This window comes from Pseudomonas sp. PA-1-6B, from assembly GCF_021609545.1.
GTDB lineage: Bacteria > Pseudomonadota > Gammaproteobacteria > Pseudomonadales > Pseudomonadaceae > Aquipseudomonas > Aquipseudomonas fluorescens_BV.
This window is the reverse complement of the sequence record NZ_WJZM01000010.1, coordinates 1-115,343: the sequence shown is the minus strand read 5'-3', so window position 1 is coordinate 115,343 and position 115,343 is coordinate 1. Positions and strand designations below refer to the sequence as shown.

Annotated in this window: 98 protein-coding genes and 3 tRNA genes (1 of these 101 running past the window's edge); 32 read left to right on the top strand and 69 right to left on the bottom strand. The window is 60.3% G+C overall.

Going from position 1 to position 115,343, the window contains the following annotated elements:
* The 5 genes from groL to GIV35_RS07900 all read right to left on the bottom strand — a co-directional run.
* A protein-coding gene (gene groL / locus GIV35_RS07920) for a chaperonin GroEL (protein WP_105228278.1) crosses the window boundary here: on the bottom strand, positions 1–1,111 show its 5' portion. It extends 536 nt beyond the left edge of the window; the window shows 1,111 of its 1,647 coding nt (coding positions 1–1,111); the start codon lies at positions 1,109–1,111; its stop codon lies off the left edge, out of view.
* 50 nt (positions 1,112–1,161) lie between these two features.
* The gene (locus GIV35_RS07915) at positions 1,162–1,455 is read right to left on the bottom strand and encodes a co-chaperone GroES (RefSeq protein WP_057703865.1); all 294 of its coding nucleotides are present in this window, start codon (positions 1,453–1,455) and stop codon (positions 1,162–1,164) included.
* A gap of 247 nt (positions 1,456–1,702) precedes the next feature.
* On the bottom strand, positions 1,703–2,179 hold the full coding sequence (locus GIV35_RS07910; protein WP_034128625.1) for an FxsA family protein: 477 nt from the start codon (positions 2,177–2,179) through the stop codon (positions 1,703–1,705).
* A 66-nt stretch (positions 2,180–2,245) separates the two neighbouring features.
* Complete coding sequence (locus GIV35_RS07905; RefSeq protein WP_198716372.1) at positions 2,246–2,977, bottom strand: HugZ family pyridoxamine 5'-phosphate oxidase; 732 nt, start codon at positions 2,975–2,977, stop codon at positions 2,246–2,248.
* A 103-nt stretch (positions 2,978–3,080) separates the two neighbouring features.
* Positions 3,081–4,088: a DUF481 domain-containing protein gene (locus tag GIV35_RS07900; RefSeq protein ID WP_198716373.1), complete on the bottom strand. Its 1,008-nt coding sequence runs from the start codon at positions 4,086–4,088 to the stop codon at positions 3,081–3,083.
* 194 nt (positions 4,089–4,282) lie between these two features.
* Here GIV35_RS07900 and GIV35_RS07895 point away from each other — a divergent pair, with 194 nt between their 5' ends.
* The 4 genes from GIV35_RS07895 to GIV35_RS07880 all read left to right on the top strand — a co-directional run bounded on the left by GIV35_RS07895 (position 4,283) and on the right by GIV35_RS07880 (position 9,060).
* Positions 4,283–4,597: an MGMT family protein gene (locus GIV35_RS07895; RefSeq protein WP_054897670.1), complete on the top strand. Its 315-nt coding sequence runs from the start codon at positions 4,283–4,285 to the stop codon at positions 4,595–4,597.
* A gap of 43 nt (positions 4,598–4,640) precedes the next feature.
* A complete protein-coding gene (locus tag GIV35_RS07890; protein ID WP_198716374.1) occupies positions 4,641–6,173 on the top strand; it encodes an AmpG family muropeptide MFS transporter in 1,533 nt (510 codons plus the stop codon).
* 197 nt (positions 6,174–6,370) lie between these two features.
* Positions 6,371–8,086, top strand: coding sequence for a proline--tRNA ligase (locus tag GIV35_RS07885; protein ID WP_034128629.1), 1,716 nt, complete (start codon positions 6,371–6,373; stop codon positions 8,084–8,086).
* A 20-nt stretch (positions 8,087–8,106) separates the two neighbouring features.
* Positions 8,107–9,060, top strand: a complete 954-nt coding sequence (locus GIV35_RS07880) for a hypothetical protein (protein ID WP_213154210.1) — start codon at positions 8,107–8,109, stop codon at positions 9,058–9,060.
* Between the two features lie 129 nt (positions 9,061–9,189).
* Here the strand turns inward: GIV35_RS07880 and dinB are convergent, their stop codons facing one another.
* The gene (gene dinB / locus GIV35_RS07875; protein WP_105228292.1) at positions 9,190–10,248 is read right to left on the bottom strand and encodes a DNA polymerase IV; all 1,059 of its coding nucleotides are present in this window, start codon (positions 10,246–10,248) and stop codon (positions 9,190–9,192) included.
* Between the two features lie 278 nt (positions 10,249–10,526).
* On the opposite strand from dinB, the gene GIV35_RS07870 reads away from it, so the two are divergent.
* The 4 genes from GIV35_RS07870 (at position 10,527) to GIV35_RS07855 (ending at position 15,057) form a co-directional block, all read left to right on the top strand.
* A tRNA-Met gene (locus GIV35_RS07870) sits at positions 10,527–10,603 on the top strand.
* A gap of 175 nt (positions 10,604–10,778) precedes the next feature.
* Positions 10,779–10,855, top strand: a tRNA-Met gene (locus GIV35_RS07865).
* Positions 10,856–11,134: 279 nt separating this feature from the next.
* On the top strand, positions 11,135–13,777 hold the full coding sequence (gene mprF / locus GIV35_RS07860) for a bifunctional lysylphosphatidylglycerol flippase/synthetase MprF (protein WP_014719775.1): 2,643 nt from the start codon (positions 11,135–11,137) through the stop codon (positions 13,775–13,777).
* On the top strand, positions 13,777–15,057 hold the full coding sequence (locus GIV35_RS07855) for a virulence factor family protein (protein ID WP_034128631.1): 1,281 nt from the start codon (positions 13,777–13,779) through the stop codon (positions 15,055–15,057). Before mprF ends, GIV35_RS07855 begins: the two co-directional genes overlap by 1 nt.
* A gap of 135 nt (positions 15,058–15,192) precedes the next feature.
* Here GIV35_RS07855 and recJ read toward each other — a convergent pair whose 3' ends face one another.
* Positions 15,193–16,902: a single-stranded-DNA-specific exonuclease RecJ gene (recJ, locus tag GIV35_RS07850; protein ID WP_058409961.1), complete on the bottom strand. Its 1,710-nt coding sequence runs from the start codon at positions 16,900–16,902 to the stop codon at positions 15,193–15,195.
* Between the two features lie 157 nt (positions 16,903–17,059).
* Positions 17,060–17,602, bottom strand: a complete 543-nt coding sequence (locus tag GIV35_RS07845) for a YaeQ family protein (RefSeq protein WP_003193952.1) — start codon at positions 17,600–17,602, stop codon at positions 17,060–17,062.
* A 137-nt stretch (positions 17,603–17,739) separates the two neighbouring features.
* Here GIV35_RS07845 and GIV35_RS07840 point away from each other — a divergent pair, with 137 nt between their 5' ends.
* Positions 17,740–18,939, top strand: coding sequence for a CaiB/BaiF CoA transferase family protein (locus GIV35_RS07840; RefSeq protein ID WP_105228294.1), 1,200 nt, complete (start codon positions 17,740–17,742; stop codon positions 18,937–18,939).
* 172 nt (positions 18,940–19,111) lie between these two features.
* Here the strand turns inward: GIV35_RS07840 and GIV35_RS07835 are convergent, their stop codons facing one another.
* Positions 19,112–19,396 (bottom strand): DUF3509 domain-containing protein, encoded by a 285-nt coding sequence (locus GIV35_RS07835; protein WP_020301357.1) that lies wholly within the window; start codon positions 19,394–19,396, stop codon positions 19,112–19,114.
* A 207-nt stretch (positions 19,397–19,603) separates the two neighbouring features.
* Here GIV35_RS07835 and GIV35_RS07830 point away from each other — a divergent pair, with 207 nt between their 5' ends.
* Positions 19,604–20,266 (top strand): response regulator transcription factor, encoded by a 663-nt coding sequence (locus tag GIV35_RS07830; protein ID WP_034128635.1) that lies wholly within the window; start codon positions 19,604–19,606, stop codon positions 20,264–20,266.
* On the opposite strand, the gene GIV35_RS07825 is transcribed toward GIV35_RS07830, so the two are convergent.
* From GIV35_RS07825 to xerD, 6 genes are all read right to left on the bottom strand, one after another.
* Positions 20,235–21,479 (bottom strand): EAL domain-containing response regulator, encoded by a 1,245-nt coding sequence (locus tag GIV35_RS07825; protein ID WP_223023344.1) that lies wholly within the window; start codon positions 21,477–21,479, stop codon positions 20,235–20,237. The genes GIV35_RS07830 and GIV35_RS07825 overlap by 32 nt on opposite strands.
* Positions 21,480–21,704: 225 nt before the next feature.
* On the bottom strand, positions 21,705–25,277 hold the full coding sequence (locus GIV35_RS07820; protein WP_236265118.1) for a transporter substrate-binding domain-containing protein: 3,573 nt from the start codon (positions 25,275–25,277) through the stop codon (positions 21,705–21,707).
* Positions 25,278–25,498: 221 nt separating this feature from the next.
* Positions 25,499–26,908 (bottom strand): threonine synthase, encoded by a 1,410-nt coding sequence (gene thrC / locus GIV35_RS07815; protein WP_003193958.1) that lies wholly within the window; start codon positions 26,906–26,908, stop codon positions 25,499–25,501.
* Between the two features lie 67 nt (positions 26,909–26,975).
* On the bottom strand, positions 26,976–28,280 hold the full coding sequence (locus GIV35_RS07810; protein ID WP_105228302.1) for a homoserine dehydrogenase: 1,305 nt from the start codon (positions 28,278–28,280) through the stop codon (positions 26,976–26,978).
* Positions 28,281–28,408: 128 nt separating this feature from the next.
* Positions 28,409–29,140, bottom strand: coding sequence for a thioredoxin fold domain-containing protein (locus GIV35_RS07805; protein ID WP_005791088.1), 732 nt, complete (start codon positions 29,138–29,140; stop codon positions 28,409–28,411).
* Between the two features lie 148 nt (positions 29,141–29,288).
* Positions 29,289–30,185, bottom strand: a complete 897-nt coding sequence (gene xerD, locus GIV35_RS07800; protein WP_105228304.1) for a site-specific tyrosine recombinase XerD — start codon at positions 30,183–30,185, stop codon at positions 29,289–29,291.
* Positions 30,186–30,292: 107 nt separating this feature from the next.
* Here xerD and GIV35_RS07795 point away from each other — a divergent pair, with 107 nt between their 5' ends.
* Positions 30,293–32,101: a cation:proton antiporter gene (locus GIV35_RS07795; RefSeq protein ID WP_223023347.1), complete on the top strand. Its 1,809-nt coding sequence runs from the start codon at positions 30,293–30,295 to the stop codon at positions 32,099–32,101.
* Here GIV35_RS07795 and GIV35_RS07790 read toward each other — a convergent pair whose 3' ends face one another.
* The 6 genes from GIV35_RS07790 to ffh form a co-directional block, all read right to left on the bottom strand.
* The gene (locus GIV35_RS07790; protein ID WP_236265116.1) at positions 32,102–32,515 is read right to left on the bottom strand and encodes an acyl-CoA thioesterase; all 414 of its coding nucleotides are present in this window, start codon (positions 32,513–32,515) and stop codon (positions 32,102–32,104) included.
* Positions 32,516–32,597: 82 nt separating this feature from the next.
* Entirely contained in the window at positions 32,598–32,948 is a 351-nt protein-coding gene (gene rplS, locus GIV35_RS07785) for a 50S ribosomal protein L19 (protein ID WP_003175895.1), read from the bottom strand.
* Positions 32,949–32,993: 45 nt separating this feature from the next.
* Complete coding sequence (gene trmD, locus GIV35_RS07780) at positions 32,994–33,767, bottom strand: tRNA (guanosine(37)-N1)-methyltransferase TrmD (RefSeq protein ID WP_153475158.1); 774 nt, start codon at positions 33,765–33,767, stop codon at positions 32,994–32,996.
* Entirely contained in the window at positions 33,749–34,285 is a 537-nt protein-coding gene (gene rimM / locus GIV35_RS07775) for a ribosome maturation factor RimM (protein WP_236265115.1), read from the bottom strand. Before rimM ends, trmD begins: the two co-directional genes overlap by 19 nt.
* Positions 34,286–34,290: 5 nt before the next feature.
* Positions 34,291–34,542, bottom strand: coding sequence for a 30S ribosomal protein S16 (gene rpsP / locus GIV35_RS07770; RefSeq protein WP_003175899.1), 252 nt, complete (start codon positions 34,540–34,542; stop codon positions 34,291–34,293).
* A gap of 251 nt (positions 34,543–34,793) precedes the next feature.
* On the bottom strand, positions 34,794–36,170 hold the full coding sequence (ffh, locus tag GIV35_RS07765; protein ID WP_003193965.1) for a signal recognition particle protein: 1,377 nt from the start codon (positions 36,168–36,170) through the stop codon (positions 34,794–34,796).
* A 232-nt stretch (positions 36,171–36,402) separates the two neighbouring features.
* Here ffh and GIV35_RS07760 point away from each other — a divergent pair, with 232 nt between their 5' ends.
* The 3 genes from GIV35_RS07760 (at position 36,403) to GIV35_RS07750 (ending at position 40,159) form a co-directional block, all read left to right on the top strand.
* Positions 36,403–37,215 (top strand): cytochrome C assembly family protein, encoded by an 813-nt coding sequence (locus GIV35_RS07760; protein ID WP_003193966.1) that lies wholly within the window; start codon positions 36,403–36,405, stop codon positions 37,213–37,215.
* 12 nt (positions 37,216–37,227) lie between these two features.
* The gene (locus tag GIV35_RS07755) at positions 37,228–38,466 is read left to right on the top strand and encodes a transporter associated domain-containing protein (RefSeq protein ID WP_105228310.1); all 1,239 of its coding nucleotides are present in this window, start codon (positions 37,228–37,230) and stop codon (positions 38,464–38,466) included.
* Between the two features lie 382 nt (positions 38,467–38,848).
* Complete coding sequence (locus GIV35_RS07750) at positions 38,849–40,159, top strand: MFS transporter (protein WP_003193968.1); 1,311 nt, start codon at positions 38,849–38,851, stop codon at positions 40,157–40,159.
* Between the two features lie 114 nt (positions 40,160–40,273).
* Here GIV35_RS07750 and purT read toward each other — a convergent pair whose 3' ends face one another.
* From purT to GIV35_RS07725, 5 genes are all read right to left on the bottom strand, one after another.
* Positions 40,274–41,455: a formate-dependent phosphoribosylglycinamide formyltransferase gene (gene purT / locus GIV35_RS07745; protein WP_054918313.1), complete on the bottom strand. Its 1,182-nt coding sequence runs from the start codon at positions 41,453–41,455 to the stop codon at positions 40,274–40,276.
* A 70-nt stretch (positions 41,456–41,525) separates the two neighbouring features.
* Entirely contained in the window at positions 41,526–41,993 is a 468-nt protein-coding gene (locus tag GIV35_RS07740; RefSeq protein ID WP_003193971.1) for a preQ0 transporter, read from the bottom strand.
* A gap of 147 nt (positions 41,994–42,140) precedes the next feature.
* Positions 42,141–42,356 carry a DUF1289 domain-containing protein gene (locus GIV35_RS07735; RefSeq protein WP_105228314.1) on the bottom strand — a complete coding sequence of 72 codons (216 nt, stop codon included), beginning with the start codon at positions 42,354–42,356 and terminating at the stop codon, positions 42,141–42,143.
* Entirely contained in the window at positions 42,353–42,877 is a 525-nt protein-coding gene (locus tag GIV35_RS07730; RefSeq protein ID WP_223023349.1) for a gamma carbonic anhydrase family protein, read from the bottom strand. The genes GIV35_RS07735 and GIV35_RS07730 overlap by 4 nt, the downstream gene beginning before the upstream one ends.
* 35 nt (positions 42,878–42,912) lie before the next feature.
* The gene (locus GIV35_RS07725) at positions 42,913–43,515 is read right to left on the bottom strand and encodes a CoA pyrophosphatase (protein ID WP_105228316.1); all 603 of its coding nucleotides are present in this window, start codon (positions 43,513–43,515) and stop codon (positions 42,913–42,915) included.
* A gap of 147 nt (positions 43,516–43,662) precedes the next feature.
* On the opposite strand from GIV35_RS07725, the gene GIV35_RS07720 reads away from it, so the two are divergent.
* From GIV35_RS07720 to nagE, 7 genes are all read left to right on the top strand, one after another.
* Positions 43,663–44,211: an NUDIX hydrolase gene (locus GIV35_RS07720; RefSeq protein WP_105228318.1), complete on the top strand. Its 549-nt coding sequence runs from the start codon at positions 43,663–43,665 to the stop codon at positions 44,209–44,211.
* A 36-nt stretch (positions 44,212–44,247) separates the two neighbouring features.
* On the top strand, positions 44,248–44,751 hold the full coding sequence (locus tag GIV35_RS07715; protein ID WP_014719790.1) for a L,D-transpeptidase family protein: 504 nt from the start codon (positions 44,248–44,250) through the stop codon (positions 44,749–44,751).
* 262 nt (positions 44,752–45,013) lie between these two features.
* On the top strand, positions 45,014–45,760 hold the full coding sequence (locus GIV35_RS07710; protein ID WP_032895423.1) for a GntR family transcriptional regulator: 747 nt from the start codon (positions 45,014–45,016) through the stop codon (positions 45,758–45,760).
* A gap of 22 nt (positions 45,761–45,782) precedes the next feature.
* The gene (gene nagA, locus GIV35_RS07705) at positions 45,783–46,889 is read left to right on the top strand and encodes an N-acetylglucosamine-6-phosphate deacetylase (RefSeq protein WP_105228322.1); all 1,107 of its coding nucleotides are present in this window, start codon (positions 45,783–45,785) and stop codon (positions 46,887–46,889) included.
* On the top strand, positions 46,870–47,892 hold the full coding sequence (locus GIV35_RS07700) for an SIS domain-containing protein (RefSeq protein WP_236265413.1): 1,023 nt from the start codon (positions 46,870–46,872) through the stop codon (positions 47,890–47,892). The genes nagA and GIV35_RS07700 overlap by 20 nt, the downstream gene beginning before the upstream one ends.
* A gap of 30 nt (positions 47,893–47,922) precedes the next feature.
* On the top strand, positions 47,923–50,436 hold the full coding sequence (ptsP, locus tag GIV35_RS07695) for a phosphoenolpyruvate--protein phosphotransferase (protein WP_236265415.1): 2,514 nt from the start codon (positions 47,923–47,925) through the stop codon (positions 50,434–50,436).
* 26 nt (positions 50,437–50,462) lie between these two features.
* Complete coding sequence (nagE, locus tag GIV35_RS07690; protein ID WP_105228328.1) at positions 50,463–52,160, top strand: N-acetylglucosamine-specific PTS transporter subunit IIBC; 1,698 nt, start codon at positions 50,463–50,465, stop codon at positions 52,158–52,160.
* Between the two features lie 115 nt (positions 52,161–52,275).
* Here nagE and GIV35_RS07685 read toward each other — a convergent pair whose 3' ends face one another.
* From GIV35_RS07685 to purL, 5 genes are all read right to left on the bottom strand, one after another.
* Positions 52,276–52,539 carry a DUF6124 family protein gene (locus GIV35_RS07685; RefSeq protein WP_105228332.1) on the bottom strand — a complete coding sequence of 88 codons (264 nt, stop codon included), beginning with the start codon at positions 52,537–52,539 and terminating at the stop codon, positions 52,276–52,278.
* A gap of 364 nt (positions 52,540–52,903) precedes the next feature.
* A complete protein-coding gene (locus tag GIV35_RS07680) occupies positions 52,904–53,350 on the bottom strand; it encodes a hypothetical protein (protein WP_105228334.1) in 447 nt (148 codons plus the stop codon).
* A complete protein-coding gene (locus GIV35_RS07675; RefSeq protein ID WP_105228336.1) occupies positions 53,334–53,972 on the bottom strand; it encodes a DUF6036 family nucleotidyltransferase in 639 nt (212 codons plus the stop codon). Before GIV35_RS07675 ends, GIV35_RS07680 begins: the two co-directional genes overlap by 17 nt.
* Before the next feature lie 313 nt (positions 53,973–54,285).
* Positions 54,286–54,597, bottom strand: a complete 312-nt coding sequence (locus GIV35_RS07670) for an NGG1p interacting factor 3 protein, NIF3 (RefSeq protein WP_047711711.1) — start codon at positions 54,595–54,597, stop codon at positions 54,286–54,288.
* Positions 54,598–54,601: 4 nt separating this feature from the next.
* Complete coding sequence (gene purL, locus GIV35_RS07665; protein WP_072447211.1) at positions 54,602–58,498, bottom strand: phosphoribosylformylglycinamidine synthase; 3,897 nt, start codon at positions 58,496–58,498, stop codon at positions 54,602–54,604.
* 286 nt (positions 58,499–58,784) lie between these two features.
* Between purL and mltF the strand changes: the two genes are divergently transcribed.
* A complete protein-coding gene (gene mltF, locus GIV35_RS07660) occupies positions 58,785–60,245 on the top strand; it encodes a membrane-bound lytic murein transglycosylase MltF (protein WP_202692389.1) in 1,461 nt (486 codons plus the stop codon).
* Between the two features lie 136 nt (positions 60,246–60,381).
* On the opposite strand, the gene GIV35_RS07655 is transcribed toward mltF, so the two are convergent.
* The 5 genes from GIV35_RS07655 to treP form a co-directional block, all read right to left on the bottom strand.
* Positions 60,382–60,660 carry a PTS transporter subunit EIIB gene (locus GIV35_RS07655; protein WP_105228338.1) on the bottom strand — a complete coding sequence of 93 codons (279 nt, stop codon included), beginning with the start codon at positions 60,658–60,660 and terminating at the stop codon, positions 60,382–60,384.
* A gap of 2 nt (positions 60,661–60,662) precedes the next feature.
* Positions 60,663–63,197, bottom strand: coding sequence for a phosphoenolpyruvate--protein phosphotransferase (gene ptsP / locus GIV35_RS07650; RefSeq protein WP_236264836.1), 2,535 nt, complete (start codon positions 63,195–63,197; stop codon positions 60,663–60,665).
* Between the two features lie 199 nt (positions 63,198–63,396).
* Positions 63,397–64,617, bottom strand: a complete 1,221-nt coding sequence (locus GIV35_RS07645) for a maltoporin (RefSeq protein WP_236264835.1) — start codon at positions 64,615–64,617, stop codon at positions 63,397–63,399.
* Between the two features lie 68 nt (positions 64,618–64,685).
* Entirely contained in the window at positions 64,686–66,332 is a 1,647-nt protein-coding gene (gene treC / locus GIV35_RS07640) for an alpha,alpha-phosphotrehalase (RefSeq protein WP_236264834.1), read from the bottom strand.
* 122 nt (positions 66,333–66,454) lie between these two features.
* A complete protein-coding gene (gene treP / locus GIV35_RS07635) occupies positions 66,455–67,897 on the bottom strand; it encodes a PTS system trehalose-specific EIIBC component (RefSeq protein WP_236264833.1) in 1,443 nt (480 codons plus the stop codon).
* 254 nt (positions 67,898–68,151) lie between these two features.
* Between treP and treR the strand changes: the two genes are divergently transcribed.
* Positions 68,152–68,856: a trehalose operon repressor gene (treR, locus tag GIV35_RS07630; RefSeq protein ID WP_054918297.1), complete on the top strand. Its 705-nt coding sequence runs from the start codon at positions 68,152–68,154 to the stop codon at positions 68,854–68,856.
* An 81-nt stretch (positions 68,857–68,937) separates the two neighbouring features.
* On the top strand, positions 68,938–72,384 hold the full coding sequence (locus tag GIV35_RS07625; protein WP_236264832.1) for a membrane-targeted effector domain-containing toxin: 3,447 nt from the start codon (positions 68,938–68,940) through the stop codon (positions 72,382–72,384).
* 82 nt (positions 72,385–72,466) lie between these two features.
* Here the strand turns inward: GIV35_RS07625 and guaA are convergent, their stop codons facing one another.
* The 4 genes from guaA to GIV35_RS07605 form a co-directional block, all read right to left on the bottom strand.
* Positions 72,467–74,044: a glutamine-hydrolyzing GMP synthase gene (gene guaA / locus GIV35_RS07620; protein ID WP_014719806.1), complete on the bottom strand. Its 1,578-nt coding sequence runs from the start codon at positions 74,042–74,044 to the stop codon at positions 72,467–72,469.
* 81 nt (positions 74,045–74,125) lie between these two features.
* On the bottom strand, positions 74,126–75,595 hold the full coding sequence (guaB, locus tag GIV35_RS07615) for an IMP dehydrogenase (protein ID WP_034128014.1): 1,470 nt from the start codon (positions 75,593–75,595) through the stop codon (positions 74,126–74,128).
* Positions 75,596–75,713: 118 nt separating this feature from the next.
* Positions 75,714–76,262, bottom strand: coding sequence for a hypothetical protein (locus GIV35_RS07610; protein WP_057703905.1), 549 nt, complete (start codon positions 76,260–76,262; stop codon positions 75,714–75,716).
* 137 nt (positions 76,263–76,399) lie between these two features.
* A complete protein-coding gene (locus GIV35_RS07605; protein WP_223023355.1) occupies positions 76,400–77,167 on the bottom strand; it encodes a sulfite exporter TauE/SafE family protein in 768 nt (255 codons plus the stop codon).
* A gap of 100 nt (positions 77,168–77,267) precedes the next feature.
* Between GIV35_RS07605 and GIV35_RS07600 the strand changes: the two genes are divergently transcribed.
* The 5 genes from GIV35_RS07600 to leuA all read left to right on the top strand — a co-directional run bounded on the left by GIV35_RS07600 (position 77,268) and on the right by leuA (position 86,795).
* Positions 77,268–78,158 carry a LysR family transcriptional regulator gene (locus GIV35_RS07600; RefSeq protein WP_105228352.1) on the top strand — a complete coding sequence of 297 codons (891 nt, stop codon included), beginning with the start codon at positions 77,268–77,270 and terminating at the stop codon, positions 78,156–78,158.
* Between the two features lie 10 nt (positions 78,159–78,168).
* Complete coding sequence (gene xseA, locus GIV35_RS07595) at positions 78,169–79,548, top strand: exodeoxyribonuclease VII large subunit (RefSeq protein ID WP_054897806.1); 1,380 nt, start codon at positions 78,169–78,171, stop codon at positions 79,546–79,548.
* A 3-nt stretch (positions 79,549–79,551) separates the two neighbouring features.
* A complete protein-coding gene (locus GIV35_RS07590; protein WP_057975063.1) occupies positions 79,552–80,373 on the top strand; it encodes a M23 family metallopeptidase in 822 nt (273 codons plus the stop codon).
* Between the two features lie 471 nt (positions 80,374–80,844).
* Complete coding sequence (locus tag GIV35_RS07585; RefSeq protein ID WP_236485862.1) at positions 80,845–84,717, top strand: membrane-targeted effector domain-containing toxin; 3,873 nt, start codon at positions 80,845–80,847, stop codon at positions 84,715–84,717.
* A gap of 398 nt (positions 84,718–85,115) precedes the next feature.
* Entirely contained in the window at positions 85,116–86,795 is a 1,680-nt protein-coding gene (gene leuA / locus GIV35_RS07580; RefSeq protein WP_105228354.1) for a 2-isopropylmalate synthase, read from the top strand.
* 197 nt (positions 86,796–86,992) lie between these two features.
* Here the strand turns inward: leuA and GIV35_RS07575 are convergent, their stop codons facing one another.
* From GIV35_RS07575 to trmJ, 21 genes are all read right to left on the bottom strand, one after another.
* Positions 86,993–87,784 carry an amidohydrolase gene (locus GIV35_RS07575; protein ID WP_096143339.1) on the bottom strand — a complete coding sequence of 264 codons (792 nt, stop codon included), beginning with the start codon at positions 87,782–87,784 and terminating at the stop codon, positions 86,993–86,995.
* A complete protein-coding gene (locus tag GIV35_RS07570; protein ID WP_105228356.1) occupies positions 87,772–88,920 on the bottom strand; it encodes a pyridoxal phosphate-dependent aminotransferase in 1,149 nt (382 codons plus the stop codon). The genes GIV35_RS07575 and GIV35_RS07570 overlap by 13 nt, the downstream gene beginning before the upstream one ends.
* Before the next feature lie 135 nt (positions 88,921–89,055).
* A complete protein-coding gene (gene der / locus GIV35_RS07565) occupies positions 89,056–90,525 on the bottom strand; it encodes a ribosome biogenesis GTPase Der (protein ID WP_016977675.1) in 1,470 nt (489 codons plus the stop codon).
* Between the two features lie 139 nt (positions 90,526–90,664).
* Entirely contained in the window at positions 90,665–91,816 is a 1,152-nt protein-coding gene (bamB, locus tag GIV35_RS07560; protein WP_032903676.1) for an outer membrane protein assembly factor BamB, read from the bottom strand.
* Positions 91,809–92,450: a YfgM family protein gene (locus GIV35_RS07555; RefSeq protein ID WP_003194010.1), complete on the bottom strand. Its 642-nt coding sequence runs from the start codon at positions 92,448–92,450 to the stop codon at positions 91,809–91,811. The genes bamB and GIV35_RS07555 overlap by 8 nt, the downstream gene beginning before the upstream one ends.
* A 41-nt stretch (positions 92,451–92,491) precedes the next feature.
* Positions 92,492–93,781 (bottom strand): histidine--tRNA ligase, encoded by a 1,290-nt coding sequence (gene hisS / locus GIV35_RS07550; RefSeq protein WP_034128022.1) that lies wholly within the window; start codon positions 93,779–93,781, stop codon positions 92,492–92,494.
* 23 nt (positions 93,782–93,804) lie between these two features.
* Complete coding sequence (gene ispG / locus GIV35_RS07545) at positions 93,805–94,914, bottom strand: flavodoxin-dependent (E)-4-hydroxy-3-methylbut-2-enyl-diphosphate synthase (protein WP_003175952.1); 1,110 nt, start codon at positions 94,912–94,914, stop codon at positions 93,805–93,807.
* A gap of 2 nt (positions 94,915–94,916) precedes the next feature.
* Positions 94,917–95,903 (bottom strand): RodZ domain-containing protein, encoded by a 987-nt coding sequence (locus GIV35_RS07540; RefSeq protein WP_105228358.1) that lies wholly within the window; start codon positions 95,901–95,903, stop codon positions 94,917–94,919.
* Positions 95,903–96,661 carry a type IV pilus biogenesis/stability protein PilW gene (gene pilW, locus GIV35_RS07535; RefSeq protein WP_105228359.1) on the bottom strand — a complete coding sequence of 253 codons (759 nt, stop codon included), beginning with the start codon at positions 96,659–96,661 and terminating at the stop codon, positions 95,903–95,905. Before pilW ends, GIV35_RS07540 begins: the two co-directional genes overlap by 1 nt.
* 12 nt (positions 96,662–96,673) lie before the next feature.
* Positions 96,674–97,822 (bottom strand): 23S rRNA (adenine(2503)-C(2))-methyltransferase RlmN, encoded by a 1,149-nt coding sequence (gene rlmN / locus GIV35_RS07530; RefSeq protein ID WP_003194014.1) that lies wholly within the window; start codon positions 97,820–97,822, stop codon positions 96,674–96,676.
* A gap of 29 nt (positions 97,823–97,851) precedes the next feature.
* Entirely contained in the window at positions 97,852–98,277 is a 426-nt protein-coding gene (ndk, locus tag GIV35_RS07525; RefSeq protein WP_003175956.1) for a nucleoside-diphosphate kinase, read from the bottom strand.
* 91 nt (positions 98,278–98,368) lie between these two features.
* Positions 98,369–98,569, bottom strand: coding sequence for a Fe-S cluster assembly protein IscX (iscX, locus tag GIV35_RS07520; RefSeq protein ID WP_236264668.1), 201 nt, complete (start codon positions 98,567–98,569; stop codon positions 98,369–98,371).
* A 14-nt stretch (positions 98,570–98,583) separates the two neighbouring features.
* Positions 98,584–98,925 carry an ISC system 2Fe-2S type ferredoxin gene (gene fdx, locus GIV35_RS07515; protein WP_032895388.1) on the bottom strand — a complete coding sequence of 114 codons (342 nt, stop codon included), beginning with the start codon at positions 98,923–98,925 and terminating at the stop codon, positions 98,584–98,586.
* A 3-nt stretch (positions 98,926–98,928) separates the two neighbouring features.
* The gene (gene hscA / locus GIV35_RS07510; protein ID WP_236264667.1) at positions 98,929–100,791 is read right to left on the bottom strand and encodes a Fe-S protein assembly chaperone HscA; all 1,863 of its coding nucleotides are present in this window, start codon (positions 100,789–100,791) and stop codon (positions 98,929–98,931) included.
* A gap of 51 nt (positions 100,792–100,842) precedes the next feature.
* Positions 100,843–101,364: a co-chaperone HscB gene (gene hscB, locus GIV35_RS07505; RefSeq protein ID WP_034128027.1), complete on the bottom strand. Its 522-nt coding sequence runs from the start codon at positions 101,362–101,364 to the stop codon at positions 100,843–100,845.
* 8 nt (positions 101,365–101,372) lie between these two features.
* A complete protein-coding gene (gene iscA / locus GIV35_RS07500) occupies positions 101,373–101,696 on the bottom strand; it encodes an iron-sulfur cluster assembly protein IscA (RefSeq protein WP_003209680.1) in 324 nt (107 codons plus the stop codon).
* 28 nt (positions 101,697–101,724) lie between these two features.
* Positions 101,725–102,111, bottom strand: a complete 387-nt coding sequence (iscU, locus tag GIV35_RS07495) for a Fe-S cluster assembly scaffold IscU (RefSeq protein WP_003175965.1) — start codon at positions 102,109–102,111, stop codon at positions 101,725–101,727.
* A 99-nt stretch (positions 102,112–102,210) separates the two neighbouring features.
* Positions 102,211–103,425: an IscS subfamily cysteine desulfurase gene (locus GIV35_RS07490; protein WP_003194019.1), complete on the bottom strand. Its 1,215-nt coding sequence runs from the start codon at positions 103,423–103,425 to the stop codon at positions 102,211–102,213.
* A 50-nt stretch (positions 103,426–103,475) separates the two neighbouring features.
* Positions 103,476–103,967 carry a Fe-S cluster assembly transcriptional regulator IscR gene (gene iscR / locus GIV35_RS07485; protein WP_003194020.1) on the bottom strand — a complete coding sequence of 164 codons (492 nt, stop codon included), beginning with the start codon at positions 103,965–103,967 and terminating at the stop codon, positions 103,476–103,478.
* Between the two features lie 286 nt (positions 103,968–104,253).
* A complete protein-coding gene (cysE, locus tag GIV35_RS07480) occupies positions 104,254–105,039 on the bottom strand; it encodes a serine O-acetyltransferase (protein WP_034128028.1) in 786 nt (261 codons plus the stop codon).
* A 2-nt stretch (positions 105,040–105,041) separates the two neighbouring features.
* Complete coding sequence (gene trmJ, locus GIV35_RS07475) at positions 105,042–105,812, bottom strand: tRNA (cytosine(32)/uridine(32)-2'-O)-methyltransferase TrmJ (RefSeq protein ID WP_213154193.1); 771 nt, start codon at positions 105,810–105,812, stop codon at positions 105,042–105,044.
* Positions 105,813–105,957: 145 nt separating this feature from the next.
* On the opposite strand from trmJ, the gene suhB reads away from it, so the two are divergent.
* The gene (suhB, locus tag GIV35_RS07470; protein WP_223023360.1) at positions 105,958–106,773 is read left to right on the top strand and encodes a type III secretion system regulator SuhB; all 816 of its coding nucleotides are present in this window, start codon (positions 105,958–105,960) and stop codon (positions 106,771–106,773) included.
* A 202-nt stretch (positions 106,774–106,975) separates the two neighbouring features.
* Here the strand turns inward: suhB and GIV35_RS07465 are convergent, their stop codons facing one another.
* The 6 genes from GIV35_RS07465 to queA form a co-directional block, all read right to left on the bottom strand.
* Positions 106,976–107,518: a glycine zipper 2TM domain-containing protein gene (locus GIV35_RS07465; protein WP_003194023.1), complete on the bottom strand. Its 543-nt coding sequence runs from the start codon at positions 107,516–107,518 to the stop codon at positions 106,976–106,978.
* A 123-nt stretch (positions 107,519–107,641) separates the two neighbouring features.
* Positions 107,642–108,556 (bottom strand): protein translocase subunit SecF, encoded by a 915-nt coding sequence (secF, locus tag GIV35_RS07460; RefSeq protein ID WP_223023361.1) that lies wholly within the window; start codon positions 108,554–108,556, stop codon positions 107,642–107,644.
* Positions 108,557–108,565: 9 nt separating this feature from the next.
* Positions 108,566–110,434 carry a protein translocase subunit SecD gene (secD, locus tag GIV35_RS07455; RefSeq protein ID WP_003194025.1) on the bottom strand — a complete coding sequence of 623 codons (1,869 nt, stop codon included), beginning with the start codon at positions 110,432–110,434 and terminating at the stop codon, positions 108,566–108,568.
* A 62-nt stretch (positions 110,435–110,496) separates the two neighbouring features.
* Entirely contained in the window at positions 110,497–110,835 is a 339-nt protein-coding gene (gene yajC / locus GIV35_RS07450) for a preprotein translocase subunit YajC (RefSeq protein WP_003175975.1), read from the bottom strand.
* Positions 110,836–110,878: 43 nt separating this feature from the next.
* On the bottom strand, positions 110,879–111,994 hold the full coding sequence (gene tgt / locus GIV35_RS07445) for a tRNA guanosine(34) transglycosylase Tgt (protein WP_032803964.1): 1,116 nt from the start codon (positions 111,992–111,994) through the stop codon (positions 110,879–110,881).
* Positions 111,995–111,999: 5 nt separating this feature from the next.
* Positions 112,000–113,049: a tRNA preQ1(34) S-adenosylmethionine ribosyltransferase-isomerase QueA gene (gene queA / locus GIV35_RS07440; RefSeq protein WP_236264665.1), complete on the bottom strand. Its 1,050-nt coding sequence runs from the start codon at positions 113,047–113,049 to the stop codon at positions 112,000–112,002.
* A gap of 108 nt (positions 113,050–113,157) precedes the next feature.
* Between queA and GIV35_RS07435 the strand changes: the two genes are divergently transcribed.
* Both GIV35_RS07435 and GIV35_RS07430 read left to right on the top strand, forming a co-directional pair.
* Positions 113,158–113,242, top strand: a tRNA-Leu gene (locus GIV35_RS07435).
* Between the two features lie 83 nt (positions 113,243–113,325).
* Positions 113,326–113,655, top strand: coding sequence for a hypothetical protein (locus GIV35_RS07430; RefSeq protein WP_096143345.1), 330 nt, complete (start codon positions 113,326–113,328; stop codon positions 113,653–113,655).
* Here GIV35_RS07430 and GIV35_RS07425 read toward each other — a convergent pair.
* Both GIV35_RS07425 and GIV35_RS07420 read right to left on the bottom strand, forming a co-directional pair.
* Positions 113,626–114,264, bottom strand: a complete 639-nt coding sequence (locus GIV35_RS07425) for a LysE/ArgO family amino acid transporter (protein WP_223023362.1) — start codon at positions 114,262–114,264, stop codon at positions 113,626–113,628. The genes GIV35_RS07430 and GIV35_RS07425 overlap by 30 nt on opposite strands.
* Before the next feature lie 26 nt (positions 114,265–114,290).
* Positions 114,291–115,343 (bottom strand): 2OG-Fe(II) oxygenase family protein (locus tag GIV35_RS07420; RefSeq protein ID WP_236264664.1); only part of this gene is annotated, 1,053 nt, incomplete at its 5' end.

Below are 115,343 nucleotides of genomic sequence, written 5' to 3'. Positions count from 1 at the left end.
TGGCCAGGCGTTCTTGCAGTTTTTCACGGTCGTAATCCGAGGAAGTTTCGGCAACCTGTGCACGGATCTGTGCGATACGGGACTCGATGTCGCCTTCAACGCCAGCACCGTCAACGATGATGGTGTTTTCCTTGGAGATGGTCACGCGCTTGGCGCTACCCAGGTTTTCCAGGGTGGCGCTTTCCAGGCTCAGGCCGATCTCTTCGGAGATAACGGTACCGCCGGTCAATACGGCGATGTCCTGCAGCATGGCCTTGCGACGGTCGCCGAAGCCTGGAGCCTTGACGGCTGCAACCTTGACGATGCCACGCATGTTGTTCACAACCAGAGTCGCCAGGGCTTCGCCTTCAACGTCTTCGGAAACGATCAGCAATGGGCGGCCGGCTTTGGCAACGGCTTCCAGTACTGGCAGCATTTCGCGGATGTTGGAGATCTTCTTGTCGACCAGCAGGATCAGCGGGTTGTCCAGCTCGGCAACCATGGTCTCTGGCTTGTTGACGAAGTAAGGAGACAGGTAGCCACGGTCGAACTGCATGCCTTCTACAACCGACAGTTCGTTTTCCAGGCCCGAGCCTTCTTCAACGGTGATCACGCCTTCTTTACCGACTTTTTCCATGGCTTCGGCAATGATGTCACCGATGGAGCTGTCGGAGTTGGCGGAGATGGTGCCTACCTGAGCGATGGCCTTGGTGTCGGCGCATGGCTTGGACAGGTTTTTCAGCTCGGCAACGATGGCGACGGTCGCCTTGTCGATGCCACGCTTGAGGTCCATAGGGTTCATGCCGGCAGCAACGGCCTTGTAGCCCTCGTTGACGATCGCCTGAGCCAGTACGGTAGCAGTGGTGGTGCCGTCGCCTGCGTCATCGTTGGCACGGGAGGCAACGTCTTTAACCAGCTGCGCGCCCATGTTCTCGAAACGGTCTTTCAGTTCGATTTCTTTGGCGACGGAAACGCCGTCCTTGGTGATGGTCGGAGCGCCGAAGCTCTTCTCGATGATCACGTTACGGCCTTTCGGGCCCAGGGTCGCTTTTACCGCGTCAGCCAGGACGTTAACGCCTTTGAGCATTTTTTTGCGGGCGGAATCGCCAAACAGAACTTCTTTAGCAGCCATGATCGATATTCCTTAAATACTTTGTAGTAACGGGAAAATTAGCGAGGAAATCAGTCTTCCAGAATGGCGAGAATTTCGTTCTCAGCCATGACCAGCAGGTCTTCGCCGTCTACTTTCACAGTGTTGCTGCCGGAGTAAGGGCCGAAAACAACCTTGTCACCCACTTTCACGGCCAGTGCGCGTACATCACCGTTCTCCAGGGTTTTGCCTGGGCCAGCAGCGACGATTACACCGTGGTTGGCTTTTTCAGCAGCCGAACCTGGCAGAACGATCCCGCCAGCGGTTTTCTTTTCTTCTTCGCTGCGACGGATTACGACGCGGTCGTGCAGAGGACGAAGCTTCATTGTCGATCTCTCCTAATTGTGTTTTTCATCGGCCGGTGTCAATTCCGGCGGGTTAAATTCCGGCGGTGCCGGTCGCGGCTCGCTGGGCGAGACGCGGAAGTCTGTCTGATGTCACCACCAGAAACCTTGCGGTGACCGTTACATAAGGGCGCCCAGGCTTATTACAAGGGGCCGGGGATGAAATTTTTTGTGTCGGCTCAAGGGTAAATGCAACACGGCACCCGAAGGTGCCGTGCCGGTGAAGCGGTTATTTGTTGTCGCGGTGTTCGAACTCGCCTTCGATCACATCACCTTCACGCCCCAGGGGTTGGCGCGGAGCCGGACCGCCACGGGGTTGCAGATCATCGGCGAACGCACGCTGGCGCATGGCGGCCTCTTCAGCACGCTGGCGCATTTTGCCGGCCAGCAGCTTGCGGGTGAATGGCAGCAACAGCACCAGGCCAAGCACATCGCTGATAAAGCCCGGCAGGATCAGCAAGCCACCGGCCAGGGCCATCATCAGGCCCTCAAGCATGGTCTGGGCCGGCAGTTCGCCGCGGTTCAGGCTTTCACGGGCACGCAGCGCGGTCGCCAGGCCGGCGACACGCAGCACCAGGACGCCGAGCATGGAGCCTACGATGATCAGCAACAGCGCGGGGAAAAACCCGATCGCACCGCTGACTTTAACGAATACGAACAGCTCCAGCACCGGGAACAGCAGAAAGAGCAATAAAAAAGGGCGCATCAAATGGTTCCTCAACGCAAGAATGCCTTGCCAGTCCACCTTAGATGACGTCGCCGTTGTGTAAATTCAAGCGTCAACCGTGGTTTTTTTCGGCCACACCTCGGCGTGAGCCAATGAAACCAGGGCTTCGCGTACTTGTGTCGGTGTGTTGCAAGGCGTCTCGAAAGGCAACCAGTGCAAGGATTGGCCGATACGCAAGTGCATGCCTTCGCTGTCGATGCCGGCCAACTGTGCTGGCTCGCTGGTCGGCAAACCGCCGAGGTCGACGTAATGAGCGATGGCCTTGGTGTGATCGCTGTTCATGTGCTCGATCATGCTGCGCTCGGCCTTGCCCGCAAACGGGTTGGCCAAGGTCAACTGGTCGACCCAATGGATCGCGCCAAACCCACCGATATAACGGTGGCGCACCGGTTTAAGCACCCAGAAATCGAAATCGTGGGCCTTGTGGTAGTTGGCCGAATCAGGGAAGTAGCGGTAGTAGCGCTCGGCCGCAGCTTCGATGGCGGCGGCGTCTTCAAGCTTCTCGGCTTCGGCCAGGTAGGTCAGGCGCCCCACGGCTTGCACATCATCGGCCTCGCGCTCACCCACCAACAGCGAACACTTGGGATCTTTTTGCAGGTTATGGGTGTGCTGGGCAATGCGGCTGATCAGGATCAGCGGGCGGCCCTGCTCGTCCAGGCAGTAGGGCACCACCGAGCCAAAGGGAAAGCCGGGCATGGCTTTGGACTGTGTGGCGAGCGCCCCACGGTATTCCTTGAGCAACAGCTCTCGGGCGTTCTTGGCAACCTGCGTGCTCAATAGATGACTCCTCGGGTGTTCCGCGGCCCATGGCATATGGGAATGGATCTCAACACAAGGTAATCAATATCTGCGCAGGTTGCCAGAGTGGCCGACGCAGCTTTTACCAGGCCACACCGAAGCCGGCGGTGTAGCGAGTCTTGCTCAGGCTGCTCTCGGAACTGCCGCTGACCTCGTTGCGCTCAGCCTTCAAGTTGAGCGAGGCCCACTCGGTGACCTTGTAGCGCAAGCCCATTTCCGCATCCAGGGAATACTCGGCCGGCCCGGCAAGGGGTTTGCCCAATTCGCCGTTGGTGAAGAACTCGACGGTCTTGCCCACCAGGTAGCGGTTGTAGTTCCACTTCATAGCCAGGGAATAGAAGTTGTCCTTGCCGCCGTCGGCATATTCATAATCGGTGCGGTTGACCAGCGAACCGAGGGAGAACGCCCCCAGTTCATCGTCCCAGAACTGATAGCCAGGACCAGTACCGACAACGCGCTGGCGAGCCAGGTCTTCGACCTTGTCGCGCTTGTAGGTCAGGCGGCCCTGCCAGAACCAGTGCTCGGTGATGAAGCGGTCCAGGTTGTACTCCAGCGCCCAGTTATCGGTGGTGGTGACGTCGTCCTGGAACTCGCGGTTGTATTCGCCCTTGCCCGTATGACGCCACTGGCCGTGACGGGCCGAGGTCTTGAAGTCGATGTCGTAGTCGTTGGTGTCTTTGTCGGCACGTTTGTAGTCAAGCGCCAGGTCGACGTTGCCCTTCCACACCAGATCTTCGATCACGGGTCTGGGCTTCATGATCTGTTGGATACTTGCCAGTTCCACCGTCTTGGGCGCCTCGCCATTGGCCAGCACCACCTTGCCGTCATCCGATGCCTGCAAGGACTTGGCCTTTTCACCGCTGTAGGCGTCCTGCTTGACCAGCAGTTCCTGGTCGCTTTCCAGGGTTTTGACCTGTTTCCAGTCCACCGGAATGGAGCCTGCGTAGTCGGTTTGGATCAGCAACTTGCCACCGTCGAAGACTTTGATCTTGCCGGTGAGCCGGTCACCGTTTTTCAACCAGACGGTATCGGCGAGCAAGGGCGTGGAAGCACTGAAAACAGCAAGGCACAACAGGGTTCTGGACAACATAAGCAAGTACGGGACTCGGGGTTGGCGAAAATAAGGGGCGTTATAGTGTTACATGGCTAGAACTGACTCAAGGATTTATATTGAGTTCAATACTCATCGTCATGTTTACAGACGTTTCTGACAAAACAACGACGATCTCAACGGATATACCCACAGTGATCCTACCCGCCGATACGCCACAAAGCCCCGCCGAGATGCGCCGCACCGCCCTCTACCTGACGTTGTCGCAGGTGCCCGAAGGCTGCGTGGTGAGCTACGGCGAGCTGGCCCACCTGGCCGGTTTGGGGCGGGCTGCACGCTGGGTCGGGCGCACCCTGAGCCAGTTGCCGCAAGACACGCGGTTGCCCTGGCATCGGGTGCTGGCTGCCGGTGGTCGGATAAGTTTGCCGGTGGGCAGTGCCTCGGGTGACGAACAACGTGCGCGTTTACGTAGCGAAGGCGTCACCATCCTGAACAATCGTGTTGATATTCAGCGTCATGGCTGGCGCCCGGTAGAGCACAGCGGTTAGAGTGCGCGCTTTGTTTCCGCAAATCTGAGGCAGACTCCAGCCCATGCCCCGTAAAACCTGGCGCGCCGCGCTCGCCGCCTATGCCAGCCCTTCGACGTTAGTGCTGTTGTTGCTCGGTTTCGCCGCCGGCATGCCTTACATGTTGGTGTTTTCGACGCTTTCGGTGTGGCTGCGTGAAGCCGGTGTGGCCCGCGAGACCATTGGCTATGCGAGCCTGATCGGCCTGGCCTACGCCTTCAAATGGGTCTGGTCGCCGCTGCTCGACCAATGGCGCCTGCCGTTGCTTGGCAAACTGGGGCGACGTCGCTCCTGGCTGGTGCTGGCCCAATCGCTGGTGATCCTCGGATTGATCGGCATGGGCTTTTGTGACCCGCAAAAACACCTGTCCTGGTTGATCGCCATTGCGGTGGTCGTCGCCTTCGCGTCGGCCACGCAAGACATTGCCGTGGATGCCTACCGCCTGGAAATCGCCGACGACAGCCGTCAGGCCGCCCTGGCTGCAAGCTACATGTCCGGTTATCGCATCGCCGCCCTGCTGGCCACGGCCGGTGCGCTGTTCTTTGCCGAAGGCTTTGGCTCCACTGGCTTCAACTATAAACACTCGGCCTGGACCGGCACCTATGTGCTGTTCGGCGTGTTGATGGTGCCGGCGTTGCTCACCACCTTCCTCATGCGTGAACCTGATGTGCCACTGCGCACCCAGTTGCAGGCCGGCCGCTACAGTTTCATGCACCAGTTGGTGTCGGTGTTTGTGCTGATCGTGCTGTTGGTCTCGGTGCCGGCGATGTTCACCCAGTTGTACAACACCGACTTCGCCAGCGTGCTGTTCCAGGGCGTGAGTTTGTGGGAACTGCTGATGGAAGACCGCGCGTTCCTGCGCGCCATCCTCTATATCACCCTCACCGCCCTGTGCCTTTCGGCCATGGGCCGCCGGGGCCTGGCGCCCGTGCTCACGCCGGTCAACGACTTTATCCTGCGCTACCGTTGGCAGGCGCTGCTGCTGCTCGGGCTGATTGCCACCTATCGCATGTCCGACACGGTGATGGGCGTCATGGCCAACGTGTTCTATATCGACCAGGGTTTCACCAAGGACCAGATCGCCGGGGTGAGCAAGATCTTCGGCCTGATCATGACCCTGCTCGGCGCCGGCATGGGTGGCCTGTTGATCGTGCGGTTCGGGATACTGCCGATCCTGTTCATCGGCGGCGTGGCCTCGGCCGGCACCAACCTGCTGTTCGTGATGCTCGCCGACATGGGCCCCGACCTGCAGATGTTGATCGTCACCATCTCCCTGGACAACTTCAGTTCGGGCATGGCCACCTCGGCGTTCGTGGCTTACTTGTCGAGCCTCACCAACCTCAAGTTCTCCGCCACCCAATATGCACTGCTCAGTTCGATCATGCTGTTGCTGCCACGTTTGATCGGCGGCTATTCAGGGGTGATGGTGGAGAAGTTCGGTTACCACAACTTCTTTATGATCACCTGCCTGCTGGGTGTGCCGACGCTGCTCCTGATTGCGTTGCATTGGTTCCAGGAGAACCGCCGCGCCCGACTGAATCCCCCGCCGGAAGACTGATACGACTCGGTCAATGTGGGAGCTGGCTTGCCTGCGATAGCGATGGTGAACCCAACGCCGCTATCGCAGGCAAGCCAGCTCCCACACAAGCGACGGTTACGACAGATACACCCAGCTACCTCACGCCTGTACTCCGGCGACAAGCGCCCGTACAATCCCAAGTCATTTCAAGTCCAAGCAACCGACAACGGCCTACCATGCGTACCAGTCAATATTTGCTCGCCACACAGAAAGAAACGCCTTCCGACGCGGTTGTAATCAGCCATCAGTTGATGCTGCGCGCCGGCATGATCCGCAAACTGGCCTCGGGCCTGTACACCTGGTTGCCCATGGGCTTGAAGGTGATGCGCAAGGTCGAAGCCATCGTTCGTGAAGAAATGAACGCGGCCGGCTCTCTGGAAGTGTTGATGCCGAGCACCCAACCGGCTGAGTTGTGGCAGGAATCCGGGCGCTGGGAAGAATACGGCCCTGAGTTGCTGCGCTTCAAGGACCGTCATGGCCGCGATTTCTGCGCCGGCCCGACCCATGAAGAAGTCATCACCGACCTGATGCGCAACGAGTTGAGCAGCTATAAGCAGTTGCCGCTGAACCTGTATCAGATCCAGACCAAGTTCCGTGATGAGATCCGCCCACGCTTCGGCCTGATGCGTGGCCGCGAGTTCATCATGAAGGACGCCTATTCGTTCCACGCCGACCAGGCTTCCCTGCAAGCGACCTACGACCGCATGCACCAGGCCTACTGCAACGTGTTCACGCGCCTGGGCCTGAAGTTCCGCCCGGTTGAAGCGGACAACGGCTCCATCGGCGGTGCCGGCTCCCACGAATTCCACGTGCTGGCCGAGTCCGGCGAAGACGATATCGTGTTCAGCAACGGTTCCGACTACGCGGCGAACATCGAGAAGGCCGAAGCCATACCACGTGAAACCTCGCGCCCTGCTCCCACCGAGGAGCTGCGCCTGGTCGACACGCCAGACACCAAGACCATCGCGGCCCTGGTGGAGAAATTCAATCTGCCGATTGAAAAGACCATCAAGACCCTGATCGTGCGCGCCGAAGAAGAAGGCAAGCTGATCGCCCTGGTGATCCGTGGCGACCACGAGCTCAACGAAATCAAGGCCGCCCAGCAACCTGGCGTGGCCAGCCCGCTGGTCATGGCCACCGATGCCGAACTGCGCGACGCCATTGGCGCCGGTGCCGGCTCCCTGGGCCCGCTGAACCTGCCGCTGCCGATCATCATCGACCGTTCGGTCGAGCTGATGAGCGACTTCGGTATCGGCGCAAACATCGACGACAAGCACTACTTCGGCGTGAACTGGGAGCGCGATTTGCCGGTTCCGACCGTGGCCGACCTGCGCAACGTCGTGGCCGGCGACCCGAGCCCGGATGGCAAGGGCACCCTGGAGATCAAGCGCGGCATCGAAGTCGGGCACATCTTCCAGCTGGGCAACAAGTACAGCAAGGCGATGAAGTGCGAAGTACTGGGTGAGAACGGCAAGCCGATCACCCTGGACATGGGCTGCTACGGCATTGGCGTATCCCGCGTGGTTGCTGCTGCCATCGAGCAGAACAACGACGAGAAAGGCATCATCTGGAGTGACGCGCTGGCGCCGTTCCAGGTGGCCCTGGTGCCATTGCGCTATGAAACCGAGCAAGTACGCGAAGCCACCGACAAACTGTACGCGGAACTGACCGCTGCCGGTTTTGAAGTGCTGCTCGATGACCGCGACAAGAAAACCAGCCCGGGCATCAAGTTCGCCGACATGGAACTGATTGGCATCCCGCACCGGATCGTGGTCAGTGACCGCGGCCTGGCGGATGGCAATCTGGAATACAAGAGCCGGACCGAAGCCGAAGCCCAACCGTTGCCGGTGGCTGACGTGCTGTCTTTCCTCCAGGCGCGTATTCGTCGCTGAAAACCAGATCAAGAGAAGTCATGTTCAAGCGAAACACCAGAGCCCTGGGGGGCGCCGCCTTGTGCGGCGCCCTGCTGGTCAGCGGCTGCGCCAATCAGATGTCGCAACGCAGTGAGCACGAGGAGCGGGTCGAGCGTAAGTTGCTCGACCACAGCCTGCAGATCGATGTAGGCGAACCCGCAGTGCTGGAGCTGCCGCAACGCCGGGTTCGCATTCATGAGCAGAAGACCTTCGAGGTCACCGAATTCGAAGTCACCCGTCGTTACGACCGCTACACGCCCTACCAGCCCTGGCGCAAACTCTATGAGATGCCCTTGGGTGCCGTGGCGCTGGTGGCGGGCGTGGGTGCCAACGTGGCGAATATCTTCGCCCTCGGCAACCTGCCCACGAGTGTGACCCATGACTGGTTGAGCTATGGCGTGGACGGCATCAACCCGTTCATGAACGTGCAATCCCACGGCCGTGCGCAACAGAACCTGGCGGCTATCGATGAAGTCCAGCGTGACAAGCGCCTGGAGTATTCGAGCCTGCCCTGGAGCGAGCGCCCGGTGCAAGTCACTGCCGGCAAGCAGACCCATGAGCTGACCACCGACCGTAACGGCATCCTGCGCCTTAACCTGTTGGACAGCCCCTTTGCCGAGCAGGACCTGAACCGCGTCACCACGCTGAAAATCACTGTGGCGGATGGCCAGGACGACGTGCATACCGACTCGACCCTGGCGGTCAGCAACACGCTGCGCAGCAAGCTGCTCGAAGCCCATGCCCTGATCTATGACGACCTGGAAGATGACGAAGTGAACCAGTGGGTACACCGGGTCAAACGCCTGTCGGAGCTGGGCCTGGAAGAAGAAGCCAGCGAGCTGGAACAAAGCCTGATTGAACTGACGCGCAACGATCCGGAGTTGCAGCAGGAGTTTGTGCAGGCGTTGACCAAGGATGGGGGGCGACTCGTCGCAGATCCTGGCGCTCGCTGATCGCGCAATGCCTGTGAAGATCAAACTGTGGGAGCTGGCTTGCCTGCGATAGCGGTGTATCAGTTAAAGCATTCGTGACTGACACACTGCTATCGCAGGCAAGCCAGCTCCCACAGTTGTTTCGGGCCGCTACCAGGAAAACTCGAGCTGTTCGTTGCCGCCACTCAGGTCCAGCAACCGTACCCCTATCCCCAACAACCGCACCGGCTTACCCCCTCGATTGAACGCCTGGGTCATCAATTGCTGATAACTCTCCAGGTCCCGCCCTGCCCCGGCCTGCTCCAGCGTCGTCTGGGTAAAGTCATGAAACTTCACTTTGACGAACGGCTTACCCGCCCGGTAGCTGCTGTCGATACGTGCCATGCGCCCGGCCAGGGTCTCCATCAGTTCCGGCAGCTTCGCCAGGCAACTTGAAAGATCCGGCAGGTCCACGTCGAAGGTATTTTCCACACTGATGGATTGCCGCCGGCTGTCGTTTTGCACCACACGGTCATCAATCCCACGGGCCAGGCTCCAGAGGCGCTCGCCAAAACTGCCGAATTCGCGCACCAGCGCCAGTTTGTTCCAGTCGCGCAATTGCAGGCAGTCTTCGATGCCCAGGCGCGCCAGCTTGTCAGCGGTGACCTTGCCAACGCCATGCAGCTTGCTGACACGCAACTGCGAGACAAACTCTTCAACCTGATCCGGCGTGATCACAAACAGGCCGTTGGGCTTTTTCCAGTCGCTGGCGATCTTGGCCAAAAACTTGTTGGGCGCCACGCCGGCAGACACAGTGATATGCAACTGATTGGAGACCCGGCGCCGAATATCCTGAGCAATACGCGTGGCGCTGCCGCCAAAATGCGGGCTGTCAGACACGTCGAGGTAAGCCTCATCCAGCGACAACGGCTCGATCAAGTCGGTGTAGTCGCGGAAGATAAGCTGGATTTCTTTCGATGCTTCTTTATAGGCATCCATGCGCGGCTTAACGATGGTCAAGTCCGGGCACAGCTTCAGGGCGTGACGTGACGACATCGCCGAACGCACCCCATACGCCCGCGCCTCATAATTGCAGGTGGCGATCACGCCGCGCCGATCTGCCGAGCCACCGACAGCCAAGGGCTTTTGCGCCAGGCTCGGGTCGTCGCGCATCTCGATGGCGGCGTAGAAGCAATCACAGTCGACGTGGATGATTTTGCGCTGCGTCATATAAACGGGGTGTTAACCAACGGGTTGCCAGTATCGCACTCACCCCTGTATATAGCACCAGTAGTTTGAATCTTCTGTCTGAGCGGTAGGAAATTTCGTAGATGAATATATTTCCTCAATCGAATCCAGCATCCCAATAGAGCTGAAAGCCTTGCCCTGTCTGGCTTCAAGCCCTCAAGAAGCCCCTCATCAAGCGCTAACCGATTGAAGCAAAAGCGCTTTTCTTCGATTCACAGGTTGACACACTCGCGTTCCTCTGTAGAATGCCGACACACAGACGCGGGATGGAGCAGTCTGGTAGCTCGTCGGGCTCATAACCCGAAGGTCGTCGGTTCAAATCCGGCTCCCGCAACCAAACATCAAAAAAGGCTACTCGAAAGAGTGGCCTTTTTTGTGCGTGTCCGTTTTGCGCCTGCACACCTGCACAATGCGGCCAACACCTTGATTTCAGAATAATTAGCGCTTATTTCAGCGATCAGCTCATTAACGGTTGACACCCCGCCATTGGGCTGTAGAATGCCGCCCACAGACGCGGGATGGAGCAGTCTGGTAGCTCGTCGGGCTCATAACCCGAAGGTCGTCGGTTCAAATCCGGCTCCCGCAACCAAACATCAAAAAAGGCTACTCGAAAGAGTGGCCTTTTTTGTATCTGACGAAAAAGTTCTTCTGAAACAATGGCATGGCATCTTTCATGAAACCGTAGACGGTTTGCAGAGTCCATCTCATTGCACGCTATGCTCAATGCTAAGCGCTACCCCTCTACGACCAATGGCCGCAGTCGCCGCGTCCGGTGATCCGCGTTAATATTTGTAATTATTTTGTCCATAGGGATTGGTAACTTGGCTGGATACCTCCATCCTGTCGCGCACAATCCACGAGGTGATTGATGCGCGCCAACTCGTCTGAACCACAAGACACCGTTACAGCAGAACAACCGATCACTCCCACCCGTTTACGGTGGCTGGACCTGTTGAGCAAGTATCGCCAGCCCATCGGCCTGGCCGTGACGCTCCTGCTGTTTGCAATCGCCCTGATCGCCTGCCGGCACCTGCTGCTGGAGCTGGACCTCTACGCCCTGCACGATTCGATCCTGGAAGTGCCCAAGCCTGCGCTATTGGGGGCCTTTGCGGCGGCAGTCGCCGGTTTTGTGATCCTGCTCGGCTATGAATTCTCCGGCGCACGTTATGCCGGCGTGCAATTGCCCGCCAAGACCCTGGCCCTGGGTGGCTTCACCGCCTTTGCTATCGGCAACGCCATTGGTTTGTCGATGCTCTCGGGCGGTTCGGTGCGTTACCGTTTATATGCACGCCATGGCATCGGCGCCTCGGAAGTGGCGCACATGACTGTATTCGCCAGCCTGGCCCTGGGCTGTGCGCTGCCGCCGCTAGCCGCGCTGGCCACGTTGAGCAACTTGCCAGCCGCCTCCACTTACCTGCATTTATCGCAAAGCCTGCTCGGCGGCATTGCCGGCGCCGTGCTGCTGTTGTCGGCCCTGCTGTGCATCGGCATCTATCGCCGCCGCCTGCCGGAGCAACCTTACCCCGACAACCTGCTGGTCAAGGCCGGGCGTCGTACCCTGCGCCTGCCTGGCCGACGCCTGACTTTCCTGCAACTGATCATCACCGCACTGGACGTCGCCGCAGCCGCTACCGTGCTGTATCTGCTGTTGCCGGAAGCGCCGCCCTTCGGCCCGTTCCTGTTGGTGTACCTGCTGGCCCTGGCCGCCGGTGTGCTCAGCCATGTGCCGGGCGGCGTGGGCGTATTCGAAGCGATCCTGCTGGCGGCCTTTGCCGACAAACTCGGTGCCGCGCCCCTGGCTGCTGCCTTGCTGCTGTACCGCATGATCTACGTGGTGCTGCCACTGTTGATCGCCTGTGTATTCCTGCTGGTCAACGAGGCCCAGCGCCTGTTCCAGACCCAGCAAAGCCTGCGGGTAGCGTCGGGGCTGGCAGCGCCAGTATTGGCCGTCCTGGTTTTTTTGTCCGGCGTGGTCCTGCTGTTTTCCGGCGCCACGCCAGAGATCGACTCGCGCCTGGAAAACATCGGCTTCCTGATTCCCCATCGTCTGATTGACGCGTCGCACTTCGGTGCCAGCCTGATCGGCGTGTTATGCCTGTTGCTCGCCCAGGGCCTGCGCCGGCGGTTGTCGGCCGCCTGGATGCTGACCATGGTGTTGCTGCTGGTTGGCGCCCTGCTCTCGCTGCTTAAAGGCTTCGACTGGGAAGAAGCCAGCCTGATGACCATGACCGCAGTGCTGCTGGCCATCTTCCGGCGCTCGTTCTACCGCGCCAGTCGCCTGACCGAGTTGCCGTTTTCGCCGCTGTACCTGGTGGCCAGTGTCTGTGTGCTCGGTGCCTCGATCTGGCTGCTGCTGTTTGCCTATCAGGACGTGCCCTACAGTCACCAACTCTGGTGGCAGTTCACCCTCGACGCCAACGCCCCGCGTGGTTTGCGTTCGCTGCTCGGCGCCGCCGTGTTGCTGGTGATCGTGTCGCTGACCTGGCTGCTGCGCACGGCACGCCCGGTCATCCACCTGCCGACCCCGGAAGAACTGGAGCGCGCCAGCAAGATCCTGATGGCCTCGTCCCAACCCGACGGCGGCCTGGCGCTCACCGGCGACAAGGCGCTGCTGTTTCACCCCAACGATGAAGCCTTCCTGATGTATGCCCGACGCGGGCGTAGCCTGGTGGCTTTGTACGACCCGATCGGCCCGACCCAACCGCGCGCCGAGATGATCTGGCAGTTCCGCGACCTGTGCGACATCCACCACGCCCGTCCGGTGTTTTACCAGGTACGCGCCGAGAACCTGCCGTATTACATGGACATCGGCCTCACCGCGATCAAACTGGGTGAAGAAGCCCGCGTCGACCTGAAACGCTTTGACCTGGAAGCCAAGGGCAAAGAAATGAAGGATTTGCGCTACACCTGGAACCGTGGCACCCGGGACGGCCTGTCCCTGGAAATCTGCGAACCGGGCAAGGCGCCGATGGATGAATTAAAAGTCATCTCCGATGCCTGGCTTACAGGTAAGAATGTGCGGGAAAAGGGCTTCTCCCTGGGCCGTTTCAGCGATGACTACCTCAAGCACTTTCGTATCGCGATCATTCGCTTCGAAGGACGCCCGGTGGCCTTCGCCAATTTGCTCGAAACCTACAATCATGACCTGGCCAGCCTCGACCTGATGCGTGCCCACCCGGACGCGCCCAAGTTGACCATGGAGTTCATGATGGTGGGCCTGATTCAACACTATAAGAGCCACGACTACGCGCGCTTCAGCCTCGGCATGGTGCCGTTGTCGGGCTTGCAACCGCGCCGTGGCGCACCGCTGACCCAGCGCCTGGGCTCGATGGTGTTCCGCCGTGGCGAGCAACTGTATAACTTCCAAGGTTTGCGCCGCTTCAAAGACAAGTTCCAGCCCGACTGGGAACCCCGTTACATGGCCGTGCCCGCAGGACTGGATCCGCTGGTGGCATTGGCCGATACCGCCGCCCTGATCGCGGGCGGCTTGACTGGATTGGTGAAACGCTGATGATTCGACGCTCCTGGCGGTATGTATTGGCTTTAGTGGTGCTGCTTGCGCTGATCGCGGCGGGTGGCTTCTGGTACTGGAACCGCCCTGCCCCGCAACCGACCCTGGAGCACTTGCCCCAGGCCGACGGTTCGGTAATGACCCGCGTAACCCCGGCAAGCAACGCAAAAGCCCGCGTGGCCGTGGCGGTGATGGCCGACGAAACCCTGACCGACAGCCAGCTGATTGCCCTGAGCCAGGGCGGTTCAGCGCAACTGGTTCAGGTGGTGCTGCCAAAAGATGACTGCGCACTGCAGGAAAAAGCCCTGCAAGGCGCCCTGGCCCAGCTGAAAGGCCCGGCAACCCTGGTCAGCGGCATCGGCCCTGGCGCCGCACTCGCCTGGCGCTGGCTGGCCACCCAGAACGACGACAAGGCCAACGCCATCTCCGTGGGCTTCGCCCTGAAACAGGAAGGCTGCAACGACCCGCTGCCGAAAACCGCCGCCCATGGCAGCTGGCTGGTGGCGTGGAACGATAACCCCGACGATGAAAGCGCCAGTTTCGTACGCGACACACCGCGCGCCACCACCAGCATCAGCGACTACGACATTCATTACCCACAGGTGCTGAATAACGAACTGCGCAAGCAACTGGTCGGTTCGGACAACGGCGGCCTGGCGATTCCGGTGGTGGAAGTGCCTGCCGGCCAAGCCAAGGACACCGTGACCCTGTTCCTCTCCGGTGACGGCGGCTGGCGCGACCTGGACCGCGACGTGGCGGGCGAGATGGCGAAGATCGGCTACCCGGTGGTGGGCATCGACACCCTGCGCTACTACTGGCAGCACAAGACGCCGGAGCAAAGCGCCAAGGACCTCACCGAGCTGATGCAACACTACCGGCAAAAGTGGGGCACCAAGCGCTTCGTGCTGACCGGTTACTCGTTCGGCGCCGACGTATTGCCGGCGATCTACAACCGTATGCCAGAGAACGAACAGCAACGGGTGGACGCGATCATCCTGCTGGCCTTCGCCCGTACCGGCAGCTTTGAAATCGAAGTGGAAGGCTGGCTCGGCAACGCCGGCAAAGAGGCCGCCACCGGCCCGGAAATGGCCAAGCTGCCGCCTGAGAAAGTCGTGTGCATCTACGGCGCCGAAGAAGTCGACGAGAGTGGCTGCACCGACAAGACCGCCGTGGGTGAAGCCATGAAGCTGCCGGGCGGGCATCACTTCGATGAGAACTACCCGGCGCTAGCCAAGCGGTTGGTGGATATTATCGTCAAGCATCAGGCCAAAGCTGAATAACTCCAGCTTAACCTAAGACCCAATGTGAGAGCGGGCTTGCCCGCGATAGCGGTGGCTCAGTCACAGTAGCGTTGACTGACACTCCGTCATCGCGGGCAAGCCCGCTCCCACAGTGGTACGTGGTGTTGATGAAAACTAGCGCGGTTCGATGTGCGCAATCATCAGTTGCACCGTCTCATTGCCACGAAACTCATTCACATCCAGCTTGTAGGCCAATTCCACCCAACGCACCGTCGGGTTTGGCCACACTTCGCGGTCCACACCAAAGGCGATGCCATCGAGCTTCACCGACCCGCACTCGCTCTTGAGCACCACTTTCAAATGCCGCTCGCCCACCACCCGCTGCTCCACCAACTGGAATACCCCGTGAAACAACGGCTCGGGAAAGTGCTGCCCCCACGGGCCGGCATGGCGCAGGGCGCGGGCCAGTTCCAGGTGAAACTCTTCCACCGCCAGGGTGCCGTCTGAAAGCAGGCGACCGGTGAGGTCTTCTTCGCGCAGTTGCCGGCGCACTTCGGCATCGAAGGCTTGCGCAAACAACGGGAAGTTGGCCTCGGGCAAGGTCAGCCCCGCCGCCATGGCGTGGCCGCCGTACTTGGTGATCAGGTTGGGGTGCTGGCTGGCGACGACCGCCAGCGCATCGCGGATATGAAAGCCTTGCACCGAGCGTCCAGAGCCCTTGAGCAGGCCATCGCCGGCATCGGCGAAGGCGATGGTCGGGCGGAAATAACGCTCCTTCATACGTGACGCGAGGATCCCGATCACCCCTTGGTGCCACTCCGGATCAAACAGGCACAAGCCGTACGGCATCGACTCCACCGGCAGGTCCTTGAGCTGGGCCAGGGCCTCGCGCTGCATACCTTGTTCGATGGACTTACGGTCCTGGTTCATGCCGTCCAGTTGCGCAGCCATTTCCCGGGCGGCGGCGAAGTCCGTGGTGAGCAGGCATTCGATGCCCAGGCTCATATCATCCAGGCGTCCGGCGGCATTCAGGCGCGGGCCGAGGATAAAACCCAGGTCGGTGGAGGTGATACGCGCATGATCACGCTTGGCCACTTCCAGGATCGCCTTGATGCCCGGCCGCGCCCGACCGGCACGAATACGCTCCAGGCCCTGGTGCACGAGGATGCGGTTGTTGGCGTCCAGCGGCACCACGTCAGCGACGCTGCCCAGGGCCACGAGGTCGAGCAGTTCACCGATGTTCGGCTGGGGCTTGCTGTCATACCAACCCAGGCTGCGCAAGCGCGCGCGCAGGGCCATCAGCACGTAAAAGATCACGCCGACACCGGCCAGGGCCTTGCTGGGAAACGTACAGCCAGGCTGGTTCGGATTGACGATGGCGTCGGCGGCCGGCAGTTCATCGCCGGGCAGGTGGTGGTCGGTGACCAGCACTTGCAACCCTGCCGCTTTCGCCGCCGCCACGCCTTCGACGCTGGAGATACCGTTGTCCACGGTGATCAGCAACTGCGGCTCGCGCTCCAGCGCCACCGCGACGATTTCCGGGGTCAGGCCGTAGCCGTATTCGAAGCGGTTGGGCACCAGGTAATCGACATGGGCCGCGCCGAGCAAACGCAGGCCCAGGGTGCCTACGGTGCTCGCCGTGGCGCCATCGGCGTCGAAGTCACCGACGATCAGGATGCGCTGACGCTGCTCCAGGGCCGTCACCAGCAAATCCACCGCGGCGTCGATGCCCTTGAGCTGCTGATAGGGAATCAACCGCGCCAGGCTCTTGTCCAGCTCGGCCTCCGACTGCACCCCGCGTGCGGCGTAAAGGCGGGTCAACAGCGGCGGCAGTTCACCGAGAAAAGGCAGGACGGCGGGCAATGGGCGGGGATCGATACGCATGGGGTGACGGGAGCTTCTCTTCTAATACATCGGTTAAACACAGATAGTGAACGCAACAAATATCAAGTGTGGGAGTTGGCTTGCCTGCGATGCATACGACTCGGTACATCAGGCACGCCGAGTGGAGGCCATCGCAGGCAAGCCAGCTCCCACCTTTTCAACCGCGCTCGCCGACCAGCCATTGCAGTTGCACTTCATGCTGGCCACGGTCATCGGTCACAAAGATCGTGCCTTCGCTGATCATCACGTCCCACTTGATCACCCGCGGCATGTCCTTGGCCAGGGTCTCCAACACTTCCTGGGGTACGGCAGCGATGTGCACGTTTTTCAGGTTGTTGGCCACCGGCACCACCTTGCCTTCCCACACGCGCAGGCTGCCATAGGCCAGCAGGCTGGTGCGTTCGGTGCGGCGCGAACACCAGGTCAGGCGGTCGGCATCCGGCTGGCCGACTTCGATCCAGTGCAAAACACGATCATCCAGGCTTTTTTCCCACAGGGCCGGCTCGTCTACATCCGACAGGCCACGCCCGAACGCCAATTGCTCGTTGTACCAGAGGGCGTAGGCCAGCAGGCGCACGGTCATGCGCTCTTCGGTTTCCGAAGGGTGGCGGGCGATGGTCTGTTTGACGCTCTCGTACACCGAGCGGTCGAGGTCGGTGAGGTTGAGTTCGAATTTGTAGGTCGTGGACGGCTGGGCCATGAACGGGCTTCTAAAGACAAGGAAAGGCGGCCAGTCTAACCGATGGCGAGGGCATTGAACGAATACTGCGCTGCATCCGCGCGGCTCGCCTATGTTAAAAAGCAGTACATCAACATCCCGCGCTTGTAAGGATCCCCATGTCGCTCACTGCCAAACCACTTGCCGGCCTGAAAGTCATCGAGCTGGGCACTTTGATCGCCGGCCCGTTTGCCTCACGCATCTGCGCCGAATTCGGCGCCGAGGTGATCAAGGTCGAATCCCCGGACGGCGGCGACCCGCTGCGCAAATGGCGCAAGCTGTATGAAGGCACTTCGCTGTGGTGGTTTGTGCAGGCGCGCAACAAGCAGTCGCTGACCCTCAACCTCAAGCACCCTGAGGGGCTGGCGATCCTCAAGCAACTGTTGGCCGACGCCGACATCCTGATCGAAAACTTCCGCCCAGGCGTGCTGGAAAAACTCGGCCTGAGCTGGGAAACCCTGCACGCACTCAACCCCAAGTTGGTGATGGTGCGCCTCTCGGGCTTCGGCCAGACGGGGCCGATGAAGGACCAGCCGGGGTTTGGCGCGGTGGGCGAGTCCATGGGCGGCTTGCGCTATATCACCGGCTTCGAGGACCGCCCGCCCGTGCGCACCGGGATCTCCATCGGCGACTCGATTGCCGCGTTGTGGGCCGTGATCGGCGCGCTGATGGCGCTGCGTCACCGCGAAGTCAACGGCGGCCTGGGCCAAGTGGTGGATGTGGCGCTGTATGAAGCCATCTTCGCCATGATGGAAAGCATGATCCCCGAGTTCGACGTGTTCGGGTTTATCCGTGAGCGCACCGGCAACATCATGCCCGGCATCACCCCGTCCTCGATCCACACCACCGCAGACGGCAAGCATGTGCAGATCGGCGCCAATGGCGATGCGATCTTCAAGCGCTTCATGCGGGTGATCGGCCGTGACGACTTGGCGAGCGACCCTGCACTGGCGAGCAATGACGGGCGTGACGCTCGCCGCGACGAGCTGTATGGCGTGATTGATCGCTGGGTCAATTCGCTGTCGCTCGACCAGGTGATTGAGCACCTGAATAAAGCCGAGGTGCCCGCCAGCCGTATCTACAGCGCCGAAGACATGCTGGGCGACCCGCAATTCCTGGCCCGGGAAATGTTCCTCAAGGCGCAGTTGCCGGGCGGCAAGGACTTCAAGATGCCCGGCATCGTGCCCAAGCTCTCGGACACCCCCGGCAGTTGTGAATGGGTCGGCCCGCAACTGGGTGAACACAACAGCCTGGTGCTCAATGCCCTGGGCTACGACGCGGCGGCTATCACTCGCCTGCGCGAGGATGGCGCGATCTGACAAATCCCAGGCAAAAAGAAACCCCGAGCAGTGGGGAGACAACTCGGGGTTAAACGTGGTCTACAAAAAGACCCGCACAGCAAGCGACAAACACCGGAGCACAATGCCTGCTCTTGCTGTTACAAACTCTGACTGAACACCTTGTAGGAAGGTTCCGAAGAAAAATAATGTTTCATGCCAGTGCGCCGCCACGGGTTTGGGAAGCGTTGCGCAAGGCAGCGATGACTGAAGGTTCCAGGCGCCCTTCGGCGATTTTCAGATCGCGGAGCAGGCAATCCACCACATCCACCAGCGCGCGCTTGTCGCTCAATTGCGCACGATCGACTTCACGTTCAACCACGATGGCGCCACCGGGGTTCTTCACGGTTACCAGGCAGTCGTCGCGCATACCGGCAGAGGTCAGCGTAACCTGATAAGGGCTCAGTGCTTGGCTGAGCAATAGGTTGATACTTTCCATCTCGATCACCACTCAATCATTCGAAAAAGGTTCGAAAAACAAAAATGTCACGAAGAGGCTGACATTCAAGTGACCCGTGCTCAAAGCAGAAAGTTCTACCTTTTGTGTAATCCACTGCTTGAGGAAAACGAGCATGCACGGAAAAGATGACAGAGAAAAAACAACGGCGCACAGGCTAGAATCCCTCGATTGTCCCGGGAGCCTGCCTTGAGAGCTGCGTCTGAACCGCCCTTGCGTATCGTGATTGCCGACGATCACCCGATTTTCCTGATTGGCCTGCGCGCCGTGCTCGAACGTGACCCGCACATCAGCATCGTCGGCGAGGCCAATTCCCCCCAGGCCCTCAGTGCGTTGTTGCAACACTGTGCCTGCGATGTGGTGGTGACCGACTTCATGATGCCCGTCGAGCCCCAGGCCGACGGGCTGCGCTTGATCGAGCAACTGCGCCGGCACTATCCGCACCTGCCCATTGTGGTGGTGACCATGCTCAACAATGCCGGGTTGTTTCATTCCATCCTGGCATTGGGTGTGATGGGCCTGCTGAGCAAGGCCAGCCTGGCCGATGAGCTGCCCCAGGCGATCCGCCAGGTGCGCCAGCAACGCACCTATGTGGCCCAGACCATCCGCCAGGCGCTGAGCCTGGCCGGAGAAGTCGGCGCTGATCGCCTGCATTCCCAGGAGCACCTGTCACCCCGGGAGCTGGAGGTGATTCGCCTGTTGGCCAGTGGTATGACGGTGGGCGAGATCGCCGCGCACCTGCATCGCAGCAAGCAGACCGTCAGCGCGCAAAAAGTCAGCGCCATGCGCAAGCTGGGGCTGGCCAACGATGCCGCCCTGTTTATTTACGTGCAGGAACACGGGCTGGCCTAGCCTGGAACGCGATCCATTGCTTGAGCGCCGCGGCGTCCATCGGCCGGGCGATAAAGCAGCCTTGCAGCCACGCCGCGCCCAGTTCGCCCACAGCGTGATAGTCGGCGGCGGTTTCCACGCCGGTGACCACCACGGCAACGTCCAGGCGCGCCGCCATGCTCATGGCGCCCGCCACCACCGCCGCCTTGCGGTCATCATTGGCCATCCCACAGGCAAACGCCGGGGGAATTTTCAGCTCGGTAAAAGGCAGTTCCAGCAAATGCTGCAGGCTGGTGCCGCCCATGCCGAAGTCGCCGATGGACAACTGGCAACCCAACATACGCAAGCGCAGCAAGCCGGTGACATGGGCGCTGTCGGTTTTCAAGGTCGAGGTTTCCACCAGCTCCAGCGTCAGGCTATGGGCGGGTACACCGTGCAACTGCAGCAGACCTTGCAGCACCTGGGGAAAGTGCTCGCGCTCCAGCATGCGCCCGGGGATGTTCACGGCCACTGGCAGCACCTGGCCGCTTTCGCCCATCACCTGGTTCGCCAGGCCAAGCGCCTGCTCCAGCACATGCCAGGTAAACGCCTCTTCCATGCCGGCAAACTCCAGCACCGGCAGGAACTCCTCAGGCAGCAACAGCTCACCGTCCGGCAACTGCCAACGCGCCAGCGCCTCCACCCCTTGCAACACACCGGCCTGACTGACGATGGGCTGGTACCAGACCCTGCCACAGGCTGCGATAGTTGCCTGGCTGACATCCGCCGAGGGCGGCAGTTGTTCCCGCTCGCTCAAGCTCAGCAGTTGACGGGCGCGCTCCCAGGACAACATCGGTGGCCCTGGGCGAAAATGTACCTGGCAGTCGCTCAGTAGTTGCCCGATCAACTTGGCCGAAGCCGGCTTGGGCAAACACGCCAAGACCTTGAGTCCCAATTGGCAGGCCATGTTCGCCACACCTTCCAGCACGTCGGGCTCGGCGTTGCTGAGCAGGATCAATACTTGGGCCAGGCGGCGTTCCGCCAACTCGCGGATCAATTCCAGGCCATCGCCCTGCTCCAGGTACAAATCGCAGATGGCGATATCCACCGGGCCTTTGCTGTCCAGAGACTGGCGGGCGGTTTCGACCGTTTCCGCGGCCCGTACATTGAACACGCCGTTGGCATTGAGCATCTGGTGCAGGGCCATCAGTTGAAACGGGTTGTCTTCGAGGATCAGGACGTTCAGGGATCGCATGGGTAAGGATGTCGCTACAGGGAAAGTCCTGCACAGTAGCCACATGCTGTGGTGTACCCCATAGGACGTGTCCTAAAAGCTTGCTTAAATGTGGGAGGGGCAAGCGCAGCTCTCCTGTGGAAGCTGGCTTGCCTGCGAAGGCGGTGGGCCAGTTCAAGACAGCTCCCACAGGGGATCGTCGTTGCCTTGAGCATTGCGTTCGCTTAGCTGATCGGCATTAAGGTGTTACGCATCCAGGTAGGGTTGCAGGTCGCGACGAAACGCCTTGAGCACCTCGGACAAGCGCAGCCAGGGTTCTTCAAGCTCGGCGCCGCGCTGTTCACGGGCGCACTGCTCAAGGGCGACACAAGCCTTGGCCAGTGGCAGTGCGTCCACCAGCGAGCAAATGCCCTTGAGCCGGTGCAGCGATGCATTCAAGCGTGCCACGTCGCGCTCGGCCAGGGCACCCGCCAATACCTCGTGTTCGTGGTCCAGGCTCTTGGCCAGTTCGTGCAACATGCTCTGCAGCACCGGGCCATCGGCCTGGGTCATGGTGCGCAGGGCCTGGATATCGAACGAACGCCGGGGCGCCACGCGGGCCAGCACTTGGGTCCAGTGTTCCAGGGTCACCGGCTTGACCAGCAGTTCATCCATACCGGCGTCCTCGCAGCGGCGTTGTTCATCTTTCATGGCGTTCGCGGTGCAACCCACCAGCGCGCTACGAGGCCGTTGTTCCTCGGCTTCGAGGCGCCGAATCGCGGCACTCAAGGCATAGCCGGACATGCCGGGCATCTGGCAATCGGTCACCAGCACGTCAAAACGCTGCTCACGCCAGCGTTGCAACGCGGCCTCGGCCGACTCCAGGGCGACCACCTGGTGACCGAGGAACTGCAACTGCTGCGCCAGCACCAAGCGGTTGGCCGCCAAATCATCCACCACCAGTACCGACAGGCTACGCCCCGTCGGTGACAACGTCGCGGTGGGCGTTGCCGGCACATCATCGGTGCTGACCCGGTCCAGGCGCAGGTCAATGCACACCTCCGTCCCCTCGCCCACCACGCTGTCGAGGTGAATACTCCCGCCCATCAATTCCACCAGTTGCTTGCAGATACTCAGGCCCAGACCGGTGCCGCCGTGTTGCGCAGCGGTCAGGGCGCTCACTTGGGTAAACGGCTTGAACACCCGCGGCTGTTGCTCGGCGCTGATGCCCGGGCCGCTGTCCTTGACGCACAGGTGCAGGTATTCGCTATCGGTCTCATCCCGTTGGCAGGTCACGCTGAGGTGAACCCCGCCCCGCTCGGTAAATTTGAGCGCATTGCCCAACAGGTTGTGCATCACCTGGCGTAACCGCAGCGGGTCGAACCAGTAATAACCCTGAGCAGCCGGATCAAACGCCAGGGTCAGATGCAGGCCCTTCTTTTGCGCCGTGGCTTCGAACAGGCTCTGGATACCCTCGAAAAAGCGCTTCAACTCAGTGGTCTGTGGCGCCAGCTGCAGGTGGCCGGCTTCGATCTTGGCCAAGTCCAGGCTGTCGCCCATCAGCGCAATCAGCTCGCGCGCCGAACGATGGGCCACCTGCAGCGCCTCGGAAACCGGCTGGCCGCTTGCCAGACAACGCTCTTGCTCCAGTTCGAGCAAGCCAATGATGGCAGTCATGGGAGTGCGAATCTCGTGGCTCAAGGCCGAGAGAAATGCACTTTTGGCGTAGTTCGCTTCGTCGGCGGCCTGGCGAGCGTCCATCAACTGGCGCTCCAGGTCTTTGCGTTCGTTGATATCGATCCAACCGCCCAACAATCCCTGCAGACGGCCCTGGGCATCAAAAAAAGGCACGGTCCACTGGTAGACGTGATAACTGCCGCCGTTGAGCTCCAATTGCCGGTCGACAAACAACGGCTGCTGCGTGGCCAATTGCTCCATGTGGCCTTCGTGCAGCCGCGCCGCTGTGGCGTCGGGCACGACCTTGCTCTCCATCAGCGTCAGGCCCTGGATCAGCTCCAGCCGGGTCGCCAATTGCTGTTCATAACTTTTATTGCAGGTCACCAGGCGCCCGTCCAGGTCGCGGACGAACAGCGGGTTGGGCATGCCGTCGAGCAGTGCGCGCTTGAACGCCAACTGGTCATTGAGCCGTTGCTCGGCCTCCAGCCGTTGGTGAATCTGGCGCTTGAGCCGGCTGTTCCACACCAGCGACACCAACACAAACAGCAGCGCCGTGGCCACCGTCCAATAGGCCCATGGCGGTACCCGTTGCCAGGCCGGCAGCGGAATCGCCACGGCACCGATCCAACGCAAGCGCAAGGCACTCAACTCAGCCACCGGCAGCGCCTCCAGGGCTTTATTCAGAATGCTCAGCAGCTCAGGCTGGTCCTTGCGCACCGACAGGCAGTTGGACGACCACTTGCCATCGACACTGCGTCCGATACGCAGGCCATCTTCCGGGTAACTCTGCACTTCCACTTCAGTTTGAATGGTAGCGGCCGCCTCGCCCCGTCGTACCAGCTCACGGGCCTGGTTGTAATTGTCCACCAGGCGCAACGTGATGTTCGGATGCGCATGGCGAATATCATTTTCCAATACATGACGTGCCGGCAGCGCCAGCACCTTGCCGTCCAACTGCTTCAAGCCGGTGAGCGGCGCGGCGTCGGCACGCTCGACAAACACCCAGCCGGACCCGCCATACCCATGGCTGAAGTTGAGCACTGTGCTGCGCTCGCGGTTAACGGCCAGGGTCGTGTTCATCTGCGCCCTACCTGTTTCCAGCCATTCCAGGGTTTGCGCGGTGGAGTGCACCTCTTCAAAGACAAATTGCAAACCGGTCATGCGCGTGATGCGATGCAACAAATCCACATTCAAGCCAACCCAGTGACCCTCCTTATCCTTGAATATGTAGGGAGACATCTGCTGGGCCACCACCACGACATGGGGATGCTCGCGCACCCAGGCCTGTTCCGACGCCGACAACGCAATGCGCTCACCACTGATACCGACGCCGAGCCCGGTGGTCCAGCGCGCGAGGATTTCGCGCTGCACCGACTCGTCGAGGCTTGCCAGCGCGCGATTCATCATGGCCCCCAACAACGGATCGGCCTGGCGGGTGGCGAAGGCAAAACCAATGGGCGCCAGCCGGCTCTGCTCCTTGATCTGCAACCCCAGGTAAGGCCGCAGCGACTTATAGGCGCGCACAATCACTTCGTTGCCGATAAACGCATCGACGTCACCTTGCTTCAAGGCTTCGAGGCCGCTGTAGAGGTTGGGGGCGAGCATGATGTGGCTGTCGGGATACGCCGCGTGAACCTTCTGCACGTTGGCGTAGCCGTCGAGCAACACCAGCTTCTTGCCGGCCAGATCGTCGCCTTGGGTATCGTCGCGACGCAGCACCACCACCGAGCGGTCGGGCATGTAGTCCGGGGTGAATTGCAGGCCAGGTACGTCACGCTCGTAACCATTGGCACTGGTGAGTATGTCGATGGTGCCGTTGCGCAGCGCTTCGACCGCCTGGGCGCGCTCGGAAAAGCCCAGCACTTGCATGGGCACACCCAGCCGCGCGCCAACCAGGCTCAAATAATCGGCGCTGATGCCCTGGTAGCGATTGCGGTCGCGGGTGATATCGATCGGCTGGTAGTCATCTATCGAGATGCCCACCTTCAGTGTCCGATGCGCCGCCAACCACTGCTGCTCCGTTGGCGCCAGCGGCATAGGTTCAAGCGGGATAAACGCCGGCACCAGTTTGAACGGCAGGCTGACGGCGGCCAGGCTCATGGGCACCTGGATAAGCCACAACAGGCACACCAGCTTCAACGTCCATTGGATCAAAACCTGCACCGGTTGGGTTTCCTTGATTGGGCGACTGGGCAAGTATGGCTCGCCAGAATGAAAAAGCCCGTCACGAGGACGGGCTTGGCCGACTGCAAAAAAAGCTGAATGCATACCTGTAGCAGCCTGATATCCGCCTCATGGTCAGCGGGTGAGTTAGCTGAATGTGGGAGCCGGGCCTGCATCGCAGGCAAGCCAGCTCCCACACAAACCCGCTACCCCATTCTTGATTAGAGCGGCTTGCCCCGATTGCCATGCTGGCTGACGAACGCCTGCACCGCCTTCAGGTCGTTGGCCAACACGGTGCAGCGCTCTTCGCGCTCGAACAGGTCGGTCAAATGCTCCGGCAACTCCAGGGCCTTGCCAATGCCGGCTTTCTCGACCGCTTCCGGGAACTTGACCGGGTGCGCGGTACCGAGGATCACCATTGGAATATCCAGGCTGCGGCGGCATTCGCGGGCGGCTTTCACGCCGATAGCCGTGTGCGGGTCGAGCACTTCGCCGGTCTCGGCATAGACCTGCGCGATGGTTTCGCAGGTCTGCGCATCGTCCACGGCCAGGGAATCGAACAGCTTGCGGGTTTCGGTCCAGCGCTCTTGCTCGACGCTGAAACCGCCACCTTGCTTGAAGCTGTTCATCAGCTCGGCCAGGGCTGCGCCGTTGCGACCGTGCATGTCGAACAGCAGGCGCTCGAAGTTCGACGACACCATGATGTCCATGGACGGCGACAGCGTGGCATGCAGGGTTTCCTTCACATACTGGTTGCCGCTCATGAAGCGATGCAGGATGTCGTTGCGGTTGGTGGCGACGATCAACTGGTTGATCGGCAGGCCCATGTTGCGCGCCAGGTAACCGGCAAAAATATCGCCGAAGTTGCCGGTAGGCACCGAGAACGACACCGAGCGCGCCGGGCCACCCAACTGCAGCGAAGCGTGGAAGTAGTAGACGATCTGGGCCATGATCCGCGCCCAGTTGATCGAGTTGACCGCCACCAGGCGCGTGCCCTTGAGGAAGCTCTGGTCAGCGAAGCTGTTCTTGACCATTTCCTGGCAGTCATCGAAGTTGCCTTCGATGGCGATGTTGTGGATGTTCTCACCGAAGATGGTGGTCATCTGGCGACGTTGCACTTCCGACACGCGCTTGTGCGGGTGCAGGATGAAGATGTCGACGTTTTCGCAGTGCTTGCACCCTTCGATGGCCGCCGAGCCGGTATCGCCGGAGGTAGCACCGATGATCACCACGCGCTCGCCACGTTTTTCCAGCACGTAGTCGAGCAGGCGACCGAGCAGTTGCAGGGCGAAGTCCTTGAACGCCAGAGTCGGGCCGTGGAACAGCTCCAGTACCCACTCATTGCCGTTCAGTTGGCGCAGGGGCGCGATGGCGTTGTGGGAAAACACGCCATAGGTTTCTTCCAGAATCTTCTTGAAGTCCGCATCCGGAATGCTGCCGGTGACGAACGGGCGCATCACTCGGAAAGCCAGTTCGTGATACGGCAGGCCGGCCCAGGAGGCGATTTCTTCCTGGGTGAAGCGTGGCAGGTTTTCCGGCACATACAGGCCGCCGTCGGTGGCAAGGCCTGCCAGCAGAACGTCTTCGAAATTCAGGGCCGGTGCCTGGCCGCGGGTGCTGATGTAACGCATGACTGGCTCCTCTAAAACATTCTCGAACAGGGGCCGCCGAATGGACGGGGCCCCTGGAACAAATCGGTTAGTTCAAGTGTTCGACGCGAATGCGCACCACCGGGCCGACCACGCCTTGCAGGGCTTCGAGGGCATGGATGGCATCGTTGATGTGCTGTTCGAGCACGCGGTGGGTCAGCAGGATCATCGGCACCTGGCCGTTTTGCTCCTCGACTTCCTTCTGCATGATCGATTCGATGTTGATACCGCGCTCCGACAGGATGCTGGCTACCTGGGCCAATACGCCTGGATGGTCCTGGGCCTGGATGCGCAGGTAGTAGGCACTTTCGCAGGCTTCGATCGGCAGGATCGGGTGGGCCGACAGCGAGTCCGGCTGGAAGGCCAGGTGCGGCACGCGGTTTTCCGGGTCGCTGGTCATGGCGCGAACCACGTCCACCAGGTCGGCGATCACCGACGACGCGGTCGGCTCCATGCCGGCACCGGCGCCGTAGAACAAGGTGGAACCGGCGGCGTCGCCGTTGACCATCACCGCGTTCATCACGCCATTGACGTTGGCGATCAGGCGGTCGGCCGGGATCAGCGTCGGGTGAACCCGCAACTCGATGCCCGCCGAGGTGCTGCGCGCCACGCCCAGGTGCTTGATACGGTAGCCCAGGGCTTCGGCGTAGTTGACGTCGGCGGTGGTCAGCTTGGTGATGCCTTCGGTGTAAGCCTTGTCGAACTGCAGCGGGATACCGAAGGCTATGGACGCCAGGATGGTCAGCTTGTGAGCCGCGTCGATGCCTTCCACGTCGAACGTCGGGTCGGCTTCGGCGTAACCCAGGGCCTGGGCTTCGGCCAGCACGTCTTCGAAGGTACGGCCCTTCTCGCGCATTTCGGTGAGGATGAAGTTACCGGTGCCGTTGATGATGCCGGCTACCCAGTTGATGCGGTTGGCGGACAGGCCTTCACGGATCGCCTTGATCACCGGGATACCACCGGCCACCGCGGCTTCGAACGCCACGATCACGCCCTTCTCGCGGGCCTTGGCGAAGATCTCGTTGCCGTGCACGGCGATGAGCGCCTTGTTGGCGGTGACCACGTGCTTGCCGTTCTCGATGGCCTTGAGCACCAGCTCGCGGGCCACGGTGTAGCCGCCTACCAGCTCGATAACGATATCGATCTCAGGGTTGGTGGCCACGGCGAACACATCGTTGGTAATCGCAATACCGGTCGTTTCGAACTGGGGCTTTGGCGAACGCGTGGCAATCTGCGCCACTTCAATCCCGCGACCTGCGCGGCGGGAAATTTCTTCAGCGTTACGCTGAAGTACGTTGAAGGTACCGCCACCGACGGTCCCTAACCCACAGATGCCTACTTTGACCGGTTTCACTGAAGAACTCCCCATGAAACGGCCGACGCTAGGTCGGCCGTGAAAACAGCCGCACAACTGCGGCTCTCAATTAATGACTCGCCGACGGTTCGGCGGGCCATGATCGTCAAAGGCTCAACGATAAATGCTTACTTGGCACCCAGTGCCAGTTTGGCAACTTGCGGCGCCGGCTGGTAGCCCGGAATCACCTGGCCGTCGGCCAAAACGATGGCCGGCGTACCGTTCACACCAATGGACTGGCCCAGGGCGAACTGCTTGGAAACCGGGTTGGCGCATTTGGCCGATTTGATTTCCTTGCCGTCGACCATCTTGTCCATGGCCGCTTTCTTGTCGGCCGAGCACCACACCGCCTGCAACTGCTCGTCACCCGGCGAACCCAGGCCCTGGCGCGGGAAAGCGACGTAGCGCACTTCCACGCCCAACTTGTTCAGTGCCGGGATTTCAGCGTGCAGCTTGTGGCAGTACGGGCACGTGGTGTCGGTGAACACGGTGATATGGGTCTTGGTTTCGCCAATGGCGGGGTAAACCACGGTTTCAGCCACCGGGATGCCGTTGATCAGCTTCGACACGCCCAGGCGCTCGGCCTTCTCGGTCAGGTTGACCGGCTTGCCATCCTTGAGCTGGAACAGGTAGCCCTGGACGATGTACTGGCCATCGGCACTGGCGTACAGCACGCGGCTACCCTTGAGCTTGACTTCATACAGGCCGGCCATGGGGCTGGCGCTGATGCTTTCGATCGGGGTGTCGAGCGCCAGGTTGGCCAGGCTCTTGCGAATGGTCTGCTCGGCCGCATCATCGGCGACCGCAAAGGTGGAAACCAACGCAATGGCTGCGGCGGCAATAATCTGGGTCAAGCGCATGGGAACTCCTGAAGGCAGAGGCAGGGACGGGAGCAGAATACTGATCTGGAACACAACGGGTGCCGTCCCCTTCGCGAACCGGCAAAGCCTACCACAGTTGGGCGGGAGGGCAGACCGCGACAGCTAAAATGGGCCATTTCTGACGGTTTTATCCGCGCGGGTGGTGCTTGGCGTGCATGTCCTGCAAACGTGCGCGTGCCACATGGGTGTAGATCTGGGTTGTGGATAAGTCGCTGTGCCCAAGCAGCATTTGCACTACGCGCAAATCCGCACCGTGGTTGAGCAAGTGGGTGGCGAACGCATGGCGCAAGGTGTGGGGTGACAGCGCTTTGCCGATCCCGGCCACTTTGGCCTGGTGCTTGATGCGGTGCCAGAAGGTCTGGCGGGTCATCTGCTCGCCGCGCTGGCTGGGGAACAGCACGTCGCTGGGGCGCCCACCCAGCAGTTCGTGGCGCGCATCGCGCATGTAGCGCTCGACCCACACAATCGCCTCCTCGCCCATCGGCACCAGCCGCTCCTTGCTGCCCTTGCCCATCACGCGCAACACGCCTTGGCGCAGGTTGACCTGTTCCAGGGTCAGGCTGATCAGTTCGGTGACGCGCAGGCCGCAGGCATACAGCACCTCCAGCATGGCACGGTCGCGCTGGCCGATGGCCTCGCTCAGGTCCGGGGCCGCGAGCAGGGCATCGACGTCGGCTTCCGACAAGGATTTGGGCAACGGCCTGCCGAGTTGCGGCATGTCGATTTGCAGGGTCGGGTCGACGGCAATGAGTTTTTCCCGCAGCAGGTAGCGATAAAAGCCACGCACGCCGGAGAGGAATCGGGCAGTGGAGCGCGGTTTGTAGTCCTGCTCCAGGCGCCAGGCCAGGTGATCGAGGATCAGCTCGCGCCCGGCATTGATCAGTTCGAGGTTTTTTTCCTGCAGCCAGCCGTTGAACAGCGCCAGGTCGCTGCGGTACGCCTGGCGTGTGTTGTCCGACAGGCCTTTTTCTAACCAGAGGGCGTCGAGGAAGCGGTCGATCAGGGGATGGTCAATGGCAGGCATGGGCACTCAAGCGACTTAGCACAAGGCAATACGCGTATTATTTAAGGAACTGTGACAAGAGCCATTAGTCTTTCATAGCCCGCTATTTCAAGGAACAGGAAGCTTTAATGAACGAACAACAGATTTTGTTGGCTTTTGGCGGCATTGGCGTGGCCGCACTCGGCTGCCAGTGGCTGGCCTGGCGCCTGAAACTGCCAGCGATTCTGTTTCTCCTGCTGAGCGGGATTCTGGCAGGGCCGATACTCGGATGGCTCGACCCGCAGGAAATGTTCGGCCCTCTGTTGATGCCATTGGTGTCGCTGGCAGTGGCGCTGATCCTGTTTGAGGGCAGCCTGACCCTGCACCTGTCGGAATGGAAGGAAATCGGCAGCGTCGTCCACCGGCTGGTCACCGTCGGCGCACTCTCGACCTGGGCGGTGATCACCCTGGCCACCCACTGGTTGCTGGGCTTCGACTGGATGCTGGCGCTGCTGTTCGGCACCCTGACACTGGTCACCGGCCCAACGGTGATTGTGCCCATGCTGCGTGTGGTACGCCCCAAAGCCTCCATCGCCAATATCCTGCGCTGGGAAGGCATCGTCATCGACCCGATTGGCGCACTGCTGGCGGTAGTGGTGTATAGCTTCATCATCGCCAGTGCGTCGGGCGATGGTTTGAGCCACAGCCTGCTGACCTTCGGCGGCGTCATCCTCTGCGGCAGCCTGTTCGGCATCGCCGGTGGTTGGGTACTGGGCCAGATCATGCGCCGCCAGTGGTTGCCGGAATACCTGCATAACCTGGCCACGCTGGCGGGCGTGCTGGGTATCTTCATCGCTTCCAACCAAGTGATGCATGAGTCCGGCCTGCTGGCGGTCACGCTGATGGGCATGTGGATGGCGAATATGAAGGGCGTGGATGTACGGCACATCCTGCACTTCAAGGAAAACCTCAGTGTGTTGCTGATTTCCGGGCTGTTCATCCTACTGGCGGCGCGCCTAGACCTGAACGCCATGATCGCCCTGGGCCCGTTCGTGTTGATCCTGCTGTTGATCATCCAATTCATTGCACGCCCGTTGAACGTGGCGCTTTCGACCTTTGGCTCGGGGTTGAACTGGCGCGAGCGCGCACTGCTGGCCTGGATCGCCCCACGGGGCATCGTGGCGGCGGCGGTGTCAGCGATCTTTGCGATCCGCCTGGATGAGGCTGGCCACGAAGGCGCGTTGTTGCTGGTGCCGCTGACCTTCGCGGTGATCATCGGCACCGTGGTGCTGCAAAGCGCCACGGCACGCCCCTTGGCCCGCCTGCTGAAAGTCGCCGAGCCGGCGCCCAGCGGCTTCCTGATCGTGGGTGCGAACGGCCCGGCGCGGGCACTCGGCAAGGCGTTGCAGCAATTGGGCAGCCGCGTGTTACTGACGGATTCCAGCTGGGAAAACATCCGCGCCAGTCGTATGGAAGGCTTGCCTACGTACTTCGGCAACCCGGCCTCCCAGCATGCCGAGTCCCATCTGGACCTGGTCGGCCTGGGGCATCTGCTCGCGCTCTCGCCTTCTGGCGAACTGAATGCCTTGGCCACCATGCGTTTTCGCCATGACTTCGGCCATCGCCTGTTCGCCCTGGCCAGCAGCCAGGAAAACCGCCGCACCGACAAACACAAGGCCAGCCACGAACATCGCGGGCACTTGCTGGGCAGCCAACCCTTGAGCTACACCAAGTTGGCCAGCCTGTTGGGCCAAGGCGCCGAGTTGTACAGCACCAGCCTCACCGACGGCTTTGGCTGGGAGCAGTACCAGGCGTTGCACGGGGAGCGCGCCACCTTGCTGTTTGCCCGGGACACCAGCGGCTGGGTGCACGTGGTCTCGCCCGAGAGCAATTTGAAGCCTGTAGCGGGCTGGACCTTGCTGGCGGTGATTCAACCGCAGGCCAGCATCGCCGAGTAATCAGTCAACAAAGTCAGGCAATACCGGGACAGGGCGTTTATCTGCGTCAATCGCGACGAAGCTGAACACGCCCTGGATCGCCTTTTCACGGCCATCAGCGCTCATGCTCTCGACGAACACTTCAACCTCGACCTTGAGGCTGGTGTTGCCGACCTTGATCACCCGACCGATCAGCTCAACGATAGAGCCGGCCGGGATCGCGTGGTTGAAGTCGATACGGTCGGTGGAGACCGTCACCAACGGCAAGCGACAGAAACGCGTGGCGGTGATGAACGACACTTCGTCCATCCATGCCAGGGCGGTGCCGCCGAACAGGGTGTTGTGGTGGTTGGTGGTGGGCGGGAACACGGCCTTGGTCACGTGCGTGACGGACAGGTCGGTACGGCGTTGGATTTCTTCGAGGCGGGTGGTCATGGGTCAATACCGGCAGATAGGCAAATTTCAGGCACAAAAAAGCAGCCCGTAGGCTGCTTTTTTCTGCATCGGGAAGCTGGACTTAAGCCAGTTTTTCCTTGATGCGAGCTGCTTTACCGGACAGGTCACGCAGGTAGTACAGCTTGGCTTTACGTACGTCACCGCGACGCTTGACGGCCATGCTGTCGATTTGCGGGCTGTAGGTCTGGAAAGTACGCTCTACGCCAACACCGTTGGAGATTTTACGAACAGTGAAAGCACTGTTCACACCACGGTTACGCTTGGCGATTACTACGCCTTCGAACGCTTGCAGACGCGAACGGTCGCCTTCCTTCACTTTCACCTGAACGACAATAGTGTCGCCCGGGGCAAAGGTAGGGATCTCTTTGGTCATCTGCTCTGCTTCGAGTGCAAGGATGATTTTGTTAGTCATGCTGTGCTCCTAAGGTAAGTCAATGGACCTACCATCGATACGTTGTTAACTATCGTCCCGCGCGAGGATGTATTCCTCGAGCAGCTTCTTCTCTTCTCCAGAAAGCGAGCGGCTTTCCAGAAGATCGGCGCGTCGTTCATAGGTCCGACCAAGGGACTGCTGTAAACGCCAACGCCGGATGTGTGCGTGATTGCCACTTAGCAATACGTCGGGAACACGCTGATCCACATACACCTCCGGACGGGTGTAGTGCGGGCAATCCAGCAAACCATCCGTGAAGGAATCTTCCTCCGCGGAGTCCGCATGCCCTAAAGCTCCGGGCAGCAGTCGTGTAACCGCATCTATCAGGACCATCGCCGGCAGCTCGCCGCCAGACAGGACATAGTCCCCAATCGACCACTCTTCATCGACATGAGCTTCAATAAAACGCTCGTCAATGCCTTCATAGCGACCGGCAATCAGGATCAAACTTTCCTCATTCGCCAGTTCGCGTACCGCCGCCTGTTTCAGCTGACGGCCTTGAGGGGACAGGTAAATTACCTTCGCCTTCTCCCCGGCGGCTGCCTTGGCCTGAACCAACGCGTCTTCCAGGGGCTTGATCTTCATCACCATGCCCGGGCCACCGCCAAATGGGCGATCGTCCACAGTGTGATGTCGATCCGTCGTGTAGTCTCGCGGGTTCCAACAGGTGAGCTGCAACAGCCCCTGTTTCACCGCCCGACTGGTGATGCCGTACTCGCTGATGGCGGAAAACATCTCGGGAAACAAACTGATCACTTCAATGCGCAAATTAGCCACGCTTAGAAGTCCGCGTCCCATTCCACCTTCATCTCGCCCGCTGCCAGGTCGACGGCCAACACGCATTGCTCGGTATAGGGCAATAGGCGTTCGCGATCATCCAGGCTGCCAGCGCAAGGCTTGACCACCATTACATCATTGGCGCCGGTTTCCAGAAGATGATCGATTTTCCCCAGCAATTGCCCGAGTTGATCAATAACCTTCAGACCTTCCAGCTGGTACCAGTAGTACTCGCCGTCGGTCAATTCAGGGAACAGGTTGCGCGGCACGCAGATCTCATAACCGGCCAGAAGACGAGCTTCTTCACGATCATCAAGACCCTTGAGCTTTGCGACCAGTAACTTGTCGCTCCCGCGTCCACTGACCAGCTCGACCTGTTTCACACTCCCTTCGCGCTTGAGCGTCCAGGTTTTGTACTGCAACAGGTTTTCAGTCGGATCAGTAAAGGAATACACCTTCACTTCGCCGCGAACGCCATGAACAGAGTAAATCTTGCCGATAACGATCAAATCATCAGCAACAGCTGGCGTCGCGTTCATATTGCTCAGGCTGCGGCCTTAGCCGAGTCCTTCAACAGTTTTGCAACGCGCTCGGATGGCTGTGCGCCAACGCTCAGCCAGTAGGCTACGCGCTCTTGGTTCACGGACAGACGAACTTCTTGACCACGAGCAACAGGGTTGAAGAAACCAACCTGTTCCTTGTGCGAACCGTCACGCGGGTTGCGGCTGTCGGTTACGGTCAAGTGGTAAAACGGGCGCTTTTTGGAGCCGCCAAGGGCAAGACGGATTGTTAGCATGTGAACATCGTTCCTGTAGTCGGTGCTGCAAATCTAAATGCACAGCGGGCATAGGTGCCCGAAAGGCCGCATATTCTAAGGAATATCCGGACTTTTGCAAATGTCTTTTTCTGGCGCCTATCAGCGTGCCATTCAGATCTGCTATAGAGCCGTCGGTTAAAACGGCGAGTCAGCGCCCGCCAACGGCGGGTTTGCTGGAGATCCCACATCCCTGTGGGTCGGAGCGGGAGCTGGGCTCCCACTCGAATACTTTACATTTTAGGCATGCCGCCGCCGGGCAACATACCGCCCATGCCGCGCATCATCTTGGCCATACCGCCCTTGGCGGAGAACTTCTTCATCATCTTCTGCATCTGCTTGTGCTGCTTGATCAAGCGACCGATGTCCTGCACCTGGGTGCCGGAACCCATGGCGATCCGGCGTTTGCGCGAACCGCTGATCAGCTCAGGGTCGCGGCGCTCGGCCGGGGTCATGGAATTGATGATGGCTTCCATCTGCTTGAACTGTTTCTCTGCCGCGCCCTGGGCGTTGCCCATTTGCGCCAGGTTCACACCGCCGATGTTGGGCAGCTTGTCCATCAGGCCGCCGAGGCCGCCCATGTTCTTCATCTGTTGCAGCTGGTCGCGGAAGTCTTCGAGATCGAAGCCCTTGCCCTTCTTCAGCTTCTTGGCCAGTTTGTCGGCCTTGTCCTTGTCGAGTGTGGCTTCGGCCTGCTCGATCAGGCTGAGCACGTCACCCATGCCGAGGATGCGCGAGGCGATACGCTCAGGGTGGAACGGCTCGAGCGCTTCGCTCTTCTCGCCCATACCGATGAACTTGATCGGCTTGCCAGTAATGGCACGTACCGACAGCGCGGCACCGCCACGGGCGTCGCCGTCGACCTTGGTGAGGATCACGCCGGTCAGCGGCAGTGCGTCACCAAAAGCCTTGGCGGTGTTGGCCGCATCCTGGCCGGTCATGGCGTCGACCACGAACAGGGTCTCGACCGGGTTGATCGCGGCATGCAGCGCCTTGATCTCGCCCATCATCTCTTCGTCGATGTGCAGGCGACCGGCGGTATCGACGATGACCACGTCGATGAACTTGAGCTTGGCTTCTTTAATAGCCGCGTTGGCGATGTCGACCGGCTTCTGGCTCAGGTCGGACGGGAAGAAGGTCACGCCCACTTCGCCCGCGAGCATTTCCAACTGCTTGATGGCCGCCGGACGGTACACGTCGGCCGATACCACCATCACGGATTTCTTCTTGCGCTCTTTAAGGAAGCGCGCCAGTTTGCCGGCGGTGGTGGTTTTACCCGCACCTTGCAGGCCCGCCATCAGCACGACGGCTGGCGGCACGGCACTGAGGTTCAAGTCTTCGTTGGCCGCGCCCATCAGGCTTTCGAGTTCGGCCTGGACGATCTTCACAAAGGCCTGGCCCGGGGTCAGGCTGCGGGACACTTCGGTGCCGACCGCACGCTCCTTGACCGAGTTGACGAAGTCCTTCACCACTGGCAAGGCCACGTCGGCTTCCAGCAACGCCATGCGCACTTCACGCAGGGTGTCTTTAATATTGTCCTCGGTCAGCTTGGCCTTGCCGGTAACGTGGCGCAGCGTCTGCGAGAGACGGTCAGTCAAGTTTTCAAACATGCGCGATCCTTTCAGGCCCTACTCATCGAAATGCAGGTAGACCGAGGTAATGGCGGCCCAGGCTCTGGCAAATCGCTATTAATCACAGCGCTCGGCGAGCCTGCGGCATGGGCAGGTCGCGGATTATAGCGAAGACTGCGCCCATGCACACCCGCTGTCTGGCCCGGGAGTCTTTCTTGCAGCGCAGGTGTGTGCCAAACTCAACGCCTTTCGGGCTTGCCTACCAGGATTTATGCTCCCCTTGTCACCCAGTTTGCTACCCAGCCTCGCCGCCGCCATCCTGTATGCCGCTGCGACCCTCTATCAGGGCACTCGTCTGGCCCAAGGCGCCAAAGCGGACAAACGTCTGCTCGTCGGCCTTGGCGTGCTGGCCCTGCTGGCCCATGCCGCCAGCCTGTTCACCCACCTGATGACCCCGGTCGGCCTGGGCCTGGACTTTTTCAGCGCCGCCAGCCTGATCGCCGCGGCCGTCATCGCGCTGACGCTGCTGGCCTGCTACCGGATTCCGGTGGAGAACCTGCTGGTGCTGCTATTCCCCCTGGGAATGCTCACGGTGCTGCTGGCGCAGTTCACCCCCACCGGCACCGTACAGGTGATCGACGAGGAGCCGGGCATCCTCGCCCACATCCTGCTGTCGATCCTCGCCTACGGCATGTTCACCATCGCGGTGTTCCAGGCCCTGCTCCTGCTGCTGCAGGATCACCAGCTCAAGCACAAGCACCCGTCCGGGCTGATCAAGAACTTCCCGCCGCTGCAAACCATGGAAAGCCTGCTGTTCGGGTTCCTGTGGGCCGGCTGGACCCTGCTGTCGCTGTCGCTGATCTCCGGCTGGCTGTTCGTCGAAAACCTGTTTGCCCAGCACCTGGTCCATAAAACCTTGCTGGCGTGCCTGGCCTGGGTCGTGTTCAGCGTGCTGCTGTGGGGACGCAACCGCCTCGGCTGGCGTGGGCACAAGGCCATCCGCTGGACCCTGGCCGGTTTCTGCCTGTTGATGCTGGCCTATTTCGGCAGCAAGCTGGTTCGCGAATACATCCTGCATATCTGACGGGCAGTGATCATGGACAACTTGCCCTTAGGGCCGATGCTCGCCGTAATTGCCCTGCTGATTCTATGGGCAGCACTGTTTACCGCCATTGAAGCCGCGCAACAACACCTGCTGGCCCTACGCCCTGGCACACGCCAGGGCGACAAGGCGGCCGCACGCCTGAGCTTCCCGCGCCATAGCCTGATCCTGTGCAACAGCCTGTGCCGCGCCGCCGTGGTGATTCTCTGCACCCTGCTGGCGATCTATGCCTGGGCAGAGAACGGGCCCTGGCTAGGCTGGCTGATTTCCTGCGCAGGGCTGCTGGTGCTGGCCGACTACCTGCCCCGTACCCTGGCTACCCGTCACCCCCAAGCAGTGCTGGGCTTTGGCAATACATTGCTGGGCGTGCCGCTGAAAATCCTTTACCCGCTGGCCTGGCTGCTCAATGGCATCAGCCAGCTGTTATTGCGCCCGTTTGCGCGCAAATCCGGCGTGGTGAAAAACAGCGACGAGCCCCTGCCCGACCATGATGACGACCCACAGCCCGACACCGACGCCGACCGCATTCCCGGCCTGCCCGGTATCCATGCCCTGGACAACATCACGGTCAACGACATCCTGGTGCCGCGCAGCGAAGTGGACGGCATCAACCTTGATGAGTCGATAGAAGACATCATCGAACAGTTGCGCACCTCGCCGCGCACCCGCCTGCCCGTGTTCCACAGCGACATCAACCAGGTGCAGGCCGTGCTCAATACCCGGCAGATCCAACACCTGCTGCCCGACGCCAGCCTGACCAAAGAGGCCCTGCTCGCCGCCTGCCACGAGCCTTACTTCGTGCCGGAAAGCACGCCGTTGCAGCTGCAACTGCTGAATTTCCACAAACAGCAGCGGCGCCTGGGCATGGTGGTGGACGAGTATGGTGAAGTGCTGGGCATCGTCACCCTGGAAGATATTCTGGAAGAGATCGTCGGCGAGTTCGAAAGCGATCAGGCGCTGGATAACCCGCATATCGAAGCCCAGCCCGATGGTCGCTACATCATCGACGGTGCTGCCTCGATCCGTGAACTGAACAAGAGCCTGGGCTGGCACCTGCCCAGCGACGGCCCCAAGACCCTCAACGGCCTGGTGACCGAGGCGCTGGAAACCATTCCCGATTGCGCGGTATGCCTGAAAGTCGGCCGCTATCGCCTGGAAATCCTCGAGACCGAGGACAACCGGGTGAGCAAGGTGTTGATCTGGCATACCAGCCGTGTGCCGGTGGCCGCCTGACCTCAGCAGGCTCAACCCGGTCAATGTGGGAGCTGGCTTGTGTGGGAGCCGGGCTTGCCCGCGATGCAGGCGCTTAGGGGTGTCAGTCACACCGCAGTGATGCTATCGCAGGCAAGCCAGCTCCCACATTGATCCAGTTCCAGGCCATAGATCCTCACCAGCCCCTTGTTGGATCCTTAGCCCCCTTCCTATAATCCCTGCGGCTTACCCAAGCCCCGCCCGACCGCGTGCTATCCGCACCCAGCGTGTCCTGGCACCGCCTTACCATGTCCGACCGGTGTTTGCTCCCATCCCGAGCCGCCCCGCGCACAGCCCTGATCCATGGGTGTTCGACCAATAATAATCCGCGTCCAAACGCGCAATAACCGTCAGGGATAACGTCATGAGCACCACCTACCAAGAGGCTGCGAGCGCCGCACCTGCCAACTCGACCGCCCGCGTCGCCACCGCGAGCATCGTCGGCACCGCCATTGAGTTCTACGATTTCTACATCTACGCCACGGCTGCCGCCCTGGTGATCGGCCCGGTGTTCTTCCCACAGACCTCCGGCACCGCGCAGATGCTGGCATCGTTCCTGACCTTCGGTATCGCTTTTATCGCCCGCCCTCTGGGGTCGGCGTTGTTCGGTCACTTCGGTGACCGTATCGGCCGTAAATCAACCCTCGTGGCTTCACTGCTACTGATGGGTGTATGTACTACCCTGATCGGCTTGCTGCCGGGCTACGACAGCATCGGTGCCTGGGCGCCGATTCTCTTGTGTGTCTTGCGTTTCGGCCAAGGCCTCGGCCTGGGTGGGGAATGGGGCGGCGCGGCCTTGCTGGCGACCGAGAATGCCCCCAAGGGCAAGCGCGCCTGGTTCGGCATGTTCCCGCAACTGGGCCCGTCGATAGGCTTCCTGGCGGCCAACGGCTTGTTCCTGATTTTGGCCATGAGCCTGAATGACGAGCAATTTCGCAGCTGGGGCTGGCGCATTCCGTTCATCCTCAGCGCCGCACTGGTGATGGTGGGCCTGTATGCACGCCTGAAACTGCATGAGACGCCGGTGTTCGCCAATGCAGTGGCCAAGGAAAAACCAGTGAAAGTGCCGCTGGTGGAACTGTTCAGCCAGCATTGGCTGCCGGTACTGCTGGGCGCCGCGTCGATGGTGGTGTGCTATGCGCTGTTCTATATCACCACGGCGTTTTCGTTGAGCTACGGCGTTTCCACCTTGGGCTACAGCCGTGAAACCTTCCTCGGCCTGCTGTGTTTCGCGGTGCTGTTCATGGGGCTGGCGACACCGCTGGCCGCCCTGGCCAGTGATCGCTACGGGCGCAAGCCGGTGCTGATTGTCGGCGCGGTCCTGGCGATTCTGTCGGGCTTTACCATGGAGCCGCTGCTGACCCATGGCTCGACCTGGGCCGTGGCGCTGTTTCTGGCGTTGGAGCTGTTTTTGATGGGCGTGACCTTCGCACCGATGGGCGCCCTGCTGCCGGAATTGTTCCCGACCCGCGTGCGTTATACCGGCGCATCGGCCGCCTATAACTTGGGTGGGATCGTGGGGGCCTCGGCGGCGCCGTTCTTCGCGACCAAGCTGGTGGCGATGGGTGGTTTGAGTTATGTCGGAGGATATGTATCGGCGGCCGCGTTGCTGAGTTTGATTGCGGTGCTGTGCCTGAAAGAGACGCGGGATAACGACTTGAACAAGGTCGCCTGATAGACCGCTATCGCAGGCAAGCCAGCTCCCACATTTGATTGGGTTCACATATTTTGATGTGTGAATGCTTTCTAATGTGGGAGCTGGCTTGCCTGCGATAGACGCGACGGGGTTTTAGAGCTCTACAACAACTGCTTGGGAAGCACGGGTCGCCTTGGCCCGAGCCGCTTCAATCGACTCATCCCGCGCCAGTGCCACGCCCATGCGGCGCTGGCCGTTCACTTCAGGTTTGCCAAACAGACGCAACGCTGTATCCGGCTCGCTCAGCGCGGCGCCGAGGTTGGCGAATGCGGTCTGGGTGGACTGCCCTTCCACCAGGATCACCGCCGACGCCGAAGGCCCGAACTGACGGATCAATGGGATCGGCAGGCCGAGGATGGCGCGTGCGTGCAAGGCAAACTGCGACAGGTCCTGGGAAATCAGGGTCACCAGGCCAGTGTCATGGGGGCGCGGCGACACTTCGCTGAACCACACTTGATCGCCCTTGATGAACAATTCCACGCCAAACAAGCCACGGCCACCCAAGGCTTCGGTCACGGCTTTGGCAACACGCTCGGACTCTGCCAGGGCAATCGGGCTCATGGCCTGCGGCTGCCAGGACTCCTGATAGTCGCCCTTCTCCTGGCGATGGCCCACCGGCGCGCAGAAAGTGGTACCGCCGATGTGGCGCACGGTCAGCAGGGTGATTTCGTAGTCGAAGTCGATAAAGCCTTCGATGATCACCCGGCCCTTGCCGGCACGCCCGCCTTCCTGGGCGTAATCCCAGGCTTTCTGCACGTCGTCGGCGCTGCGCAACAGGCTCTGGCCCTTGCCCGACGAACTCATCACCGGCTTGACCACGCAAGGGAAACCCAAGTCCTGGACGGCCTTGCTGTAGTCTTCGAAGGTATCGGCGAAGTGGTACGGCGAGGTCGGCAGGTCCAGTTCTTCGGCGGCCAGGCGACGAATGCCTTCACGGTTCATGGTCAGCGAAGTGGCACGGGCGGTCGGGATGACGGTAAAGCCTTCGGCCTCCAGTTCCACCAGGGTGGCGGTGGCGATGGCTTCGATTTCCGGCACGATAAAGTGCGGCTTCTCCGCCTCGATGACCGCACGCAGCGCCGCGCCGTCGAGCATGTTGATCACATGGCTACGGTGCGCCACCTGCATGGCCGGCGCATTGGCGTAGCGATCCACGGCAATCACTTCAACGCCCAGGCGCTGCAGTTCGATTACCACTTCCTTGCCCAGCTCACCGCAGCCACACAGCAAAACGCGGGTCGCGGTTGGCGACAATGGAGTTCCGATTCGGGTCATCTCAGGTCCTCAGGGGAGCGGATCATGGGGGAGAAAGGCCGGCATTTTACATGAACTGTAAAAATTGGCCTCAGTTGGCGACAGCCCGCCGGCGGATACGCCAGGCCATGATCAGCCAGACCACGGTGACACCGGCGAACTTGGACACCAACGCCGTGCCCGCCACCGCCGGCGTCAGTGCGCCGATCAGGCCGAAAAAGATAAAGGTATCGAGGGGAATGCTCAGCGCCGAACTTATCCACAGGCGGTCATGCAGCGGGCGTTTGGTGATACTGAACACCAGCCAGTCGATGCACTCGGACACCGCAAACGCCGTAGCGCTGGCCAGGGCGATGGACGGGTCGGAGGTGATATAGGAGAGCACCAGCGCCGCGAGCATGGCGATGATTGCGCCATGGCCGAAGCGGGTTTGCACCATATCACGCAGGATAAATACCAGGCCACCCCAGGCGGACCAGATGACGTCCAGGTGTGGGGCGGTGGAGAAGGCGAAGTTGATCAGCACGACACTGCTGATATAGGCGATCAGGAAAAACATGGAGGATGGACCTGTGGGCAATGCCGCACAGGGTACACAATTACAAGGAGGTCGTCTGGCAGGGCCTCATCGCAGGCAAGCCAGCTCCCACATTTGAAGGTACTCACACATCAAGGGTGGGAGCTGGCTTGCCTGCTATAAGGCCTGTCAGGCGCCAGATTTCCCAGGGGTCATCCACACCATCCCACTCGCCACCGCCCGCTCATGGCACAACCCCAGCACCACCCGGCGCTCGGCGTTGTCCATGCGGCTCCAGCGCGTAATCTCATCCACATTGCGCTGGCAGCCGGTGCAGATATCGTCATCATCCAGCGCACAAATGCTGACGCAGGGCGAGGCGACCGGCCGTTCAATCGTGCTCATTCCTGCTGCTCAGCCAGGTCACGGGCATAACGCTGCGAGTTATGCACATAGTGCGCGGCGCTGGCTTCGAGCATGCGCTTTTGCGCCTCGGTCAGCTCACGCACCACTTTGCCTGGCGAGCCCATGACCAGCGAGCCATCGGGAATTTCCTTGCCCTCACCGATCAGCGAGTTGGCGCCGATGATGCAGTGCTTGCCGATCTTGGCGCCATTGAGGATCACTGCGTTGATACCGATCAAGCTGTAATCGTCGACGGTGCAGCCGTGCAGCATGGCATTATGACCAATGGTCACGCCGGTGCCGAGGGTCAGCGGGTAACCCATGTCGGTGTGCATCACGCTGCCGTCCTGCACGTTGCTGTTCTTGCCGATCAGGATCAGCTCGTTATCGCCACGCAACACCGCGTTGAACCAGACGTTGGCGCCCTCCTCCAGCTTGACCTTGCCCACCAGCGTGGCATTGGGTGCGACCCAACTGTTGGGATGGGTCTCAACGCGTGCGTCGCCCAGGCGGTATTTCATGGTTTTTCCTCACGGCATGCCATTTGAACGATGGCTTATAGATTGATGAAGCTCTTGGGCGGCTGGTGCAGGCTGATTTTGGCATCGTCATAGAGCAGGTTGATCAGCTCGACGATCATGATTGCCGTCAGCCCCCAGATTTTGTATTCGCCGAACCTGTAGCTTGGCACGTACCAACTACGGCCCTGGTAATCAATGCGGTGGGTATGTTCGCGCGGGTCCTGTCGGAAAAAGTCCAAAGGCACACTGAAAACGGCGGCAATCTCGGCGTCGTTGGCCAGGTATTCGACGTAATCGGGGATCACGCCCACATACGGCGTTACGCGGATGCCGTGCAGGGAAATCAGCGGGCTCAACGGGCCGATGACTTCAACCAGCCCCGGCGGCAGGCCGATTTCTTCTTCGGCTTCGCGCAAGGCGGTAAAGATCAGGTCCGGGTCTTCGGGGTCGCGGCGCCCGCCGGGAAAGGCCACTTCGCCACCGTGGGTCGACAGGCCGCTGGCGCGCAGGGTCAGGATCAGCTCGGGTTCGTCACTGCGGGTAACCGGCACCAGCACCGCAGCCTCGGGGAAACGCCCGTCGGTTTCCAGGGTGTGGGGGGTGTGGTTGCTTACCCGGCGAAGTAGCTCGTCCAGCATGAGTCATCTCGGTCTGTTGGCTACCTTGCATCATGCACCAAAGCGTGCGAGCGCCCAACCCCAAAACCGCAGCGCTGTCGCGAAACGACAACTTGCAGGAACGCCCGGCACCGAGCCAAGATGTGCCCATTGTCCAGGAACCCCAGCATGAATTTCTGCAGCCAGTGCGGCAAACCGGTAACCCAACGCATTCCCGAAGGCGACGCACGCCTGCGCTATGTATGCGACCACTGCTCGACCATTCATTACCAGAATCCCAATATCGTCGCCGGTACCGTGCCGGTATGGGGCGACCAAGTGCTGCTGTGCCGCCGCGCCATCGAGCCACGCCTGGGTTATTGGACCCTGCCCGCAGGCTTTATGGAAAACGGCGAGACCGTCGAGCAGGCCGCCATGCGTGAAACCCTGGAGGAAGCCTGCGCCCGGGTGCGCAACCTGAGCCTCTATACCCTGATCAACGTGCCGCACATCAGCCAGGTGCATGTCTTCTACCGCGCCGAACTGATCGACCTGGACTTCGCCGCTGGCCAGGAGAGCCTGGAAGTGAGGCTGTTCGACGAAGCCGATATCCCTTGGTCCGAGCTGGCTTTCCGCACAGTCGGGCGTACCTTAGAATGCTTCTTCGCTGACCGTCGCCAACAGGCGTACCCGGTACGTAGCGAATCTGTGCCACCGCTGTCCAAGCCCGCCCAATAACAAGCCGGCCAATGTCGCCAAAGGGATACCGTTTCAATGCGTTGGTTGCTTGCTCTGATCTGCCTGTCGTTCGCCACGCTGTCCCCGGCCTCCACGGTGCAAACCCTTGGTGGTAAAACGGTCGAGAAAGTCCTGGTACTCAAGTCCGCCCACCAGTTGCAGCTGATCAACGACGGCAAGCCGTTCAAGACCTATCGCATTTCCCTGGGCAAGAACCCCAAGGGCCACAAGCTGATCGAAGGTGACCGCCGCACGCCCGAAGGCCTCTACTGGATCGACTGGCGCAAGACTAGCGACCGCTTCAACCTGGCCATGCACATCTCCTATCCCAATATCAGCGACGCCGCCCGCGCCCGCCGCGAAGGCGTAAAGCCGGGCAGCATGATCATGATCCACGGCACCCCCGACACCGAAGACTACCCGGAACAGTGGTTCCACACCCTGGACTGGACCGACGGCTGCATCGGCATGCGCAATGTGGATATGCGCGAAGTGTGGAATCTGGTCAAAGACGGCACCCTCATCGAGATTCGGCCGTAATCGCGTGCCGTTCGTAAAATAATTCGAAAATAATTCCTGCCCCAGGCAGCACCCGCCGGTGAATACCAGTTCACCGCGCGGGACCCTGCACTTGTGCGCGCAATAAAGACCTCTCTAATACCACTTGATACCAAGCCCCATTAAAGCGCCCTGAAACCGGGATTTGCACCGTTTTGGTAGCATTGACATGGTATTTAAGTGGTATTAGTTTTCGGCCATTACCGGGCGACAACATTCCAATAACGCATCGGAAACCTGACAGATGAATCCCATCCTGGCCCTGCGCCCCGACGACAAGCAGTCCACGCCGCTGTACCTGCAACTGGCCCGCAGCCTTGAAGCAGCAATCCATGCCGGCCAGTGGAAATCCGAGCAGGCCCTGCCTTCGGAACGCGCCCTCAGCGAGCAGTTGAGCATCTCGCGGGTCACCGCCCGTAAAGCGCTGGAAGTGTTGCTGGCTCAAGGGCTGATCCGTCGCAGCCAAGGCTCCGGCACTTTCATTACGCCGCGCCTGGAACAACCCTTGTCGCGCCTGTCGGGGTTCAGCGAAATGCTGCGGCTCAAGGGGTTTGTGCCCACATCCCAGTGGCTGGAGCGCGACATAACCCCGCCAACCCACGAAGAACTGATCCGCCTGGGCCTCTCGCCTACAGACAAAGTGGCGCGCCTCAAGCGCCTGCGCAAAGCCGACGACACGGTAATGGCGATTGAAATGACCGCCATGCCGGCCTCGGTGTTGCCCCATCCCCAGGCCATCGGCAATTCGTTGTACGAATACCTGGAAAGCATCGGCAAGCCCATCGTGCGCGCCTTGCAGCATATCCAGGCGATCAATGCCTCGGACGAGTTCGCCGCGCTGGTCGGCATCGCCCCCGGCACCGCCATGCTGCTGATGACCCGCGTGGGCTACACCGCCGACAACACGCCGATTGAAATCACCGACACCTACTGCCGCAACGACTACTACGACTTCGTCGCAGAGCTGCGCCGCCATGACTACTCCGCCTGAATGCGAACTTAGAGAACTGCCCATGACTGAAGACAATATCCTCACGCCCAGCGGCTGGATGCGTGGTCGCCTGGTGCATGAGCACGGCAAGGTTGTCGCCATTGACGGCACGCCGTGCGACCCGGCCGACAACGACCTTCCGTACCTGCTGCCGGGCTTTATAGACCTGCACGTACACGGCGGTGGCGGCGCGGACATCATGGAAGGTGCGGGTGCCTTCGAGACTATCACCCGTACCCACGTACGTTTCGGCACCACCTCGCTGCTGGCCACCACCATGACGGCACCGGTGGAAGAAATCTCCCGGGTGCTCGGTGAACTGGGCAGCTTCTGCGAACAACGCCCCGTGGGCAGTGCGCGGGTGCTGGGCGTGCATTTGGAAGGGCCCTACATTAACCCCGGCAAACTCGGCGCCCAACCCAACTTCGCCCACACCGCGTTGATGCAGGAAGTGGAAGCCTACCTGCGCCTGGCGCCGATCCGGGTGATCACCATCGCCCCGGAAATCGCCGGCCACGACGGCCTGATCCGCGCCCTCAGCCAACGCGGCGTGCGCATGCAGATCGGCCATACCCTCGGCAGCTATGAAGAAGGCGTTGCCGCCCTGGCCGCTGGCGCCACCAGTTTCACCCATTTGTACAACGCCATGAGCCCGCTGCATCACCGCGAACCCGGCATCGTCGGCGCCGCGTTGGCCCACGCCCAGTACGCCGAGCTGATCCCGGACTTGCTGCATGTGCACCCTGGTGCCATGCGCGTGGCCCTGCGCTCGATCCCGTGCCTGTACTGCGTGACCGATTCCACCGCCGCCGCCGGTATGCCCGATGGCGAATACAAGCTGGGCAGCCACACCGTGACCAAATGCCTGGGCGGCGTGCGCCTGGCCGACGGCACCCTGGCCGGCAGCACCCTGACCATGGACCAGGCGCTGCGCAATCTGGTGAAAATCGGCCTGCCCATCAGCGAAGCCTCACAACGCCTGTCGCAATTTCCTGCGGACTACCTGGGCCTGGAAGAACGCGGCCGCCTGCAACCGGGCAGCTTTGCCGACTGCGTGCGTCTGGACCGCTCCCTGACACTCACCGACGTAATGGTCGAAGGAGACACCATTGACTTCAAAAATGCTTGAAGAGGCCCTGGCCTCCTGCGACGCCGTCGCGGCCCAACTGCAACGCCTGGACCCGATGCTGGAAGAAGTCGCCGGCCGCCTGCGCCGCCAGCCGCCGCAAGTGGCGATGACCATCGCCCGCGGCAGCTCCGACCATGCCGCCAGTTACTTCGCCTACCTGGCCATGCAACACGTGGGCATTCCGGTGGCGTCGCTGCCGATGTCAGTGGTGACCCTGTTGCAGGCGCCGATGAAAGTCAGCGGCCAGGTGGCGTTTGGTTTCTCCCAATCGGGGCAGAGCCCGGACCTGGTCAACAGTCTGCGCTTGTTGCGCAAGCGTGGTGCCTTGAGCATCTCGCTGGTCAATGCCGAAGACTCACCGCTGGAAGCCGCGTGTGAATTTCATGTGCCGCTGTGCGCCGGGCCGGAACTCAGTGTGGCCGCCACCAAGAGCTTTATCGCCACCCTCAGCGCCAGTGCGCAGTTGATCGGCCACTGGAATCAAGAAGCCGACTTGCTGCAAGCCTGTCAGGCCTTGCCCGAAGGCCTGCGTGACGCCGCCAGACAGGATTGGCGCCAAGCGGTCGACGCCCTTAAAGGCAGCCAGCGCTTGATGGTGATCGGTCGGGGCGCCGGGTTTGCCATCGCCCAGGAAGCCGCGCTCAAGCTCAAGGAAACCTCGGCGATCCAGGCCGAAGCCTTCAGCAGCGCCGAAGTGCGCCACGGGCCGATGGCCTTGATCGACGAAAACTACCCCCTACTGGTGTTCGCCCCACGCGGAGCCGAGCAGGCCGGCCTGTTGAGCCTGGCCGCCGACATGCGCCAACGCGGTGCTCGCGTGTTGCTGGCTGCGCCGGACGATATCACCGAACGCGACCTGACGCTGAGCCGCGCCGAACACCCGAGCCTGGACCCGATCCTGGCGATCCAGAGCTTCTACGTGATGGCCGCCGGCCTGGCTGAGGCACGGGGCATGGACCCGGACCAGCCGCGCCACCTGAGCAAAGTCACCCGCACGCACTAAAGCGGCGTTTTCCTGATGAGTACCGTGCCCATGCCCAACAACAATAATCCATTGACCTTCAGCGCCCCCTTGAGTGGGCCGGTGCTGGCCCTGAACCGCGTCCCCGACGAAGTGTTCGCCAGCGGCGCCATGGGCGACGGTATCGCTATCGACCCGTTGAACGATTGCCTGCAGGCACCCTGTGACGGCGTGATCATCCACGTCGCGCGCACCGGGCACGCCCTGACCATCCGTGCTGATAACGGTGCCGAAGTACTGATGCATGTGGGCATCGACACCGTGGAGCTCAATGGCGAAGGCTTTGCCTTGCTGGTGAAGGACGGCGCACGGGTGAGCGAGGGTCAGCCGTTGGTGCAGTTTGATCTGGACCGCATCGCGCGCCAGTGCAAGAGCCTGGTGAGCCTGATCATCCTGACCAACAGTGACCGCTTTGAGCTGACGCCCGTGGCGCTGAAGACGGTCAAGGTCGGTGAGCCGTTGCTGCAGATTGCTGCGCGCACCACCACTACCGCCCAAGCAGCTGTGGATAACTCCAGCGTTGAGGCCAGCGCCAGCGTACGCATTACCCATCGAGGCGGTTTGCATGCACGCCCTGCCGCCCTGATCCGCAAGACCGCCCAGGGTTTCAGCAGCCAGTCGCACCTGCACTTCGCTGACAAATCGGCGTCGTGCGACAGCCTGATTGGCTTGATGGGCCTGGGCATCGGCGAAGGCGACGAAGTGCGGGTGAGTTGCCGTGGCCAAGACGCAGAGGCGGCGTTGCAAGGGCTGGTCGCAGCGCTATCCGTGGCGGTCAGCGAAGCCCATCACGCCCCGGTAGCTACTGCTGCGCCACGTCGCGCCAGTGTGGAAGCCGATGTACTGCAAGGCGTTTGTGCAGCGCCCGGCCTGGTGTGCGGGCCACTGTTCCGCCTGACCGGCATCGAGCTGCCCGAAGACACCGGCGACCATAGCGCCGACGAACAACAGCAGCGCCTCGACACGGCACTGGAGCAGGTGCGTGACGAAATCCGTAGCACCCTCGACCATGCCCGCCAACGCAAGAATGTTGAGGAAGAAGACATCTTCGCCGCTCACCTTGCACTGCTCGAAGACCCGGCGCTGCTGGAAGCGGCCACCGACGCCATCGCCCACGGCAGCGCTGCCACTCACGCCTGGCGTGATGCGATCCAGGCCCAGTGCGCCGTGCTGTTGGCGTTGGGCAAGCCGTTGTTTGCCGAGCGCGCCAACGACCTGCGCGACCTGCAACAACGCGTATTACGGGCCTTGCTGGGTGAGGCCTGGCACTTTGAGTTACCCGCCGGCTCGATTGTCAGCGCCCATGAACTGACCCCATCAGACTTGCTGCAACTGAGTGAGCAGCAGGCCGCGGGTATCTGCATGGCCGAAGGCGGCGCCACGTCCCACGTCGCGATTCTTGCCCGAGGTAAAGGCTTGCCCTGCGTGGTCGCACTCGGTGCCGAGGTACTGGATGTACCTCAGGGCCAACGCGTGGTGCTGGACGCCATCAATGGCCGCCTGGAACTGGCCCCTACCGATGCGCGCCATGCTGAAGTGCACCAGATACGCGACGCGCAAAAACTGCGTCGCCAGCAACAGCAGGCCCAGGCACAACAACCGGCACGCACCCGCGACGATGTGAGCATTGAAATCGCCGCCAATGTTGCTTCCAGCAGCGAGGCCCAGGTGGCGTTTGAAAACGGTGCCGATGGCGTCGGCCTGCTGCGCACCGAATTCCTTTTCGTCGACCGCCGTACCGCGCCGGATGAGCAGGAACAGCGCCAGGCTTATCAGGCCGTATTGGATGCCATGGGCGACAAGTCGGTGATCATCCGCACCATCGACGTGGGCGGCGACAAGCAGCTCGACTATTTGCCGCTGCCAATCGAGGCCAACCCGGTGTTGGGCCTGCGCGGTATTCGCATGGCCCAGGTGCGTCCGGAACTGCTCGACCAGCAACTGCGTGCCCTGTTGCTAGTCTCGCCGCTGGCGCGTTGCCGCATCCTGTTGCCGATGGTCAGCGAGGTGGATGAACTGCTGCAGATTCGCCAGCGCCTGGATGAACTGTGCGCCGAGTTGGGTTTGAGCCAGCGCCCCGAACTGGGGGTGATGATCGAAGTGCCCGCCGCTGCGCTGATGGCTGAACAGCTGGCCGAACATGCGGACTTTTTGTCCATCGGCACCAATGACCTGTCCCAGTACACCCTGGCCATGGACCGCGACCACGCAGGCCTGGCCGCGCGCGTCGATGCGCTGCACCCGGCCTTGCTGCGGCTGATCGAGCAAACCTGCGCCGGTGCGGCGAAACACGGGCGTTGGGTCGGCGTGTGCGGTGCGTTGGCCTCTGACCCGCTGGCCACGCCGGTACTGGTCGGCCTGGGCGTCACCGAGCTGTCGGTGAGCCCGCCGCAGATCGGAGAGATCAAGGACCGCGTTCGCCATCTGGACGCGGCGCAATGCCGGCATCTGAGCCAGGAACTGCTCAACCTGAGCAGCGCCCAGGCCGTTCGCCAAGCCTGTCAACACCACTGGCCGCTGAGCTGAAAACAACAAGAATAGGGAGACACGCCATGTACCAACACTTTATCGAAGGCCTGCAACGCCTGGGCCGTGCACTGATGCTGCCGATCGCGATCCTGCCGATTGCCGGGCTCTTGCTGCGCCTGGGCGACACCGACTTGCTCAACATCGCGGTGATGCACGATGCCGGCCAGGCGATCTTCGCCAACCTGGCGCTGATCTTCGCCATCGGCATTGCCGTGGGCTTTGCCCGTGACAACAACGGCACTGCGGGCCTGGCCGGGGCGATTGGTTACCTGGTGATGATCTCCACGCTCAAGGTGATGGACACCACCATCAACATGGGCATGCTCGCCGGTATCGCCAGCGGCTTGATGGCCGGTGGGCTGTACAACCGCTTCAAGGACATCAAGTTGCCGGAGTACCTGGCGTTCTTCGGTGGGCGGCGGTTTGTGCCGATTGTCACCGGGTTCAGCGCGGTGGGCCTGGGCGTGATTTTCGGCCTGATCTGGCCCCCGATCCAGCACGGCATCAACAGCTTCGGCGTGCTGTTGATGGAAAGCGGCAGCCTCGGTGCGTTCGTGTTTGGCGTGTTCAACCGCCTGCTGATCGTCACTGGCTTGCATCACATCCTTAACAACATGGCGTGGTTCGTGTTCGGCAGCTTCACCGACCCGGTAACCGGCGCGGTGGTCACGGGCGACCTGACCCGCTACTTTGCCGGCGACCCCAAAGGCGGCCAGTTCATGACCGGCATGTTCCCGGTGATGCTGTTCGGCTTGCCCGCGGCGTGTCTGGCGATGTACCGCAATGCGTTGCCTGAGCGGCGCAAAGTGATGGGCGGGATCTTCCTGTCGATGGCGCTGACCTCGTTCCTCACCGGGGTGACCGAGCCGATTGAATTTGCCTTCATGTTCCTGGCGCCCTTCCTGTACCTGATTCACGCACTGCTCACCGGCCTGTCGATGGCGGTCACCGACCTGCTGAATATCCACCTGGGCTTTACCTTCTCCGGTGGGTTTATCGACATGGTGCTGGGTTGGGGCAAGTCCACCAATGGCTGGTTGGTGGTACCGGTGGGCTTGGCTTACTCGGTGATCTACTACACGGTATTCAGCTACTGCATCCGCCGCTTCAACCTGAAGACGCCGGGCCGGGAAGATATCCAGGTGGTGCAGGCCGAAGCGATGAGTGATAACCAGCGGGCTACGGCTTATATCCAGGCGTTGGGCGGCGCCGAGAACTTACTGAGTGTGGGTGCTTGTACTACGCGGCTGCGCCTGGACATGGTGGATCGCAACAAGGCGGTGGATGCAGAGTTGAAAGCGCTGGGTGCCATGGCTGTGGTTCGGCCGGGTAACGGCGGCAGTTTGCAGGTGGTGGTCGGGCCGATGGCCGATAGCATTGCTGATGAAATTCGCTTGGCGATGCCAGGGTTTGTTGCCGCAGCGCCTGTAGCGGTTGAGCCTGTGGATAAGCCCGTGACGGTGAATGTGCAGGAGGCCGAGAAATGGCTGAATGCGCTGGGTGGCCGGGGGAATGTAAGGTATCTGGAAGCGGTGGCGATGACCCGGCTGCGGGTGGAATTGGGGGATGATTCGCGGTTGTCTGAGGCTCAGCTCACTGCGCTCGGTTGCCAGGGTGTGAGTCAGCTTGAGAGCGGTGTTTGGCACCTGTTGATGGGTGACAAGGCGTCGGGGTTGGGTGAAGCGTTGGAGCGGTTGGTGACTCGCCCGATCAACGCCTGATATCCCCTGTGGCGAGGGAGCTTGCTCCCGTTGGGCTGCGCAGCGGCCCCAAAAATCCTGGGAGCGCTTCGCACTCCAGCGGGAGCAAGCTCCCTCGCCACAGAGTGTGGTGTATTCAGTTACTGGCGGGTACTTCGTGTAGATCCAGTACTCGATCCACCATCAACTGAATGCCCTCCACTATCCGATGAATCCCTAGCACCGCATCACGGTGCGGGCCGTCGATTTCAAAAGCCAGATTACCCGCCAGTGCCTGTACGGATGCCAGGTCTTCGGAGGCGTTGGCGAGCAGGGTTTCGCTGTTCAGGCAGCTTAGGACGGTGAAGATTTGGTCGGTGGGCAGGGAGTCAGATGGGGGATTTGGGCTGTCTTTGATCATGGTAAACCTCTGGTGTGAAGTAAGAACTACCAGCATCACTTGCAGATGATGGGTGGCAGCTGTGTGCGGGCCTGCAAGACCGAGAGTCACCAGCAAGTCTCGGTAGACCCGAAGGTCTCCCGCACACAGCCGCCATAAATGGCGACCATGAAAAAGCGCCGCAATTATAAAGGCGCTTGTGACTAACTGGTGAGGTTTCGGCGGGCTTGCAGTCCCGGTCACTGAATTGGCAGCGACTCGAGAAGGTTAGTTGTGCGAGTTCCGACGGACAACCTGAAAGGCTTGTCGGAAATCTCCGAGAACTGAAGACATCGCAAACAGCAAAAACCCGGACTAAGCCGGGTTCTTTGATAGCTATCTATACCTAGGCAGACGCCGCACGCTGTTCGGCTTCATAGTGGCGGGTCTGAAAAGGCATCAAGGTCTGAACCTTCAAACCCAGCCCCTCACTTAATCCCCAGGACATTGCCAGTTCGTCACAACGACTGCGCAACGCAACAGCGCCTTGGGATTTCACGTATTGCTTTGAGGCTGAGAACAGTTCAAGCGCCTTCAACGCTTCCTTTACCCGACTATCGGTCGCACACGAAAAGCGTGTGAAGCGCTCAAGCAAATAGCCTGCGCGACGAAGCTCTACCTCACTGGAGTGCTCCTGAATGAACGCCCTCACCTCGCCCACAAGATTCGTATCCGAATACCACACAGCTTTCGCTGCACTGACCAAGGCAGCATCATCAGCCTGATTCAAGGGGCTTTTGACCAGTGTGTCCAAGGCGGACGAGAGGACCGGACCGTTAAAGGGCTTCGCCATCTGCAGTCTCCAGATAATCGTGCAAGATATTGGTCAGTATGGATCTGGGTGGCTCTTTGTTGCCAACATACATATCAATCGCCTGCAATGCCAGCTGACGGAGCTCAGCGGTCACTATGAAGCCAGCCCTGAGCAACGCCATGATGTCATCTACATCCTGATCAGTGGCTCTGCCCAATTTGGAGATTGCAATGTCGATAGGCGCAGCTACATGAAGATGCAGCGCAGATTCAAGAGGAAACTCTTCCAGGGGAATACTTCGCTCCCAGTAGTCTTCGTGGAGCGGACCAAAGCTAGTGTTGTATTGGAGGTCATAGTTCAGCTCCATGACACGGCCAGACTGCTCATCGAAAAACTGTTCTGGAAACTCTGCAAGCAATGTTCGTAGGCGCAGCGTGTCCTGAGTATTTGCGCAATAAATCTCCGCATCCACGTCCGTGGACACACGGTGGTGGGTATATAAATGAACAGCACAACCACCGAATACAATGACCTGGACCGCGCCCGGACTGGCGCCTTCGAGCGTCAATTCCATTTCAATGGATCTGAACATTGAAATCAGAGCTTGCCCTAGCGCAGAGCTGGTATTGAGGCGAGGAACAACGAAATCTGGAATTTGCATATTGAATTTCAAACCGTACGCAAGATCATTGCTGGACGGGTCTTGAATTCAAGCCCCGATCACTGAGTTATCAGCGACCGATTGAGGCTAGGGAGACAGGTTCCGAGGGACAACCTGAAAGGCTTGTCGGAAAGTTCTGAGGCGCTTGCGCCGACGCCATCGCAGGCAAGCCAGCTCCCACATGGGATTGATGTATGGTCTGACAACTGGGCCAAATGTGGGAGCTGGCTTGCCTGCGATTGGCATTTACAACCAACAAAAAACCCGCTGACCAAACTGGCCCAGCGGGTTTCTTGTTTACACAATTAACGAATCAAAAATCCGCCAACTGCCACACCTCATACGCAGGTGTCTCATAGGGATGGCTGAGCTTCAACGCAGCCACAGCGGCCACGATCAATTCATCTGCCACCACCAACTCAACCTTCCACTCTTCAACTACTTCAACCTGGCCCACCTGCCCGATAAACGGCTGACTGCCGTCCAAGGCGCGGAATTGGCCCTGGCCCAGCACTTGCCAGGCGCAGCTGTCGTAGTCGCCGATGCGCCCGCCGCCAGCGGTGAAGACGGCGGTTTTCACCGTCTCCACATGGCTGTCGGGCACGAAGAAGGCGAGCTTGTACACGGCCTTAGTTCACCCACACGCGAGCGTTGCGGAACATGCGCATCCAGGCGCCGTCTTCGTTCCACTCTTCCGGACGCCACGAGTTCTGCACGGCGCGGAACACGCGCTCCGGGTGCGGCATCATGATGGTCACGCGGCCGTCGCGGCTGGTAAGGCCGGTGATCCCGCGCGGCGAGCCGTTCGGGTTGGCCGGGTAGCTTTCGGTGACCTTGCCGTGGTTGTCGACGAAACGCAGGGCTACGGTGCCGGACAGGTCGGCTTCAAGCAGCGCTTCTTCGCTGCTGAATTCGGCGTGGCCTTCACCGTGGGCGATGGCGATTGGCATGCGCGAACCGGCCATGCCCTGCAGGAAGATCGAGTTGGACTCCTGCACCTGCACCATGGCGACACGGGCTTCGAACTGCTCGGAACGGTTACGCACAAAGTGCGGCCAGAACTCGCTGCCCGGGATCAGTTCGCTGAGGTTGGACATCATCTGGCAACCGTTGCACACACCCAGGGTAAAGCTGTCGTTGCGTTCGAAGAAGCCCTGGAACGCATCGCGGGCACGGCTGTTGAACAGGGCCGACTTGGCCCAGCCTTCACCGGCACCCAGCACGTCGCCGTAGGAGAAACCACCGCAGGCCACCAGGCCTTTGAACTCGTTGAGGTCAACGCGACCGGCGAGGATGTCGCTCATGTGCACGTCGATCGCATTGAAGCCGGCGCGATCAAACGCCGCGGCCATTTCCACCTGGCCGTTGACGCCCTGCTCACGCAGTACGGCAACTTGTGGACGAATGCCCTTCTTGATGTAAGGCGCGGCGATGTCCTGGTTGACGTCGAAGCTGAGCATGGTGCTCAGGCCCGGGTTGTCTTCTTCCAGGATCACGTCGAATTCCTGCTCGGCGCAGTCGGCGTTGTCGCGCAGACGCTGGATCTGGTAGCTGGTCTCGGCCCACTGGCGTTGCAGCAAGCGGCGCTGACCGGTAAAGACCGTGTCGCCGTTGAAGGAGATATTGACTTCGCCGTTGTTGATCGGCTGGCCAATCACCGCCACGCACTCGGCCAGGCCAGCGGCGCTGAACTGCGCGAGCACGTCTGGGGTCGCGTCCTGGCGTACCTGGATCACTGCACCCAACTCTTCGTTGAACAGGATGCCGTTGATTTCGGCAGCATCCTCGGCAACGCTGTCGAGCACGATGTTCAGGCCGCAGTGACCGGCGAAGGCCATTTCGACAACGCTGGTCAGCAAACCACCGTCGGAACGGTCGTGGTAAGCCAGCAGATGGCCGTCGGCGTTGAGGCCCTGGATCACGGCAAAGAAGGCCTTGAGGTCTTCGGCGTCGTCGACGTCCGGAGCCTGTTTGCCGAGCTTGCCATGGGTTTGCGCCAGGATCGAAGCGCCCATGCGGTTCTGGCCACGGCCCAGGTCGATCAGGATCAGGTCGGTGGTACCCTTGTCCATGCGCAGTTGCGGGGTCAGGGTCTGGCGGATGTCGGTGACCGGCGCAAAACCGGTGACGATCAGCGACAGCGGCGACGTGACGCTCTTGTCGGTGCCGTCTTCGTTCCAGCGGGTGGCCATGGACATGGAGTCCTTGCCCACCGGAATGGTGATACCCAGTTCCGGGCACAGCTCCATGCCGACAGCTTTGACCGTGTCGTACAGGCGCGCATCTTCACCTGGGTGGCCGGCAGCGGACATCCAGTTGGCCGACAACTTGATGTCGGACAGCTTGCCGATACGCGAGGCCGCGATGTTGGTGAGGGTTTCACCAATGGCCATGCGACCCGACGCCGGAGCGTCCAGCAGGGCCAGCGGCGTGCGCTCGCCCATGGCCATGGCTTCACCGGTGTACACGTCGAAGCTGGTGGCGGTGACGGCAACGTCGGCGACCGGCACCTGCCATGGACCGACCATTTGGTCACGGGCAACCAGGCCGGTGATGGTGCGGTCGCCGATGGTGATCAGGAAGCTTTTGCTCGCCACGGCCGGATGGTGCAGCACGCGTTCGATGCTGTTGGCCAGGTCCAGCGTGCTTGGGTCGAAATCATCGCCCAGCTCGCTTTCACGTACCGCCGAACGGTGCATGCGCGGGGCCTTGCCCAGCAGCACTTCCAATGGCATGTCCACCGGGCTGTTGCCGAAGTGGCTGTCGGTGACGGTCAGTTGCGGCTCGGCAGTAGCTTCGCCGACCACGGCAAACGGGCAACGCTCGCGTTCGCAGATGGCCTGGAAGCGTGCGAAGTCTTCAGGACCGACGGCCAGTACGTAGCGTTCCTGGGATTCGTTGCTCCAGATTTCGTGCGGGGCCATACCCGGCTCGTCGTTTGGAATGTTGCGCAGTTCGAAACGGCCACCACGGTCGCCATCGTTGACCAGTTCCGGGAAGGCGTTGGACAAACCGCCGGCGCCGACGTCGTGGATGAAGCTGATCGGGTTCTTGTCACCCAACTGCCAGCAACGGTCGATGACTTCCTGGCAGCGGCGCTCCATCTCAGGGTTTTCGCGCTGTACGGAAGCGAAGTCCAGGTCGGCCGAGCTGGTGCCGGTGGCCATGGAAGAGGCCGCACCGCCGCCCAGGCCGATCAGCATCGCCGGGCCGCCGAGCACGATCAGCTTGGAGCCGACCAGAATCTCGCCTTTCTTGACGTGCTCTTCACGGATGTTGCCCATGCCGCCAGCCAACATGATCGGCTTGTGGTAGCCGCGCACTTCATCGCCACGCGGGGTGGTGATGGACTGCTCGAAGGTCCGGAAGTAGCCGGTGAGCGCCGGGCGCCCGAACTCGTTGTTGAACGCGGCGCCGCCCAACGGGCCTTCGATCATGATGTCCAGCGCGGTGACGATGCGCTCAGGCTTGCCGTACGGCACTTCCCACGGCTGTTCGAAGCCCGGAATCTGCAGGTTGGACACGGTGAAACCGGTGAGGCCCGCCTTGGGCTTGGCACCACGGCCGGTGGCGCCTTCGTCACGGATTTCGCCGCCCGAACCGGTGGCTGCGCCCGGGAACGGGGCAATCGCGGTCGGGTGGTTGTGGGTTTCAACCTTCATCAGGATGTGCACCGGCTCCTGCACCGCGCCGTACTGGCGGGTTTCCGGGTCCGGGAAGAAGCGACCGGCGACGGAGCCGACAATGACCGAGGCGTTGTCCTTATAAGCCGACAAAACGCCTTCGCTGTGCATCACGTAGGTGTTCTTGATCATGCCGAACAGGCTTTTTTCCTGGCTTTGGCCGTCGATGTCCCAACTGGCGTTGAAGATCTTGTGACGGCAGTGCTCGGAGTTGGCCTGGGCGAACATCATCAGTTCGATGTCGTGAGGGTTGCGCTTCAAGCCGGTGAAGGCGTTGACCAGATAGTCGATCTCGTCTTCGGCCAGGGCCAGGCCCAGCTCGGTGTTGGCCTTCTCGAGGGCGGCACGGCCACCGCCCAGCACGTCGATCGCGGTGAGCGGCTTGGGTTCGGCGTGGCTGAACAGGCCGGCAGCCTGTTCCAGCTGGCTGACGATGATCTGGGTCATGCGGTCGTGCAGGCTGCTGGCGATCAGCTCGGCTTCGGCATCGCTGAACTGGCCAGCGACGTAAAAGGCGATCCCCCGCTCCAGGCGCTGGATTTTATCCAGGCCGCAGTTGCGGGCGATGTCGCTGGCCTTGCTCGACCAGGGCGAGATGGTGCCGAACCGTGGCAGAACCAGGAACAAGCGGCCAGTCGGCTCTTGAACGGGAACGCTTGGGCCGTACTTCAGAAGGCGTGCCAGCACTTGCTGTTCGTCGGCGGTCAAGACGCCGGTTACGTCGGCGAAGTGAGCAAATTCAGCGTACAGGCCTGTAACAGCTGGAACCTTCTGGCTCAGTTGCTCAAGGAGTTTGCTGTGGCGAAAGGCAGAAAGGGCAGGAGCGCCGCGCAGGATCAACATCTTCGGGACAGCCTCGGGAAGGGGTGTGCTTTGAGGCCGTGCATTCTAGCGTAAACCTTCGCCAACGGCACCCGAAACGCTACCGGTGGCCGCCGCCGAACGTCAGTTGGCACGCTTTGCCTGCGATCATGGCGTTATCCAGGGCATTGGGCGCAGTTATTTTAACCGTCACAATCGCTCGCCAAGCCCCGTTTCTGCGGGCTGCAGCACAGTTTTACGCTGGCTAGCAGACAAGTGCGCCGCTGTCGAGATATGGCGCCGTGAGCCGTTTGCGTATACTGCGCAGATGTTCTTCCCAACTGTTTCGCGCCTGCGATGCGTCAAATGGCTCATCGCCACCTTGCTCTTCCTGATGCTCAGTGCCTGTGTTGATAAACCCAGCACACTGGAGCGAATCAAGGAGGATGGCGTATTGCGGGTGGTCACTCGCAACAGTCCCGCTACGTATTTCCAGGATCGCAACGGTGAAACCGGCTTCGAATACGAACTGGTCAAGCGCTTTGCCGATGACTTGGGAGTGAAGCTGGAAATCGAGACGGCCGACAACCTCGACGACCTGTTCAGCCGGCTGGGCAAACCCAATGGCCCGGTACTCGCCGCCGCCGGCCTGGTGAGCAGCGACCAGCGCCAGCAGCAGGTGCGCTTCTCCCACCCGTACCTTGAAGTCACCCCGCAGATCATCTACCGCAACGGCCAATCGCGCCCCACCAACGCCGCCGACCTGGTGGGCAAGAAGATCATGGTGCTCAAGGGCAGCACCCACGCCGAGCAACTGGCGGCGCTGAAAAAACAGAACCCGGCGATTGAGTACGAAGAATCCGACGCGGTGGAAGTGGTGGATTTGCTGCGCATGGTCGACGAAGGGCAAATCGACCTGACCCTGGTGGACTCCAACGAAGTCGCCATGAACCAGGTGTACTTCCCCAACGTGCGCGTGGCCTTCGACCTCGGCAATGCCAGCAATCAAAGCTGGGCCGTGGCGGCAGGCGACGACAACAGCCTGCTCAACGAAATCAACAGCTATCTGGACAAGGTCGAGAAGAACGGCACCTTGCAGCGTCTGAAGGACCGCTACTACGGGCACGTCGATGTCCTCGGCTATGTCGGCGCCTACACCTTTGCCCAGCACTTGCAACAACGCCTGCCCAAGTACGAGAAGCACTTTCGCGCCTATGCCAAGGCCGAGAAAGTCGATTGGCGGTTACTGGCAGCCATTGGCTATCAGGAATCGCTGTGGCAACCCACGGTCACGTCCAAGACCGGCGTGCGCGGCCTGATGATGTTGACTCAGAACACCGCGCAAGCCATGGGCGTGTCCAACCGCCTGGACCCCAAGCAGAGCATCATGGGCGGCGCCAAGTACCTGGCCCGGATCAAGGATGAGCTGGACGACAAGATCGCCGAGCCCGACCGCACCTGGTTCGCCCTCGCCGCCTACAACGTGGGCACCGGCCATCTGGACGACGCGCGCATCCTGGCGAAGAAAGAAGGCCTGAACCCGAACAAGTGGCTGGACGTGAAGAAGATGCTGCCACGCCTGTCGCAGAAGCAGTGGTACAGCAAGACCCGATACGGCTACGCCCGCGGCGGCGAGCCGGTGCATTTTGTGGCGAACATCCGGCGTTACTACGACATCCTCACCTGGGTGACCCAGCCGCAGTTAGAGGGTAACCAGGTGGTGGAAGGCAACCTGCATGTGCCGGGCGTGGACAAGACCAAGCCTGCGCAAGACACCCCTCAACTCTGATCACGACAGCCCGCACACTGCAAATCCCTGTGGGAGCCGGGCTTGCCCGCGATGGCGGCCTGACAGTCAAGGTATTCGGCGCCTGACACACCGCTATCGCGGGCAAGCCCGGCTCCCACATGGGATCATCGTCGCCTTATAGGCCGGTGAGCAGATGGACCACGCCGCCCGGCAGTACCATCACTGCGGGGACACCGGCAGCCTTCAACGCCGACTCATCCAACCCACCCACCTCCTTCAATTGCACGCGCACCCGCGTGAGTGCCACGCGCTGCTGTGACGTGACGTTCCCCTCCCCGCCCAATGCACTCACCACATCGGCCGACAACAGGCTCGGCGTCGTCGGCGTGACCGTCTCGGCCACCAAATCAGGCGTCAGGGCTTTCCAGAACGCCCGCTGCAATTTCTCGAACATGCTCAGTGCTCCACGACAGGTGAGGTTTCAACGGTGGCCGCGTGGTACAGGCGCAGGGCCTCGCGCACTTGGTCGGCTTCTTCAAGGCCCAATACCTGGCGGGCGATGAGCTGGCAGTCGTGCAGGTCCAGCTCGCGCACGGTGGCCTTGATGGTGGGGATCAGCGGCACGCTGACCGACAGCTCATCCACACCCAGGCCGATCAACGCCGGCACCGCCTGGGTTTCGGACGCCAGCGCACCACATACGCCCACCCACTTGCCATGGGCATGGGCCGCCTTGACGGTGATGTCGATCAGGCGCAGGACGGCCGGGTGAAAACTGTCGGCCTGGCTGGCCAGGCGCGGATGGTCGCGGTCCATGGCCAGGGTGTATTGGGTCAGGTCGTTGGTGCCGATGGAGAAGAAATCCACATGGGGCGCAAACACATCCGCCATCAGCGCTGCGCTGGGGACTTCGATCATGATGCCCAGCTTCGGTAACTCGGTCAGCCCGAGGGCCAGCGCCTCTTCTTCGAGCATCTTGCGCGCCAGGTGCAGCTCCGACAGCAGGCTGACCATCGGCAACATGATATGCAGCCGCGCCAAGCCTGCACTGGCAAGAATCGCGCGCATCTGTTCACGCAGCAGTTCGGGGCGTTCCAGGCACAGGCGGATACCGCGCAGGCCAAGGAATGGGTTGGTCTCGTTTTCCATCGGCACATAGGCCAAGGGTTTATCGCCGCCCACATCCAGGGTACGTACCACCAGATTACGCTCGGTGCCGAGGGCGCGGGCGATGGCGCTGTAGGTGTCGGCCTGCTCCTCTGCGCTCGGGGCGCGGTTGCGGTCCAGGTAGAGGAACTCCGAACGCAGCAGGCCCACGCCTTCCCCGCCCAGGGTCAGGGATTGCTCCACTTCCTGCAACGAGGCGACGTTGGCGGTGACTTCGACGTGATGCCCGTCGCGGGTGACCGCCGCCCGTGAGGCCTGCGCCACTTCACGTTGCAGCCGCTGTTTTTGCTGTTGGCGAACTGCCTGCAATTGTTCGATTTCAGCCAGGTCCGGTTCCAGGTGCAGCTCGCCTTTGTCAGCATTGAGCAGCACCCGCTTGCCGTTGGCCAGGGCCAATACCTGGCTCGGCACCCCGCAAATCGACGGCAGGCCGAGCGCCCGTGCGAGGATTGCCACATGGCTGGTCGCGCCACCGGCGACCGTGACGAAACCTAAAACTTTACTGGCATCCAGGCCGGCGGTTTGTGAGGGCGTCAGCTGTTCGGCGACCAGGATGGCGCACTCCGGCAGCTCCATTGATCGCTCAGGCACGCCCAGAATCAACTTGAGTACGCGCTGGCCAACATCGGCCAAGTCCGCCGCACGCTCAGCGAGCAGCGTTTTACCCAAGCCTTCGAAGAGCCTGGCGGTCGCCACCGTGGCCGTATTCCAGGCAAAGGCCGCGCTCTTGCCTTCGGCCAGCAGGCTATGGGCTTGTTCAAGCAGGGTCGGGTCTTCGAGCAGTTCCTGGTGGGCGCGGAAGATCTCGGCCTGGGCACTGCCGGCCGCCTTGGCCTGCAACGCTTGCAGCGCCTCGTTTGCCGCCCGCAGGCCACGGGCCAATGCGGTACGTTCGAAGGTTTCTCCGGCACCGGCTTCGGGAATCTCAAGCGCCGGTTCAGCCACTTGGACAACCTGGCCGAACGCCGAGCCCGGCGACGCGCAGACGCCTCGCAACACGGACGCAGAAGACGCAGGCGTGGCGGGCTCGTTGATCGCCTCGACCGCTACCGGCAGCGTCTCGCCACAGCCGTCGAGCAGCAACGCCACCAGCGCCTGGATTGCCGCCTCGGCATCTTCCCCCGCCGCGCTCACTTGCACGCTGTCGCCCTGGGAGGTCTGCAGCGCCATGATCGCCACAAGCGACTTGGCATTGGCGCTCAGGGTTTGCTTGTGCAGGAAAATGCTGGAACTGAACCCCTTCGCCGCCTGGGCAAACACCGCCGCAGGGCGGGCGTGCAGGCCGCTGGCATTGGGCAGTGTCACTGGCTTGGAAAACAGCGCATTGCCCTCTTCCACGTCCACCTCAGCGGGCATCGGCCCCGGTGAGACCTGCACCAGTGGCTGGCCGGACTCGACCAGCGCCTGACCGGCCACCAATGGCACAAACGGCTCGCCGCTCACAATGAGCATCAAGGTCAGCAGGCTGCGTGCATGGAGCGCCACATAGTCGGCATCGAACTCTATCAGCGGCTGCCCGGCCTCCACCCGCTGGCCTTCCTCGACCAGGCGGGTGAAGCCCTGGCCTGCAAGGTTCACGGTGTCCAGGCCAATATGCAGCAGCACCTGCACTCCGTTATCGGCGGTGACACTGACCGCGTGGCCGCTGTCCTGAATGTTGCTGATCACCCCGGCCAACGGCGCGCAGAGGGTCTGCGAGGTGGGGTCGATGCACAGGCCATCGCCAATCACGCGGCCGGAAAATACCGGGTCGGGGACCTGATCCAGCGCCAGCAAAACCCCGGACAAGGGTGCCAGCAGTTCCAGGGGTTGAGATGTGGTCATGACTTCACCTGTTTGTGTTGTTCTTTAAAAATCATTGAGCCGATGCAAGGTTGAGATCAAAGGTGGGAGCGGGCTTGCTGTGGCGAGCAAGCTTGCTTGCGCTGGGGTGCGAAGCGCCCCCAAAAGCCTGCGACTGCTGCGCAGTCGAGCGGGAGCAAGCTCCCTCGCCACAGCAAGCCCGCTCCCACACGAGCCCGGCTTACTTCCACCAATATTCGACCTGCACACCGACGTTCGACCCATGCCGCGCGGTGCCATAGGCGCCGGTATCGGATAACGCCGAGCCCGCCGCCAGCTCATTGGCCGCACGCTTGGCCGCTTTGTTCCAGGACGCATAGGTGTAATACAACCGCACTTCGGGCCGCGCCCAGAACTCAGGGCCTTTGGGCGACCAGGTCGGGGCGAAGGTAAATTTGCTCAATTTGCGCGTACCGCCGGTGGCCTCGACCTGATCGTGCCCCAGCTCAGTGACCAGTTTGAATTGCTCGCTGAGCGCATACGCAGGACGCACACCGAGCGACATCCAGTTCTGGTCCTGGCGCCCTGGACGCACATCTTTCTGGTACACCGCCTCGACTTGCCCGCCGAAACGCGGGGTCACCTGCCAGTCGAAGAACTCCACGGCACGATAGCTTTTGCTGCTTTTGTCCAACGCGGTATTGCCGGTATAACCCAGGCCGGTGCCTGGGCCTTCGCCGTACTGGAGGGCAAACTTGTTCTTGCCCCCCAGGAATGCCGCTTGCACATGCTGCGCGGTCAGCGCCCATCCGCTATTGGTATCACGCCCACCGGCCCTGGCGATGTAGCTCAAGCCAAGCTCCAGCTCGCCGCCCGGGTTGGTATTGAAACCTGCGACGTTGAAGTCGTGACGGGTGGCGTATTCCTTCTGGTACAAGTTGTCCTTGCGTGACAGGGCGTAGCTGTATTTCAAGCCGCCGATCAGCACATCCTCGATTCCCCCGCCGGTGGCGCTCTGGTTCCAGTAGTAGAAATCCGAGATATGGATGTCGTTACGCTTGTAGTAACGCCGCCCGGCCCACAGCGAACCGCCATTGAGACTGGGCAGGTTGGACCATTGCGCATACATCTGCGGCATGCGCGCCGAACCGTTGTTTTCTCCCTGGAATTTCAGGGCACGGTCGTACTTGTTGTAGAGGGAAGCCATGGCATCGACGCTGAACACCGAACCGTCATCGAGGGTCAGCAGGTCCTGGCGCAATTCCAGTTCAGCGTACTGCTCGCATTCGTTGCCCAAGCGGTACTTGGTTTGCGCCCCCGGCAGTTGGAAGCATTGCTGCTTGCCACTGCCGGTCGATGTGCCTGCGCCGCTGCGCAAGTAACCGGCGAATTCCAGAGCCTGGGCGCCAAACGGCGCAGCGAGGCACGAGGCGACAAGGCCCAGCTTTATTGTTGTTTTCATGAAGTGCTCCTTTTATTTTTATTGTTTTTTCTTACTGTCTTGCGTGACGCGATTGCCGGTAGGGCGGCTCAGCCCTTGAGGTACAGCACAAACGATTCGTAAGGACGCAACACCACCGTGCTCGTACGCACCGGGCAGTCGGTGTAGTTGCTGATCAGCAAACGTTGTTCGCACGCCGCGTTGATCACCTGATCCGGCAATTGGATTTCGCACGGCGTGCCGTAGAAGTTGTTGAGCACCAGCAGGCGCTCGCCCTGGCCTTCACGCAGGTAGGCCCAAACCTTGGGATGGTCTTGCAGCAGCGGGCGATAAACGCCTTGCTGGATCAGCGGCTCGCGGCGCCGCAGGGCGATCAATGCTCGGTAGTGATGCAGCACCGAGTCCGGGTCATCCAGCTGGCTTTCGACGTTGATGTGCGCGGCGTTGGCCGGGATGCCGATCCACGGCTCGCCACGGCTGAACCCGGCATTGGCCTGGCTGTTCCACTGCATCGGCGTACGCCCGTTGTCGCGAGACTTCTGCATGATCGCCGCCATGCTCGATGCTTCGGACTCTCCTGCATCGCGCTTGAGTCGGAAGATATTCAGGGTTTCCACATCGCGGTATTGTTCGATGCTGTCAAAGCCCGGATTGGTCATGCCCAACTCTTCGCCCTGGTACACATAGGGTGTGCCCTGGAGAAAGTGCAGCGCAGTGGCAAGCATCTTGGCCGAGACCACGCGATATTCGCCGTCATCACCAAATCGCGAAACCACCCGCGGCTGGTCGTGGTTACACCAGAACAGCGCGTTCCAACCGCCACCGGCCTGCATGCCTGTCTGCCAATCGGAGAGGATCTGCTTGAGTTGCAGGAAATCGAAATCGGCCTTTACCCACTTTTGCAGGTTGGGGTAATCGACTTTCAGGTGGTGGAAGTTGAAGGTCATCGACAGCTCTTTCGAGGCCGGATTCGAGTAGCGAATGCAGTGTTCCAGGCGGGTGGACGACATCTCGCCTACGTTGATCAGGTCATGGCCTTCGAAGACTTCGTGGTGCATTTGCTGCAGGTACTCGTGCACATGCGGGCCGTCGGTATAGAAGCGGCGGCCGTCGCTGGTGTCTTCAGGGAAATCTGCGGGCTTGGAGATCAGGTTGATCACATCCAGGCGAAAACCACCCACGCCTTTGTCTCGCCAGAAACGCATCATCTTGAACACTTCGGCGCGCACCCTGGGGTTGTCCCAATTGAGGTCGGCCTGGGTATGGTCAAACAGGTGCAGGTAGTACTGGCCAGTCTGCGCTTCGTATTCCCAGGCCGAGCCGCCGAACTTGGACTCCCAGTTGTTCGGCTGGTCGCGCCAGATGTAGAAGTCGCGGTAAGGGTTGTCGAGGCTGCTGCGTGCCTGCTGGAACCACTCGTGCTCGACGGAGGTGTGGTTGACCACGATATCGAGCATCAACCGGATCCCGCGCTTGGCCGCTTCGCTGATCAGCAAGTCGCAGTCGGCCATGGTCCCGTAGCTGGGGTCGATGGCGTAGTAGTCGCTGATGTCGTAGCCGTTGTCGCGCTGGGGCGAACGCAGGAAGGGGGTGACCCACAGGCAATCGATGCCCAGCCAGTGCAAGTAATCGAGCTTGTCGACGATGCCCAGCAGGTCACCGGTGGCGTTACCCGCGTGGCTGTGGAAGCTTTTGGGGTAGATCTGGTAGATCACCGAGTGTTGCCAGGTTTGCATGGTGGGTTCCTTCAGTAGAGTTGAGTGTCGGCCCTTCTGGCCTCATCGCAGGCTAGCCAGCTCCCACACTTGAATGTGTTCACACATCACTGTGGGAGCTGGCTTGCCTGCGATAGCGATCTTCAGGCGACCCGGTAACCAGGCCGAATGATCTTCATGCTCAACATGCACGTCAGCGCAAACGGCACGACCATCGCCACCACCATGCCGATCACAAACATTGGAATCGCACTCGGCACGATCGAGATAAACCCGGGCAGCCCACCGACGCCAATGGCCGAGGCCGTGACCTTGTTCAGCGACAGGAAAATACTGCCCAGCGCCGAGCCCAGCAGCGCGGCGTAGAACGGAAACTTGAAGCGCAGGTTGACCCCGAACATCGCCGGCTCTGTGATGCCGAAATAAGCCGAAATCGCCGAGGTGGACGCCATGCTTTTGTCCCGCGCATTGCGGGTCATGTAGAACACCCCGAGCGCGGCGCTGCCCTGAGCCAGGTTGGACATGACGATCATCGGCCAGATAAAGGTGCCGCCCTGGGAGGAAATAAGCTGCAGGTCGACGGCGAGGAACATGTGGTGCATACCGGTAATCACCAGCGGCGCATAGAGCAGGCCGAAAATCGCGCCGCCGACCATAGGTGCGATTTCAAACAGGGTGACCAGGCCTTCGGTAATCAGAATGCCGAGGTGACGCGTCACCGGGCCGATGATTGCCAGGGCCAGCACACCGGTGACAACGATGGTAGTGATCGGCACCACCAGCAGTTGAATGGCATTCGGTACCCGCGCCCTTAGCCACTTCTCGATCACGCTCATGACAAAGGCGGCCATCAGGATCGGCAGGATCTGCCCCTGGTAACCCACCTTCTCGATCTGGAACCAGCCGAAGATATCGAAGTACGGCAGGCTCTGGCCATCGAGGCCGGCGACCGCCTTGCCATAGTTCCAGGCGTTGAGCAGGTCGGGGTGCACCAGCATCAAACCGAGCACGATGCCGAGGATTTCACTGCCGCCAAAACGCTTGGCCGCCGACCAGCCCACCAGCGCCGGCAGGAACACGAACGAGGTGTTGGCCATCAGATTGATCAGGCTCCACAGGCCATCCAGGTTCGGGTAGGCCTCCAGCAGTGTCTGGCCTTCGATGAACATGCCCTTGGCGCCCATCAGGTTGTTCACGCCCATCAACAGGCCGGCGATGATCAGCGCGGGCAGGATCGGCATGAACACATCGGAGAACACCCGCACCAGGCGCTGCATGGGGTTGGCCTTGTCGCCGCCGGCTTTCTTGACGTCGGCAATGGTCGAAGCGGCAAGGCCGGTCAGTTCGCGCAGGGCGGCGTAGACCTTTTCCACTTCGCCGGGGCCGATCACCACCTGGAACAGGCCGCCGGTAAAGAACGAGCCCTTGACCAGGTCGACCTGGTTCAGGGCACTGTTGTTGACCAGGCTGGGGTCCTTGAGCGCCAGGCGCAGGCGGGTCACGCAATGGGCAGCCTGCTCAAGGTTTTCGCGGCCCCCGAGGTTGTCGAGGATCTCGCGGGCAATCGTTGAATAGTCGTGGCTCATGCTCGTTTTCCACTGTGATTGTTTTTATGGGTGGCAGTCGTTGGCAGCACGCCGAGGAGGGAAAAGTACTCGTCTGTACGAGTTAAATCAACAACTCGTCTGTACGAGTTACACTTTTGTTTATCCATACGATCTTTCCGTCAGGTTTTTCACCTGCGTGCACAGGTGTCCAATGGACAAACCCAACCTCTGCCACTAAGGTTCCTGCCTTGAACGCGCAGTCCACCTTCATAACGCCGGGCAAGAGCCATCCCATGAGCAAATACAACCAGATCTATACGGATCTGCTTGCCAGCATCACCACCGAGCGCCTGCAACGCGGTACGCGCCTTCCCTCCGAAACCGAACTGATGGACGCCTACCAGGCCAGCCGTGGCACCGTACGGCGCGCCATCGAGCAGTTGCAGGAACGTGGCTTTGCGCAAAAGATCCACGGCAAGGGCACCTTTGTGTTGTCGCCCAACCCGATCGAGTTCCAACTGGGCGGCATCGTCAGCTTCCACGAAACCCACGCTGACCTGGGCGATGACGTACGTACCGACGTGGTCGAGTTCACCCAGATCCCGTTGGAAGGCTCACTGCTGCAGCACATCGAGGCCGAACCCGGCACATTGATCACGCGCATCAAACGGGTGCGCCGCATCGGCGGCAAACGCGTGATTCTGGACATCAACCACTTCATCAGCGACCTGATTCCCGGCCTGGACCGCGACATCGCCGAGCAGTCGATCTACGCGTTTATCGAGCAAACGCTGCAGCTGCAGATCAGCTACGCGCAACGCACCATCGAAGCCCTGCCGCGCAGCAAGGACGACCAGGCGCATCTGGATCTGGAGGGGCAAAGCCATGTGATTGTGGTGAGTAACCAGACGTTTTTGCAGGATGGAAGGCAGTTCGAGTACACCGAGTCGCGGCATACGTTGGATAAGTTTTATTTTTCGGATATTGCGAGACGCTGAAGCCTTACCCAACAACTATGTAGCGCCCGCAAGCGTCGCACCTAAGGGACCCTCGCCTTCTTTTTGAAGGATGAGCCCTCCATGAGTACCGGTACCCCCCTGCCCAATGCAGCCGACAAGGCCGCGCTGATAACGTTGGCCACCCAAATAATCCCGGCATGCCCCAGCCTGAATGACAGCGCCCATCAAACCGCCTGCGACATCCTGCAAAAGCACGGTGTAAAAGGCCTGGACCCGGATGACGTCTACTACCATCGGTTCAAGAGCGCCCAGAGCAGCACCAAGACCTTCACCGGTTGGGAACACCTACTGGAAAAACCCTACGAATCGACAACCCTGACGCAGTTGGTGATTCATCGCTTTCGTGCCACCGATTTCGACAACGCCGACTTGCTCGACCTGTATGGGGGTTTTTACACCACGGGTCCGGTGTATGGCGACTTTAATGAAACCAACGAAGTGCGTCTGCATGGCAACGAAGTGCTGAAGGACTTCTGGAACATTCGATTCGACAGCCTCTACAACGGTCAACTGGACGACTTCTGGCACAGCCATGCCGACGACTTCCGAACCCTGGCCAAATGCAATTTTCTCAGCAAAGCGGTTCAGGCCGCCGACCTCAAACAGCTGACAAAAGAAGACCTAGAGACCTGCATCAGTACTGTCGCCTCCAACGTGACGTGGCCTATCACCCGCAAGATGCTGCAAACCGAAGTGTCTGCAGGCGAACCTCCCCAGGTATACGCCCTGGATGTAGACGGCCATGTGGCGTTCAACTTGCTACGCATCGTCGATCCGAAGGGCCGCCAGATTCTTTACACGCCCGGCGACACCCCTGCGTTCCAAGTCCTGGAAACCCCGGCGGACATGCACTGGTGGGTTCTGGGCAAAATGAACAACGAACAGAGCCGCGACGCCTTCCTCTGTCACTTCCCGCTGTCTGATCGCCTGGCCATGCAGGAGAACATCACTGACCTGATGAACCGTCTCGTCGGCACGTGGGGCAAGTCCGACCACCATCTGATCAACCGCAAAAACCAGGCGATCAATCTCGATGCTTTCTCCTGGTTGATGGAGCGTACGCGCTGGTCCATGTACGACGAGGCTCGGCAACTGCTGACCACCCAGAAGGACCTGCAAAAAAAACTGTGGATAGGCTACCTGAGCGCCGGCTTGAAAGTGTTCGGCCCAATGGCCGCGATCGGCTGGGAAGTGGCTTTGCCGGTCCTGGGCGCCAGCATCGCGCTCACCGGTATGAATATCGATCAGGCCGTCAATGGCCGTACCCGCGCAGAGCGCAAGGCTGGCGTGACGGCGGCGGTGATCAATGGTATCGCCATGCTGTTCAACGTGCTGGCCCTGGCCGGGCCGGGCCCCATCACGGAGGTGGGTGCGGAGGTCGATGCCGCAGAGGCCGCCGAAATGGCCGAGTACAAAAAGGAACTACAGCCTGAGCCCGTCGATGAGCCCGCAGTGACACCGACGGGTGGAGAAACGACGGTACCGCCCACTGCCGGGGAGCCACCGGCCGCCACCTCCCAGATACCGACATCCTGGAAACGCCTGCAAGGCCTGGAAGAGGCAACCCCAATGACCGAAGGAGGACGCTACCGCAATATCTACACCGTCAAAGCCAACCCTTCGACCGTCATCAAGTTCAAGGATGCCGTCTATTACGTACGCTACGAGGCCGATATCAATGGCGAAGGGAGCTGGGCAATTATCGATCCACAGAACCCTAACGCTTTTTACGGCACACGCCCGGTACAACTCAATGCCGCCGGTGAATGGGAGCTCGCTTTGCGTCCATCCGACGCCATCAGGGGAGGTGCTCCGGTCGACACGGTCGCTGCAGGCGAAACACGGCTGGGTACAAGCACGGTCGAAGAAACCATGCCGAGTTCCTATGGCTCGCCCAACGCCAGTAACCCCCCCTCCAGCCTCGGCACCGCTTATGACCTCAACGACCTGGACCCGTACCAGATTGAGCTGGCAATGGGCGGCAGGCCGGACCACTTCAAGCGTATCCCCAAGCCTGGAGGCGGCTTCACTGACTTCTACACCTCAGATTATTTTATCAATCCGGCGCGCACCAAAATCCTCACCGCAGCGCGTCAATTTTTCTCCCGGCCCTTTTTCATTCACAGCCTGCCTGAGCGCCCGGCCTTGCCCTCGCTCACGCCAGAAATGTCCTCCACCGAGCTGATTGAAGCCGTGTTCAAAACCGCCCCCGGTCTGGTCGTCGCTGAAAGCCCGAATCGCATCGCCAGCTTGTACGTTCTGATCAAAGACATGCCTGCCCTGGCGCGCCAAGGGATCAAGACGCTCTACCTGAACCGCCTGTTCAACGACCTGCATCAACTGGACCTCGATACGTTCGCCAACACCGGGGTGCTGTCTGACGACCTGAAAGTCTATCTTGAGCAAATGGATGCCTTGTTGCCGGTACGCTTTAACACCCAGGCACTGCTCACCGCCGCCAGGGCATACGGCATACGTGTGCAGGCCACGGGCTGCCTGGCCAATTACCGATCCTTCGCGGTGGCGATGGATGAACAAATGGCCAAGAACTTCCTGACCAGCGAAATCATTCGCCTGGACCAGCTCAAGAACGGCGTCGGCAAATGGGTAGCGTTGACCGGGGCGCAAAACACCAACACGTTCAGGGGCGTGGCCGGTATCAGTGAAATAAACGGTGGCACCAGCCTGCGCATCGTTGAGGAACTCAATGCCGCCAGCCCCAAGGTTGAAGTGCGTCTTGGCCCAAAGGTAGTGAATCGGCCCAAAGTAAACCCGAGCCTGAATGCTCTGGACACAGACCTCTCTCTGAAAATACCCATGACCGAACTGGAGATGCCACGCACCTATGTGTTCACTGAGCGGCAGGTCGAGGATGCGCTCAAGCTTCCTGGCGATTACCTGCTGGAACAGACCCAATCGACATTGACCCTGATCCACCGTAATCGGCTCAAGGCGCTGGTGCGCAGTACTATCCAGGGCACCATCAGCCAGGGTTACTTTATTGATGCGGCCCAGTTCCCTCGGCTTAACGGTAACGTTTACAACTCCTTGCCGGAACTGCTCCAGGCCCTCAACAACCAGGGTATGCGGTTCAGGGGGTTGCCACTGATCAAGACGCCGGTTCCGACGGCCGAGGTAAACATTAATAACGTGCCCGCTTACGACGACATCCCGCCACCCGCAGGCTTTGTTCCCGCAGTGAATTTACCCGTGATGCCGGCAGCGACCAGCGCCCCGCAGGTTCCTCCTGCGTGGGAAGCCAATGAGATCCTGGAGGGCGAAGCACCGGTCAGCGAACCTGGGAAATACCAAGGGATCTATCGACTCACGTCCGACCCTGGCGAGGCGATTCTGTACGATGGCAAACCCTATTACGTACGCTATGAAACCTATCGAGGGGGGACCAGCGGCTGGGCCATCATCAACCCCCACGCCCCCAACGCCACTGCGGATTCGATTGCGGTTCGGCTGAACGCACAAGGGCAGTGGGAAACATTTGCTCGCTAGCCACGGATCCCCCCCTGAAACAACAAAGCCCCGGCATCTGCCGGGGCTTTGTTTATTTACGATTCGAGGCGCGGGCCAGGAATCACTCCCACTCAATCGTCGCCGGCGGCTTGCTCGACACGTCATACGTCACGCGCGAGATACCTTCGATCTCATTGATGATACGGCCGCTGACCGTCTCCAGCAGTTCGTAAGGCAGGTGTGCCCAACGCGCTGTCATGAAGTCGATCGTCTCTACGGCACGCAGTGCAACAACCCACGCGTAACGGCGGCCATCGCCTACAACGCCAACCGATTTCACCGGCTGGAACACTACGAACGCCTGGCTGACCTTGTGGTACCAGTCGGCCTTGCGCAGTTCTTCGATGAAGATGTGGTCGGCGCGACGCAGCAGGTCGGCGTATTCCTTCTTCACTTCACCCAGGATACGCACGCCCAGGCCCGGGCCCGGGAATGGGTGGCGGTAGACCATGTCGTACGGCAGGCCCAGTTCCAGGCCCAGACGGCGGACTTCGTCCTTGAACAGTTCGCGCAGCGGTTCTACCAGCTTGAGGTTCATTTCCTCAGGCAGGCCGCCCACGTTGTGGTGGGACTTGATCACGTGGGCCTTGCCGCTCTTGGCGCCGGCCGACTCGATCACGTCGGGGTAGATGGTGCCCTGGGCGAGGTATTTGATGTTGTCCAGTTTGTTGGACTCGGCATCGAACACGTCGATGAAGGTGCGACCAATGATCTTGCGCTTCTTCTCCGGGTCGGACTCGCCGGCCAGGTTGTTGAGGAACTGGTCCTCAGCGTTGGCGCGGATCACCTTGACGCCCATGTTCTCGGCGAACATGGCCATCACTTGCTCACCTTCGTGCAGGCGCAGCAGGCCGTTGTCGACGAATACGCAGGTCAGCTGGTCGCCGATGGCCTTGTGCAGCAAGGCAGCCACAACCGAGGAGTCAACGCCACCGGACAGGCCGAGCAGCACGTTGTCGGTGCCGACCTGGGCGCGCACTTGGGCGATGGCGTCTTCAGCGATTTTCGACGGGGTCCACAGGGCTTCACACTCGCAAATGTCGAGGATGAAACGCGACAGGATGCGCCCGCCTTGCTTGGTGTGGGTCACTTCCGGGTGAAACTGCACGCCGTAGTAGCGACGCTCGTCGCTGAACATGCCGGCAATCGGGCAGCTCGGGGTGCTGGCCAGGATGTGGAAGTCTTCCGGCATTTTGGTGACCTTGTCACCGTGGCTCATCCAGACGTCGAGGCCGAACAGGCCGTCAGCATCGATGTGGTCTTCGATGCCGTCCAGCAGGCGGCTCTTGCCAACCACGTCCACACGGGCATAACCGAATTCACGCAACTCGGAGCCTTCTACCTTGCCACCCAGTTGCTCGGCCATGGTCTGCATGCCGTAGCAGATGCCGAATACCGGCACGCCCAGGTCGAATACCGCTTGCGGGCAGCGCGGGCTGTTGGCTTCGTGCACGGACTCGGGGCCACCGGCGAGAATGACGCCTTTGGGTGCGAATTCGCGGATCGCTTCATCGTCCATGTCGAACGGATGCAGTTCGCAGTACACGCCGATTTCACGCACGCGGCGGGCGATCAGCTGAGTGTACTGGGAACCGAAGTCGAGGATCAGGATGCGGTGGGCGTGAATGTCGAGGGCCATGAAGTCAGTCTCGTCTAATGAATCAGAAACAACTCGGGGCTGAAAGAACAGCCCCGGTTACTTAACGTTTTGCTGGAAGCCTCAACCTACACGGTAGTTTGGCGCTTCCTTGGTGATCTGCACGTCGTGGACATGGGATTCAGCCATGCCGGCGCCGGTGATCCGTACGAACTCTGGCTTGGTGCGCATTTCTTCGATGTTGGCGCTGCCGGTGTAGCCCATCGAGGAACGCAGGCCGCCCATCAATTGATGGATGATCGCGCTCAGGGTGCCTTTGTACGGCACACGGCCTTCGATGCCTTCCGGTACGAGCTTCTCGGCGCCTGCCGAAGAGTCCTGGAAGTATCGGTCGGAAGAGCCTTGCGCCTGGGACATGGCACCCAGCGAACCCATGCCACGGTAAGCCTTGTACGAACGGCCCTGGAACAGTTCGATCTCGCCTGGCGCTTCTTCGGTACCGGCGAACATCGAGCCCATCATCACGCAGGAGGCACCGGCAACGATGGCCTTGGACAGGTCACCGGAGAAACGGATGCCACCGTCGGCGATCAAGGGTACGCCAGTGCCTTCAAGGGCAGCGGCGACATTGGCGATGGCGCTGATTTGCGGCACGCCCACACCGGCGACGATGCGCGTGGTGCAGATAGAACCTGGGCCGATACCGACCTTGACTGCGTCGGCGCCAGCTTCGGCCAGGGCCTTGGCGGCAGCGCCGGTGGCGATGTTGCCGCCGATCACCTGCACTTCAGGGAAGTTCTGCTTGACCCAACGCACGCGGTCGATCACGCCTTTGGAGTGGCCGTGGGCGGTGTCGACCACTACCACGTCAACACCGGCAGCGACCAGCGCCGAGACGCGATCACCGGTGTCTTTACCGGTACCGACCGCAGCGCCAACGCGCAGACGACCTTGGTCATCCTTGCTGGCCAGCGGGTAAGCCTTGGCTTTTTCGATGTCGTTGACGGTCATCATGCCCTTGAGGGCGAACTTGTCGTCGACGATCAGCACGCGCTCGATGCGGTGCTTGTGCAGCAGTTCACGCACATCGTTCTTGTCGGCGCCTTCCTTGACGGTGACGAGGCGCTCTTTAGGCGTCATCACTTCGCGGACGGTGACTTCAAGGCGGTTCTCGAAACGCACGTCACGGGAAGTGACGATGCCGACCAGGTCGCCATCGTGCAGCACCGGGACGCCGGAGATGTTGTGCATACGCGTGAGTTCGAACAGGTCACGCACGGTAGCGTCGGCTTCGATGGTGATCGGATCTTTCACCACTCCGGCTTCGTAACGCTTGACCTTGCGCACTTCGGCAGCTTGCTGCTCGATGGTCATGTTCTTGTGGATGATGCCGATGCCGCCTTCCTGAGCCATGGCAATGGCCAGACGGGCTTCGGTGACGGTGTCCATGGCAGCGGAAACCAGGGGAATATTCAGCTCGATGCCACGGGTTAGGCGGGTCTTGAGACTGACTTCGTTAGGAAGCACCTCGGAATAACCGGGCACTAGGAGAATGTCGTCGAATGTCAGAGCTTCTTGGCTGATACGCAGCATCGCGGGGGCTCCCGAGCGGGAAAATGGAAGCGCGCCATTATATACATGCACCCTGCCGGGCTCAATGTAAAACTCTGACAAACTTGGTAATACTGATAGATGGGTAATTTGATCAGGGTTATAGCTCGACTTTGACCCAACTGATCTTCTGGTCCAGCCAATCGGCAAACTCGTCGATAAAGCTTTGTTTGAAACCCGCCTCCGCCCAGTTGTTGAAAATGAATCCCAGGTTGGAAAACCCGCATTCCTGCAGGAACAGAAAGCCATTGATGTCGTCTTCATGCCCACATAGCGGGCAGGTGAAGTTATCGGTGTGGCCAGGCATCCAGTCTTCCAGGCTTTCAAACAGCGCCTCGCCGACTTCCTTGAGGCACTCCGGGCAGCCCGCTTCTTCGAGGAACCCCTTGGCCGGGGTATAGATGCAACGCTTGTAGATGATCTCCAGGCCATTGACCGGCTCGTTGAATGGCAGCGCCTCGGGGTGCAGCACCACGGCGCGGGCACCATCGGCCAGGGCGTAGCCCATGCGGTTGCCGGTACGCCCACAGGTGGTGAGCTCTTCCTTGATGATGTTCTTGCGCACCAGCCAGCGCACAATCGCCCGGGCGCGGGGTTCGTGGACCGGCAAGGTGGAGATTTTCGGGACAAGGATGCTTTGGGAGTTCATGGGAGTCCTGCGGTGTGGCTATTGGCGCCATCGCGGGCAAGCCCGGCTCCCACAGGTGATCGCATTCCAATGTGGGAGCCGGGCTTGCCCGCGATGACGCCCGGGAGGCTGGCAGCTTAATCCCTGAAAAAATCAGGTCAAGTACTCAAATACCGTCCGATCAACGCAATACCACTGGCCAATACCAGCCAGGTCACCAACCGCACGAACGCCTCACGGGACAGCCGCATCGTCAGCCTGCGCCCACACCACAACCCCAGAACCATCGCCGGAAACAGGCAAACCGCCAACATCAATAACGGCAAATCTGCATACACCCCGGCAATCAGGAACAGACTCAAACGCACCACCGTGCTGCAACTGATCAGCGCGCTTTGCGTAGCCCGCGCCGCGTCCTTGGGCAAACGGCTGTTCAGGTAAATCGCATATAAAAAGCCGCCACTGCCGAATAGCGCACCAAACAGCCCCCCAACAGTGCCCATGGGGGCCGACCAGCCCGCCGCCAGCTGAGTCGGTCGTGCTTTCACCGCCAGGCTGTAAATCGCGTAGGCGCTGATAAACAGCCCCATCAATAACAGCAACAGGTCCGAATGCAGGTTGAGCAAAAACACCACGCCCAGGGTGCAGCCGATGGCCATGCAGGGCAGCAACCGCAACAGTTCCGGCTTGTTCACATCGCGCCGCGTTTGCAGCAGGCCGCCAAACGCCGCGACAAAGTCCAGAAGCACCAGCAACGGGATGATCTTCGACAGCGGCATGAATAAAATCAGGATGGGCCCCGCCACCAGCGCCGTGCCGAACCCGGCAATGCCGAACACGATATAAGCCACCGTCACGCCCAGGCCGATCACCAGCCAATCAATACCACCGAACGACCACTGGCTCATCAGCTCAACCGGGCCCATGAATTATTCCTTCTATTGAGATGCCGTTCACTTTAGCCATCGGCAAGGGTTGCGACTAATATCTTCCAGGCTCACTACTCATCTCAAAAAGGCATGACTCTTGATCTCCACCCGGCAACTGCGTTATTTCGTCGAAATCGCCGACAGCGGTAGCTTCAGTGCTGCCGCCGAGCGCCTGTTCGTGGCGCAATCAGCCTTGAGCCGGCAGATCAAGGAACTTGAATCTCAACTGCAAACCCCACTGTTCGAACGCACTGCACGCCAGCCAAGGCTGACGGCCGCCGGCGAAGCCTTCTACCCACGGGCGCGCAACCTGCTGAGTGAGTTGCTCAAGGCCAGCGACCTGGCGACACAAGTGGGCCAGGGCCAGCTCGGCACCTTGCGCCTGAGCCATTCGAGCACCGTGCCGATGAGCGGCGCGTTACTGCAAGGCATCAGCACGTGGCTGGAGCGCTGTCCGGGTGTGTCGATGGATATCGTCAAACTCTCCTCCGAAGCCCAACTGGAGGAAATCGCCGAGGGGCGCCTGGACGTCGGCCTGCTGCGGTTGCCGGTGTTGCGCCAGCGCGAAGGCGTGCGCGTGGTGCCTTGGTGCACCGAGCCGTTGGCGCTGGCAGTGCCTACGGGTCATCCCTTGGCACGCGGCAACGCAGCGGTCGAGTTAATGCAACTCAAGGACGAGGCGTTTATTTCAATCCCCCACCCTCAGCGCGGCGGGCTGAGCTATCTGTCGGCTGAATTGTGCATGCGTGCAGGTTTTTTCCCCAAGGCGGCGCGGGTAATGTCGCGCAAGACCACGCAGTTGCAATTGATCCAGGCCGGTTTCGGGATTGCCCTGTTACCAAAATCCATGCAGGACATCGCCCCGCCCAACGTGCAATTTTTGCCCTTGGCCGACCCTGACTGCGACAGCACCGTAGCCCTGGCCTGTGCGCAAGCGCCAAACGCGCTGGTGGAGCAATTCTGTCAAACCCTGCACGAATGCCTATAAACTGCCGCCCATGATTAAAGATCCTTTTGCCCGCTTGGGCCTGGACCGCGAAGTCCTGACTGTCAGCCAGCTCAACGGCCGCGCGCGGGTGTTGCTGGAAGACGTGTTCACCAATATCTGGGTGGAAGGCGAGATCTCCAACCTCGCCCGCCCGGCCTCCGGCCATGTGTATTTCACGCTCAAGGACAGTGGCGCCCAGGTGCGTTGCGCGCTGTTTCGCAATAACGCGGCGCGGGTACGTCAGGCGTTGAAGGATGGCCTGGCGGTGAAGGTGCGCGGCAAGGTCTCGTTGTTCGAGGGCCGCGGCGATTACCAACTGATCCTCGATACCGTGGAGCCGGCCGGTGATGGTGCGCTACGCCTGGCCTTCGATGCACTGAAGGAAAAGCTGAGCGCCGAAGGCCTGTTCAGTGCCGAACGCAAAGTGGCGCTGCCGGCGCATCCTCGGCGCATCGGTATTATCAGCTCGCCCACCGGCGCGGTGATCCGCGACATCATCAGCGTGTTCCGCCGCCGCGCGCCGAACGTTGAACTGACCCTGATCCCTACCGCCGTGCAAGGCCGCGAAGCAATCCCGCAAATCGTGCGGGCGCTGAAACTCGCCGACGCCCGGGGTTTCGACGCGCTGATCCTGGCCCGTGGCGGTGGCTCCCTGGAAGACTTGTGGTGCTTCAACGAAGAGGCGGTGGCCCGCGCAATTGATGCCTGCGTTACCCCTATCGTCAGTGCCGTTGGTCATGAAACCGATGTGTCCATCAGCGACTTCGTGGCGGACGTCCGCGCCCCTACTCCCTCCGCCGCCGCCGAGTTGCTGGCTCCCGACGCCAGCCACCTGGTGCGTCAAGTGGAAAACCTGCAGCGCCGCCTGGTGATGCTGATGCGCAACCGCCTGAGCCACAGCCGCCTGCGCCTGGAAGGCATGGCCCGGCGCCTTCGTCACCCAGGCGAGCGCTTGCGCCAGCAGGCCCAGCGCCTGGATGACCTGGACATGCGCTTGCGCCGCGCCTTTGAGCGTAGCCTCAATACCCGTCGCGAGCGCTTGATCCGCCTGGAAACCCGCCTCGCCGGCCAGCACCCCGGCCGTCAACTGGCACTCTTGCGCCAGCGCCTGGACAGCCTCGCCGAACGCCTGCCCCGCGCCATGCGTGAAGGTCTCAAGGCTCGGCGTCTGCAACTGCAGAGCCAAGTGCAGACATTGCAGGTGGTCAGCCCTCTGGCGACCCTGGGCCGCGGCTACAGCATCCTGTTGGACGAGCGCGGCCAGGCGATTCGCAATGCCGCACAAACCCACACCGGCCAGCGCCTCACCGCGCGCCTGGGTGAAGGCCAATTGCAAGTGCGGGTGGAAGACAACCACCTGACACCCGTCACCCTTTCATTATTGGATTGATCGATGCCACGCCTACTGAGCCTGTTGATGCTGTTGTGCCTCACATTTAACGCCCACGCCGACAGTTACATCACGCGGACCCTGAACAAACCGGTGCCAGGCGGCGTGGCCGTCGTCGAACTAGGCCCTTCGGCCACGGCGCCGAAAGCCACCTACCAGGGCAAGCCGGTGCTGGTGGTCAAGGAGCAGGACAACTGGCTGGCGATTGTGGGTATCCCGTTAACGGTCAAGCCTGGCAACGAGCGCATCAGCAGCGGTGGGCGCAACCTGCCGTTTATCGTCGGTTACAAGAAGTATCCGGAACAGCGCATCACCTTGAAGAACAAGAGCCAGGTCAACCCTGACCCGGCCCAGCTCAAGCGCATCGAAGGCGAACTGGCAGTGCAGCTCAAGGCTTACCGCAGCTTCAGCCCGAACCTGCCTAGCAATCTGGTGCTGGATAAACCGGTGAACGGGCCGCTTTCGAGCAAATTCGGGGTGCGCCGCTTCTTCAACGGTGAAGAACGCAACCCGCATTCGGGCCTGGATTTCGCCGTACCGGCCGGCACACCGATCAAGACACCCGCCAATGGCAAGGTGATTCTGGTCGGCAATTACTTCTTCAACGGCAATACCGTGTTTGTCGACCATGGCCAGGGCTTTATCAGCATGTTCTGCCATATGTCGAAGATCGATGTGAAGGTGGGTCAGCCACTGGTGCGCGGTGCGGTAGTCGGCAAAGTCGGCTCGACAGGCCGGGCCACTGGGCCGCATATGCACTGGAACGTCAGCCTGAACGATGCACGGGTAGATCCGGCGATTTTTATCGGCGCGTTTCAACCCTGAATACCGTGGCCGTGAGGGGCGTCAGTGATTTCCTGCGCTGGCGCCTGATCTGCCGGAGGTTCGCTGCAATGCATTGTGATCTTCTTACACTTTTGCGATGAACCATCCGACACCCGAGACTCACTCAACCAGCGATTTACACGGACGTAATGAGCAGGACCTGAGCATTGGAGATTCAATTCCCATGAGACTCTTTCCATGTCACTTACCCCAGCACTGTCAGAGCGACATTCGCAAAACCTCCTGACCTCATCTCACGCCTCACCCGGTACTCCCCCGACCAGCCCGCCTACACCACCCGCAACTCTGCAACAACCTGCATCAGTCCCCTTGCCCGCCGCCGCCAATTACGCCCCCGATGACCCGCCTACTCCCGCCTCGTCAGGTATAACCCCGGCGAAAATGCGATACCCGCAGTTGGTGAAGCATTTCAAACCCAGCAATGAAACACAGTTCACCGCTGAACACGCGATGCTGACCGAAGACAAGCAACGCCTGCATAGCCAGCAACCCGGCTTCAAGGCCTTTGTACAGTCGCAACTTGAGGAAGCGTTCCCCGCGATCAGGCCGCTGAATCCCGACATGCTCAGTTTCAATCGCTACAGAGTGGGCGATGGACGCGAATCACTGGCCTCTTCAGAGCCCCTGATGGCTGCGCTGGCCAGGATGATCCGCGACATCCAGGCCAACCCGAATGCGTTGATGCGCCCGGAGCGAGGCATAAGAACTGAATTCACCTATCGACGAACCATTGCCGACCTGGCGGTACCGGCCTTTACCGAAGGCACGCTGCAATCCATTGCTCGCAGCATTGCCACGCAATACCCGCAGGCGCTTGAAGAATACTGGAGCACACCGCGGCCGGTGGAAAATCAGCCGACTCTCCAGATGTCGCCGCAAGAGCAACTGTTGTTCCTGCACAAAAAACAGCTGTCGATCCTCGCCTCACTGCGCCTGAGCGATGGCACCCTGAGCGCGACCGGCAAAGGCCTGATCGACTCCGCGTTGCGCTACCCCACCCTGCAAGACCGGGAAAAACGCTTCACCGACGGTGATCGCTTAGGGGTGTACCCCGTCACTGTGGATGACCAAACGGAACATGGCGCGATGCTGCCAGGGGCCTTTCTCATCACCCGAAAAGACGGCTCCTATGCTACGCCGCCCACCTGGCCGAATGGGCGCGCACTTGCGCTCAACGATGACAATGGCCCCGTCGTGATGTACACGCCCAGCGAAGGTTTCGAGGAATTCGCAACCCCGGCCCAGGCACGCCAGGCTTTGGCCAGCCGCCTGGACCAGGGCGGTGTCGAGGCCAAGTTGCTCCTGCAAGGCCTGCCCCCGGCTCTGCAAAACAGGCCCGACCCTATTACCGGAAAAGATCTAATGTCGAGTGTCGAGCCATCGGCCGGGGATGTGTTGGCGCAATCGATCCCCTGGATGCTCAAACGCCAGCGGGCAGACATTAATACCCACCTGAGCACAGCATTGGCGCCAGGCAAAACCGTCAACCTTCTTCTCGACAGTGCCACATTGGAAGGTATCGATAATGCGGCCGACTGGTCGTACCTCACCGATGGCACCAACGCCATGCTGGCCCGGGACGCCAAACTGACCGACAAACTCCAACCCGAATGGTTGAAGAATCTAAGCCCCTTTCAAGAAGCCTTGTTTTTGCACTTGGACAAAGCGCAGGAACGGAGCCTGGATGCGCTGACGCCCCTGCTTGAAAAAATCCCGGCGCTGAACACCTTCGCCCGTGACCGCCTGAATGCAGCCATCAAGCAGCGATACCCGGCAGCAGAAATCGATGCGGATCAACTCATGGTGCAGGTCCACACCCGCACCGCCATCCACGGCGGAAGAGGGACTGGCCAACCCCTCTATTCGAAACAAGACGCGGTGTCCCTGACCGACTTGGCGCTGAAGAATCCCAGTGGCTTCCCGGCCGTCGAAAGAGGTGTATACACCGATGAGAAAATGACCTTGCCTCTGCGCGACAAGCACGGCAAGCCCGTACGAGACCTGAGCGGCAAGCCGGTTACCCTGGATACCGACGATCTCAAGGCACTGGTCAATACCGCCGATGTCGGTGGCGAATACACCAAACTGCTCAAACAGGAAATGGCCCCAGATGCCCAATCGGGGAGCGCTGTGCACTTGCGCACAGCGTGGAAAGCTCATCTGGCAGACGCGATGGATAAAGAAGCGTTTCTGGCAGAACTCAGCCCCGACGCCTATACGGAACTGGCCAGCGACAACATCCATAAACGCGCGGCGCAGTGGGCGGATGCGGTACTGACTCACCCCGACCCGGCCACCCGCCCTCAAGTCGATGGGAAAACCATCGTCGCCAACAGCCTGCTCCACAGGGGGCTAGCGGTGCAGGGCGTGATGGTGATCGGCAGCCAGACAGATCCATCGCTGGTGCTGTACACCCCCAAGGCTCCCGACGGCATTACTTATCGCGAAGTCGCGGACCACAAGGCCCTCGACACCCTCCTGGAGAAAAAAGAGTGGGCAACCTATATCGCGCAAAGAAAATCACCCGTCAGTAAAGATGAGGTCGATCAGTTCAAGGGAGCGCTTAAAGAAGCTGCGTACAGCCCAACGAAATTGATGTCCCCCGAGCTGGCGGTCTCGTCGATCAAGCTGCTGGGAGGCGCCACTCGCCTTGAGCCCATAAAAGGTGATTTCCAAGACCATCTGTACAAACAACACGTACAGATGGCGATCGACCGAGCGGATCACCAGTCCGTAAGCAGTGCGGAGGTCGCACGGCAATCGCTCAAGAACAAAATCGAGTTCGGCATTGAAGTGGCATTGATCTTTACCGACCTGATACCGGTGGCTGGCAAAGGTGTGTCTGCGGGTTTTCGTCTGGGCAAAGCCGGCATCAGCGCACTGCGCGCCAACAGCAGAGTGTTGCCGCACCTGATCAAAAGACCCGGCCTGGGACGGGCGATCTACAGTGATTTCACCCTGTCTGCGGCGGGTATCTCCAATGTTCGCGCGGCCCCCATACGCCCGGTATTCAAGTCGTCGACGGCGACAGGCGCGATTACCCCGCGCCCAGGGCCAAGAGCACTGCCTGCGCCCGTCAGCCCAGTGCCGGCGCGACCTTTAGCCAGCACCGGCAACACTATCGCCAGCTCACGCACGCCCAACGACGCCGTCATTCCCGAGCGCGACTTGAGTGCGTACGCCAGGCCTGGCGATATGATCAACGGCCGGACGCTAAGGAGTGACGGTACCTATAACGTTGGCGACGAGTGGTTCATCCGATTTACCGACAGTACCCGCGTGAGCAGGGTTTATCAGATCGATTCAGCCTTTCACGCTCGCAGTGGCTGGGTCAATATCATCGACCCGAACGTCCCATCAACTGCGCCCAAAAGCAGTAGAATCGTCGCCTCTGTACAACATGCGGGCAACGGTGAATGGCGCCTGAATCAACTGCCCGGTGGAGCGCCCACGCCGGCACCGGGAGCTTCGACGAGAGGCGCCGAGGCCCCTGCCCGACCAGCGTTACCAGACGCCGAGTATTTCAGCCTCAACAGAGGGCGGCTGGTCGAAGCCGACTTCACCCCTAAAACCTTGCCAGTGGCCAGGTATTGGTTCAGGCGGGATTTGTACAACTTCTACAAGAACATGCTCACTCAAGGCCAGATGCCGCCGCGCCCGCCCCGGCTGGAGCTCGCACCCGGCACCTCGCCGGCCGACCTGTTGCGTAAGGCCTACGAAATCACTGATGTGGTGGTAGTGGGCGAGCGCCATAACGAAATCGCCAGTTTCCAGATGCTCAAAGAGAATATGCAGGCCCTCAAAGAGTCGGGGGTTACCACGTTTTATATTGAAGGTGTCGAAACCAATGCCGCGGGCCAGCTCATGGATGTGGGCATGGGTGGCCACCGTCCTCAAGGCGCGTCTCCCACGCTCTCAGAACTGGTTCAACTTGCCAATGACAATGGAATCACCGTCAAATCCCTCGAGCACCACTACTTGACCCGCCGATCGGATATGCCCGATTTCTACAAGTACGTTGGGGACAACGACAACGGCATTACTCGCCTGCAAGAATTCAATTACTTCGCGACCCGTATCTTGGAAACACGCAAGCCGGGCGAAAAAGTACTCGCCTTGGTCGGCCGGGCCCATATGAACACGGCCCGAAACGTTCCAGGTCTGGCGGAACTCACTGGAGGGGTGGGCATAGGCGTGTACCCGGACAAAACATTCAACAAGAGTGTTGCCATCAGCGGCCCGTCAATACCAAGGGACCCCGGGGCCAACGTCACGAATAGCCATACGGCAGGGGATTATCAGGTCTTCCATAAAGTCATTTGAGTAATCACCGTCGTGCGTTGTTTGCACGATGGTGAGCCCTTCACTGTCGCATGCGGCGCCACGGGAAAACCTCATCACCAAAATTGCGCCACCACCTACAGCAGCGCAACAATGTGAAGAAAACAAGATGCTGTTAGCAATAAATATTCGTAAAGCTTGTTTTACACAGAAAATCTATCAATTTTTCCCGACCACCTTGCCATCTCACTTGGCCACGGTTAGGGTTGGGCTTATGAAAACCTCTCACACCCTCATTCAGCTCCGCCAGCACCGCAGCCTGTGCCTTGTCAGCGCACGACTGCCAGGCTGAATCGATCTGCCTCGCCCTCAGTTTTATCCCCAATAACAGTTCCACGGCAGGCCGCCTTTTCTCGGCCCCTACAACCAAGGATTTCCCGATGAGCATGCTCAAAGACCCGTCTTCGAAGTACCGCGCGTTCCCCACCATCGACATTCCGGACCGTACCTGGCCGTCGAAGACCATCACCCAAGCGCCTATCTGGTGCAGCTCCGACCTGCGTGATGGCAACCAGTCGCTGATCGAGCCGATGGACGCGGTGAAAAAGCTGCGCTTCTGGAAGACCCTAGTGGCCGTTGGCGTGAAGGAAATCGAAGCCTCGTTCCCTGCCGCGTCGCAAACCGACTTCGACTTCGTGCGCACCCTGATCGAAGACAACCACATCCCCGAGGACACCACCATCCAGGTGCTGACCCAGGGCCGTGAAGACTTGATCGCACGCACCTTCGAATCCCTGCGCGGCGCCAAGAAAGCCATTGTGCACTTGTACAATGCCACCTCGCCGTCGTTCCGCCGCATCGTGTTCAACCAGGACAAGGACGGCATCAAGGCCATCGCGGTCAACGCCGCCAAGCTGTTCGTCAAATACGCCGCCCAGCAGCCGGAAACCCAGTGGACCTTCGAATATTCCCCAGAGACCTTCAGCGCCACTGAGCTGGAGTTCGCCAAGGAAGTCTGCGACGCGGTGATCGAGGTGTGGAACCCGACGCCTGAGCACAAGATGATCCTCAACCTGCCAGCCACCGTCGAGTGCGCCACGCCGAATATCTATGCCGACCAGATCGAGTGGTTCGGTCGCCATATCAACCGTCGCGACAGCGTGATTATCAGCCTGCACACCCACAACGACCGTGGCACTGGCGTGGCGGCCACCGAGCTGGGCCTGATGGCCGGCGCCGACCGTGTGGAAGGCTGCCTGTTCGGCAACGGCGAGCGCACCGGTAACGTCGACTTGGTCACCGTGGCACTGAATATGTACACCCAGGGCCTGGACCCGCAACTGGACTTCTCCGATATCGACGGCGTGCGCAAAGTGGTCGAGGAATGCAACCAGATCCAGGTGCACCCTCGTCACCCCTATGTGGGCGACCTGGTACACACCGCGTTCTCGGGTTCCCACCAGGACGCGATCCGCAAAGGCTTCTCCCAGCAGAAAGACGATGCGCTGTGGGAAGTGCCGTACTTGCCGATCGACCCGGCCGATATTGGCCGCAGCTACGAGGCGGTGATCCGCGTGAACAGCCAGTCGGGCAAAGGCGGTATCGCCTACCTGCTGGAGCAGGAATACGACATCAGCTTGCCGCGTCGCATGCAGATCGAGTTCAGCCAGGTGGTGCAGGCCGAAACCGACCGCGTGGGCCTGGAGATGACCGCGCCACAGATCTACGCCTTGCTGCAGCGTGAATACCTGCAAGCCAACACGCCGTACGCGTTGGTCAGCCACCGCCTGCAGGAAGAGAACGGCAACAGCTTTGTCGAGGTAGAAGTCTCGGGCAAAGGCCAGGGCGAAACCAACCTGCATTGGAAGGGCAAAGGCAACGGTGCGCTGGAAGCCTTGGTGGCCGGCCTGCCGATTGGCGTGGAGATCATGGACTACAACGAGCACGCGATTGGTGCAGGTACCAACGCCAAGGCGGCGGCTTACATTGAGCTGCGCGTGAACGGTGAGCGCCCGGTGCATGGTGTGGGGATCGATGAAAACATCACTACCGCCAGCTTCAAGGCGCTGTTCAGTGCGCTGAACCGTTCGTTGAGCCAGCAGGAAGCCAAAGCGGCGTAAGCATTGCCGTAATGCAAAAGGCCCCTGGGTGAGAATCCAGGGGCCTTTTTGTTCGGCGTCAGAGTTGTATTGTTTGTGGGGCCGTCATCGCGGGCAAGCCCGGCTCCCCCATTTGGATTGCATTTTTTCAGGTAACCCCAATCAACTGTGGGAGCGGGCTTGCCCGCGATGACGCCCTTGCCGGCGACAGATAGGCCTTAGACAAACTGAAAGCTATCGGCATCCAGATTCGCCGGGAACCGTGTACGGTAAGCCGCCAGCTCTGCCGCATCCAGGATCACCTGGAACACCCCATCCGCCTCCCCTGCACTCAGCAAAGTCTCACCCTGGAAATCCAACACCTGGCTATCGCCGGTGTAGGCAAACCCCTTGCCGTCGGTGCCCACCCGGTTCACCGCCGCCACGTAACACAGGTTCTCAATGGCCCGCGCCGGCAACAGCCGATTCCAATGCTGACGCCGAGCGCCCGGCCAGTTGGCGGTGTACAGCAGCAGGTCCGTATCCTGGGCGTCGCGGCTCCACACCGGGAAGCGCAGGTCATAGCAGATCAGCGGGCGAATGCGCCATCCCTTTAACTCGAACTGCACCTGACGTTCACCTGGGGTGTAATGGTCATGTTCACCGGCCATGCGGAACAGGTGGCGCTTGTCGTAATGCAACACCTCGCCATCCGGCCGCGCCCACAGCAGACGGTTGCGGTGGCTGCCATCGGCGGCCTGGATGATCACACTGCCGGTAATCACGGCCTGATACTTTGCCGCCTGGGCCTGGAGCCAATGATGGGTGGGGCCGTTTTCCGGCTCGGCAAGGGTTTCTGATTCCATGGAAAAACCGGTGGTGAACATCTCTGGCAGCACGATCAAGTCGGCGCCTTTGGCCTGCTCCAGCAGCAACTCGAAGTGTTCGAAATTGGCATGCCGGTCATGCCAGGCCAGGCTCGTCTGCACCAGGGCAATGTTCAGATTGGGCAGTACACTCAGATCACGCATAGTTTTTCCGCCGCTTGTCGCAACGTCTCCTCGCGTTTGGCAAAGCACAGGCGCACCAGGCGCTGGCCTTGGGGTGGGTGCTGGTAGAACACCGAAACCGGAATGGTCGCCACGCCATGTTCACGGGTCATCCACAGGGACATGGCGATGTCATCCAGGTCTGGGCGTATCTGCGAGTAATCCACCAGTTGGAAGTAAGTGCCGGTCACCCGGGTAAAGCTCAAGCGCGATGGCGCCAGCAGGTCGCAGAACAGGTCCCGCTTGGCCTGATAGAAGGCCGGCAGTTCTTCGACATGTTCCGGGTGTTCGGCCATGAAGTCCGCCAAAGCGTACTGCAAAGGGGTGACGCCGCAGAAGTTGACATATTGATGCACCTTGCGCAGTTCGGCGCTGAGGGCCGGTGGCGCGACCACGTAGCCGGTCTTCCAGCCTGTGACGTGATAGGTCTTGCCGAATGAGCTGACCACGAATGCGCGCTGATACAGTTCCTGATGGGCCAATACGCTGACGTGGGGCACACCGTCGAATACCAGGTGCTCGTAGACCTCATCGCTGATCAGGTAGATATCGCGGTCGCGGATCAGTTCGGCCAACTGGTCCAGCTCGGCACGGCTGATCAATGCACCGGTGGGGTTGTGCGGGCTATTGAGGATGATCATGCGCGTACGCGGTGAAAGCGCAGCCTTGAGTTTCTCGAAGTCCAGGGCGAAGCCTTGCAGGCTCAGTTGCACATGCACGCAGCGGCCACCGGCCAGTTCAACCGAAGGCTCGTAGCTGTCATAGCTGGGGTCGAACACGATGACTTCATCGCCGCTGCGAATCACCGCCTGAATGGCGCAAAAAATCGCCTCGGTAGCGCCTGGCGTGATGGTCACTTCAGTGTCGGCATTCACCGTGACGCCATAGCTTCGGGCGATCTTGGCCGCCACTTGCTGACGCAGCACCGGCAGGCCTGTCATGGGGGCGTACTGGTTATGACCGAGGGCGATATGCTTACCCACTGCATCGAGCAAACCCTGCGGACCATTGAAATCGGGAAAACCCTGGGACAGATTGAGCGCGCCGGTTTCGGCGGCGAGTTGCGACATGGTGGTGAAAATGGTCGTGCCGACGTTTGGCAGCTTACTGGTGATCATGGGAGCCCCCTTCGGGTGAGCTGCAAGTTTTAAGCTGCAAGCTGCGAGCAGGTCAAGGGGCAAACCGCCAGGCACAAAAAAGGGCTCCAAAGGAGCCCTCTCTTGCAGCTTGTAGCTTACAACTCGAAGCTGCCGTTATTTTTTATCACGGCGCTTCTTGTCGGCCTTCTTGTGGTGAGTCATCAAACGACGCTTCTTGTTCACCTGACGGTCAGTCAGTGTGTTCTTGTTGCCTTCGTATGGGTTCTCGCCACCCTTGAACTCGATACGGATCGGCGTACCGACCAGTTTCAAGACACGGCGGTAGGTGTTTTCCAGGTAACGCACATAGGACTTGGGCACCTTCTCGATCTGGTTACCGTGGATCACGATAATCGGCGGGTTGGCACCACCCAAGTGGGCGTAACGCAGTTTGATCCGGCGGTTGTTGACCATCGGCGGCGCGTGCTCGCCGACCGCATCTTCCAGGATCTGGGTCAGGCGGTTGGTCGGCCAGCGGGTAACCGCGGACTTGAACGAGTTCTGTACGGACGCGTAGAGGTTGCCCACGCCAGTGCCGTGCAATGCCGAGATAAAGTGGATATCGGCGAACTCGACGAAGAACAGCCGACGTTGCAGCTCGATCTTGACGAAATCGCGCTCGCTCGGCGTCATGCCGTCCCATTTGTTGATCGCGATGACCAGGGCACGACCGGCTTCCAGGGCAAAGCCCAGCAAGTTGAGGTCGTGGTCCACCACGCCTTCGCGGGCGTCCATCACGAAGATCACCACGTTGGCGTCTTTGATCGCCTGCAGGGTTTTGACCACGGAGAACTTTTCAACTTCTTCGTGGATCTTGCCGCGCTTGCGCACACCGGCGGTGTCGATCAGCGTGTACTTTTCCTCGTTGCGTTCGAACGGGATGTAGATGCTGTCGCGGGTGGTACCGGGTTGGTCGTAGACGATAACGCGGTCTTCACCGAGCATACGGTTGACCAGGGTCGACTTGCCGACGTTCGGGCGGCCGATGATAGCGATCTTGATACCGTCTTTTTCGCTCGGGCCAGGAATGCGCTTGGCTTCCTCGCCTTCAGCGACGATCTCTTCCTCGCCCTCTTCTTCCTCGACATCATCCTTTGGGAAGTCGCGCAGGGCGATTTCCAGCATCTGGGTGATGCCGCGGCCGTGGGCACCGGCGACCGGGATCGCATCGCCCAGGCCCATCGGGCTGAATTCGGCACGGGCGGCCTCAGGATCGATGTTGTCGATCTTGTTGGCGACCAGATAGGAACGCTTGTTGCGCTTGCGCAAGTGCTCGCCAATCATCTGGTCGGCAGCGGTGTAGCCCGCGCGGGCGTCCACCAGGAACAGCACGACATCGGCTTCTTCAATGGCCAGCAGCGACTGCTCGGCCATCTTTTCGTCCATGCCATGCTCGTCACCGGAGATACCACCGGTGTCGACAATAATGTAGGAGCGCCCTTGCCACTTTGCCTCACCGTATTGGCGATCACGGGTCAGACCGGACAAGTCGCCGACAATGGCGTCGCGAGTCCTGGTCAGGCGGTTGAACAAGGTGGACTTGCCGACGTTAGGTCGGCCCACCAGGGCGATTACGGGAACCATGCGGCTCTCCACTTCGTTATTTCAGAAAATACAAAAGCCGCTGCAGGGCAGCGGCTGGTGCTCGGGGCAGCATCGTCAGATGCCGCATGCCCCGCCGAAGCAGGGCCGCCTGGGGGTTACCCCAAGCATAGTCAAACCTTTACTTGATGGTCAGGGCTTCCAGCTTGCCGCCGTTGCCATACACATAAAGCATGTTACCCACCACCAGCGGACGCGCACGCAGGCCGTCGCTGTCGATACGCTGGCGACCGACAAAACGACCGTCCACCTGGCTCAGCAGGTGCAGGTAGCCTTCAAAGTCACCGACCGCGACGTAGCTGGAGAAGACTTCCGGTGCCGACAGTTGACGGCGAGCCAGGGAGTCATTGCTCCACAGTGCAGTGGTGGAACGCTCATCGACACTTTCAACGGTGCCGGATGCCAGGCTCACATAGACGCTGCCAAACCCTTGGGCGACACCCGCATAGCTGGAGGCATCACGCTGCCAGTTGATGCGACCGCTTTGCAGGTCCAGCGCGGCAACACGACCCTGGTAGGTGGCGACGTAAAGGGTTTCACCCGACAGCAACAAGCCGCCGTCGATGTCTACCACGCGATCCAGTTCGGAGCGACCTTGCGGGATGGCCACACGAGTTTCCCAGGCCGGCACGCCGTTCTGGGTATTCAGGGCAACCACTTTACCGGTCGACAGGCCAGCAACGGCCAGGTTGTTGGTCACAATCGGACCACTGGTACCGCGCAGGGTCAACACTGCAGGGGTGCTGTCGTACAACCAGCGTTGGTCCCCGGTGGAGGCATCCAGGCCGATCACGCGGTCGTCCTGGGTTTGCACCACGACGATATCGCCGTTGGTCGCCGGCGCCGAGAGCACTTCACTGGTCACGCGAGCGCGCCATTTCTCTTCACCGGTGCTGGAGTCCAGCGCGACCACGTCACCCTTGAGGGTGCCGATCAGCACCATGCCGTAGCCGACGCCCACACCGCCGGAAACCGGCAGCTCGAGGTCTTTCTTCCACTTGACGTCGCCGTTCATGCGATCCATGGCAACCACGACGCCAGTGGAATCAGTAGCCACGATGTTGTCGCCGTCAATCGCCGGCTGCAACAGGTTGTAGAGGTCGCCCTGCCCATCACCAATGGATTGGCTCCATTGTTTTTGCAGGACCACTTCTTCCTTGAAGCTGGTCAGCTCGGCAGGAGGCAGTTCTTTTTTGCTGTTGCTGCTGCAACCCGCGGCCAAAACGGCCAGAGCCAGCAATGCTGCATGTTTCCAACGGATCACGTCACGCATCCCCTTTGGCCAAGTCGTCGAGCTTGATTTGTAAGCCACCGACCGCCGCTTCATCAGACAGCGCCGCCTTGGCTTTTTGGTACGCAGCATGGGCTTCGTCGGTACGACCCAATTGGACCAACAGGTCGCCCTTGAGCTCTTCGCGAGTGGCCACGAATGCCTTGTCAGCATCGCCGTCGAGCAGTTTGAGTGCTTCGTCAGCCTTGTTCTGCGCCGCCAATACCTGTGCCAGGCGCTGACGTGCGATTTCACCCAGGGTCGGGTTGGTCGGCTTGTCGGCAATGGCCTTCAGCTCGGTGGCGGCGTCATCCAGCTTGCCGGTATCGACCGCGACTTTCGCGACGAACAGGCTGCCGTACTGGGCGTAGGTACTCCCGCCGAATTCGTTCTTCAGCTTGCCGGCCAGGTCTGCAACCTGCGCAGGGTCAGGCTTGCCGTCCGGCGTCAGGGTAGTTTCCAGCAATTGCTGATAAACGATCGAGGCGCCCTGGGATTGGTTGGCCTGATACTTGGTCCAGGCTTGCCAGCCGAACACCACCACTAAAGCCAGCAGGCCGCCAGTGACCAGGGGCTTGCCGTTACGCTGCCACCAGTCCTTGAACTCGGCCAGTTGCTCATCATCAGTACTCGACACCCCAATACTCCTTAATCGCTAAATTCGGCTGTTCGACAGCTTCAACCCTGCACGACGCAGGTGGCCAAGTGCGCAGCGAGCGCATCAAAGGCAATGTTCTGTTGTTCACCCTGGCCACGCAGGGGTTTGAAACCTACCACTTGCTGGGCCAGCTCGTCATCGCCGAGGATCAGTGCGTAAAGCGCACCGCTCTTGTCGGCCTTCTTGAACTGGCTCTTGAAGCTACCAGCGCCAGCATTGATCTGCAGGCGCAGGTTGGGCAGTTGGTCACGTACTTTTTCGCTCAAGGCCAGGGCCGCCAGTTCGGCAGCCTCGCCGAAGGCGCACAGGTACACGTCCACCTGACGGGAAATTTCTTCCGGGACCTGCTCCAGGGTTTCCAGCAGCAGGATCAGCCGCTCGATGCCCATGGCAAAGCCTACGCCCGTGGTCGGCTTGCCGCCCATTTGCTCGACCAGGCCGTCGTAGCGACCACCGGCACACACGGTGCCCTGGGCGCCGAGCTTGTCGGTGACCCACTCGAACACGGTCTTGCTGTAGTAGTCGAGGCCACGCACCAGCTTGGGGTTGATCACGTAGGGAATACCGGCTGCATCCAGACGCGCCTTGAGGCCCTCGAAATGCACCCGGGACTCGTCATCCAGGTAATCAGCCATTTTCGGCGCATCGACCAGCACGGCCTGGGTGTCGGCGTTCTTGGTATCCAGGACGCGCAACGGGTTGGTCTTCAGACGGCGTTGGCTGTCTTCGTCCAGCTTGTCCAGGTGGGCCGACAGGTACTCGACCAGGGCTTCGCGATAGCGACCCCGGGACTCGCTGGTGCCCAGGCTGTTGAGTTCAAGCTTGACCGCATCGCGGATGCCCAGTTGGCCCCACAGACGCCAAGTCAGCACGATCAGCTCGGCGTCGATGTCCGGGCCGTCCAGGTTGAACACTTCGCAACCGATCTGGTGGAACTGGCGGTAACGGCCTTTCTGCGGGCGCTCGTGGCGGAACATCGGGCCGATGTACCACAGCTTCTGGGTCTGGCCACCACCGGTGATGCCATGTTCCAGTACGGCGCGAACGCACGCGGCAGTGCCTTCCGGGCGCAGGGTCAGGGAGTCGCCGTTACGGTCTTCAAAGGTGTACATCTCTTTTTCGACGATGTCGGTCACTTCACCGATGGAGCGCTTGAACAGCTCGGTGAACTCGACGATCGGCATGCGGATCTGCTTGTAACCGTAGTTATCCAGCAGGCGCGCGACAGTGCTTTCGAAGTAGCGCCACAGTGGCGTCTGCTCCGGCAGGATGTCGTTCATGCCACGAATGGCTTGCAGAGACTTGCTCACATCAGATCCTTAAATTCGTTCAATCAGCCGCGAGCGATCAGCGCTGCGTCAGCGGCGACCTTCTCGGCCGCTTTCTCGCGGATCAGCTTTTCCAGCTCATCCACCAGATTGTCATTCGTTAGCTTCTGCGACGGTTTGCCGTCGATGTAAATCAGGTTCGGTGTGCCACCCGTCAGGCCCACGTGGGCCTCTTTGGCCTCACCCGGCCCGTTGACCACACAACCGATCACTGCGACATCCAGCGGCACCAGCAGGTCTTCCAGGCGCAACTCCAGGTCGTTCATGGTTTTCACCACGTCGAAGTTCTGCCGCGAGCAGCTCGGGCAGGCGATGAAGTTGATACCACGGGAACGCAAACGCAGGGACTTGAGAATGTCGTAGCCGACCTTCACTTCCTCTACGGGGTCTGCCGCCAGGGAGATGCGGATAGTATCGCCAATCCCTTCGGCGAGCAGCATACCGAGACCCACCGCAGATTTCACTGTGCCTGAGCGCAAACCGCCCGCTTCAGTGATACCCAGGTGCAGCGGTTGCACGATTTCCTTGGCCAGCAGGCGATAGGCTTCCACGGCCATGAACACGTCCGAGGCCTTTACGCTGACCTTGAAGTCCTGGAAATTCAGGCGTTCAAGGTGTTCAACGTGGCGCAGTGCCGACTCAACCAGCGCTGCCGGAGTGGGCTCGCCGTATTTCTTTTGCAGGTCTTTTTCCAGGGAGCCGGCGTTGACGCCGATACGGATCGGAATACCGCGATCACGGGCAGCGTCCACCACGGCACGCACGCGGTCTTCACGCCCGATATTGCCGGGGTTGATACGCAGGCAGTCCACACCCAGTTCGGCCACGCGCAATGCGATCTTGTAGTCGAAGTGAATATCGGCAACCAGTGGGACCTTGACCAACTGCTTGATACGACCAAAGGCCTCGGCTGCGTCCATGTCCGGAACGGACACCCGCACGATATCCACGCCAGCCGCTTCCAGACGATTGATCTGGGCAACAGTGGCGGCCACGTCGTTAGTGTCGCTGTTGGTCATGCTCTGCACTGCAATGGGGGCGTCGCCACCCACCGGCACCGAGCCGACCCAGATCTTGCGCGATACGCGACGTTTGATTGGAGATTCGCCGTGCATGACTATTGTCCCAACTTGAGGCGAGCAGTCTCGCCACTGGTGAACGGCGCCACGTCTACAGGCTGGCCGTTGTAGGCCACTTGCGCGCCACGGGCAAAGCCCAGACGCAGCGTCAAAGGAGGCTTGCCGCTCTGGTCAAGCGTATCTCCCTTACGCTTCAAACCGCTGAACAGCACTTTGCCGTTGCCATCGGTGACCTGCGTCCAGCAGTCAGCGATGAAGGTAATTTGTACGCGCCCATCACCGGCGATCAATGCCGGGGTGGTGGGAGGCGACAGCGCCGGCGCTGCGGGTGCGGCTGGCGCAGGGGTCGCAGGTGCGGGCGTTGGAACCGCCGGAGCCTGGGCCACAGGTGCTGCCGGAGCGGTCGGAACAGCCGGAGCCGGTACCGCAGCAGGGGCCGTGCCAGCGTCTGGCGCGGGTTGTTCGGCAGTGGCCGGCGCTTGCGGCGCAGCTTGCCCCTCTACCACGGCCTGGTCTTCCGGCTCGTCCAGGGGGTGAATCTGGGTGGTGCCGTCGGCGCTTTCGACTTCGACATGTTCCATGGCGTTGCTGGTCAGGTCTTTGTTGCGCTGGGAGGTCTGGTCTTGCCACCAGACAAAACCGCCGCCGACCACGGCAATCAGCAACAACAGGCTGACAATCCGCAAAATGGTGTGGGAAACGCGCGTGGGCTCTTCGATGCGCCCCAACCCATGGACATTACTGCCCTGGGCGTCGGTGCCGGTGAACTGGTCGAACGCCTGGACCAGCACGGCTTGGTCGATACCCAGCAATTTTGCATAAGCGCGGATATAGCCGCGGGCAAAAGTGTGCCCAGGCAGCTTGTCGAACGCGCCGGCTTCCAGATTGGCCAACGAGGTACTGGTCAAATTGAGCTTGAGGGCCACTTCAGCCAGCGACCAACCATTGCTTTCGCGGGCCTGGCGCAAGGTTTCGCCTGGGTTGACGCGATTAGCTGCTACATCTTCCGGGTGCGCGGCTTTCATCATTGCTCCGACAGGTATTGCTGATATTCCGGCGTACCGGGATAGAGTCGTTCGAGTTGCTGGCCAAAACGTGCGGCCGTGTCGTGTTCTTCATGAACCGTCGCCAGGCGCACACCGAGCAATAGACTACGTGCATTTTGCCCGCTGAGCAGGCTAAAACGCTCGTAATAGTCACGTGCCGGCACATAATGCCTGTCTTCGTAAGACAACTCAGCCATTTCGAGCAATGCCCGTGGCTGTCGACTGTTCAGGTGCAGGGCTTTTTCCAACTGCTGGCGAGCGCTGTCGCGCTGACCGAGGCGCATCGAGGTCACACCGAGGTTCTCGAACACCCGCGAACGTTGCGGGTAGAGGGTATCGGTGGCAGCTTGCTGGAAATAACGTGACGCCAGGTCGTACCGCTGCTGTTCGAACAGGAAACTGCCGTAGTTGTTCAGCAGCCGCGGATCGGCAGGGCGGGAGGCCAGGGCCTTGTGGAAATAGCGGTCGGCCAGCTCGGGCTCGGCCTGAGCCTGAAACACCAAGGCCAGCGCGGCGTTGGCATCGGCATCATCGGCGTCCAGCTCAAGGGCCTTTTTCAACGGCACCTTGGCCTGCTCGCTCATGCCTTGGCGCAGATACCCCAAACCCAGTTGCACATAGGCAACTCGCGCCTCATCACGGCCTTTATCAGTGCGCAACGGGCTGTCATGGCCCGATGAAACGCAACCGGCCACGAGGCCGGTAAACAGTAAAAGCAGCGCAAGGCGCAAGGGCATAGAGATCCTCTCTCAGATTCGATTCACAGCGATTTGCGGCAAATCTTCAGCGGCGTTAAGTTCGCGCACGGCGATATAACGTTCACTGCGGCGGGTGCGGTCCATCACCTGCCCTACCAATTGGCCACACGCGGCATCGATGTCTTCACCACGAGTGGTTCGCACAGTGACGTTATAGCCGGCCTGGTGCAGTTGATCCTGGAAACGACGGATGGCGTTGTTGCTCGGCCGCTCGTAGCCAGAATGAGGAAACGGGTTGAACGGGATCAAGTTGATCTTGCACGGGGTGTCCTTGAGCAATTCGATCATCTCGACCGCGTGCTCCAACTTGTCGTTGACGTCCTTGAGCATGGTGTACTCAATGGTCAGCACACGCTTCTCACCCAGGGTCGCCATATAACGCTGGCACGACTCGAGCAGCATCTTAAGCGGATATTTCTTGTTGATCGGCACCAATTGGTTACGCAATGCGTCATTAGGTGCGTGCAGCGACAACGCGAGGGAGACGTCGATGTGCTTGGCCAGCTCATCGATCATCGGTACCACGCCGGAGGTCGACAGGGTCACACGGCGCTTGGAGATGCCGTAGCCCAGGTCGTCCATCATCAGGTGCATGGCCGCAATCACGTTGTCGAAGTTCAGCAGCGGCTCACCCATGCCCATCATCACCACGTTGGTGATGGCACGGTCGACGGTCGCCGGGACGCTGCCAAAGGATTTATTGGCAATCCACACCTGGCCGATGACTTCGGCGGCGGTGAGGTTGCTATTGAAGCCTTGCTTGCCGGTGGAGCAGAAACTGCAGTCCAGGGCACAGCCTGCCTGGGACGAAACGCACAAAGTGCCACGTTTGCCCTGGGGAATGTACACGGTCTCGACACAGCTACCGGACGCCACGCGCACGACCCACTTACGGGTACCGTCGCTGGAAATGTCCTCGCTGACCACTTCGGGACCACGCACCTCGGCAATGGCCTTGAGCTTGTCGCGCAGGGCCTTGCTGACGTTCGTCATGGCGTCGAAATCGTCGACGCCAAAGTGGTGAATCCACTTCATTACCTGACCGGCACGGAAACGCTTCTCCCCGATTGAGTCGAAGAATTTCTCCATTTCCGGCTGAGTCAGACCCAGCAGGTTGGTTTTAACAGTCGATGTAGTCATGGATTCACCCTCACTCTTTAAGCCGATGCTTAGCGAGCGGTTACTTCAGTAGCAGCGAAAAAGTACGAGATTTCGCGAGCAGCAGCAGCTTCGGAGTCCGAGCCGTGAACAGCGTTGGCGTCGATGGATTCAGCGAAGTCAGCACGGATGGTGCCAGCAGCCGCTTCTTTAGGGTTGGTAGCGCCCATCAGCTCACGGTTCAGAGCGATAGCGTTTTCGCCTTCCAGAACCTGAACAACAACAGGACCGGAGATCATGAAGGCAACCAGGTCGCCGAAGAAGCCACGAGCGCTGTGCTCAGCGTAGAAGCCTTCAGCTTCAGCCTTGGACAGTTGCTTGAGTTTCGAAGCTACAACCTTCAGGCCGGCTTTTTCGAAACGAGTGGTGATCTCGCCGATGACGTTTTTTGCAACAGCGTCAGGCTTGATGATGGAGAAAGTACGTTGAACAGCCATGATGTAACTCCAGAAACGGTAATTTACGAAAAATTAAACCCGCGAATTATACGCGGGTTATTGGGTATTGCCTAACTGCGTAAAGGAGGCGTCAGTCCTGTTCTTCTTTCCAGGCAGTCTGAATAGCTTCCAGAACCTTTTCGCCGACGCGATCACGCTCATCTTCGAACCCGGGCAATGCCATGACCATGTCACGCAAAGCTACAAAGTTCAGGGAGTAAGGATCCAGATCCGGGTTGCCATCGGCCAACAGGATAGCGATCTCTTGCACATCAACCCATTTAAGACTCATGACACTTCCTTGAATCAATGCGGCGCTTCAGCCGCATGGTTAAGCGAATATTTCGGAATTTCGACGGTGAGGTCTTCAGTCCCCACTTTCGCCTGGCAACTCAGGCGCGACGTCGGTTCCAGCCCCCACGCCCTATCAAGATAGTCTTCTTCCAGGTCATCAGCCTCATTGAGGCTGTCGAAACCTTTACGAATGATGCAGTGACAGGTGGTGCAGGCATTGACGCCGCCACAGGCACTTTCGATCTCGATATGATTGTCATGGGCGACGTCGAGCAGGGACTTGCCGGTCTCAGCCTCCACGACCATGCCCTCAGGGCAATGTTCGGCGTGCGGTAGAAAAGTGACCTGCGGCATCAGTTATTCCTCAATTTCATTCAGGTTGCGGCCCGCCAGCGCGGCTTTAACCGTCTGATCCATGCGGCGGGCAGCAAAGGCATCAGTCACTTGCGACAGGCGCTTGGTCTGTTGCTCGATGGCGTAGCCATCGTTGCCTTTCATCAGTTCGGCCAGTTCCTGCATTTGCAGGTCGATGACCATGCGTTCTTCGGCATCCAGCAGGCGCTCGCCGTCGGCTTCAAGGGCACCCTGCACCGCTTCAAGCAGGCGCTGAGCATCCACTTGCTGCTCGCGCAATACGCGGGCGACCTTGTCGTCACCGGCATACTGGAACGAATCCTTGAGCATCTTGGCGATTTCGCCATCGGTGAGGCCGTAGGACGGCTTGACCTGGATGCTGGCTTCAACGCCCGAACCCAGTTCGCGGGCGGCCACGTTGAGCAAGCCATCGGCATCGACCTGAAAGGTCACGCGAATCTTCGCCGCGCCCGCCACCATGGCCGGGATGCCACGCAATTCAAAGCGCGCCAGGGAGCGGCAGTCGCTGATCAGCTCGCGCTCACCTTGCAGCACATGAATCATCATGGCCGTCTGGCCGTCTTTGTAGGTAGTGAAATCCTGGGCGCGAGCAACGGGGATGGTGGTATTACGCGGAATCACCTTCTCCATCAGGCCGCCCATGGTTTCAAGGCCCAGGGACAACGGGATCACGTCGAGCAACAGCAGTTCGCCGCCGTCTCGCTTGTTACCAGCCAGGGTATCGGCCTGGATGGCAGCGCCGATGGCGACGACTTGATCCGGGTCGATTTCGGTCAATGGTTGGCGCCCAAAGGCTTCGGCTACCGCTTCACGCACGCGCGGCACGCGGGTGGAACCACCTACCATGACCACTGCGCCAACGTCTTCCAACTCGATACCGGAATCACGCACAGCACGACGGCAGGCTTTGAGGCTGCGGGCGACCATCGGCTCGATCAGCGCATCAAAGGCTTCGCGAGTCAGTGGCGCCGACCAGTTACCGTAGCAAACATCAACAGAAGCAGCGTCAGTCAGCGCCTCTTTGGCCGCACAGGCAGTTTGCAGCAGGTTGCGCTGCGCGCCTGGGTCCAGGTCGGCCGACAAGCCGGCACTGCTAATGATCCAGCCAGCAATGGCGTGATCGAAATCATCGCCACCCAAAGCGCTGTCGCCGCCGGTCGCGAGCACTTCAAACACACCGCCGGTCAGGCGCAAGATCGAAATATCGAAGGTGCCGCCGCCCAGATCATAAATAGCGACCAGGCCTTCAGCGTGCTGATCGAGGCCGTAGGCCACAGCCGCCGCGGTCGGCTCGTTGAGCAAGCGCAGCACGTTCAGGCCGGCAAGTTTCGCCGCGTCCTTGGTGGCTTGACGCTGGGCGTCATCGAAATACGCCGGAACGGTGATAACCGCCCCTACCAGCTCACCACCCAAGGTGTTTTCCGCACGCTGGCGCAGCACCTTGAGGATATCGGCCGACACTTCCACCGGGCTCTTGGGCCCTTGGACAGTGTCGATGAACGGCATATGGGACTCGCCGCCGACAAAGCGGTACGGCAGTTGGTCACCCAATTGCTTGACGTCGGACAACCCACGACCCATCAAGCGCTTGACCGACAACACCGTGTTCAGGGGGTCTGCGGACGCGGCGAGCTTGGCCGATTCGCCCACTTCAGTGCGGTCGGCGTGATAACGCACGGCGGACGGCAGGATCACCTGCCCATCAGCGTCAGGCAGTGGCTCGGACAGGCCGCTGCGCAAGGCAGCAACCAGGGAATTGGTGGTGCCCAGGTCAATCCCGACCGCCAGGCGACGCTGGTGCGGTTGAGGGCTTTGGCCGGGTTCGGCGATTTGCAGTAGAGCCATGGTAATCAGGTCTTATCTGTCTATCAGGCGTGCATCACGGGCAGCACTGGGTTAATCGTCGAGGCGCTCTTCTAGCTGGCGCACTTCGTAGGTGAGCTTGTCGAGAAACTGCATGCGCCGCATCAGGCGTTCGGCCTGTTCGCGTTGCGCCGCATCATCCCAACAGGCTGCGAAGCTTTCGTTGAGCTCATCCTGGGCGGTTTTCAGACGACGCTTGAAGACCGCAACACCGGCTATATCGGCTTCGTCCTGCAAGTCTTCGAGCTCTTCGCGCCACTGCATCTGCTGCATGAGGAAGTCCGGATCGTGAACCGTAACCTCCAACGGCAACTCGCCACCGTTCAGCGCGAGCAGGTAACGCGCGCGTTTCGCGGGGCTTTTGAGCGTCTGATAGGCTTCGTTGAGGCTGGCCGATTGCTCAAGGGCCAAGCGCTGCTCACGCTCGGAAGCGTCAGCGAAGCGGTCCGGATGCACCCCACGCGCCAATTCACGGTAGCGCGTGGCGAGCTGCTCAAGGTCCAGCCGAAAGCTCGGCTGCAGCTCGAATAAAGCGAAATGACAAGGAGTACCCACGAGTAGCCTCAGATGTTGAAGCTTTCGCCGCAGCCACATTCACCGCGCACGTTAGGGTTGTTGAACTTGAAGCCTTCGTTCAACCCTTCCTTGACGAAATCGAGTTCGGTGCCGTCCAGGTAGGTCAGGCTCTTGGGGTCGATGATCACTTTCTCGCCGTGACTTTCGAACACCTGATCCTCTTCAACCACCTCGTCGACAAACTCCAGCACGTAGGCAAGGCCGGAACAGCCCGTGGTGCGTACACCCAGACGAATCCCCTCACCTTTACCGCGCCCATTCAGGGAGCGGCGAATGTGCTGCGCAGCCGCTTCTGTCATGCTGATAGCCATCGTTGACTCCTTACTCGTCGCCAAATGCTTAGATCAAGCCTTTCTTCTGCTTGTAGTCGCGAACGGCTGCCTTGATGGCATCTTCAGCGAGTACGGAGCAGTGGATTTTCACTGGCGGCAACGCCAGTTCTTCGGCCAGCTGGGTGTTGCTGATGGTGACAGCCTCATCCAGGGTCTTGCCTTTCATCCATTCGGTCGCCAGGGAGCTGGAGGCGATAGCCGAACCGCAGCCGTAAGTCTTGAATTTGGCGTCTTCGATAACGCCAGCATCATTGACCTTGATCTGCAGGCGCATTACATCGCCGCACGCCGGGGCGCCGACCATGCCGGTGCCGACATCTGGATCTTCCGCGTTCATCTTGCCGACGTTGCGCGGGTTTTCGTAGTGGTCGATGACCTTTTCGCTGTAAGCCATGGTACTGAATCCTCACTCATCAGGGCCGCTCTGGAACCCTGTAGAAACGCCTGCGTTTTCCGCCACGTTCCTACAGAGCTTGGGTGGCGGCTTCTATAGTTAGTGTGCCGCCCACTCGATCTTGGAAATATCGACACCGTCTTTGTACATGTCCCACAGTGGCGACAGAACGCGCAGCTTGTTGACGGCTTCGCAGACCTTCTGCGCGGCGTAGTCGACTTGCTCTTCAGTGGTGAAGCGGCCGAACGTAAAGCGGATAGAGCTGTGGGCCAGTTCGTCGTTGCGGCCCAGGGCTCGCAGCACGTACGAAGGCTCAAGGGACGCCGAGGTGCAGGCCGAACCTGACGAAACCGCCAGGTCCTTGAGCGCCATGATCAGCGACTCGCCTTCAACGTAGTTGAAGCTCAAATTCAGGTTGTGCGGTACACGAGCGGTCATGCTGCCGTTGATGTACAGCTCTTCAAGGTTTTCGACCTGCTTGTAGAAGCGATCGCTCAGGGCCTTGATGCGCACGTTTTCGGCAGCCATGTCTTCCTTGGCTACACGGAAAGCTTCGCCCATGCCGACGATCTGGTGGGTCGCCAGGGTGCCCGAACGCATGCCGCGCTCGTGACCGCCGCCGTGCATGGTGGCTTCGATGCGCACGCGAGGCTTGCGGCTCACGTACAGCGCGCCGATGCCTTTAGGGCCGTAAGTCTTGTGGGCAGAGAACGACATCAGGTCGACTTTCAGCTTGGACAGGTCGATATCGACCTTGCCGGTGGACTGAGCAGCGTCGACGTGCAGCAACACACCCTTGGAGCGGGTCAGCTCGCCGATGGCGGCGATGTCGTTGATCGTGCCAATTTCGTTGTTCACGTGGATCACCGAAACCAGGATGGTGTCTTCACGCATCGCAGCTTCGATCATGGCAGGGGTGACGATACCGTCGGTGGTTGGCTCAAGGTAGGTGACCTCGAAACCTTCACGCTCCAGTTGGCGCATGGTGTCCAGGACAGCCTTGTGCTCAATCTTGGTGGTGATCAGGTGTTTGCCTTTGGTCGCGTAGAAATGCGCCGCGCCCTTGATAGCCAGGTTGTCGGACTCGGTGGCACCGGAGGTCCAGACGATTTCGCGCGGGTCGGCATTGACCAGGTCAGCGACCTGGCGACGAGCGTTCTCGACCGCTTCCTCGGCTTTCCAGCCGAATACGTGGGAACGGGAGGCCGGGTTGCCGAAGTTTCCGTCGACCAGCAGGCATTCGCTCATTTTTTGCGCGACACGCGGATCAACCGGGGTGGTCGCTGAGTAATCAAGGTAAATCGGCAATTTCATGGACTTTCTCCTAAATCAGGCTGGCTGGCGTGCCGTTAGCTCTTCGGCTGTCACTCGACGGCGGACGCTTCGATCTTGTCCAGACGCGGCGCCTTGGTGTTGCAACGGCGCTGGTCCTGACGCTGGGCTACTTCTTGCACCTCACGGCGAGTCACAAGATCAGCCAAGCTGATACCACTCAAAAACTCATGGATCTGCAGGCTCAAGTCACACCACAAGTGGTGCGTCAGGCAGGTGTCGCCGGCATGGCAGTCACCCAAACCCTGGCATTTGGTGGCATCGACGGATTCGTTGACCGCGTCGATCACCTGGGCCACCTGAATGCCCTGCATGTCGCGGGACAACTGATAGCCGCCACCCGGACCGCGAACGCTGGAAACCAGATTGCTACGGCGCAATTTGGCGAACAACTGCTCGAGATAGGACAGGGAAATGCCTTGGCGCTCGGAGATATCGGCCAGGGACACCGGCCCAGTTTGCGCGTGCAAGGCCAAGTCGAGCATGGCGGTCACCGCGTATCGGCCTTTTGTAGTCAGTCTCATGGACAAGTACCAAGGTGTTTCAGAATGGGAGCAAGTATGCGATTCCCGAGTATTTAAGTCAACTATAAGACCTAGTACTTTAGTCAGGATTACCCGTAAAAGGGCGCGCGAATCATAGCAGGATGGGGTGGGATCGAACAGCGTAACCAAGCCTGCTGCAAGGCCACCGGGCCAATGGAGATCAAATGTGGGAGCTGGCTTGCCTGCGATTGCGGTGGACCAGCAATCTATAAGCAAGCTGATAGACAGCTATCGCAGGCAAGCCAGCTCCCACAAGAGACCGCGTTCAGCCTGCCTTGGTGGTAGCGGCTTCGTCCTTGATTTCAGCAAAATCTTCTTCACGCAGTTCAGGCAAGTCTTTGGCACAGTACGGGCTGCCCAACTCCTTCAGCGCCCCGCACATACCCTCCAGCTTGCCGTCCACTGCTTGCAGATGATCAAGCAATTGACCAATCGCACGAGCCACCGGGTCGGGCATATCTTCACTGACGCCATAGGCATCGAAACCAATCTTCTCGGCCATCGCCTTGCGCTTGGCCTCTTGCTCATCACCGACTTGCGGCTTGACGATGATGCGGCCTGGAATACCCACAACCGTGGCACCCGGCGGCACAGCCTTGGTCACTACCGCGTTGGAGCCAACCTTGGCGCCGGCACCCACGGTAAACGGCCCGAGCACCTTGGCGCCCGCCCCTACTACCACTCCATCGCCCAGCGTTGGGTGGCGCTTACCCTTATTCCAGGTGGTGCCGCCCAGGGTCACGCCCTGATAGAGGGTGACGTCATCGCCGATCTCGGCCGTCTCGCCAATCACGATACCCATGCCGTGGTCGATAAAGAACCGACGACCCACCTTGGCACCCGGGTGGATCTCGATACCGGTCAACCAACGCCCAAAGTTCGATACCAGCCGCGCCAGCCACTTCCAGCCCATGCCCCACAGGGCGCCGGACAAGCGATGGATCCAGATCGCGTGCATGCCCGGGTAGCAGGTCAGCACTTCAAAGGCGTTGCGCGCCGCCGGGTCACGGTGGAAAACACTTTGGATATCTTCTCGCAAACGCTCGAACATTTTTAATCCTTCCGCTCAAGAAGCTCACCACGGGCCGCTTTCTGGGTTTCCGTGAGGATGCCACGCAATATGTTCATTTCAGCCCGGCTCACCGAGCTGCGGCCGTACAAACGACGCAGGCGCGCCATCAAGTGACGTGGCTTTTCAGGGTCGAGAAATTCGATGGCGACCAGGGTTTGCTCCAGGTGCTCATAGAACCGCTCCAGCTCGTCCATGGTGGCCAACTCGCCACTTTTGGTCGATGCAACCTCGTCCTTTTCCATTTTGCTCGGCTGGCCAGCAGCGGCCAGCCAGGCCATGCGCACTTCATAAGTCAGCACCTGCACCGCAGCCCCGAGGTTCAGCGAGCTGAACTCAGGGTCTGAGGGAATATGCACGTGGTAATGACATCGCTGTAGCTCTTCGTTGGTCAGGCCGGAGTCTTCACGGCCGAATACCAAGGCGATTTCAGCACCGCCAGCAGCCTCTTCCACCACTTTGGTGCCGCATTCACGCGGATCCAGCAGCGGCCAAGGGATACGACGATCACGGGCGCTGGTGCCGAGCACCAGATTGCAGCCGACCAAGGCATCCTCCAAGGTGGCGACCACTTGGGCATTTTCAAGCAAGTCATTGGCGCCGGACGCACGGGCATCAGCCTCGTGGTGCGGGAATACCCGCGGTTCGACCAGCACCAGGCGCGTCAGCCCCATGTTTTTCATGGCTCGCGCCACCCCGCCGATGTTGCCGGGATGACTGGTATTGACCAAGACGACACGAATGTTTTGCAGCAAGGGAGGCGCTCGCGGACACAGGAAAGGGGAGCAAATCTTACAGAACCGCCTAAGGTTATGCCATGAAAGCGAACGTCGTCCTTCACCTGAGGAAAGTTTCTGCTAGAATGCTCGGCTTTCTTTAACAACCTTAGGTGACCTATCCATGCAGCCCATGCTGAATATCGCGCTGCGCGCCGCCCGCAGCGCCAGTGAATTGATCTTCCGCTCCATCGAGCGCCTGGATACCATCAAGGTCGACGAAAAAGACGCCAAGGATTATGTATCCGAGGTGGATCGCGCCGCCGAACAGAAAATCATCGACGCCCTGCGCAAGGCCTACCCTAGCCACGGCATCCTCGGTGAAGAAACCGGCCTGCACAAAGGCAGTGGCGAAGGCGAAGACTACCTGTGGATCATCGACCCACTGGATGGCACCACCAACTTCCTGCGCGGCATCCCGCATTTTGCCGTGAGCATCGCCTGCAAATACCGTGGCCGCCTGGAACACGCCGTTGTGCTGGACCCGGTTCGCCAGGAAGAATTCACCGCCAGCCGTGGCCGTGGCGCCCAACTGAACGGCCGCCGCCTGCGTGTCAGCGGCCGCACCAGCCTGGAAGGCGCCCTGCTGGGTACCGGCTTCCCGTTCCGTGACGACCAGATGGACAACCTGGAGAACTACCTGGGCATGTTCCGCGCCCTGGTTGGCCAGACCGCCGGCATCCGCCGTGCCGGTGCAGCCAGCCTGGACCTGGCGTATGTCGCCGCCGGTCGCTTTGATGCGTTCTGGGAGTCGGGCCTGTCCGAGTGGGACATGGCAGCAGGCGCCCTGCTGATTCAGGAAGCGGGCGGCCTGGTGAGCGACTTCACCGGCGGTCATGACTTCCTGGAGAAAGGCCACGTCGTGGCTGGCAACACCAAATGCTTCAAGGCAGTACTGACGGCGATCCAGCCGCACCTGCCGGCTTCGCTGAAGCGCTAAGCGAGCGAGCACAAAAAAAGCACCCCGCGGGGTGCTTTTTTTATGCGTGGGATTTAGCAAAAAACCAATTCCAACTGACTCAATCCAATGTGGGAGCTGGCTTGCCTGCGATGGCGGGCTGCCAGCCAACTGATTAGTTACTGACCCACCGCTATCGCAGACAAGCCAGCTCCCACACTTGGATCGAAACCAGACCTGGGGATTACTGCTGGTTCTGACCGAGGATCAGACGACCTTCCTTATCGACCGGGATCTGGCTGCCAGGGTCGCGCTCCATGCGTACAGTGCCTTCCTTGCCGTCCAGGTTGTAACGCACGTCATAACCGACCACCTTGTCACTGATGTCATTAACGGTGTTACAGCGAGTTTGCGTAGTGGTGTAGGTATCGCGGTTCTGCATACCTTCCTGAACCTTGTTACCGGCGTAGCCACCACCGACCGCACCGGCCACGGTGGCCAGCTTCTTACCGTTACCGCCACCAATCTGGTTGCCCAGCAGGCCACCCGCAAGGGCACCCACCACGGTACCGGCGATTTGATGTTGGTCCTGCACCGGACGCTGCCGGGTCACAGTGACGTCCTTGCAGACCTCACGCGGGGTTTTGATCTGGGTTTTAACCGGCTGCACCGCCAGTACTTGCGCATACTCAGGGCCGCTTTTTACCAGGCTGTAGGTGGCAACAGCGCCTCCGGCAGTCACACCGACAGCACCCAATACCGCACCAACCAGCAACGACTTGTTCACATGAACCTCCTGACCATCACAAGCGGACCGAAAGATCCGCGCTATACCCAGCCTTGGAGCAAAAAAAATGGCGCGAGTTCAATACTCGCGCCTTTCTTGTAACAGCGGATCAACAAACGCCCATCAAGGACGGTCGTCGACCTCCTTGTCGGTAGCGGCAGGAGGGATCAAGTCTTCGCTGTTGAGGTTCAGCCAGATCAGCACCACGTTCGCGATGTAGATCGACGAGTAGGTACCCGCCAGAACGCCGATAAACAGCGCCAGGGAGAAGCCCCACAGGTTGTCACCACCGAAGATCATCAGCGCAGCAATCGCCAGCAAGGTGGAGATCGACGTCGCCATGGTCCGCAGCAGGGTCTGGGTGGTGGAGATGTTGATGTTCTCGATCAACGTCGCCTTGCGCAGCACCCGGAAGTTCTCACGAACCCGGTCGAATACCACGATGGTGTCGTTGAGCGAGTAACCAATGATCGCCAGCACGGCCGCCAACACGGTCAGGTCGAAGGTGATCTGGAAGTAGGCCAGGATACCCACGGTCACGATCACGTCGTGGATCAGCGACACAATGGCGCCAACCCCGAACTTCCACTGAAAGCGGAAGGCCAGGTAGATCATGATGCCGACCAGCGCCATCAGCATGCCGAGGCCGCCCTGGTCGCGCAGCTCTTCACCCACTTGCGGGCCGACGAACTCGACGCGCTTGACCGATGCCGGGTTGTCGCCACCCACCTTTTGCAAGGCCTCGGCTACCTGGTGACCCAGTTGCGGGTCTTCGCCAGGCATGCGCACCAGCAGATCGGTGGTGGCGCCGAAGCTCTGCACAACGGCTTCGTGATAGCCGGCCTTGACCAGCTCGCTGCGCACCAGGGTAACGTCGGCCGGCTTCTCGTAGGTCAGCTCGATGAGCGTACCGCCGGTGAAGTCCAGGCCGTAGTTCAGACCCTTATGGAACCAGCTGAACAACGCCAGAACGGTAAGGAGCACGGTGACGCCGAACGCAACGTTGCGAACGCCCATGAAGTTGATTGTACGTAACATGGCAGCCCCTTAAATCCACAACTTCTTGAAGTCACGCCCGCCAAAGATCAGGTTGACCATTGCGCGGGTCACCATGATGGCCGTGAACATCGAGGTAAAGATCCCGAGGGACATGGTCACCGCAAAGCCTTTCACCGGGCCCGTGCCCATGGCGAAGAGAATCCCGCCGACCAGCAATGTGGTCAGGTTGGAGTCGAGGATCGCGGTAAATGCCCGGCCGAAGCCTTCGTTGATTGCACGCTGCACGGTCATGCCGGCGGCGATCTCTTCACGAATTCGCGAGAAGATCAGCACGTTGGCGTCCACCGCCATACCCATGGTGAGTACGATACCGGCGATACCTGGCAGGGTCAGTGTGGCGCCCAGCAACGACATCAAGGCCAGCAGCATCACCATGTTGCCCGCGAGGGCGACAGTGGCGATCACACCAAAGAAGCGGTAGATGGCGATGATGAACAGCGACACGAACAACATGCCCCACAGCGCCGCATCGACACCCTTGGTGATGTTGTCGGCACCCAGGCTCGGGCCGATGGTACGTTCTTCAGCGAAGTACATCGGTGCCGCCAGGCCACCGGCACGCAGCAGCAACGCCAGCTCGGAAGACTCGCCCTGGCCGTTCAGGCCAGTGATACGGAACTGAGCACCCAGAGGCGACTGGATGGTCGCCAGGCTGATGATCTTCTTCTCTTCCTTGAAGGTCTGCACCGGCACGTCTTTCTCGACGCCGTTGACCATCTGCTTGGTGTAGGTGGTCACCGGGCGCTGCTCGATGAAGATCACCGCCATGCTGCGACCGACGTTGCTGCGCGTGGCGCGGCTCATCAGTTCACCACCGTGGCCATCCAGACGGATGTTCACTTCAGGCGTGCCGTGCTCGCCGAACCCGGCCTTTGCGTCGGTCACCTGGTCACCGGTGATGATCAAGCCACGCTCGATCAGCGCTGGAGGGCGGTTGCCTTCGCGGAATTCGAATTCTTCGGAAGTGGCACGCGTAGCGCCTGGGTCTGCCGCGAGACGGAACTCCAGGTTGGCGGTCTTGCCGAGGATACGCTTGGCTTCAGCGGTGTCTTGTACGCCTGGCAGCTCAACCACGATGCGGTTGGCGCCCTGGCGCTGCACGATCGGCTCGGCGACACCCAGCTCGTTGACGCGGTTACGGACCGTGGTCAAGTTCTGCTTGATGGAGTATTCGCGGATTTCAGCGATCTTGGCCGGGCTCATCGCCAGACGCAGTACCGCTTGGCCGTTCAGGTCGGCAGGCACGATGTCGAAGTCATTGAAGTTCTTGCGGATCAGCGCACGGGCCTGTTCGCGGGATGCTTCGTCAGCAAAGCCCAGCTGGATAGCGCCGTTGAGCTGCGGCAGGCTGCGATAACGCAGCTTCTCTTTGCGCAGCAGGCTCTTCACGTCGCCTTCGTAGACTTTCAGACGTGCGTCCAGGGCCTTGTCCATGTCGACTTCCAGCAGGAAGTGCACACCACCGGACAAGTCCAGACCCAGCTTCATCGGGTGCGCGCCAATGCTGCGCAGCCATTGTGGCGTGGTCTGGGCCAGGTTGAGCGCGACAACGTAGTCGTCACCCATGGCCTTGCGTACGACATCCTTGGCCGGCAATTGGTCTTCTTGCTTGGTCAGGCGCAACAAGCCGCCTTTGGAACCAGCCGCCAAGGTTGCCGCTTTAACCTGGATACCCGCGTCATTGAGCGCTTTGCTCGCACGGTCCAGATCAGCCTGATTGACCTGCAGCGAAGTGCTGGCGCCAGAGATCTGGATCGCCGGGTCATCAGGATAGAGATTGGGAGCGGAATAAATAAAACCGATCGCCAGCACCGCCAGGATCAGTACGTATTTCCACAGAGGGTATTTGTTCAGCATCACGCCGCCCGCTTATAACGCGGGGCGCCTTGCGCGCCCCGTCGATTGGTAAAGGTTGTTACTCAGATCGCTTTGAGCGTGCCTTTAGGCAGCGTGGCGGCGATGGCGCCCTTCTGGAACTTCATTTCCACGGTGTCGGAGACTTCCAGTACCACGAAAGCATCGGAAACCTTGGTGATCTTGCCGGCGATACCGCCAGTGGTCACGACTTCGTCGCCTTTTTGCAGGCTGCCCAGCAGGTTTTTCTGCTCTTTGGCGCGCTTGGCCTGTGGACGCCAGATCATCAGGTAGAAAATGACCAGGAAGCCGACCAGGAAAATCCACTCGAAACCACCGCCCATAGGGCCGGCAGCAGCAGGCGCAGCGGCGTCAGCCATAGCGTTAGAGATAAAAAAGCTCATTTAGCACTCCAGTTGCAAATAGTGAATCTTAGGGTCGGAAAACTCAGTCCAAGGGCGGCACAGGGAGGCCACGCTTGGCATAGAAGGCATCGACGAAGGCGGCCAATGTACCCTGTTGAATAGCCTCGCGCAAACCAGCCATCAGGACTTGGTAATGACGCAAATTGTGGATGGTATTCAACATGCTACCCAGCATTTCCCCACACTTGTCCAGATGGTGCAGATAAGCACGGGAGAAGTTCTGGCAGGTGTAGCAGTCACAGGTAGGATCCAGCGGCGAATCATCATGGCGATGGAACGCGTTACGGATTTTCAGCACGCCTGTATCGATGAACAGATGCCCGTTGCGGGCATTACGGGTTGGCATCACGCAATCGAACATGTCCACACCGCGGCGCACACCCTCTACGAGATCTTCCGGTTTGCCAACGCCCATAAGGTAACGAGGTTTGTCTGCGGGCATCAGGCCTGGCAGGTAATCGAGCACCTTGATCATTTCGTGCTTGGGCTCGCCCACCGACAAACCGCCGATGGCCAGGCCGTCGAAGCCGATCTTGTCGAGGCCTTCCAGCGAGCGTTTGCGCAGGCTTTCATGCATGCCGCCCTGGACAATACCGAACAGCGCCGCCGTGTTATCGCCATGGGCGTTCTTCGAACGCTGGGCCCAACGCAGCGACAGCTCCATGGAGATACGCGCCACGTCTTCATCGGCCGGGTACGGTGTGCACTCGTCGAAAATCATCACGATGTCCGAGCCCAGGTCGCGCTGTACCTGCATCGACTCTTCCGGACCCATGAACACCTTGGCGCCGTCGACCGGCGAGGCGAAGGTCACGCCCTCTTCCTTGATCTTGCGCATGGCGCCCAGGCTGAACACCTGGAAACCACCGGAGTCGGTGAGGATCGGGCCTTGCCACTTCATGAAGTCATGCAGGTCGCCATGCTTCTTGATCACTTCCGTGCCCGGGCGCAGCCACAGGTGGAAGGTATTGCCGAGGATAATCTCGGCACCGGTGGCGACGATGTCGCGCGGCAACATGCCTTTGACGGTGCCGTAGGTGCCGACCGGCATGAAGGCCGGGGTCTCCACAGTGCCGCGCGGGAAGGTCAGGCGGCCGCGACGGGCTTTGCCGTCCGTAGCGAGCAATTCAAACGACATACGACTCATAAGTTGTCCTCAGGGCCGCGCGGCGCCGGGTTACGGGTGATAAACATCGCATCACCGTAGCTGAAAAAACGGTACTCGTTAGCAATGGCGGCCTGGTAGGCAGCCATGGTTTCCGGGTAACCGGCAAATGCCGACACCAGCATCAACAGCGTGGATTCCGGCAAATGGAAGTTGGTGACCAGGCAATCGACCACATGAAAGGGTCGCCCTGGAAAAATGAAGATATCGGTGTCGCCACTGAACGGCTTGAGCACGCCATCACGCGCTGCACTCTCCAGCGAACGCACACTGGTGGTGCCCACAGCAACCACTCGACCGCCACGCGCCTTGCACGCCGCCACCGCATCCACCACGTCCTGGCTGACTTCCAGCCACTCGCTGTGCATATGGTGGTCTTCGATGTTATCCACACGCACCGGCTGAAACGTACCGGCCCCCACGTGCAGAGTCACATAGGCCGTGTCGACGCCCTTGGCGGCAATCGCATCCAGCAATGGCTGGTCGAAATGCAGCCCGGCAGTCGGGGCGGCGACGGCGCCGAGGCGCTGTGAGTACACGGTCTGATAGCGCTCGCGGTCCGCGTCTTCATCGGGGCGGTCTATATAAGGAGGCAACGGCATATGGCCGACGCGCTCCAACAACGGCAACACTTCTTCGGCAAACTTGAGCTCGAACAAGGCATCGTGGCGCGCGACCATCTCGGCTTCGCCACCGCCCTCAATCAAGATGCTCGACCCCGGTTTGGGCGATTTGCTGGAGCGCACATGGGCGAGCACGCGGTGGCTGTCCAGCACCCGCTCCACCAGGACTTCCAGCTTGCCGCCGGATGCTTTCTGGCCAAACAGCCGCGCCGGAATCACCCGGGTATTGTTGAAAACCATCAGATCGCCTGGGCGCAAATGCTCAAGCAAATCAGTGAATTGACGGTGTGCGAGGGCACCGCTGACCCCGTCCAGGGTCAGCAGTCGACTGGCGCGACGCTCGGCCAAAGGGTGGCGAGCGATCAGCGAATCAGGGAGCTCAAAAGTAAAGTCAGCAACGCGCATGATGGGGTTCGTCTAGCAGGGCCGGGAAGTCTAGCGGAAATAGTGAAAATAGACCATGAAACGTGATTGACCAACGGTAATCTCATCTCTATACTTCGCCGCCATTGAGCCCTGATGGCGGAATTGGTAGACGCGGCGGATTCAAAATCCGTTTTCGAAAGGAGTGGGAGTTCGAGTCTCCCTCGGGGCACCATCTTAAAGAAAGACCTTGAAATTCAAGGTCTTTTTTTTCGCCTGCAAAAAAGTGCCAGGCGTGGCAGTGGAGGGAGCGGGACCATGGAGTTGACGCTTGAAGCGGTTGCGTTGTTTGCGTTGAAGCTGGTGCATGAGACTGACGACGGCAGCCCGTTGCTGCGCGATGATCCCGTGATGGAGGGCTATGATCGCGAGGTGTTTGGGTTGTTGGTGCGCCAGGGAAACCTGGCCGAGATCCAAGTGAAGCTCGATGAATGCATCACCCAGGCGTTGATTGCATTGGGCGGAACGGACAGCGTGCTCGGGCGTGAATTGCAAAGGCTATCCACCGATGTAAAAAACATCTCTCGCCTTGATGAATTGATCTGCCCGCTGACCGTTCTAAAGGGCTATCTGAAAGATGTGCAATGAATCGGTAATCAGGGTAACGGCCAGGTACACCATCAATACCGCCACCCCTGCATCCAGCCAACGCCAGACCGCTGGCTTGCGAAACAATACCGTCAACCGCTGACAGCACAGCGCCAACACCACGAACCACACGAGTGATGCCGTCATGGCGCCTGTCGCGAACAGTGCCTGTTGGCCCGCAGGTTTCGTGGCCCCGATAGAACCAATCAGCACCACGGTATCCAGCCATGCATAAGGGTTGGCAAAGCCGAGTATGACCGCCGAGCGTAATAGCCCTCTTTGCGAATTGCCACCTTGAGCATCCGGCATGGACTGATCCCGGATGCAAGCCAACAGACGCTGGCCACCAAACCAAAGCAGATAGGCCGCGCCGGACAACAGCAATAGCGCCATCACCTCAGACCGACTTCCCAACAACGAACCTACACCCGTGACCCCGAAAGCGATCAGGAAAATATCGGCCAATACGCAAATAGCGACAACGCCCCAGATCGGCCCGCGACCGACACCTTGGCGGATCACCAAGGTGTCTTTCGGGCCAGGGGCGGCGAACAGTCCGATACCCAAGAGCAAACCTTCGATGTAAAGGGCATTGAAGTGAGGAAACATGGACTGTTCGAGCCCTCCAGGACTATTTAGCGCAGTTGAATCGGTTGATTACCGAAACCGGTATGACGAGCATTCACAGTACTGCCCAGGTCAATGGATTTCTGGCGGTAAAAGGTCGTTAGCAACTGATCCGGATTGGGGTTTGCAAAGTAGATCAATGAGCTTCTGGCAACCGGTTTGCTAGGTGCAAGTACAGCATGGTAGGCGGCAGGCACGGCATGATCAGAGAGTTCTGTCAGCAATGAACCCGCCAGCACCGCGACCTCGTTCTCCAAAAGGCGTACCGGCTCCAATGATCGTCCTTTCATCAAAACCAGCCCTTCGCGGGTAGGCTTGATAAACGAAAGCATATGCCCGTCTTCATGAGGGTCCTGGGCATATTTACGAGAACTGTCTTTGGCCTGTGGACCATAGACACACAACTGGATGTACGATGCAGAGCGAAAGGGGGTCAAGGATTGAACGCCAAACTCCTCGCAAATGCCATCCATCACTCCCTGGGCCAACTCGCTCATCTGTCGTTCAAAACTGCCGACTGCGACAACGAAAGTACTTCGGGTGAATTCGAAAGCGGTTCTTTTTGAAGCGTGCGCGGGCCAGTAACAAAACCGCTCGCACAGGTCCGGGTGATCCTCGGCGAGGGAGTACTCGGCGCCAAAAGGGAAAAAACCATCCGTGTCCTGGGCAAAGGAAAACTCATCCTTGATGGCCTGGGGAATGGCCGAATAGCCATCAATGATCTTTTTGTAGTCCTGCAACATCGCATCAGGAATTTGCAGGATGCCAAAGCCTGATCGGGCAATGGATTCACAGCACGCTTTCATTGGACTCATAGCTATATCCACAAATAGATGTAAAGGAATGCAACACACACAAGGTTCGCAAGCATGTGAGAAACCGCGACACTGGATATGCCAACCAAACCGGGACCTATCCATGTCTTTCACAACGTCGCCAGCAAGACCAAAGTCTGAATCGCTATGTAACCGTGACGGCGTGCAGGTTGTCCTTTTTGGCTTACAAGATGACGACTTCCACTGGAAACGGGTTTGCAAAATATGAGCATCAAAACTGGCGAT

Bases quoted from the DNA above. Each gene is read 5' to 3' on its own strand.
- GIV35_RS07915 (WP_057703865.1), bottom strand. From the start codon at position 1,455: ATGAAGCTTCGTCCTCTGCACGACCGCGTCGTAATCCGTCGCAGCGAA.
- GIV35_RS07910 (WP_034128625.1), bottom strand. From the start codon at position 2,179: ATGCGCCCTTTTTTATTGCTCTTTCTGCTGTTCCCGGTGCTGGAGCTG.
- GIV35_RS07900 (WP_198716373.1), bottom strand. From the start codon at position 4,088: ATGTTGTCCAGAACCCTGTTGTGCCTTGCTGTTTTCAGTGCTTCCACG.
- GIV35_RS07895 (WP_054897670.1), top strand. From the start codon at position 4,283: ATGCGCCGCACCGCCCTCTACCTGACGTTGTCGCAGGTGCCCGAAGGC.
- GIV35_RS07890 (WP_198716374.1), top strand. From the start codon at position 4,641: ATGCCCCGTAAAACCTGGCGCGCCGCGCTCGCCGCCTATGCCAGCCCT.
- GIV35_RS07885 (WP_034128629.1), top strand. From the start codon at position 6,371: ATGCGTACCAGTCAATATTTGCTCGCCACACAGAAAGAAACGCCTTCC.
- GIV35_RS07880 (WP_213154210.1), top strand. From the start codon at position 8,107: ATGTTCAAGCGAAACACCAGAGCCCTGGGGGGCGCCGCCTTGTGCGGC.
- dinB (WP_105228292.1), bottom strand. From the start codon at position 10,248: ATGACGCAGCGCAAAATCATCCACGTCGACTGTGATTGCTTCTACGCC.
- mprF (WP_014719775.1), top strand. From the start codon at position 11,135: ATGCGCGCCAACTCGTCTGAACCACAAGACACCGTTACAGCAGAACAA.
- GIV35_RS07855 (WP_034128631.1), top strand. From the start codon at position 13,777: ATGATTCGACGCTCCTGGCGGTATGTATTGGCTTTAGTGGTGCTGCTT.
- recJ (WP_058409961.1), bottom strand. From the start codon at position 16,902: ATGCGTATCGATCCCCGCCCATTGCCCGCCGTCCTGCCTTTTCTCGGT.
- GIV35_RS07845 (WP_003193952.1), bottom strand. From the start codon at position 17,602: ATGGCCCAGCCGTCCACGACCTACAAATTCGAACTCAACCTCACCGAC.
- GIV35_RS07840 (WP_105228294.1), top strand. From the start codon at position 17,740: ATGTCGCTCACTGCCAAACCACTTGCCGGCCTGAAAGTCATCGAGCTG.
- GIV35_RS07835 (WP_020301357.1), bottom strand. From the start codon at position 19,396: ATGGAAAGTATCAACCTATTGCTCAGCCAAGCACTGAGCCCTTATCAG.
- GIV35_RS07825 (WP_223023344.1), bottom strand. From the start codon at position 21,479: ATGCGATCCCTGAACGTCCTGATCCTCGAAGACAACCCGTTTCAACTG.
- thrC (WP_003193958.1), bottom strand. From the start codon at position 26,908: ATGCGTTACATCAGCACCCGCGGCCAGGCACCGGCCCTGAATTTCGAA.
- GIV35_RS07805 (WP_005791088.1), bottom strand. From the start codon at position 29,140: ATGCGCTTGACCCAGATTATTGCCGCCGCAGCCATTGCGTTGGTTTCC.
- xerD (WP_105228304.1), bottom strand. From the start codon at position 30,185: ATGCCTGCCATTGACCATCCCCTGATCGACCGCTTCCTCGACGCCCTC.
- GIV35_RS07795 (WP_223023347.1), top strand. From the start codon at position 30,293: ATGAACGAACAACAGATTTTGTTGGCTTTTGGCGGCATTGGCGTGGCC.
- GIV35_RS07790 (WP_236265116.1), bottom strand. From the start codon at position 32,515: ATGACCACCCGCCTCGAAGAAATCCAACGCCGTACCGACCTGTCCGTC.
- rplS (WP_003175895.1), bottom strand. From the start codon at position 32,948: ATGACTAACAAAATCATCCTTGCACTCGAAGCAGAGCAGATGACCAAA.
- trmD (WP_153475158.1), bottom strand. From the start codon at position 33,767: ATGGGACGCGGACTTCTAAGCGTGGCTAATTTGCGCATTGAAGTGATC.
- rimM (WP_236265115.1), bottom strand. From the start codon at position 34,285: ATGAACGCGACGCCAGCTGTTGCTGATGATTTGATCGTTATCGGCAAG.
- rpsP (WP_003175899.1), bottom strand. From the start codon at position 34,542: ATGCTAACAATCCGTCTTGCCCTTGGCGGCTCCAAAAAGCGCCCGTTT.
- ffh (WP_003193965.1), bottom strand. From the start codon at position 36,170: ATGTTTGAAAACTTGACTGACCGTCTCTCGCAGACGCTGCGCCACGTT.
- GIV35_RS07760 (WP_003193966.1), top strand. From the start codon at position 36,403: ATGCTCCCCTTGTCACCCAGTTTGCTACCCAGCCTCGCCGCCGCCATC.
- GIV35_RS07755 (WP_105228310.1), top strand. From the start codon at position 37,228: ATGGACAACTTGCCCTTAGGGCCGATGCTCGCCGTAATTGCCCTGCTG.
- GIV35_RS07750 (WP_003193968.1), top strand. From the start codon at position 38,849: ATGAGCACCACCTACCAAGAGGCTGCGAGCGCCGCACCTGCCAACTCG.
- purT (WP_054918313.1), bottom strand. From the start codon at position 41,455: ATGACCCGAATCGGAACTCCATTGTCGCCAACCGCGACCCGCGTTTTG.
- GIV35_RS07740 (WP_003193971.1), bottom strand. From the start codon at position 41,993: ATGTTTTTCCTGATCGCCTATATCAGCAGTGTCGTGCTGATCAACTTC.
- GIV35_RS07735 (WP_105228314.1), bottom strand. From the start codon at position 42,356: ATGAGCACGATTGAACGGCCGGTCGCCTCGCCCTGCGTCAGCATTTGT.
- GIV35_RS07730 (WP_223023349.1), bottom strand. From the start codon at position 42,877: ATGAAATACCGCCTGGGCGACGCACGCGTTGAGACCCATCCCAACAGT.
- GIV35_RS07725 (WP_105228316.1), bottom strand. From the start codon at position 43,515: ATGCTGGACGAGCTACTTCGCCGGGTAAGCAACCACACCCCCCACACC.
- GIV35_RS07720 (WP_105228318.1), top strand. From the start codon at position 43,663: ATGAATTTCTGCAGCCAGTGCGGCAAACCGGTAACCCAACGCATTCCC.
- GIV35_RS07715 (WP_014719790.1), top strand. From the start codon at position 44,248: ATGCGTTGGTTGCTTGCTCTGATCTGCCTGTCGTTCGCCACGCTGTCC.
- GIV35_RS07710 (WP_032895423.1), top strand. From the start codon at position 45,014: ATGAATCCCATCCTGGCCCTGCGCCCCGACGACAAGCAGTCCACGCCG.
- nagA (WP_105228322.1), top strand. From the start codon at position 45,783: ATGACTGAAGACAATATCCTCACGCCCAGCGGCTGGATGCGTGGTCGC.
- ptsP (WP_236265415.1), top strand. From the start codon at position 47,923: ATGCCCAACAACAATAATCCATTGACCTTCAGCGCCCCCTTGAGTGGG.
- nagE (WP_105228328.1), top strand. From the start codon at position 50,463: ATGTACCAACACTTTATCGAAGGCCTGCAACGCCTGGGCCGTGCACTG.
- GIV35_RS07685 (WP_105228332.1), bottom strand. From the start codon at position 52,539: ATGATCAAAGACAGCCCAAATCCCCCATCTGACTCCCTGCCCACCGAC.
- GIV35_RS07680 (WP_105228334.1), bottom strand. From the start codon at position 53,350: ATGGCGAAGCCCTTTAACGGTCCGGTCCTCTCGTCCGCCTTGGACACA.
- GIV35_RS07675 (WP_105228336.1), bottom strand. From the start codon at position 53,972: ATGCAAATTCCAGATTTCGTTGTTCCTCGCCTCAATACCAGCTCTGCG.
- purL (WP_072447211.1), bottom strand. From the start codon at position 58,498: ATGTTGATCCTGCGCGGCGCTCCTGCCCTTTCTGCCTTTCGCCACAGC.
- mltF (WP_202692389.1), top strand. From the start codon at position 58,785: ATGTTCTTCCCAACTGTTTCGCGCCTGCGATGCGTCAAATGGCTCATC.
- GIV35_RS07655 (WP_105228338.1), bottom strand. From the start codon at position 60,660: ATGTTCGAGAAATTGCAGCGGGCGTTCTGGAAAGCCCTGACGCCTGAT.
- ptsP (WP_236264836.1), bottom strand. From the start codon at position 63,197: ATGACCACATCTCAACCCCTGGAACTGCTGGCACCCTTGTCCGGGGTT.
- GIV35_RS07645 (WP_236264835.1), bottom strand. From the start codon at position 64,617: ATGAAAACAACAATAAAGCTGGGCCTTGTCGCCTCGTGCCTCGCTGCG.
- treC (WP_236264834.1), bottom strand. From the start codon at position 66,332: ATGCAAACCTGGCAACACTCGGTGATCTACCAGATCTACCCCAAAAGC.
- treP (WP_236264833.1), bottom strand. From the start codon at position 67,897: ATGAGCCACGACTATTCAACGATTGCCCGCGAGATCCTCGACAACCTC.
- treR (WP_054918297.1), top strand. From the start codon at position 68,152: ATGAGCAAATACAACCAGATCTATACGGATCTGCTTGCCAGCATCACC.
- GIV35_RS07625 (WP_236264832.1), top strand. From the start codon at position 68,938: ATGAGTACCGGTACCCCCCTGCCCAATGCAGCCGACAAGGCCGCGCTG.
- guaA (WP_014719806.1), bottom strand. From the start codon at position 74,044: ATGGCCCTCGACATTCACGCCCACCGCATCCTGATCCTCGACTTCGGT.
- guaB (WP_034128014.1), bottom strand. From the start codon at position 75,595: ATGCTGCGTATCAGCCAAGAAGCTCTGACATTCGACGACATTCTCCTA.
- GIV35_RS07610 (WP_057703905.1), bottom strand. From the start codon at position 76,262: ATGAACTCCCAAAGCATCCTTGTCCCGAAAATCTCCACCTTGCCGGTC.
- GIV35_RS07605 (WP_223023355.1), bottom strand. From the start codon at position 77,167: ATGGGCCCGGTTGAGCTGATGAGCCAGTGGTCGTTCGGTGGTATTGAT.
- xseA (WP_054897806.1), top strand. From the start codon at position 78,169: ATGATTAAAGATCCTTTTGCCCGCTTGGGCCTGGACCGCGAAGTCCTG.
- GIV35_RS07590 (WP_057975063.1), top strand. From the start codon at position 79,552: ATGCCACGCCTACTGAGCCTGTTGATGCTGTTGTGCCTCACATTTAAC.
- GIV35_RS07585 (WP_236485862.1), top strand. From the start codon at position 80,845: ATGCTGACCGAAGACAAGCAACGCCTGCATAGCCAGCAACCCGGCTTC.
- leuA (WP_105228354.1), top strand. From the start codon at position 85,116: ATGAGCATGCTCAAAGACCCGTCTTCGAAGTACCGCGCGTTCCCCACC.
- GIV35_RS07575 (WP_096143339.1), bottom strand. From the start codon at position 87,784: ATGCGTGATCTGAGTGTACTGCCCAATCTGAACATTGCCCTGGTGCAG.
- GIV35_RS07570 (WP_105228356.1), bottom strand. From the start codon at position 88,920: ATGATCACCAGTAAGCTGCCAAACGTCGGCACGACCATTTTCACCACC.
- der (WP_016977675.1), bottom strand. From the start codon at position 90,525: ATGGTTCCCGTAATCGCCCTGGTGGGCCGACCTAACGTCGGCAAGTCC.
- bamB (WP_032903676.1), bottom strand. From the start codon at position 91,816: ATGCGTGACGTGATCCGTTGGAAACATGCAGCATTGCTGGCTCTGGCC.
- ispG (WP_003175952.1), bottom strand. From the start codon at position 94,914: ATGCACGGCGAATCTCCAATCAAACGTCGCGTATCGCGCAAGATCTGG.
- GIV35_RS07540 (WP_105228358.1), bottom strand. From the start codon at position 95,903: ATGAAAGCCGCGCACCCGGAAGATGTAGCAGCTAATCGCGTCAACCCA.
- pilW (WP_105228359.1), bottom strand. From the start codon at position 96,661: ATGCCCTTGCGCCTTGCGCTGCTTTTACTGTTTACCGGCCTCGTGGCC.
- rlmN (WP_003194014.1), bottom strand. From the start codon at position 97,822: ATGACTACATCGACTGTTAAAACCAACCTGCTGGGTCTGACTCAGCCG.
- ndk (WP_003175956.1), bottom strand. From the start codon at position 98,277: ATGGCTGTTCAACGTACTTTCTCCATCATCAAGCCTGACGCTGTTGCA.
- iscX (WP_236264668.1), bottom strand. From the start codon at position 98,569: ATGAGTCTTAAATGGGTTGATGTGCAAGAGATCGCTATCCTGTTGGCC.
- fdx (WP_032895388.1), bottom strand. From the start codon at position 98,925: ATGCCGCAGGTCACTTTTCTACCGCACGCCGAACATTGCCCTGAGGGC.
- hscA (WP_236264667.1), bottom strand. From the start codon at position 100,791: ATGGCTCTACTGCAAATCGCCGAACCCGGCCAAAGCCCTCAACCGCAC.
- iscA (WP_003209680.1), bottom strand. From the start codon at position 101,696: ATGGCTATCAGCATGACAGAAGCGGCTGCGCAGCACATTCGCCGCTCC.
- iscU (WP_003175965.1), bottom strand. From the start codon at position 102,111: ATGGCTTACAGCGAAAAGGTCATCGACCACTACGAAAACCCGCGCAAC.
- GIV35_RS07490 (WP_003194019.1), bottom strand. From the start codon at position 103,425: ATGAAATTGCCGATTTACCTTGATTACTCAGCGACCACCCCGGTTGAT.
- iscR (WP_003194020.1), bottom strand. From the start codon at position 103,967: ATGAGACTGACTACAAAAGGCCGATACGCGGTGACCGCCATGCTCGAC.
- cysE (WP_034128028.1), bottom strand. From the start codon at position 105,039: ATGTTCGAGCGTTTGCGAGAAGATATCCAAAGTGTTTTCCACCGTGAC.
- suhB (WP_223023360.1), top strand. From the start codon at position 105,958: ATGCAGCCCATGCTGAATATCGCGCTGCGCGCCGCCCGCAGCGCCAGT.
- secF (WP_223023361.1), bottom strand. From the start codon at position 108,556: ATGTTACGTACAATCAACTTCATGGGCGTTCGCAACGTTGCGTTCGGC.
- secD (WP_003194025.1), bottom strand. From the start codon at position 110,434: ATGCTGAACAAATACCCTCTGTGGAAATACGTACTGATCCTGGCGGTG.
- yajC (WP_003175975.1), bottom strand. From the start codon at position 110,835: ATGAGCTTTTTTATCTCTAACGCTATGGCTGACGCCGCTGCGCCTGCT.
- tgt (WP_032803964.1), bottom strand. From the start codon at position 111,994: ATGTCGTTTGAATTGCTCGCTACGGACGGCAAAGCCCGTCGCGGCCGC.
- queA (WP_236264665.1), bottom strand. From the start codon at position 113,049: ATGCGCGTTGCTGACTTTACTTTTGAGCTCCCTGATTCGCTGATCGCT.
- GIV35_RS07430 (WP_096143345.1), top strand. From the start codon at position 113,326: ATGGAGTTGACGCTTGAAGCGGTTGCGTTGTTTGCGTTGAAGCTGGTG.
- GIV35_RS07425 (WP_223023362.1), bottom strand. From the start codon at position 114,264: ATGTTTCCTCACTTCAATGCCCTTTACATCGAAGGTTTGCTCTTGGGT.